General features: G+C 69.0%; 102 protein-coding genes and 1 tRNA gene (2 of these 103 only partly in view). 59 read left to right on the top strand and 44 right to left on the bottom strand.

The genetic code is table 11. The annotated features are described in order from the left end of the window. On the top strand, positions 1 to 1,087 hold the 3' portion of the coding sequence (locus HRJ34_RS04055; RefSeq protein WP_011951238.1) for a class II 3-deoxy-7-phosphoheptulonate synthase. The gene continues 290 nt to the left of window position 1, outside the view; 1,087 of the gene's 1,377 nt are visible here — the last part of the coding sequence; its start codon lies off the left edge, out of view; the stop codon is at positions 1,085 to 1,087. 72 nt (positions 1,088 to 1,159) lie between these two features. Here HRJ34_RS04055 and HRJ34_RS04050 read toward each other — a convergent pair whose 3' ends face one another. Next, entirely contained in the window at positions 1,160 to 1,366 is a 207-nt protein-coding gene (locus tag HRJ34_RS04050) for a hypothetical protein (protein WP_011951237.1), read from the bottom strand. A 147-nt stretch (positions 1,367 to 1,513) separates the two neighbouring features. On the opposite strand from HRJ34_RS04050, the gene HRJ34_RS04045 reads away from it, so the two are divergent. Both HRJ34_RS04045 and HRJ34_RS04040 read left to right on the top strand, forming a co-directional pair. Then, positions 1,514 to 1,589: transfer RNA gene (locus tag HRJ34_RS04045), tRNA-Glu, on the top strand. Positions 1,590 to 1,926: 337 nt separating this feature from the next. Beyond that, positions 1,927 to 3,033 carry an amidohydrolase family protein gene (locus HRJ34_RS04040; RefSeq protein ID WP_208633430.1) on the top strand — a complete coding sequence of 369 codons (1,107 nt, stop codon included), beginning with the start codon at positions 1,927 to 1,929 and terminating at the stop codon, positions 3,031 to 3,033. A gap of 18 nt (positions 3,034 to 3,051) precedes the next feature. Here HRJ34_RS04040 and HRJ34_RS04035 read toward each other — a convergent pair whose 3' ends face one another. Genes HRJ34_RS04035 through HRJ34_RS04010 form a run of 6 tightly spaced genes read right to left on the bottom strand, consistent with a single transcriptional unit; the run spans position 3,052 to position 11,349 of the window. Then, positions 3,052 to 3,783, bottom strand: coding sequence for an enoyl-CoA hydratase-related protein (locus HRJ34_RS04035; RefSeq protein ID WP_208633429.1), 732 nt, complete (start codon positions 3,781 to 3,783; stop codon positions 3,052 to 3,054). Positions 3,784 to 3,788: 5 nt separating this feature from the next. Next, positions 3,789 to 5,363, bottom strand: a complete 1,575-nt coding sequence (locus tag HRJ34_RS04030; protein ID WP_208633428.1) for an AMP-binding protein — start codon at positions 5,361 to 5,363, stop codon at positions 3,789 to 3,791. Continuing rightward, positions 5,354 to 6,727: an MFS transporter gene (locus HRJ34_RS04025; RefSeq protein ID WP_208633427.1), complete on the bottom strand. Its 1,374-nt coding sequence runs from the start codon at positions 6,725 to 6,727 to the stop codon at positions 5,354 to 5,356. Before HRJ34_RS04025 ends, HRJ34_RS04030 begins: the two co-directional genes overlap by 10 nt. Next, positions 6,724 to 8,199, bottom strand: a complete 1,476-nt coding sequence (locus HRJ34_RS04020; protein WP_208633426.1) for an aldehyde dehydrogenase — start codon at positions 8,197 to 8,199, stop codon at positions 6,724 to 6,726. The genes HRJ34_RS04025 and HRJ34_RS04020 overlap by 4 nt, the downstream gene beginning before the upstream one ends. Positions 8,200 to 8,202: 3 nt before the next feature. After that, positions 8,203 to 10,539 carry an arylsulfatase gene (locus HRJ34_RS04015; protein ID WP_208633425.1) on the bottom strand — a complete coding sequence of 779 codons (2,337 nt, stop codon included), beginning with the start codon at positions 10,537 to 10,539 and terminating at the stop codon, positions 8,203 to 8,205. 9 nt (positions 10,540 to 10,548) lie between these two features. Further along, positions 10,549 to 11,349, bottom strand: a complete 801-nt coding sequence (locus HRJ34_RS04010; RefSeq protein ID WP_011951230.1) for an SDR family NAD(P)-dependent oxidoreductase — start codon at positions 11,347 to 11,349, stop codon at positions 10,549 to 10,551. Between the two features lie 170 nt (positions 11,350 to 11,519). Between HRJ34_RS04010 and HRJ34_RS04005 the strand changes: the two genes are divergently transcribed. Beyond that, positions 11,520 to 13,205 carry a GMC family oxidoreductase gene (locus HRJ34_RS04005; protein WP_208633424.1) on the top strand — a complete coding sequence of 562 codons (1,686 nt, stop codon included), beginning with the start codon at positions 11,520 to 11,522 and terminating at the stop codon, positions 13,203 to 13,205. An 88-nt stretch (positions 13,206 to 13,293) separates the two neighbouring features. Here HRJ34_RS04005 and HRJ34_RS04000 read toward each other — a convergent pair whose 3' ends face one another. Continuing rightward, entirely contained in the window at positions 13,294 to 14,163 is an 870-nt protein-coding gene (locus tag HRJ34_RS04000) for an SDR family oxidoreductase (RefSeq protein ID WP_208633423.1), read from the bottom strand. After that, positions 14,160 to 14,921 (bottom strand): SDR family NAD(P)-dependent oxidoreductase, encoded by a 762-nt coding sequence (locus HRJ34_RS03995; RefSeq protein ID WP_208633422.1) that lies wholly within the window; start codon positions 14,919 to 14,921, stop codon positions 14,160 to 14,162. Before HRJ34_RS03995 ends, HRJ34_RS04000 begins: the two co-directional genes overlap by 4 nt. A gap of 135 nt (positions 14,922 to 15,056) precedes the next feature. Between HRJ34_RS03995 and HRJ34_RS03990 the strand changes: the two genes are divergently transcribed. The 5 genes from HRJ34_RS03990 (at position 15,057) to HRJ34_RS03970 (ending at position 20,812) form a co-directional block, all read left to right on the top strand. Continuing rightward, on the top strand, positions 15,057 to 16,256 hold the full coding sequence (locus tag HRJ34_RS03990; protein WP_208633421.1) for an acyl-CoA dehydrogenase family protein: 1,200 nt from the start codon (positions 15,057 to 15,059) through the stop codon (positions 16,254 to 16,256). Between the two features lie 9 nt (positions 16,257 to 16,265). Then, entirely contained in the window at positions 16,266 to 17,393 is a 1,128-nt protein-coding gene (locus HRJ34_RS03985; protein WP_208633420.1) for an acyl-CoA dehydrogenase family protein, read from the top strand. A gap of 70 nt (positions 17,394 to 17,463) precedes the next feature. Then, a complete protein-coding gene (locus HRJ34_RS03980) occupies positions 17,464 to 18,168 on the top strand; it encodes a MarR family transcriptional regulator (RefSeq protein WP_226949037.1) in 705 nt (234 codons plus the stop codon). Positions 18,169 to 18,350: 182 nt separating this feature from the next. Next, on the top strand, positions 18,351 to 19,562 hold the full coding sequence (locus tag HRJ34_RS03975; protein WP_208633418.1) for a sulfotransferase family protein: 1,212 nt from the start codon (positions 18,351 to 18,353) through the stop codon (positions 19,560 to 19,562). Beyond that, complete coding sequence (locus HRJ34_RS03970; protein ID WP_208633417.1) at positions 19,559 to 20,812, top strand: hypothetical protein; 1,254 nt, start codon at positions 19,559 to 19,561, stop codon at positions 20,810 to 20,812. The genes HRJ34_RS03975 and HRJ34_RS03970 overlap by 4 nt, the downstream gene beginning before the upstream one ends. Here HRJ34_RS03970 and HRJ34_RS03965 read toward each other — a convergent pair. From HRJ34_RS03965 to HRJ34_RS03950, 4 genes are all read right to left on the bottom strand, one after another. Next, entirely contained in the window at positions 20,809 to 21,798 is a 990-nt protein-coding gene (locus tag HRJ34_RS03965) for an alpha/beta fold hydrolase (RefSeq protein ID WP_208633416.1), read from the bottom strand. The genes HRJ34_RS03970 and HRJ34_RS03965 overlap by 4 nt on opposite strands. 118 nt (positions 21,799 to 21,916) lie before the next feature. Continuing rightward, positions 21,917 to 22,894 carry a TauD/TfdA dioxygenase family protein gene (locus HRJ34_RS03960; protein WP_208633415.1) on the bottom strand — a complete coding sequence of 326 codons (978 nt, stop codon included), beginning with the start codon at positions 22,892 to 22,894 and terminating at the stop codon, positions 21,917 to 21,919. After that, positions 22,888 to 24,876, bottom strand: coding sequence for an oxidoreductase (locus HRJ34_RS03955; RefSeq protein ID WP_208633414.1), 1,989 nt, complete (start codon positions 24,874 to 24,876; stop codon positions 22,888 to 22,890). Before HRJ34_RS03955 ends, HRJ34_RS03960 begins: the two co-directional genes overlap by 7 nt. 100 nt (positions 24,877 to 24,976) lie before the next feature. Continuing rightward, entirely contained in the window at positions 24,977 to 25,723 is a 747-nt protein-coding gene (locus tag HRJ34_RS03950; RefSeq protein WP_011951219.1) for an enoyl-CoA hydratase/isomerase family protein, read from the bottom strand. A 100-nt stretch (positions 25,724 to 25,823) separates the two neighbouring features. On the opposite strand from HRJ34_RS03950, the gene HRJ34_RS03945 reads away from it, so the two are divergent. The 14 genes from HRJ34_RS03945 to HRJ34_RS03885 all read left to right on the top strand — a co-directional run bounded on the left by HRJ34_RS03945 (position 25,824) and on the right by HRJ34_RS03885 (position 39,372). Continuing rightward, entirely contained in the window at positions 25,824 to 26,966 is a 1,143-nt protein-coding gene (locus HRJ34_RS03945) for a serine hydrolase domain-containing protein (protein WP_208633413.1), read from the top strand. Then, a complete protein-coding gene (locus HRJ34_RS03940) occupies positions 26,963 to 28,558 on the top strand; it encodes a GMC family oxidoreductase (RefSeq protein ID WP_208633412.1) in 1,596 nt (531 codons plus the stop codon). The genes HRJ34_RS03945 and HRJ34_RS03940 overlap by 4 nt, the downstream gene beginning before the upstream one ends. Positions 28,559 to 28,598: 40 nt before the next feature. Further along, a complete protein-coding gene (locus HRJ34_RS03935; RefSeq protein WP_011951216.1) occupies positions 28,599 to 29,240 on the top strand; it encodes a TetR/AcrR family transcriptional regulator in 642 nt (213 codons plus the stop codon). A 54-nt stretch (positions 29,241 to 29,294) separates the two neighbouring features. Then, a complete protein-coding gene (locus HRJ34_RS03930; protein ID WP_208633411.1) occupies positions 29,295 to 30,536 on the top strand; it encodes a cytochrome P450 in 1,242 nt (413 codons plus the stop codon). Between the two features lie 4 nt (positions 30,537 to 30,540). After that, positions 30,541 to 30,858 carry a 2Fe-2S iron-sulfur cluster-binding protein gene (locus tag HRJ34_RS03925; RefSeq protein WP_208633410.1) on the top strand — a complete coding sequence of 106 codons (318 nt, stop codon included), beginning with the start codon at positions 30,541 to 30,543 and terminating at the stop codon, positions 30,856 to 30,858. 3 nt (positions 30,859 to 30,861) lie between these two features. Further along, positions 30,862 to 31,854 (top strand): SDR family NAD(P)-dependent oxidoreductase, encoded by a 993-nt coding sequence (locus HRJ34_RS03920; protein ID WP_208633409.1) that lies wholly within the window; start codon positions 30,862 to 30,864, stop codon positions 31,852 to 31,854. Positions 31,855 to 31,876: 22 nt separating this feature from the next. Then, positions 31,877 to 33,097, top strand: coding sequence for a cytochrome P450 (locus tag HRJ34_RS03915; RefSeq protein ID WP_208633408.1), 1,221 nt, complete (start codon positions 31,877 to 31,879; stop codon positions 33,095 to 33,097). A 27-nt stretch (positions 33,098 to 33,124) separates the two neighbouring features. Continuing rightward, complete coding sequence (locus HRJ34_RS03910) at positions 33,125 to 33,658, top strand: MarR family winged helix-turn-helix transcriptional regulator (RefSeq protein ID WP_016744542.1); 534 nt, start codon at positions 33,125 to 33,127, stop codon at positions 33,656 to 33,658. A gap of 75 nt (positions 33,659 to 33,733) precedes the next feature. Beyond that, positions 33,734 to 35,029 carry a cytochrome P450 gene (locus HRJ34_RS03905; RefSeq protein ID WP_030090028.1) on the top strand — a complete coding sequence of 432 codons (1,296 nt, stop codon included), beginning with the start codon at positions 33,734 to 33,736 and terminating at the stop codon, positions 35,027 to 35,029. A gap of 20 nt (positions 35,030 to 35,049) precedes the next feature. After that, positions 35,050 to 35,898, top strand: a complete 849-nt coding sequence (locus HRJ34_RS03900) for a metal-dependent hydrolase (protein ID WP_208633407.1) — start codon at positions 35,050 to 35,052, stop codon at positions 35,896 to 35,898. Positions 35,899 to 35,903: 5 nt separating this feature from the next. Further along, complete coding sequence (locus HRJ34_RS29135; protein WP_226949036.1) at positions 35,904 to 36,350, top strand: epoxide hydrolase N-terminal domain-containing protein; 447 nt, start codon at positions 35,904 to 35,906, stop codon at positions 36,348 to 36,350. Continuing rightward, complete coding sequence (locus tag HRJ34_RS03895) at positions 36,263 to 37,000, top strand: alpha/beta fold hydrolase (RefSeq protein WP_226949189.1); 738 nt, start codon at positions 36,263 to 36,265, stop codon at positions 36,998 to 37,000. The genes HRJ34_RS29135 and HRJ34_RS03895 overlap by 88 nt, the downstream gene beginning before the upstream one ends. A gap of 70 nt (positions 37,001 to 37,070) precedes the next feature. After that, positions 37,071 to 38,804 carry an N-acyl-D-amino-acid deacylase family protein gene (locus tag HRJ34_RS03890; protein ID WP_208633406.1) on the top strand — a complete coding sequence of 578 codons (1,734 nt, stop codon included), beginning with the start codon at positions 37,071 to 37,073 and terminating at the stop codon, positions 38,802 to 38,804. 22 nt (positions 38,805 to 38,826) lie between these two features. After that, the gene (locus HRJ34_RS03885) at positions 38,827 to 39,372 is read left to right on the top strand and encodes a nuclear transport factor 2 family protein (protein WP_030090032.1); all 546 of its coding nucleotides are present in this window, start codon (positions 38,827 to 38,829) and stop codon (positions 39,370 to 39,372) included. A gap of 138 nt (positions 39,373 to 39,510) precedes the next feature. Here HRJ34_RS03885 and HRJ34_RS03880 read toward each other — a convergent pair whose 3' ends face one another. Next, a complete protein-coding gene (locus HRJ34_RS03880; protein ID WP_208633405.1) occupies positions 39,511 to 40,404 on the bottom strand; it encodes a LysR family transcriptional regulator in 894 nt (297 codons plus the stop codon). Positions 40,405 to 40,564: 160 nt separating this feature from the next. On the opposite strand from HRJ34_RS03880, the gene HRJ34_RS03875 reads away from it, so the two are divergent. From HRJ34_RS03875 to HRJ34_RS03865, 3 genes are read left to right on the top strand one after another with little or no spacing between them, the layout of a single operon-like run. Next, positions 40,565 to 41,737: a DUF1214 domain-containing protein gene (locus tag HRJ34_RS03875; RefSeq protein WP_208633404.1), complete on the top strand. Its 1,173-nt coding sequence runs from the start codon at positions 40,565 to 40,567 to the stop codon at positions 41,735 to 41,737. Between the two features lie 19 nt (positions 41,738 to 41,756). Further along, the gene (locus HRJ34_RS03870; RefSeq protein ID WP_226949035.1) at positions 41,757 to 42,656 is read left to right on the top strand and encodes an SDR family NAD(P)-dependent oxidoreductase; all 900 of its coding nucleotides are present in this window, start codon (positions 41,757 to 41,759) and stop codon (positions 42,654 to 42,656) included. Beyond that, positions 42,649 to 44,172, top strand: coding sequence for an AMP-binding protein (locus HRJ34_RS03865; RefSeq protein ID WP_208633402.1), 1,524 nt, complete (start codon positions 42,649 to 42,651; stop codon positions 44,170 to 44,172). Before HRJ34_RS03870 ends, HRJ34_RS03865 begins: the two co-directional genes overlap by 8 nt. Before the next feature lie 43 nt (positions 44,173 to 44,215). Here the strand turns inward: HRJ34_RS03865 and HRJ34_RS03860 are convergent, their stop codons facing one another. The 6 genes from HRJ34_RS03860 to HRJ34_RS03835 form a co-directional block, all read right to left on the bottom strand. Further along, complete coding sequence (locus HRJ34_RS03860; RefSeq protein WP_208633401.1) at positions 44,216 to 45,124, bottom strand: NADP-dependent oxidoreductase; 909 nt, start codon at positions 45,122 to 45,124, stop codon at positions 44,216 to 44,218. Then, positions 45,121 to 45,417, bottom strand: coding sequence for a DUF4286 family protein (locus HRJ34_RS03855; RefSeq protein WP_226949034.1), 297 nt, complete (start codon positions 45,415 to 45,417; stop codon positions 45,121 to 45,123). The genes HRJ34_RS03860 and HRJ34_RS03855 overlap by 4 nt, the downstream gene beginning before the upstream one ends. Positions 45,418 to 45,419: 2 nt before the next feature. Next, complete coding sequence (locus HRJ34_RS03850) at positions 45,420 to 45,650, bottom strand: biotin/lipoyl-containing protein (protein WP_011951199.1); 231 nt, start codon at positions 45,648 to 45,650, stop codon at positions 45,420 to 45,422. Positions 45,651 to 45,675: 25 nt separating this feature from the next. Continuing rightward, positions 45,676 to 46,680 (bottom strand): alpha-ketoacid dehydrogenase subunit beta, encoded by a 1,005-nt coding sequence (locus HRJ34_RS03845; protein ID WP_011951198.1) that lies wholly within the window; start codon positions 46,678 to 46,680, stop codon positions 45,676 to 45,678. Further along, a complete protein-coding gene (locus tag HRJ34_RS03840) occupies positions 46,680 to 47,660 on the bottom strand; it encodes a thiamine pyrophosphate-dependent dehydrogenase E1 component subunit alpha (protein ID WP_208633400.1) in 981 nt (326 codons plus the stop codon). The genes HRJ34_RS03845 and HRJ34_RS03840 overlap by 1 nt, the downstream gene beginning before the upstream one ends. A 132-nt stretch (positions 47,661 to 47,792) precedes the next feature. Next, positions 47,793 to 48,971: an acetyl-CoA C-acyltransferase gene (locus HRJ34_RS03835; RefSeq protein WP_208633399.1), complete on the bottom strand. Its 1,179-nt coding sequence runs from the start codon at positions 48,969 to 48,971 to the stop codon at positions 47,793 to 47,795. Positions 48,972 to 49,143: 172 nt separating this feature from the next. On the opposite strand from HRJ34_RS03835, the gene HRJ34_RS03830 reads away from it, so the two are divergent. The 3 genes from HRJ34_RS03830 to HRJ34_RS03820 are packed head-to-tail and all read left to right on the top strand — an operon-like array spanning position 49,144 to position 51,426. Continuing rightward, the gene (locus HRJ34_RS03830; RefSeq protein WP_011951195.1) at positions 49,144 to 49,914 is read left to right on the top strand and encodes an enoyl-CoA hydratase/isomerase family protein; all 771 of its coding nucleotides are present in this window, start codon (positions 49,144 to 49,146) and stop codon (positions 49,912 to 49,914) included. Positions 49,915 to 49,918: 4 nt separating this feature from the next. Then, a complete protein-coding gene (locus HRJ34_RS03825) occupies positions 49,919 to 50,278 on the top strand; it encodes a Zn-ribbon domain-containing OB-fold protein (RefSeq protein ID WP_011951194.1) in 360 nt (119 codons plus the stop codon). Beyond that, a complete protein-coding gene (locus HRJ34_RS03820) occupies positions 50,275 to 51,426 on the top strand; it encodes a thiolase (protein ID WP_404947164.1) in 1,152 nt (383 codons plus the stop codon). The genes HRJ34_RS03825 and HRJ34_RS03820 overlap by 4 nt, the downstream gene beginning before the upstream one ends. Before the next feature lie 194 nt (positions 51,427 to 51,620). On the opposite strand, the gene HRJ34_RS03815 is transcribed toward HRJ34_RS03820, so the two are convergent. After that, positions 51,621 to 52,529: a crotonase/enoyl-CoA hydratase family protein gene (locus tag HRJ34_RS03815; RefSeq protein ID WP_208633397.1), complete on the bottom strand. Its 909-nt coding sequence runs from the start codon at positions 52,527 to 52,529 to the stop codon at positions 51,621 to 51,623. A 174-nt stretch (positions 52,530 to 52,703) separates the two neighbouring features. On the opposite strand from HRJ34_RS03815, the gene HRJ34_RS03810 reads away from it, so the two are divergent. Next, entirely contained in the window at positions 52,704 to 53,501 is a 798-nt protein-coding gene (locus HRJ34_RS03810; protein WP_016744561.1) for an SDR family NAD(P)-dependent oxidoreductase, read from the top strand. After that, positions 53,501 to 53,944, top strand: a complete 444-nt coding sequence (locus HRJ34_RS03805) for a nuclear transport factor 2 family protein (RefSeq protein WP_208633396.1) — start codon at positions 53,501 to 53,503, stop codon at positions 53,942 to 53,944. Before HRJ34_RS03810 ends, HRJ34_RS03805 begins: the two co-directional genes overlap by 1 nt. A 7-nt stretch (positions 53,945 to 53,951) precedes the next feature. On the opposite strand, the gene HRJ34_RS03800 is transcribed toward HRJ34_RS03805, so the two are convergent. Together HRJ34_RS03800 and HRJ34_RS03795 are read right to left on the bottom strand one after the other, a co-directional pair. Then, on the bottom strand, positions 53,952 to 55,139 hold the full coding sequence (locus HRJ34_RS03800; RefSeq protein WP_208633395.1) for a DUF1214 domain-containing protein: 1,188 nt from the start codon (positions 55,137 to 55,139) through the stop codon (positions 53,952 to 53,954). A gap of 13 nt (positions 55,140 to 55,152) precedes the next feature. After that, positions 55,153 to 55,950, bottom strand: coding sequence for an SDR family oxidoreductase (locus HRJ34_RS03795; protein ID WP_208633394.1), 798 nt, complete (start codon positions 55,948 to 55,950; stop codon positions 55,153 to 55,155). 173 nt (positions 55,951 to 56,123) lie between these two features. Between HRJ34_RS03795 and HRJ34_RS03790 the strand changes: the two genes are divergently transcribed. Genes HRJ34_RS03790 through HRJ34_RS03775 form a run of 4 tightly spaced genes read left to right on the top strand, consistent with a single transcriptional unit; the run spans position 56,124 to position 60,074 of the window. Beyond that, positions 56,124 to 57,467 carry an aromatic ring-hydroxylating dioxygenase subunit alpha gene (locus tag HRJ34_RS03790; RefSeq protein ID WP_208633393.1) on the top strand — a complete coding sequence of 448 codons (1,344 nt, stop codon included), beginning with the start codon at positions 56,124 to 56,126 and terminating at the stop codon, positions 57,465 to 57,467. A gap of 17 nt (positions 57,468 to 57,484) precedes the next feature. Next, positions 57,485 to 58,243, top strand: coding sequence for an SDR family NAD(P)-dependent oxidoreductase (locus tag HRJ34_RS03785; protein WP_029991984.1), 759 nt, complete (start codon positions 57,485 to 57,487; stop codon positions 58,241 to 58,243). Further along, positions 58,243 to 59,127 carry an SDR family NAD(P)-dependent oxidoreductase gene (locus HRJ34_RS03780; RefSeq protein ID WP_011951185.1) on the top strand — a complete coding sequence of 295 codons (885 nt, stop codon included), beginning with the start codon at positions 58,243 to 58,245 and terminating at the stop codon, positions 59,125 to 59,127. The genes HRJ34_RS03785 and HRJ34_RS03780 overlap by 1 nt, the downstream gene beginning before the upstream one ends. Next, entirely contained in the window at positions 59,124 to 60,074 is a 951-nt protein-coding gene (locus HRJ34_RS03775) for an SDR family NAD(P)-dependent oxidoreductase (protein WP_011951184.1), read from the top strand. Before HRJ34_RS03780 ends, HRJ34_RS03775 begins: the two co-directional genes overlap by 4 nt. Positions 60,075 to 60,093: 19 nt before the next feature. On the opposite strand, the gene HRJ34_RS03770 is transcribed toward HRJ34_RS03775, so the two are convergent. After that, complete coding sequence (locus tag HRJ34_RS03770) at positions 60,094 to 60,312, bottom strand: hypothetical protein (RefSeq protein WP_226948544.1); 219 nt, start codon at positions 60,310 to 60,312, stop codon at positions 60,094 to 60,096. A 144-nt stretch (positions 60,313 to 60,456) separates the two neighbouring features. Here HRJ34_RS03770 and HRJ34_RS03765 point away from each other — a divergent pair, with 144 nt between their 5' ends. After that, complete coding sequence (locus HRJ34_RS03765) at positions 60,457 to 61,389, top strand: SDR family NAD(P)-dependent oxidoreductase (protein WP_208633392.1); 933 nt, start codon at positions 60,457 to 60,459, stop codon at positions 61,387 to 61,389. A 59-nt stretch (positions 61,390 to 61,448) separates the two neighbouring features. Here the strand turns inward: HRJ34_RS03765 and HRJ34_RS03760 are convergent, their stop codons facing one another. From HRJ34_RS03760 to HRJ34_RS03745, 4 genes are all read right to left on the bottom strand, one after another. Continuing rightward, positions 61,449 to 63,782, bottom strand: coding sequence for a TonB-dependent receptor (locus tag HRJ34_RS03760; RefSeq protein WP_208633391.1), 2,334 nt, complete (start codon positions 63,780 to 63,782; stop codon positions 61,449 to 61,451). A 169-nt stretch (positions 63,783 to 63,951) separates the two neighbouring features. Continuing rightward, on the bottom strand, positions 63,952 to 65,034 hold the full coding sequence (locus tag HRJ34_RS03755; protein ID WP_208633390.1) for a phosphotransferase: 1,083 nt from the start codon (positions 65,032 to 65,034) through the stop codon (positions 63,952 to 63,954). Continuing rightward, positions 65,031 to 65,849 (bottom strand): SDR family NAD(P)-dependent oxidoreductase, encoded by an 819-nt coding sequence (locus tag HRJ34_RS03750; RefSeq protein ID WP_208633389.1) that lies wholly within the window; start codon positions 65,847 to 65,849, stop codon positions 65,031 to 65,033. The genes HRJ34_RS03755 and HRJ34_RS03750 overlap by 4 nt, the downstream gene beginning before the upstream one ends. A gap of 17 nt (positions 65,850 to 65,866) precedes the next feature. Continuing rightward, the gene (locus HRJ34_RS03745) at positions 65,867 to 66,823 is read right to left on the bottom strand and encodes a phytanoyl-CoA dioxygenase family protein (RefSeq protein ID WP_208633388.1); all 957 of its coding nucleotides are present in this window, start codon (positions 66,821 to 66,823) and stop codon (positions 65,867 to 65,869) included. A 140-nt stretch (positions 66,824 to 66,963) separates the two neighbouring features. Between HRJ34_RS03745 and HRJ34_RS03740 the strand changes: the two genes are divergently transcribed. After that, on the top strand, positions 66,964 to 67,935 hold the full coding sequence (locus tag HRJ34_RS03740; protein ID WP_208633387.1) for a GlxA family transcriptional regulator: 972 nt from the start codon (positions 66,964 to 66,966) through the stop codon (positions 67,933 to 67,935). 165 nt (positions 67,936 to 68,100) lie between these two features. On the opposite strand, the gene HRJ34_RS03735 is transcribed toward HRJ34_RS03740, so the two are convergent. The 3 genes from HRJ34_RS03735 to HRJ34_RS03725 are packed head-to-tail and all read right to left on the bottom strand — an operon-like array spanning position 68,101 to position 72,262. Beyond that, positions 68,101 to 69,753, bottom strand: coding sequence for an FAD-binding protein (locus HRJ34_RS03735; RefSeq protein ID WP_208633386.1), 1,653 nt, complete (start codon positions 69,751 to 69,753; stop codon positions 68,101 to 68,103). Next, entirely contained in the window at positions 69,753 to 71,081 is a 1,329-nt protein-coding gene (locus HRJ34_RS03730; protein ID WP_208633385.1) for an aromatic ring-hydroxylating oxygenase subunit alpha, read from the bottom strand. Before HRJ34_RS03730 ends, HRJ34_RS03735 begins: the two co-directional genes overlap by 1 nt. Positions 71,082 to 71,107: 26 nt before the next feature. Further along, a complete protein-coding gene (locus tag HRJ34_RS03725) occupies positions 71,108 to 72,262 on the bottom strand; it encodes an acyl-CoA dehydrogenase family protein (RefSeq protein WP_208633384.1) in 1,155 nt (384 codons plus the stop codon). Between the two features lie 204 nt (positions 72,263 to 72,466). On the opposite strand from HRJ34_RS03725, the gene HRJ34_RS03720 reads away from it, so the two are divergent. The 4 genes from HRJ34_RS03720 (at position 72,467) to HRJ34_RS03705 (ending at position 77,534) form a co-directional block, all read left to right on the top strand. After that, positions 72,467 to 74,578 (top strand): 3-hydroxyacyl-CoA dehydrogenase NAD-binding domain-containing protein, encoded by a 2,112-nt coding sequence (locus tag HRJ34_RS03720; RefSeq protein ID WP_450088465.1) that lies wholly within the window; start codon positions 72,467 to 72,469, stop codon positions 74,576 to 74,578. A 46-nt stretch (positions 74,579 to 74,624) separates the two neighbouring features. Beyond that, on the top strand, positions 74,625 to 75,461 hold the full coding sequence (locus HRJ34_RS03715; protein WP_226948543.1) for an enoyl-CoA hydratase/isomerase family protein: 837 nt from the start codon (positions 74,625 to 74,627) through the stop codon (positions 75,459 to 75,461). 5 nt (positions 75,462 to 75,466) lie between these two features. Further along, positions 75,467 to 76,435, top strand: a complete 969-nt coding sequence (locus HRJ34_RS03710) for a 3-hydroxyacyl-CoA dehydrogenase NAD-binding domain-containing protein (protein WP_208633382.1) — start codon at positions 75,467 to 75,469, stop codon at positions 76,433 to 76,435. Positions 76,436 to 76,547: 112 nt separating this feature from the next. Further along, entirely contained in the window at positions 76,548 to 77,534 is a 987-nt protein-coding gene (locus HRJ34_RS03705; protein WP_208633381.1) for a phytanoyl-CoA dioxygenase family protein, read from the top strand. A gap of 28 nt (positions 77,535 to 77,562) precedes the next feature. On the opposite strand, the gene HRJ34_RS03700 is transcribed toward HRJ34_RS03705, so the two are convergent. The 4 genes from HRJ34_RS03700 to HRJ34_RS03685 all read right to left on the bottom strand — a co-directional run bounded on the left by HRJ34_RS03700 (position 77,563) and on the right by HRJ34_RS03685 (position 81,757). Next, positions 77,563 to 78,693 (bottom strand): acyl-CoA dehydrogenase family protein, encoded by a 1,131-nt coding sequence (locus tag HRJ34_RS03700; RefSeq protein WP_208633380.1) that lies wholly within the window; start codon positions 78,691 to 78,693, stop codon positions 77,563 to 77,565. 6 nt (positions 78,694 to 78,699) lie between these two features. Further along, on the bottom strand, positions 78,700 to 79,860 hold the full coding sequence (locus HRJ34_RS03695) for an acyl-CoA dehydrogenase family protein (protein ID WP_208633379.1): 1,161 nt from the start codon (positions 79,858 to 79,860) through the stop codon (positions 78,700 to 78,702). Between the two features lie 76 nt (positions 79,861 to 79,936). Beyond that, entirely contained in the window at positions 79,937 to 80,902 is a 966-nt protein-coding gene (locus HRJ34_RS03690; protein WP_208633378.1) for an MDR family NADPH-dependent oxidoreductase, read from the bottom strand. Positions 80,903 to 80,917: 15 nt separating this feature from the next. Then, complete coding sequence (locus HRJ34_RS03685) at positions 80,918 to 81,757, bottom strand: IclR family transcriptional regulator (protein WP_011951166.1); 840 nt, start codon at positions 81,755 to 81,757, stop codon at positions 80,918 to 80,920. Positions 81,758 to 81,893: 136 nt separating this feature from the next. Here HRJ34_RS03685 and HRJ34_RS03680 point away from each other — a divergent pair, with 136 nt between their 5' ends. Next, the gene (locus HRJ34_RS03680; protein WP_011951165.1) at positions 81,894 to 82,703 is read left to right on the top strand and encodes an IclR family transcriptional regulator; all 810 of its coding nucleotides are present in this window, start codon (positions 81,894 to 81,896) and stop codon (positions 82,701 to 82,703) included. A gap of 10 nt (positions 82,704 to 82,713) precedes the next feature. Here the strand turns inward: HRJ34_RS03680 and HRJ34_RS03675 are convergent, their stop codons facing one another. Beyond that, positions 82,714 to 83,946, bottom strand: coding sequence for an amidohydrolase family protein (locus HRJ34_RS03675; RefSeq protein WP_011951164.1), 1,233 nt, complete (start codon positions 83,944 to 83,946; stop codon positions 82,714 to 82,716). Positions 83,947 to 84,257: 311 nt separating this feature from the next. Here HRJ34_RS03675 and HRJ34_RS03670 point away from each other — a divergent pair, with 311 nt between their 5' ends. The 3 genes from HRJ34_RS03670 to HRJ34_RS03660 are packed head-to-tail and all read left to right on the top strand — an operon-like array spanning position 84,258 to position 88,060. Next, complete coding sequence (locus HRJ34_RS03670) at positions 84,258 to 85,994, top strand: N-acyl-D-amino-acid deacylase family protein (RefSeq protein ID WP_011951163.1); 1,737 nt, start codon at positions 84,258 to 84,260, stop codon at positions 85,992 to 85,994. A gap of 27 nt (positions 85,995 to 86,021) precedes the next feature. Beyond that, positions 86,022 to 86,453: a carboxymuconolactone decarboxylase family protein gene (locus tag HRJ34_RS03665; RefSeq protein ID WP_030090067.1), complete on the top strand. Its 432-nt coding sequence runs from the start codon at positions 86,022 to 86,024 to the stop codon at positions 86,451 to 86,453. A gap of 2 nt (positions 86,454 to 86,455) precedes the next feature. Continuing rightward, positions 86,456 to 88,060 carry an AMP-binding protein gene (locus HRJ34_RS03660; protein ID WP_208633376.1) on the top strand — a complete coding sequence of 535 codons (1,605 nt, stop codon included), beginning with the start codon at positions 86,456 to 86,458 and terminating at the stop codon, positions 88,058 to 88,060. Here the strand turns inward: HRJ34_RS03660 and HRJ34_RS03655 are convergent. Further along, positions 88,030 to 89,028 (bottom strand): helix-turn-helix domain-containing protein, encoded by a 999-nt coding sequence (locus HRJ34_RS03655; RefSeq protein WP_226949032.1) that lies wholly within the window; start codon positions 89,026 to 89,028, stop codon positions 88,030 to 88,032. The genes HRJ34_RS03660 and HRJ34_RS03655 overlap by 31 nt on opposite strands. Positions 89,029 to 89,110: 82 nt before the next feature. Between HRJ34_RS03655 and HRJ34_RS03650 the strand changes: the two genes are divergently transcribed. Genes HRJ34_RS03650 through HRJ34_RS03630 form a run of 5 tightly spaced genes read left to right on the top strand, consistent with a single transcriptional unit; the run spans position 89,111 to position 93,560 of the window. Next, the gene (locus tag HRJ34_RS03650; protein ID WP_208633375.1) at positions 89,111 to 90,343 is read left to right on the top strand and encodes a DUF1214 domain-containing protein; all 1,233 of its coding nucleotides are present in this window, start codon (positions 89,111 to 89,113) and stop codon (positions 90,341 to 90,343) included. Continuing rightward, on the top strand, positions 90,340 to 91,479 hold the full coding sequence (locus HRJ34_RS03645) for a sulfotransferase family protein (RefSeq protein WP_208633374.1): 1,140 nt from the start codon (positions 90,340 to 90,342) through the stop codon (positions 91,477 to 91,479). Before HRJ34_RS03650 ends, HRJ34_RS03645 begins: the two co-directional genes overlap by 4 nt. A gap of 14 nt (positions 91,480 to 91,493) precedes the next feature. Continuing rightward, positions 91,494 to 91,982 (top strand): VOC family protein, encoded by a 489-nt coding sequence (locus HRJ34_RS03640; RefSeq protein ID WP_208633373.1) that lies wholly within the window; start codon positions 91,494 to 91,496, stop codon positions 91,980 to 91,982. Continuing rightward, positions 91,979 to 92,725 carry an SDR family NAD(P)-dependent oxidoreductase gene (locus HRJ34_RS03635; protein WP_208633372.1) on the top strand — a complete coding sequence of 249 codons (747 nt, stop codon included), beginning with the start codon at positions 91,979 to 91,981 and terminating at the stop codon, positions 92,723 to 92,725. The genes HRJ34_RS03640 and HRJ34_RS03635 overlap by 4 nt, the downstream gene beginning before the upstream one ends. Before the next feature lie 10 nt (positions 92,726 to 92,735). Next, positions 92,736 to 93,560, top strand: a complete 825-nt coding sequence (locus HRJ34_RS03630) for an SDR family NAD(P)-dependent oxidoreductase (protein WP_208633371.1) — start codon at positions 92,736 to 92,738, stop codon at positions 93,558 to 93,560. Positions 93,561 to 93,686: 126 nt separating this feature from the next. Here the strand turns inward: HRJ34_RS03630 and HRJ34_RS03625 are convergent, their stop codons facing one another. Together HRJ34_RS03625 and HRJ34_RS03620 are read right to left on the bottom strand one after the other, a co-directional pair. Then, positions 93,687 to 94,769: a protein kinase family protein gene (locus HRJ34_RS03625; RefSeq protein ID WP_208633370.1), complete on the bottom strand. Its 1,083-nt coding sequence runs from the start codon at positions 94,767 to 94,769 to the stop codon at positions 93,687 to 93,689. Between the two features lie 106 nt (positions 94,770 to 94,875). Then, positions 94,876 to 97,263, bottom strand: a complete 2,388-nt coding sequence (locus HRJ34_RS03620) for a TonB-dependent receptor (RefSeq protein ID WP_011951153.1) — start codon at positions 97,261 to 97,263, stop codon at positions 94,876 to 94,878. A gap of 293 nt (positions 97,264 to 97,556) precedes the next feature. On the opposite strand from HRJ34_RS03620, the gene HRJ34_RS03615 reads away from it, so the two are divergent. The 7 genes from HRJ34_RS03615 (at position 97,557) to HRJ34_RS03585 (ending at position 105,278) form a co-directional block, all read left to right on the top strand. Then, positions 97,557 to 98,198 carry a TetR/AcrR family transcriptional regulator gene (locus HRJ34_RS03615; RefSeq protein WP_226949031.1) on the top strand — a complete coding sequence of 214 codons (642 nt, stop codon included), beginning with the start codon at positions 97,557 to 97,559 and terminating at the stop codon, positions 98,196 to 98,198. A 142-nt stretch (positions 98,199 to 98,340) separates the two neighbouring features. After that, entirely contained in the window at positions 98,341 to 100,707 is a 2,367-nt protein-coding gene (locus HRJ34_RS03610) for a TonB-dependent receptor (protein WP_208633369.1), read from the top strand. A 66-nt stretch (positions 100,708 to 100,773) separates the two neighbouring features. After that, a complete protein-coding gene (locus tag HRJ34_RS03605; protein ID WP_208633368.1) occupies positions 100,774 to 102,015 on the top strand; it encodes an MFS transporter in 1,242 nt (413 codons plus the stop codon). Then, complete coding sequence (locus HRJ34_RS03600) at positions 102,012 to 103,229, top strand: cytochrome P450 (protein WP_208633367.1); 1,218 nt, start codon at positions 102,012 to 102,014, stop codon at positions 103,227 to 103,229. The genes HRJ34_RS03605 and HRJ34_RS03600 overlap by 4 nt, the downstream gene beginning before the upstream one ends. Then, entirely contained in the window at positions 103,226 to 103,690 is a 465-nt protein-coding gene (locus HRJ34_RS03595; protein ID WP_208633366.1) for a VOC family protein, read from the top strand. Before HRJ34_RS03600 ends, HRJ34_RS03595 begins: the two co-directional genes overlap by 4 nt. Then, positions 103,674 to 104,453, top strand: coding sequence for an SDR family NAD(P)-dependent oxidoreductase (locus HRJ34_RS03590; RefSeq protein WP_208633365.1), 780 nt, complete (start codon positions 103,674 to 103,676; stop codon positions 104,451 to 104,453). The genes HRJ34_RS03595 and HRJ34_RS03590 overlap by 17 nt, the downstream gene beginning before the upstream one ends. An 18-nt stretch (positions 104,454 to 104,471) precedes the next feature. Next, positions 104,472 to 105,278 (top strand): SDR family NAD(P)-dependent oxidoreductase, encoded by an 807-nt coding sequence (locus HRJ34_RS03585; protein WP_030090052.1) that lies wholly within the window; start codon positions 104,472 to 104,474, stop codon positions 105,276 to 105,278. 8 nt (positions 105,279 to 105,286) lie between these two features. On the opposite strand, the gene HRJ34_RS03580 is transcribed toward HRJ34_RS03585, so the two are convergent. Further along, positions 105,287 to 106,075, bottom strand: coding sequence for an SDR family NAD(P)-dependent oxidoreductase (locus HRJ34_RS03580; RefSeq protein WP_208633364.1), 789 nt, complete (start codon positions 106,073 to 106,075; stop codon positions 105,287 to 105,289). 17 nt (positions 106,076 to 106,092) lie between these two features. Beyond that, positions 106,093 to 106,890 (bottom strand): enoyl-CoA hydratase/isomerase family protein, encoded by a 798-nt coding sequence (locus HRJ34_RS03575; RefSeq protein ID WP_208633363.1) that lies wholly within the window; start codon positions 106,888 to 106,890, stop codon positions 106,093 to 106,095. Between the two features lie 162 nt (positions 106,891 to 107,052). Here HRJ34_RS03575 and HRJ34_RS03570 point away from each other — a divergent pair, with 162 nt between their 5' ends. Further along, positions 107,053 to 108,312, top strand: a complete 1,260-nt coding sequence (locus HRJ34_RS03570) for an MFS transporter (protein ID WP_226949030.1) — start codon at positions 107,053 to 107,055, stop codon at positions 108,310 to 108,312. Between the two features lie 9 nt (positions 108,313 to 108,321). Here HRJ34_RS03570 and HRJ34_RS03565 read toward each other — a convergent pair whose 3' ends face one another. From HRJ34_RS03565 to HRJ34_RS03555, 3 genes are read right to left on the bottom strand one after another with little or no spacing between them, the layout of a single operon-like run. Further along, the gene (locus HRJ34_RS03565; RefSeq protein WP_208633361.1) at positions 108,322 to 109,170 is read right to left on the bottom strand and encodes a TauD/TfdA dioxygenase family protein; all 849 of its coding nucleotides are present in this window, start codon (positions 109,168 to 109,170) and stop codon (positions 108,322 to 108,324) included. 20 nt (positions 109,171 to 109,190) lie between these two features. Next, positions 109,191 to 110,096, bottom strand: coding sequence for an acyl-CoA thioesterase (locus tag HRJ34_RS03560; protein ID WP_029991947.1), 906 nt, complete (start codon positions 110,094 to 110,096; stop codon positions 109,191 to 109,193). Further along, positions 110,089 to 111,051, bottom strand: a complete 963-nt coding sequence (locus HRJ34_RS03555) for an SDR family NAD(P)-dependent oxidoreductase (protein WP_011951146.1) — start codon at positions 111,049 to 111,051, stop codon at positions 110,089 to 110,091. The genes HRJ34_RS03560 and HRJ34_RS03555 overlap by 8 nt, the downstream gene beginning before the upstream one ends. Before the next feature lie 163 nt (positions 111,052 to 111,214). Between HRJ34_RS03555 and HRJ34_RS03550 the strand changes: the two genes are divergently transcribed. Next, positions 111,215 to 111,827, top strand: the 5' portion of a protein-coding gene (locus HRJ34_RS03550) for a Gfo/Idh/MocA family protein (protein WP_208633360.1). It continues 542 nt past the right edge of the window; 613 of the gene's 1,155 nt are visible here — the first part of the coding sequence; its start codon is at positions 111,215 to 111,217; its stop codon lies off the right edge, out of view.

Here is a 111,827-nt window from a genome sequence, read left to right as displayed (position 1 = left end):
CGCGTCGAAGCTGCCGGTGGTGAAGGTCGGCCGCATGGCGGGCCAGTTCGCCAAGCCGCGCTCGGCCCCGACCGAGGAGATCGGCGGCGTCACCCTGCCTAGCTATCGCGGCGACATCATCAACGACATCGGCTTCAGCGAGGAATCGCGCATCCCCGATCCGCGCCGGATGGTCCGCGCCTACAGCCAGTCGGCGGCGACGCTGAACCTGCTGCGCGCCTTCGCGCAGGGCGGCTATGCCAACCTCCACCAGGTCCATGCCTGGACGCTCGACTTCATGGGCCGCAGCCCCTGGGCCGCGCAATATGGCGAGGTCGCCGCCCGAATCGGCGACGCGCTCGACTTCATGGCGGCCTGCGGGATCAACCCGGAGACCGTGCCCCAGCTCAAGGGGACGCAGTTCTACACCAGCCATGAGGCGCTGCTGCTGCCCTATGAGCAGGCGATGACGCGCGAGGACAGCCTCAACACCGGGCAATATTTCGACACCTCGGCCCATTTCCTGTGGATCGGCGACCGCACCCGCTTCGAAGGATCGGCGCATGTCGAATATCTGCGCGGCGTCGGCAACCCGATCGGCCTGAAATGCGGGCCGAGCCTGGAGCCCGACGCGCTGCTGCGCCTGCTCGACACGCTCGACCCACAGCGCCAGCCCGGCCGCATCACGCTGATCACCCGCTATGGCCATGACAAGATCGAGAAGCATCTGCCGGCGCTGGTCCGCGCGGTGAAGCGCGAGGGGCGTCCAGTCGTCTGGTCGTGCGACCCGATGCACGGCAACGTCGTCAAGGCGGCCAACGGCTACAAGACCCGGCCGTTCGACCGCATCCTCGCCGAGGTCCGCGGCTTCTTCGCCGTCCACCGCGCCGAGGGCACCCATGGCGGCGGCATCCATGCCGAGATGACCGGCCAGAACGTCACCGAATGCACCGGCGGCGCGATGGCGGTGACCGACGAGAATCTCGCCGATCGCTACCACACCCATTGCGATCCGCGCCTCAACGCGGGCCAGAGCCTCGAACTGGCCTTCCTGCTCGCCGAGATGCTCAACCAGGAGATGAAGGAGCGCGACCGGGCCGCCGCCTGATCGCCGCCGATCCAGATTCGCACGGCAAAGGCGCCATCGGTCCTCGGGCCGGTGGCGCTTTTCCTTTATCGCTCAGCCGGGGATCGCCCGCATCGCCCGCCAGGGTTCCTCGAAGCGCTGCTCGACGATCTGGAGCAGGCGATCGAGGCTGTCGACGGCCTGATCGTCGCAGTGCCGGACCGCGTCGGCGATCCGGTCGACGAGCACCGCGATCGCATCGGCGCCGTGAAGCGCGATGAGGTCGTCGGCCTTGTCCGGTGACGTCAGTTCTGCCTGCATGAACCGAATCTAGCGACCCGCGCCACCGTGGCTACTGCGTAGTTTCCCGGTGCGACGGGCGATCGGCGCAAATGGCGAACGGCTTGGCGCGCAACAGCCCTTGACTTGCCTTCCACCGCCCCATAAGGACGCCGCTCCGCACAGGACGGCCCCTTCGTCTAGCGGTCTAGGACGTCGCCCTCTCACGGCGAAAACACGGGTTCGAGTCCCGTAGGGGTCACCAGCGCCTTCCGGCGCATCACGCTTCACCAAGCTCAAATGAAAACGCCGTTCTCGGCCCGCCTTCACGCGCGGCCGCCCGAGCCATGCCGCGCCGTGCCTGGCGACCGCCCTCCTTCCGGCCCGACGCGATCGACGCGGAAAAGCCAGCGCCCCGAACAAAGCATCAGAGTTCTGAATTGTAGGCGCCGAAGCCCCGGAAACGGCCGTTGCGCATTGCCGCGCCGCCGCGCCGATCCCTAATGTCGGCTCGACAGTGACGGGTTCGAGGGTCGGGCCCGGCCCGGCGAACCGGCTCCCAGGTCGGCGCCGGCCAACAGGTTTGAACGACAAGGGCAAAGATGAACGACATCACTCCCACTCCCTGGCCGAAGGACCGGATCATCCCCGCTACCAGCTGGCAGCGGCCCGAGGGGGTCCGGCTGATCTCGAGCGACGATCATGTCATCGAGGAGCCGCATCTGTGGGAGGAGCGGCTGAAGGGCGCCGACAAGGACCGGGCGCCCAAATATTGGAAGGACGAGACCGGCTTCCACATGACGGTCGACGGCGAATCCTACGACGTCCCCGGCCTGCCCTCCGATTTCCCCGAGGGCCGGGAGGGCTTCTGGGACGTGTCGAAGCGGCTGGCCGACATGGACGCCGAGGGGGTCGACGCGTCGATCGTCTACCATGGCCGCGCGGCGGGGCTGATCCGCATGGCCGACCGGGGGCTGTTCATCCGTTGCATGGACGTGTTCAACGAATGGCTGGCCGAATGGAAGCAGGCCGCGCCGGACCGGCTCTATCCGGTCGCCTATCTGCCGACCTTCTTCGAGCCGGAATCGACCGCCGACTATCTGCAGAAGCTCAAGCAGCTCGGCTTCAAGGCGATCGAGATCCCGCTCAACCCGCGGGGAATCCGCTACAACAGCCTGAAGATGGACCCGATGTGGCGCGCGATCGAGGATAGCGGGTTGCCGCTGTCGATCCATATCGGCGCCTATATCCAATATTCGGGGCGCGGATCGCTGGGCGCCAACCTCAACGCCAACCTGATGCCGTTCACCGGCATGTTCGGCCAGTTCGTCTTCTCGGGCATCTTCGATCGCTTCCCCGGCCTGAAGCTGGTCTTCACCGAAGGCGGCGCGGGCTGGGTGCCGGCGACCCTGGAGAATGCCGACAAGATCGCGCGCGACTATGCGACCGAACTCCGCCCCCGGATCGCCCATGCGCCGAGCTGGTACTGGCACAATAACTGCTACGCGACCTTCATGCAGGACGACGTCGCGATCGAGAATATCGACCGGATCGGCGCCGACCGCATCATGTGGTCGGTCGACTATCCGCATCCGGAAAGCATCGTCGGCAACAGCGAGACGGTGGTGAAAGGCATCTTCGACAAGGTCGGCGACGCGAAGGCGCGCAAGATCGTCGGCGACAACGCGGCGGCGGTCTGGGGAATCTGACGGTGGAGCGAGCCGGCCTCAGGCCGGCTTCGCCTCCCAGCGCATCGCGCCTTCCGCCTTGCGCTTCGCCAGCGCCTCGGACTCGATCGCGATCGCCTCGGCCAGCGTCGCCGCGCTGCCCCGGTCGACCACGTCCCTGGCGATCCGGATCAGCGCGGGATCATGGCCGGCGATCGCCCCCGCCAGCGCGATCGCGCGCGGCAGCAGCCGATCGGCGGGAAGCAGCTCGTTGGCCAGCCCGACGCGCAACGCAGTGGCGGCGTCGATCGGCTCGCAGGCGAGCATCATCTGCTTGGCGAAGCGCGGGCCCACCGCATGCGGCAGCCGCGATCCCATCCCGCTGCCCGACAACGCGCCGATCCTCGCATGGGTGTCGGCGAAGCGCGCCTCCCCGGCGGCGAGGATGAAGTCGCAGGCCAGCGCCAGTTCCAGCCCGCCGGTATAGGCGGCGCCGTTGACCGCCGCGATCACCGGCTTGCCGAGGCCGGGCACCATATGGATCAGCTCGGTCACCCGGTGGCGCGGCGCGTCGGGTGCCGCGAAGCTCTTCAGGTCGAGCCCGGCGCAGAAGGCCGGCGCCGCGCCGGTGACGATCGCCACGCGCCAGCGCGGATCGTCGCGGAAGTCCGCCAGCGCGGCCGACAGCCGGTCGCACAGCTCCAGGTCGATCGCGTTGCTCTGGGCGGGGCGGTTCAGCGTCAGCAGCAGGACGCCCTCCCCCACCTCCGCGCGCAGCAGCACGTCGGCCATCGCCGCTACTTCACCATCTCGCGCAACGCGAACTTGATCACCTTGCCGGTGGCGTTCATCGGCAATGCATCGACGAAGGTGACGCCGCGCGGCACCTTGTAGTTGGCGAGGTTCGCCTTGCTCCAGCCTATCACCTCCTCGGCGGTGATGGTCGATCCGGCCGAGCGGACGATGAAGGCATGCCCCACCTCGCCCAGGCGCTGGTCGGGCACGCCGATGATCGCCGACTGGTGGATGCCGGGCAGGCCGGTCATCTGCTTCTCGATCTCGGCCGGATAGACGTTGAAGCCGCCGACGATGTACATGTCCTTCAGCCGGTCGGTGAGCTTCAGATAGCCTTCCGCGTCGAGCGTGCCGACGTCGCCCGAATGGAGCCAGCCCCCGGCGTCGATCGTCGCGCGGGTCGCCTCGGCATTGTCGAGATATTCGATCAGCAGCTTGTCGTCGCGGATCAGCACCTCGCCCGGCTCGCCGGTCGCGACGGCGCGGCCGTCGGGGCCGACCAGCCTGATCTCGGTCCCCTCGATCGCCGCGCCGACGGTATAGGCGACGCGCTCGACCGGATCGCCCGGCCGGGTGTGGGTGGCCGATCCCGCGCATTCGGTCATGCCGTAGCCGGTGGTGATCTCCGCGATCGTCGTCTCGGCCTGGAGCCGCTTCATCAGCTCGATCGGGACGACGGTCGCCCCGGTCGACAGGAAGCGGTAGCTGGAGATGTCCCAGTCGCGCCAGTTGGGATGGGCGAGCATCTCCTGGAACACGGTCGGCGGCGCCGGCATCACCGAGATGCGGTTGCCGGCGATCAGGTCGAGGATCGACACCGCGTCATAGGCCTCGGGCCAATAGACGGTGCTGCCGGTCATCAGCCCGGCCACCCAGCCCGCCTTGTAGGAGGCGTTGTGCGAGAAGGGACCGAAGACGCAATAGCGATCGTCGGCGGTCTGGCGCGAGATGTTCGCCCAGGCGCGGCCGCCGCCCAGCGAGCGGCGATGGTCGAAGATCGCCCCCTTGGGCGCGCCGGTGGTGCCCGATGTGAACATGATGTCGGCGATGCTGTCGGGGGTGACGCCCGCCTCGCGCTCGGCCAGGGCCGCGTCGCTGGTCGATCGGCCGCGCGCGATGAAATCGTCCCAGCCTTCCTCGTCGGCCGCGAGCTTATCCGGGGTGCCGCGCAGCACGATGGTGCGGCGCAGGCCCGGCATCGCCTCGCCGCGCAGCATCTCCGGATAATGGCGGCCGAGGAAATCGCCGATCACGAACAGCCGGGCGACGCCGCCGCGCCGGACGATGTCGGCGACCTCGCCGCCCTTGAGCCGGGTGTTGAGCGGGACCATCGCCCCGCCGGCGCGCTGGACGCCGACCGTCGCCGCCACCCACTCCCACATGTTCGGCGCCCAGATCGCCGCGCGGTCGCCGGGCCGGGCGCCGTCGGCGATCATCGCCCTGGCGACCTCGTCGGCGCGCCGGTCGAGCTCGCGATAACCGATGGGGCCATCGGTGGAGGAATGCAGCGCCGCGCGATCCCTGTATCGGGCGGCGGCGTCGCGCAGCAGCGCGGGTATCGTCAGGCTCACGAACATACCTCGTTCGAAAGGGAATGGGTCGGGGCCGGGGCCGCGGCGAGCCGGCGGACGAAATCGCCGCGTGCGCTCCAGATCAGCCAGGCGGCGAAGGGGCAGACCACGACCAGGACGATCGCGATGCTGACGCCGACCTTGTTGGAATCGCCGAAGCCGTAATCGGTGATCGCCCCCACCAGCATCGGCCCGAAGGCGAAGCCGAACAGGTTGGATGCCAGCACCACCAGCGCGCCGAAGCGGCCGCGCATCGCCGGCGGCGCGATCATCTGCACCGCCGCCAGGGTCGGGCCGAAGATCGCACCCATCGTCAGCATCATCAGGGTGATGCCGCCGAACAGGATGGTGGCGTCGTCGGCCAGGAAGCAGAGCGCGATCAGCGGCGGCACCGCCAGCGCCGCGATCGCCAGCAGCCGCAGCGCGATGTCGTGCACGCCGCGCCGGAACCAGTGGTCGATGATCAGGCCCAGCGCGATCCCGCCGACCACCCCGCCCAGCCCCACCGCCAGCGACATGATCGTGCCGACCTCGCCCGCGCTGACGCCCAGCACGCGCCGGGCATAGGTCGGGGTCCAGGTCATCGCCGCCTGGGTCATCATCGCGACCAGCGCGCTCCCCAGGATGACGCCGAGCATCAGCCGCGCATGGGCGCCGATATAGGAGAAGAAGCTCCCCCAGCTCGCCTCGTGCCGCTGCGGCTTCGGCATCCCGGCGCGCTTCGGCTCGCGCAGCGTGAAGGCGAGCAGCGCGACCGCGACGCCCGGCGCGCCGGTCACGACCAGCACCTGCCGCCACGGCGCCATCCCCTCCAGCAGACCGCCGAGCGGCGCGGTGGTGAAGCGGTCGAGCAGATGGCCGCCGAGCGCATAGGAAAGCGAGATGCCGATGACGCCGGCGGCGGTGAAGCAGGACATCGGCGTCGCCAGCTTGCCGCGCGGGAAGATGCCCGACAGCAAGGATTGCGCCGCCGGGGAGATCGCCCCTTCGCCGAAGCCGACGAACAGGCGGGCGACGAAGAGCTGCATATAGTTGCGCGCGAAGCCGGTGCCCGCCGCCGCGATCGACCAGAGCACGATGCCGGCGAACATGATCTTCCGCCGCGAATGGCGATCGACCAGCGCGCCGATGATCAGCCCCATCGCCCCGTAGAACAGCGCGAAGGCCATGCCCTGCACCATGCTGATCTGGAAGTCGTTGAGGCCGAGGTCGGCGCGCATCTCCGGGATCAGCACCGACACGACCTGGCGGTCGATCATCGACACGATCTGGAAGATCATCGTCACCGCCACCGCCCACCAGGCGGCGGGAGCGCGATAATTGTCGGGCCAGTCGTCATGCGCCTGCGCCGGCGCGGGCGCGCTGCTCATGACCGCAGATGCGTCGGGAGTTTGGGCATGAAGACCGCCTTGGTCTCGGTGAAGGCGTACAGCCCCTCGATCCCGCCCTCGCGGCCGATCCCCGACTGCTTGAAGCCGCCATAGGGCATGGTGAAGTCGATCACCCGGCCATTATGCCCGAAATTGCCGGTGCGGATACGCCGCGCGACGGCATAGGCGCGGTCGGGGCTTTCGGTGAACACGCCGCCGGACAGGCCATAATTGCTGTCGTTGGCAATGGCGATGGCCTGTTCCTCGTCGTCATAGGCGATGATCGTGCCGACCGGCCCGAAAATCTCCTCGCGCGCGATCGCCATGTCGTTGCTCGCGTCGGCGAACAGGGTCGGCTCGACGAACCAGCCCTTGGGCAGGTGCGCCGGCCGCCCGCCGCCGGTGACGAGGCGGGCGCCCTCGGCCTTGCCCTTCTCGATATAGCCGAACACCCGGCCATGCTGGTTGCGGGTGACGAGCGGGCCCATCTGGGTCGCCTGGTCGAACGGATCGCCGACCGTCACCGCCTGCATCGCGGCGGCCATCGCCTCGGTCACCTCGGCCTTGCGCGCGGCGGGGACGAGGATGCGGCTAAAGGCGGCGCATTGCTGGCCGCACAGGCCGACCAGGTTGGGCATGATCCCGGCGACCACCGTCTCGATCGTCGCGTCGTCGAGGACGATCGCGGCGGACTTGCCGCCCAGCTCGGTGGTGATCCGCGCCATGCGGCCGCCGCAGACCGAGGCGATGTGCAGGCCGGCGGCGGTCGATCCGGTGAAGCTGACCTTGTCGACCCCGGGGTTGCGGATCAGATGGTCGGAGACCTCGCGGTCGGCGGTGAGCACCGAGAAGACGCCCTCGGGCACTCCGGCCGCCGCGATGCATTCGGCGAGGATCAGCGCCTCCAGCGGGGTCTCGGGCGAAGGCTTGGCGATAACGGCGCAGCCCGCCGCCAGCGCCGGGGCCACCTTGAGCAGCAGCGTCGCCAGCGGCGCGTTCCACGGCACCACCGCCGCGACGACGCCGACCGGCTCGTGGACGACGATGCAGTGGCCGCCCATCATCGGCTGGCGAACCTCCTCGAACCCCTTCTCGGCAAGGTCGGCGAAATAGGTGAGATAGGCCGCCATATAGGGCGCGGTCATCGACGACTGCGCATAGGGCATGCCGACCTGGAGCGACCAGGCGCGCGCGAAATCGTCGGCGCGCTTGCCCATCTCCCCGGCGATCCGGCGCAGCACCGCCGCGCGCTCGGCGCCGGTCATGCGCGGCCAGGGGCCGTGATCGAAGGCATGCCGCGCCACCGCGACGACGCGATCCATGTCCGCCCTGCCCGCCTTGCCGACGCGGCCGACCACCTCCTCGGTCGAGGGCGAGACGATCTCGATCCCGTCGGCGTCCGACGACGCGGCCCAGTCGCCGCCGATGAACAGCTTTTCGGGGTTGGAGAGGTTCAGCAGCGTGTCGGTCATCGGCTAGTCCTTCCTGGCTGGCGCGGCATAGGCGCGGCTCGCGGCGGCGATCTCGCCGGCGTCATAGGGCTTGTTGTCGGTGCGGACCTCGACGCGCTCGATCCGCCCGTCGAAGGCGAAGGGCGCGGCATAGCGCGGGCTGGCGCGCACCGCGTCGTTGCGCCCGATCTGAAGCCCCTGCATCGGCGTGCCGAGCAGCAACCGGTCGCTGTCGAGCGCCGCCGCCTCGCGCCCGTCGATGACGATCGACAGCCGCCCGACGCGCGGACGCGCCGACAGGTGCTGGACGAAGCGCACGCTGCGCGCCTTCGCGGGCCAGGGCGCATCGAGCGCGATCAGATGGGGATCGCAGCGGAACTCGAACCACACCCGCCCGTCGCGGACGAAGGCGACGGCGCCGAGGAACTGGTTGCCATGGGCGAACAGCACGCCCTGCCGCCCGGCATCGGCCAGCGTCAGCTCGACCTCGAAATCGCGGCCGAGCAGCTTGGGCGAGGATTCCTCGGGGATCAGGTCGATCGGCGGGATGATCGACCAGCGATCCTTGCCGCCGCCCCGGAACAGCTCGGCGAAGGAGCGTTCGAGCAGCGAGCGATCGTCGATCGGGAAGACCTGATGCGCCTGCGCCTCCTTCATCCAGGCGCGGTCGAGCCGCTCGACGATGTCGGGCCGCTCGGCGGCGAGGTCGCGGGTCTCGTTGGGATCGGTCGCGGTGTCGTACAGCTCCCACGCGTCGCCGGGCAGGCCGAACCGCCCCTTGGACACGATCCGCCACTGGCCGAGCCGCATCGCGCGGAGCCCGCCCATCTCGAAATATTGGCGGTCGCGCGGATCGGGCGCGGCGCGGTCGGTGAAGCTCGGCCGGGCCGAGCGGCCCTCGATCGGCTTCGCGCCCGCGCGGCCGGACGTGGCGGAAAGGCCCGCTGCGTCGAGCAGGGTCGGCAGCAGGTCGATCGCATGCAGGAACTGGCCGCGCAGTTCGCCCCGCGCCGGGATCGCCTTGGGCCAGCTCAGGATCAGCGGGTCGGCGATCCCGCCGAGATGGGTGTCGTGCTTGTAGAGCCGGAACGGCGTGTTCGACACCGACGCCCAGCCCAGCGAATACATCGGATAGCTGTCCGGCCCGCCGATCTCGTCGAGCCGCTCGGCCACTTGGGCCGGAGTGACGCCGCCATTGACCATCGCCAGCAGGTTGGGCGTGCCGCCCCGCCCGTCGGGCGCGCCGCCATTGTCGGAGATCAGCGCGACGATCGTATTGTCATGGTCGCCCGAGGCGTCGAGCGCGTCGAGGATGCGCCCCACCCCATCGTCGATCCGCGCGATCATCGCGGCATAGACCTCCATGTAGCGCGCCTGCACCCGGCGCGCGGCCGGATCGAGCGTATCCCAGCGCGGCACGCCGGGGTTGGCAGGCGGCAGGACGGCGTCGGCCGGGATCAGCCCCATCGCCTTCTGCCGTTCGAGCCGCGCGGCGCGCAGCACGTCCCAGCCCGCGTCATAGGCGCCCTTGAAGCGCGCGATATCCTCGCGCCGCGCCTGGAGCGGCGAATGGGCGCCGGGATGCGCCAGCGTCATCAGGAAGGGCCGGTCGCCGCGCTGCGCGCGATGATCGCGCAGGAAGGCCAGCGCCTTGTCGGTGAAGTCGTCGGTCGCATAATAGCCGTCGACCGGCGGGGTGATCCGCTCGTTGCCGGCATAGAGCTGGGCGGGCGCGAAATAGTCGGTCGAATGGCCCTGGAACCAGTAGCTGCGCGCATAGCCGCGCTGGCTGGGCCAGTTGCGGGTCGGGCCGGCGGCGTTGGTGGTATCGGCCAGGTTCACATGCCATTTGCCGACATGATAGGCACAATAGCCTGCCTCGCTGAACCGCTCGGCCATGGTCTCGGCATCCTCGGCCAGGTCGCCGCGATAGCCGGGATAGCCCGAATCGGAGAAGGTCAGCCAACCGATCCCGGCACTGTGCGGGTTGAGCCCGGTCATCACGCTGGCGCGGGTCGCCGAACAGACGCCGGTGGTCCGGAAATTGGTGTAGCGAATCCCCGATGCAGCCAGGCGATCGATGTTCGGCGTCGGGATCTCGCCGCCATAGCAGCCCAGATCGGCGAAGCCGACATCGTCGAGGATGATCAGCAGGACATTGGGGCTGTCCGCCGCCGGCACGACCTCTTGTCGGATATCCGGGGTCGAGGCGCTCATCACCGGCGCGATGCGGCCCTTGAACCCGGCGGCGTCCCTCGCCTCGGCCGGCGCCGCCGTCAGGCCGGCGCCGACCGCCGCCGAGCCGGTGATGCCCGCGGCGATCGCCTCGCGCCGCGACAGCTTGTTGGGATCGCGCTCCATCGCCGCCGCTCAGTCCAGCGATCCGCCTTCGACGACGACCGGCAGCGACAATATGTTCGCGATGCCGCCGTCGACCGGCAGCATATGGCCGGTCACGTAGCGCGAGGCTTCCGAGGCGAGGAACTGGACCGGACCGACGATCTCGGCCGGATCGCCGAACCGCCCGATCGCGATCGCGTCGCGGAATATCTTGGCGCGCTGTGGATGGCCGGCGGTCGGCGCGGCCATGTCGGTCAGGAAGATGCCGGGCGCGATGGCGTTGCAGGTGACGCCATGCGGCGCGAGATCGGCGGCGACGGCGCGGGTCAGCCCCAGCACCGCATGCTTGCTGGCGACATAGGCCGACAGATTGGGCCGGCCGGTTTCGGCGACATAGGAGGCGAAGTTGATGATCCGTCCCCATCCGCGTTCGGCCATCGGCTTGGAAAGCTCGCGGCACAACAGGTAGATGGCCGAGACGTTGACGTCGAAGGTCCGTTCCCAATGGTCGAGGCTCGACCCGTGCAGCGGCCCCCATTCGGCGATCCCGCCATTGTTGACGAGGATGTCGATCGGCGCGCCCTCGTCGACCAGCCCACGGGCCGCCGCCTCGACCGAGGCCATGTCGGCGAGGTCGAAGGTGACGATCCGGGCGTCGCGGCCCTTGGCGCGGACCTCGTCGGCCACCTCGCCCAGCTTCGCCGCGTCGCGCGCCGCCAGGATCAGCGAGGCGCCCGCATCGGCGAGGCCCAGCGCGATGGCGCGCCCCAGTCCGCGCGACGCGCCCGTCACCATCGCGGTCCGCCCTTCCAGCGAAAAAAGCGCCGTCATCCCGTCCTCTTCCCTTGCTTGTGCCGACCGACATAGCGCCCGATCGGCCAAGATACAGATGGCCGCCCGGCATCCATCATATTGATGATCTCCACAGCCTTGCGCGCAATCTGCTTGAGCCCGCACCCGATCGCACGGCACATCGCTCGACCGACACGGGAGAAGAAAAGATGGCAGGCGGAGCGGACGGGCGCATCGAGGACGGCGCCGAGGCCGACTATGTGATCATCGGCGCGGGATCGGCGGGCTGCGTGCTCGCCAACCGGCTCAGCGCCGACGGCCGTCACAAGGTCGTCGTCCTCGAAGCCGGCGCCGACGACCGGCCGACGCGCAACCTCTCCGATCCGGCCCAGGCCTTCGCGAACATCAACATCCACATGCCCGCGGGCTTCACCCGGATGCTGAAGGACCCGAAGGTCAACTGGAACTACATGACCGATCCGGACCCGGGCACCGAAGGACGGCAGCACAGCTTCCCGCGCGGCAAGGTGCTGGGCGGCTCCTCGTCGATCAACGGCATGCTCTGGGTGCGCGGCCTGCCCGAGGATTATCAGGGCTGGCGACAGCTCGGCTGCGACGGCTGGTCGTGGGACGATGTCGAGCCCTATTTCCGGCGGATCGAGCACCAGCACGGCGAAGGCCAGGTCAGCGAGGCACAGCCGGGGCCGCTCCATGTCAGCGACGTGCCGATGAAGCACGCCATGCTCGACGTCATGACCCGCGCGTTCGAGGAAGCCGGCGCACCGGTCAGCACCGACCTCAACGGCACTACCCGCGAGGGCGTCGCCCGCGTCCGGCTCAACGCCCGCAACGGCGTGCGCGTGTCGGCGGCGGTCGCCTATCTCCATCCGGCGATGAAGCGCCCGAACCTGACGGTGCTGCTCCGCGCCCACGCCACCCGCATCCTGTTCGAAGGCAAGAAGGCGGTCGGCGTCGACTATGTGCAGGGCGGCGTCCGCAGGCAGGTCCGCGCCCGGCGCGAGGTGATCCTGTCGGGCGGCGCGATCAACTCGCCCCAGATGCTCGAGCTGTCGGGCATCGGCGACGGCGAGCGGCTCCGCGCGCTGGGCATCGACATACTCGTCGACCGCCCCCGCGTCGGCGAGAATCTGCAGGACCATTATGCCGCGATGGTCCGCGCGCGGATGAAGCCCGGATCGGCCGGCTTCAACGAGCTGTCGCGCGGCGTGCGGCTGGTGGGCCAGCTTCTCCGCTACGCCTTCACCCGCAGCGGCCTGCTGGCGCTGGGCGGATCGAACCTGACCGCCTTCCTCAAGTCCGATCCCGCGCTCGACCTGCCCGACATCCAGTTCTTCGCCAGCCCGGCGACGGTGGATTTCGAAGGGCTCGCCAAGCATGGCACGATGTCGATGGAGCGCGCGCCGGGAATGACCGTCGGCGGCTATGTGATGCGCCCGCGCTCGCACGGCTCGATCCACATCACCTCGCCCGACTATCGCGATCACCCGTCGATCAAGCCCAACTACCTCGCCGACGAGGCCGACCGGCGCGCCCAGGTCGCGTCGCTGCGCTGGGCGCGGCGGATCATGCACAGCCCGGCGCTCGCTCCTTATTTCGATCATGAGCTGACCCCCGGCGCGGCGGTCGACAGCGACGAGGCGCTGCTCGCCTTCGCGCGGGCGAGCGGATCGACCGGCTATCACCAGAGCTGTACCTGCGCGATGGGGCCGGGCGCGGACGCGGTGGTCTCCCCCACCCTCCGGGTCAACGGCGTCGAGGGGCTGCGCGTCGTCGACGCCTCGGTGATGCCCAACATCGTTTCCGGCAACACCCACGCCGCCACGGTGATGATCGCCGAGAAGGCCGCCGACCTGATCCTGGCCGACGCGCGATAGGGCGGGCGTCTTCCCCGTCGTCATTCCCGCTTTCGCGGGAATGACGTTAGCGGGCGGGACGAACGGTTCGATCTTACGGAACCAGACCTCAGGCCAGGTCGCGCCAGTCGGGCGCGAGCGGCAGGGCGGGATCGGCCGGCTCGCCGAAATCGGCCATCAGCGCCGCGTGGCGCGCCTCGACCTGCTCGGCGAAATGCGGGTGCGGGATGATGTAGGCGCGATTCTCCTCGATCGCCCGCACCACGAACGGCCCGAGCCGGTCGGGATCGAGCCCGGCGGTCGGCGCGCGCTGCCGCAGCCCGGCGAAAGCCGGATTGTCGGCCAGCGCCATCCCGGCCGGGCCCGGCCGCAGCTTCGCCGCATTGGCGCCGATCGCGGTCGAGACCAGTCCCGGACAGAGCAGCGACACGCCGATGCCGTGCGGCGCCAGCTCGACGCGCAGCCGTTCCGACAGCCCGACCAGGCCGAACTTGCTCGCGGCATAGGCCCCCACCGTCAGGGCATTGGAGCCGTAGAGCCCGGCGATCGAGGCGGTGTTGAGGATATGGCCGCCCTCGCCCCGGTCGATCATCGCCCGGCCGAAGCAGTGCACGCCGTTGAACGCGCCGGTCAGGTTGACGCCGACGATCCAGTCGAAATGGGCGGGCGGCGTATCGACGATCGGGTCATAGCCGGTCACCCCGGCATTGTTGACGAGCAGGCCGACCGGGCCGAGCGCGGCCTCCACCGCCACCCGCGCCGCCTGCCAGCCATCGCGGTCGCGCACGTCGAGGACGACGCCCTCGACCCGGCCGGCGACGGACAGCGCCTCGACCGCCCGCCCGACCGCCGCGCCGTCCACGTCGGCGACGGCGACGCGCGCGCCGCGCCCGATCAGCGCGCGGGCGATCCCGAACCCGATCCCGCTCGCCCCGCCGGTGACGAAGGCGGTGCGGCCCTCGACCGAGAAGCCGCTCATGCCGCGCCCCCGGCGCGATCGACCTGCACCTGCTCGCCGAACGACAGCAGCGACCGGTCGGTCGGCAGCGCCGCCCAGATCTGCCGCGCGGCGGTGTCGATATCCATCACCCCTTCGCGGCGCTCGATCTGTCCGCGCAGCATCGAGGCGACCGGATAATCGCGATCGGCCATCGCCGCGACATGGCGGGTGAGGCCGGTGTCGACGAAGCCGGGGCGCACCGCCGTCACCCAGACATGCTCGCGCCCCCGCTGGCGCAGTTCGCGCCGCATCACCCGGACCCACATCTCCAGCGCCGCCTTGCCCGCGCAATAGACCGACTGCCCCTCATAGGGCGACCGCGCCGAGGCCGACGACATCATCACCAGCCCGGCCTCGCCGCCATAGCCGCTGTCGATCAGCGCGCGCAGATAGGCCTCGCCCAACCGGATCGGCGCGACCATGTTGGCGGTCAGGTCGCGCGCATAATCCGCGGCCGGCACCTCCCCGGCGAAGCCCGTCATCCCCTTGAGGTGCGCGTTCTGGACGAAGATCGCGCGCTTGCCCCGGAAGCCGGCGAGCGTCTCGCGGAAATGCGCGGCCACCGCGTCCCAGCTCGACGGGTCGGCGAGGTCGAGATGCACGCTCTCGATCGCCGGATGCGCCCGCCGCGACAGGTTGATCACCCGCGCGCCCGGATAGGGGACGTTGCGCGACAGGCCGAGGCCGATCCCCTCGGTCGCGCCGGAAATCCAGATCAGGCTGTCCGCATGTTGCATGCAGACATAGCATCGCCGGTGCCCCGGCTTGTCAAACCGCCGCCCCGCTCCATCGCATTGATGATGGGAACCGGGGCCCGCTTGCACCCCGCCGGGGCTGGCGCCATGGGATGGCGATATTGTTCGAGGTATCCGATGGAACTGCTGCACGATCCGGAACTGGAAGGTTTTCGCAAGGATATCCGGGCCTTCATCGACGAGGTGCTTCCACCCGAGATGAAGGCGCGGCAGCGCACCAAGGTCCAGAACAACGCGACCATCCAGGACCAGCAGGACTGGATGCGCATCCTCAATCGCCACGGCCGCGCGGTGGCGCACTGGCCGAAGGAGCATGGCGGGTGCGACTGGACCCCGCAGCAGCTCTTCATCTTCAACGAGGAGCTCTACGCCGCCGACGCGCCCGAGTTCGACTGGGGCGGCACCCATATGCTGGGGCCGGTGCTCTACACCTTCGGGTCGCAGGCGCTGCGCGAACGCTTCCTGCCGATGATCCGCAACGGCGACACCTATTGGGCGCAGGGCTTCTCCGAGCCGGGCTCGGGCTCCGACCTCGCCTCGCTGCGCACCTCGGCCGAGCTGGTCGGCGACACATATGTCGTCAACGGCCAGAAGATCTGGACGAGCGGCGCCGCCCATGCGCGCTGGGGCTTCTTCCTGGTGCGCACCGACAAGACGGTGAAGCCGCAAAAGGGCATCTCCTTCCTGATCATCGACATGGCGAGCCCCGGCGTCACCGTCCGGCAGATTCCGCAGATCAACGGCGAGGCGCATCTGTGCGAGGTGTTCCTCGACAATGTCGAGGTGCCGGCCGAGCAGCTCGTCGGCGAGCCGGGCATGGGCTGGACCTACGCCAAATTCCTGCTTGAGCATGAGCGCACCACCTCGAGCTTCATCTATTGGAGCAAGCGCGAGCTGGAGCGCGCCAAGGAGATCGCCCGCCACGAGACGGCCGGCGGCCGGCGCGTGTGCGACGATCCCGCCTATCGCGCGCGCTTCGCCCGGGTGCAGGCCGACCTGATCGCGCTCGAATGGTCGGTGCTGCGCGTGCTGGCGCATGAGGAGACCGGCTTTCCCGAGGCGGCCGCCGCCTCGGTGCTGAAGATCCGCGGTTCCGAGCTGCAGCAGGAGATCACCATGCTCCAGCTCGACGCGCTCGGCGCCAAGTCGCTGCGCTATTACGAGCCCGGCCCGGACGCGCCCGCGCCGAGCGCCGACTGGGCCGAGCATGTGCCCGGCCGCACCACCATCGCCCTGATCACCCGCGCCGCCACCATCTATGGCGGCACCAAGCAGGTGCAGAAGAACATCCTCGCCAAGCTGGCCTACGGACTCTGAGGATCACCCATGGATTTCGCCAAGTCCGACATTCAGACGATGCTGCTCGACAGCGCCGAGCGGCTGCTGGCCGACAGCTCGGGCGTCGAATATTGGCGCGAGCGGCGCCATGATCCGCTCGGCTTCGACGAGGGCCGCTGGGCCCGGTTCGCCGAGCTGGGCTGGCTGGCGCTGCCGCTGCCCGAGGCGGCCGGCGGGCTCGACGGCACGATCGAGGACGTCGCGCTGCTCAACATCGCGCTGGGCAAGTCGCTCGCCACCGAGCCCTATGTCAGCACCGTGGTGCTGGCGGGCCAGATCCTCCGCCAGGCCGCCGACCCAAGCCGCGCCGACGAACTGATGGGCGAGATCGCCACCGGCGCGCTGCGCGTCGCCCTCGCCCATCAGGAACCGGGCGCCGATCCGCTGTCGACCGACGCCGTCGCCACCGTCGCGCGGCGCACCGCCGATGGCTTCGCCCTGACCGGCGCCAAGCTGATGACCGCCGACGCGCCGAGCGCCGCCCGGCTGATCGTCTCGGCGCGGATCGAGGGCGAGGACGGGGTCGCGCTGTTCCTGGTGCCGTCCGATGCCGACGGCCTCGCCGTCGACGCCTATCCGCTGATCGACGGCACCCGCGCCGCCGACATCCGGCTGACCGACGTCGCGCTCCCCGCCGAGGCGCTGCTGGTCGGCGGCCATGGCGGCGCAGCCGTGCTCGACGAGGCGATCCATCGCGCCGGCGTGGCGCTGATGGCGCAGGCGGTCGGCGCGATGGAGGCCTGCATCGGCATCTGCGGCGACTATGCCAGGGAGCGCAAGCAGTTCGGCGCCGCGATCGGCTCCTTCCAGGCGATCCAGCACATCCTGGCCGACATGTTCGTCGCGACCCACCAGGCACGCTCGATGCTCTATCATGCGATCGCCAACAGCAGCCGCCCCGCCGCCGAGCGCGCCGCCGCCCTGTCGGCCGCGCGGATCGTGATCGGCGAGGCCGGCCAGCTCGTCTCGCGCAACGGCATCCAGGTCCATGGCGGCTACGGCCTGACCGACGAATATGCGGTCAGCCATTATTTCCGCCGGCTGATGAGCCTCGAAAAGCAATATGGCGACCTGGTCCGCCACACCGAGCGCTTCGGCGACAGCCTGTTCGCCTGATCGACGGCTTCCCTCGCCGGCTCCGGGACGCCATGATGGCGGCATGGCCCGAAGCCGGACGACCGCTGCCATGATCGACGCGTGCCGCGCGGCGCTGGAGGCGCATCATGCCCGGCACGGCACGATCCCGTCGATGGCGGGGCTGGCCAAACTCTGGGGCTATGCGAGCAAGTCCTCCGCCGCGCGGCGGGTCGGCGAACTGGTCGAGGCCGGGGTGCTGGCCTGGTCGGCGGATCGCAGGCTGCGGCCGGGACCTTCCTTCCGCACGGCCGACCCCGGGCTCGACGAGGCCGGGGAGCGCTGGTCCGCCAGCTATGACGGCGAGCTGACCCGCGCCTATATGATGACGGTGCGGCTGCTGCGGCTCGCGCGCAGCATCGAGATTGGGCTCGCCCGGACGGCGGCCAGCGAGGGGCTGACGGCGGGCGAGGTGCTGGTGCTCGACACGCTGTTTCGCGCCGGCCCGCCGCATCGGCTCGCGCCCACCGCCCTCAAGAAGCATTTCGTCATCTCGCTCGCCGGCGTCGCCAAGCGGCTCGAACGGCTGCTCGCGCTCGGCCTGATCGAGCGGGTGCCCAATCCCGACGACCGGCGCGGCATGCTCGTCCAGCTCACCGGAGACGGAATCGCGCTGCTCCAGCGCCTCGTCGAGCTCGACCGCCATTCGTCCCACATCATGTGGCCGACGACATTGTCCGGGCACGACTATCGGGTGATGCTCGATGCCCTACAGGCCGCCCAGGCGTTGATCGAGGCGGAATCGGACGATTTATAAAGAACGATCGTTCTTTTCATGTCCTCAACCGCCTTCACGACGCCGCCGTTCCATCGAATATCATGACATGCCCTTCACATATACGATGGCGCCGCCGCGATAATTGAGAAACCTGGTGAAGCATCCTACACAATCACCGGCAGCCGGCGACAGCCCGGCTGAGGATGAGAGGACGCCCGCCGATGCGCAGCAGATCACCCGACATCAGGACCGGCAGCGCCGGCGACGGCACCCCGATCGACGTCGAGCGGCTGTTCCACAGCGCCGGGATCGTCAGCGGCGCCTTCGACAGGCTCGACGACGGCCTGCGCGGGCGGGTCGAGAAGCTGGTGTCATGGGTCAACGGGCAGGTCGTCATGGCCGGCGAGCGCAAGGAAGAGGTCGAGCTTCAGCTCCGCAAGCTGCTCGCCACGCGGCTGCGGCTGGCGGCCGACCGCAAGCGCATCCCGGCGATCGCCGAGGAGCGGATCGAGCGCCCGATCTTCGTGATCGGCTTCGCCCGCACCGGCACCACCCTGATCCACTCGCTGTTGGCGGAGGACCCCAAGGCCCGCGCCCCGCTGTGGTGGCATACGCATGATCCCTCCCCGCCCCCCGGCGAAGTGCCGGTGGTGCCCGAGCGGGTCGAATATACCGGCAAGGAGCTCGACCGGCTGGTCGCCCAGACGCCGGGACTGCTGACCATGCACCCCTATTGGGACAAGCGCGGCCATTGCCTGATCGAGGACGAGGAGATCTTCACCCTCGATTTCCAGAACGCCTATCCCACCCTGCTCTACCGCATGCCGGCGCTGGCGATGATCCTCGACGCCGGCAATGCGCGCGAGGCCTATGGCTTCCACCGCCAGTTCCTCCAGCACCTCCAGTGGAACCAGGAGCCGAAGCACTGGGTGGTGAAGGGCATCTACCACCAGTTCGTGCTGGAGGAACTGTTCGAGGCCTATCCCGACGCGCTCTGCATCTGGCCGCACCGCGACCCGGTCGAGGTGCATCCGTCGACCATGGCGATCACCGCCGTTCTCTACGGCGCGATCACCAACTGGCAGATGGATTTCAGGGAACTCGGCCCGGCCTTCGTCCAGGGCATCGCCCAGTCGGTCGCACAGGCGATCGAAAGCCCCTTCGTCGACGATCCGCGCATCCTGCACGTCGACTTCCGCGAACTGGTCCGCGATCCGATCGCAATCGTCCGCAAGGCCTATGGCCGATGGGGGCTCGACTATGGTCCGGAATTCGAGGCGCGGATGCAGGCGTGGCTCGCCGATCCGGCCAACGCGCCCGATCGCTACGGCCGCTACCGCTACACGATGGAGCCCTATGGCCTGACGCGTGGGATGATCGAGACGGCGTTCGAGGGCTATTGCCGGCGCTTCGGGCTCGGGAAATTCGCATGACCAACCCGATCGCGCCCAATCCGATCGCCAATGCCGACCAGTTCGCCGCCGAGGAAGAGGTGCGGCACATGTGGGCGCTGCCGCAGACCCGCGCGGCGCGCGACCATGCCGCGCAGCTCTGGCGCGTCGGCCACGGCACCGACATTCCCGACGGCCTGCTCGACAGCTTCGACGGCGCCATGGACGGCTGGGTCACCAACTATCTGTTCAAGGCGACGGCGATCGATCCGGCCGCGCCGCGCATCGTCCGCAACTTCATGCCCGGCTATCGCTGGCAGGGCGGCGACGTTCCCGACGCGCGCATGGGCGGCGACAATCCCGACAATTGCTACCGCCTCGCCGGCATCGCGCCGAGGGGCCGCTATCGGGTCAGCGGCCGCATCCTCGACGCCCGGCCCGCCCATGTCTCCTTCACCCTGGTCGAGAATTGGGGAACGTCGGTCACCGCCCAGACGCTCGAACTGCCGGGCATCGCGGTCGACGAGGACGGGAGCTTCGCGATCAGCATCGACGGCGATCCCGCCCTTGGCCGGCCCAATCACCTGACCAGCACGCCGCGCACCAAATTCCTGTTCATCCGCGACAGCATGATGGACTGGGGATGCGAGACCCCGCTCGACCTGAGCATCGAACGGCTCGACGCCGCCGCGCCGCTGGACCTCGAACAGCGGCTCGACGAGGCGCTGCGGCGGATGCGCGAGGACGTGCCGCTCTATTACTGGTTCTTCCGCCTCTCGGCGGGCAAGCCGATCAACACGATGGTCCAGCCCGTCGCGGTCGCCGGCTATGGCGGCCTCGTCACCCAGGCGAGCAGCCTCGGCCGCTTCCATCTGGAGGACGACCAGGCCGCGATCGTCCGCTTCGATCCGGCGGGGGCCTGCTACAACAGCTTCCAGATGGCGATGTGGTGGTATCGCTCGATCGACGCGCACCGCATCCAGTCGGGCCTCACCGCCGCCCAGGCCGAGCATGATGCCGACGGCACGATCAGCCTGGTGGTCTCGGCGCGCGATCCGGGGATCGCCAACTGGGTCGACACGGGCGGGCTCAAGGACCTGCTGCCGATGATCCGCTGGCAGGGCATCCCCGCGACCCAGGTCCGCGAGGGCCCGCGCCACTGGCTCGACATCGTTCCCTTCGCCGAGATCGACCGGCATGTCCCCGCCGACGCGACGCGCGTCGACGCCGCCGAACGCGCCGCCCGCATCGCCCGGCGGCAGCGCGAATGGGACCGGCGGACGACGGCCTAAGCGGTTGCCGCCAGCATCCGGCTCCAGCCATGGAGCCGCTGCCACAGCAGCTCGCGGGTCGAGGCGAAATTGTGCATGTGGGCCATGCGCGGCACGATGAACACGCCGATGTCGGGCGATGCGCGATAGGCCGAAGGCTCGGCGCGCGGATCGGGACAGGTGTCGCGCTCGCCAACCGCGACCAGCACCGGCACCGCGATCCGCGCCGCATCCTCGGCGAAGCAGCCCGGCGTCATCATCTGCACCGCGCAATGCGGGATGGTCAGGCTGCCGAACGCCGGCGCCGTCCGGCGGATCGGATAGCCGCCCACCATGTCGGCCTCCAATATGTCGGCGGGCACGTCCTCCCAGTGGAAGGGATAGACATAGTCCACCCCGTCATGGCTGGTGGTCAGGTGGCTCTGGCTGGCGTCGCCGACGCTGACCTCGGCGAAGCGGCGCTTGCCGAGCTCAAACTCCTCGGCGCTGCGCTGCGGCAGAGCGGTGTGGATCGCGCTGACGCCGCAGGGCGCGATCGCGTCGAAGCTGGCGAAGCGCCCCTGCGCGAGGATGGTGACGCCGCCGCCCATCGACTGCCCCATGCCGACGCGGAACAGGCCCGGACAGGCCGGGAAGCCGGACGCCAGATCGCCCCGCTCGATCATCGCCGCGACCTGGCGGACGCAACTGTCATGGGTCGCGGCGAGGGTCTGGAAGCTGATCCGCGACAGGTCGGGAATGCTGCTCTCGCCCACCCCGACATGGTCGATCGCGACATGGATGGTCCCGCGCGCGGCGTGCCAGGCGGCCTCGTCATAGCCTTCATGGCCCGCGAAGCTCAGATGATAATAGGCCCGCGAATAGCCGCCGCCGGGCACCGCGAAGATCGCCACAGGGCGTTCCGGTATATCCACCGGATCGGGCAGGACGATGCTCACCGCCATCTCGACCGGCTCGCCCAGCCCCGCCGCCTCGCTCACGTCGATCCGCCGCTCGATCCGCTGCATAGTCGCGCTCCCCGCCTCTCTTTGGGATAGGCGCGGACCGTGCCCGATCCGGCGGCCGACCAGAAGGCCGGCGCCCACCTCATCACCCATTCGATGAGATGGGCGGGCCGCTTGCAGCTCAGTCGACCAGCCGCTTCACCTTGCGGTCGCGGTCGAGCGTCGGATCAAGGTAGCGGCCGACTTCATAATCGCCCATGATCGTGGTGCGGCGGGCTCGGCGCGCGCAATGGAGCGGCACGCCGTTGGCGCCGTGGATCACTCGCCAATTGTCCCACACCACCATGTCGTTCTTCCGCCAGTCGTGGAAATAGGCGTGGGCCGGGTCGACGAGATGGGCCGCCACCTCCTTGAGCAGCGCGTCGCTCCCGGCCGCGTCCATGCCGAGGATATAGCGCGCATGCATCGGCGAGAGCTTGAGCACCTTCCGGCCGGTCTCGACCTGGGTGATCACCATCGGGTGGACCACCGGCGGGAAATCATAGGACGGCTCCTTCGACGGCCGCTCGCGCGGCAGCGCGCGGATATCCTCGGGAAAGCCATATTGGCCCGAGACGAAATCGGGGTTGAACAGATAGACGACCTCGAGCCCCTCGATCCGCGCCTTCAGCTCGTCGGGAAGACGCTCCCACGCGCCGACCGCGTCGATGAAGCCGGTCTCGCCCATCTCAGGCGAGGGCATCTCCATCCGCAGCACCGCGCCGCGCACGATGGTCGGCATGAAGGATTGGTCCCAATGCCAGCCGAGCCAGCCGGCGCGGTCGATCCCGCCGACATTGTAATGCTGCTGGAAGCGCGGCGCCTTGTCGTCAGGATCATAGGCCAGGGTCATCATGAACCTGTTGTCGGGATCGTTCATGTCGGCGGTGGCGGCGGGCTCCATCTCGCCGAAGACGGCGCTGAGCCGCATCTGCGCCGCATCGTCCTGCTCGGCGCCGCGGAACAGCAATATGCCATGCTCGATCCAGGCGGCGCGGATCGCCGCTTCGGTCGCCGCGTCGATCGGCCGGCTCAGGTCGACGCCGACGATCTCGGCGCCGAAGCCCGGCGCCAGCGGGCGGATGGTCAGGCCCTCGGCCCTGGTGTCTTCGATCAGCATGCTATGGCCTCCGGTTGATATAGGGTCCTTCGTAGATCCTGGACGCAGCGATAGGCGTCGCGCACCGCCTCGCCGATGCGGCCGACCCGCACCGCGTCGCCGATCGGCACCACCGGCACGGGCAGGTCGCGCAGCGCCTCGGCAAGCGCCGTGTCGGGCACCAGCCCATGCGCCAGCAGCACCGCCGCCGCCGGCTGGCGCCGCGTCTTGCCACCGCTTTCGAGCAGGACGTGATCGCCCTCGATCGCGGTCAGCAGGCTATGGTCGGCGACGGTGATCGCGGCGTTGGCGCGCAGGCGCTGGAGCAGGTGGATGCGGTAGAGCGGCTCGGCGTTGCGGGCGAGCATCGCCGCGTCGGAACGGGTCGCCAGCAGGACATGGTGGCCCTGCCCGGCGAGATGCTCGGCGGTCTCGGTTCCGGTCTCGCCGCCGCCGTAGATCAGGATCGGCCGCTCGGGCGAGGACGGCGGAAGCTCGACGTCGCCGAGCAGCAGCGCGAAGGCGGGATGGACCGGCAGCCCACCCGATCCGCCCAGTTCGAGCGGCGCGAGCCGCGATCCGCCCGCGACCACCACGACGTCGGGCCGTTCCGCGTCGACCGTCTCCATCGTCGCCTCGGTGCCGAGCCGCAGGTCGACCCCGCTCGCCGCCAGTCGCCGCTGGAGGAAGTCGTGATACCAGAACAGCTTCTCCTTGTTCGGCGGCGTCGCCGAGGTGATCAGGTTGCCGCCGGCGGTGCGGCGCTTCTCGAACAGCGTCACCGCGAAGCCGGCCTGGTCGAGCAATAGCGCGGCGGCGATCCCGCCCGGCCCCGCACCGACCACCACCGCGCGCCGGCCGCACCCGAAGGTGTCGATCGGCGGATCGGTCTCATGGCCGCAGCGCGGATTCTCGGCGCAACTCACTCCCCGATTGCTGCCGGTCTCCTTGATGCACCAGTTGCACGAGGTGCAGGGGCGGATGTCGTCGGCGCGCCCCATCCGCGCCTTGTTCGGCCACAGCGGATCGGCGAGCAGCGCGCGGCCGAGCGAGATCATGTCGGCATCGCCCGCCGCGACCGCCGCCTCGGCCATCTCCGGCCGGCGGATCACCCCCGCGCAGATCACCGGCTTGCCGGTCGCCGCGCGGATGCGCCGCGCCATCGGCAGGCGCCAGCCCTCCTCGATCGACATCGGCTCGACGATCACGTCGACCCGGTCGAGCGAGCCGCAGGAGATGTCGATCGCATCGACCCCGGCCTCGCACAGGCGCGGCGCGATCCGCTCGCCGTCCTCGATCGTCAGCCCGCCCTCGATGAAGTCGGACACCGACAGGCGGTAGAGCAGCGGCATGTTGCCGATCGCGGCGCGGACCGCCTTCACCACCTCCAGCGGAAAGCGCAGCCGCCGCTCGAAATCGCCGCCCCATTCGTCGTCGCGGCGGTTGACCAGTGGCGAGAGGAATTGCTGGAGCAGATAGCCATGCGCCCCGTGGAGCATCACTGCGTCATAGCCGCACTGCGCGGCCAGCGCGGCGGCATCGGCATAGCGCCGGACGATCCGCGCGATCTCATCCGCCTCCAGCGCGCGCGGCACCGCGTTCAGGTAGAGCGACGTGAGCGGCACCGCCGACGGCGCGACCGGCTGCCGCCCCAGCACCGACTCGCGCGACTGGCGGCCGGCATGGCTGAGCTGGACGCAGGCCCGCGCCCCGCCCGACTGGATCGCCGCCGCCAGCTTGCCGTGGCCCGAGCGGTAGAAGGGGGAATCGAGGCGAAGTTGCGGCGCCATCGAGCTGAAGCCCTCCTGCCCGTCGACGCAGGTATATTCGACCACGACCATGCCGACGCCGCCAAGAGCGCGCTCGCGATAATAGGCGATCGCCTCCTTCGAGACCGAACCGTCGGCATTGCCGAGATGGCTCTCCATCGGCGCCATGACGATGCGGTTCTTCAGGCGCAGGTCGCGGATCGCGAACGGCGCGAACAGATGCGGGAAGCCCAAGCTCCTCTCCCTCCTTCTATCTTGGAATGGAGAATAAGCCCGCCATCTTGACGATATAATCCCTTCGTTTTTGAAGATACTTTTTAGTATTCCGGGATAATCAGCCACCCTGCCCCGCCAGCACCGCCATGCCTTCGAGCATCAGGCCGGGCCCCAGTTCGCGAGCCACCTGCTCGCGCAGCCGGGTGGTGAGGGCGATCCGGGCGTAGCGCATCGCCAGCGGCGGGCGCGCGGCGATGGCGCGAGCATGGTCCCAGGCGCGGTCGAGCAACGCGGCGCGCGGCAGCACCTCGCCGACGATGCCCAGCGCCAGCGCCTCCTCGGCGCCGATCTCCTGCCCGGTCAGCAGGAAATAGCGGCCGCGATTGGGGCCGAGCAGCATCGGCCAGACGGTGTGGACGCCGTCGCCGGGCACCACCCCGGCCACGCCATGCGCCTTGTCCGCGAATATGGCGGTGTCGGATGCCAACACGATGTCGGCGAGCACCGCCAGTTCGGCATGGATGAAGGCGGGGCCGTTGACCGCGGCGATGACCGGCACCTCGATCGCGAGCAGGTTGTTGAGCAGGCTCCGCCCCTCGCGGAAGATCACGTCCCAGACCGCCGGGGACATGGGCGGCGGCATCTCGCCCTCCATGTCGAATTCGGCGCAAAAGCTGTCGCCGGTGCCGGTGAGGATCAGCGCGCGCAGATCGGGATCGGCGGCGATCTCGGCGAAGGCCTGGCCCAGTTCGCGGTGCAGCCCGCCCCACAAGCCCCAGCGCGCGGCTTCACCCTTGTGATGGATTCGCAGTTCGAGGATGCCGCCCTCGCGTCGCAGCGCGATTGTCTCGTATTTTCCGCCCATGGCCTCTCCTTCCGGCTGTTCCGCCGCGCACTATACTATGTAGTGCGTACTTGATAGATGGAGCGAACGGAAGAGACGGGACCAGAGGGAGAGGCGCGATATGGCGGTGGCGAACAAGGTCAACGAGGCGGTGCAGCGCACCCTCGATTCGCTCGTCGCCGACGGGCGCGAGATCGGCGTGCAGGTCGCGGCCTGGGTCGGCGAGGAGCAGGTCGTCGACTGCTGGGCCGGCATCGCCGATCCCGACACCGGCCGCCCGGTCGACGGCGACACGCTGTTCAACGTCTATTCGGTGTCGAAGGCGGTCACCGCCACCGCGCTGCACATCCAGGTCGAGCGCGGCCTGGTCGATTATGACGCACCTGTCGCTGCTTACTGGCCAGAGTTCGCACAGGCCGGCAAGGGTGACGTCACCGTTCGCCACGTCCTCGGCCATGTCTCGGGCGTGCTGCGCATGCCGTCCGACGTCACGCCCGAGCTGATGACCAACTGGGACTGGATGTGCGGCCGCATCGCCGAGATGCCGGGCGCCTATCCGGCCGGCAGCCGCTCCTCCTACCAGTCGATGACCTTCGGCTGGCTAGTCGGCGAGGTGGTCCGCCGCACCGATCCTAGGCGCCGCCCGTTCGGCCAGTTCGTCCGCGAGGAGATCGCCGAGCCGCTGGGCGCGACCGACCTGTGGTTCGGCATTCCCGCCGAGGTCGAGCCGCGCATCGCCAGGCTCGACGCCGTCGCCGTCTATGTGATGCCCGACGGCAATGCGATGCGCGAGGCGCAGCCGCTGGTCGTCGACCTGATGCCCGACCCGTTCGAGCGCCCCTATGTCCGCCGCGCCTGCATCCCGGCGGTGGGCGGCATCTTCAACGCGCGCAGCGAGGCGCGCTTCTGGGCGATGCTCGCCAATGGCGGGCAGCTGGGCGGCGTCCGCCTGCTGTCCGAGGAACGGGTGGCGAGCTTCGCCGGCCCGCGCCCGCATTTCGACGACGCCGATCCGGTGTTCTTCGGCATGAAGGTGCCGATCGGCTGGGCGGGCTTCTGGCTGGGCGGCGCGGAGGCTCCGCCCGTTTCCAGCCCGCGCAGCATGCGCGCGCTGTGCCATCCGGGCATGGGCGGGTCGATCGGCTGGGCCGATCCCGACCGCAAGCTCGCGGTCGCCTTCTGCCACAACCGCATGTTCGACACGATCGAGATCGACCAGGACAGCCGCACCCTGATCGGCGACGTGATCCGGGCCGCGCTGTGAGCTGGGACTACATCATCGTCGGCGCCGGATCGGCCGGTTGCGTCCTGGCCGACCGGCTGTCCGCCAATCCCGCGCACCGGGTGCTGCTGCTGGAGGCAGGCCCGGAGGACCGCAGCCCCTTCATCCACATGCCGCGCGGCGTCGCCAAGCTCTACACCGATCCGCGCCACGTCTGGTATTTCCAGACCGAGGCGCATGACGACGTGCCCTCCGAGACCTGGATTCGCGGCAAGATGCTCGGCGGCTCCTCCTCGGTGAACGGGATGATGTATTTCCGGGGCCAGCCGCAGGATTATGACGGCTGGGAGAGGCTCGGCGCCAAGGGCTGGGGCTGGAATGCGATGGGCCCGGCCTTCCGCGCGATCGAGCGGCACGAGCTGGGCGAGGACGAGGTGCGCGGCGGCAGCGGCCCGCTCGGCATCAGCATCGAGCGCGAGCGGACCCCGCTGACCGAGGCGTTCATCGCCGCCGGCGAGCAGATGGGCCTGCCCCGCGTCGAGGACCTCAACCGGCCCCGGCAGGAAGGCGTCGGCTACGCCACCCGCACGATCTGGAAGGGCCGCCGCCAGAGCACCTCCCGGACCTTCCTCAAGCAGGCGCGCGGACGGCCCAACCTGCGCGTCGTCACCGGCGCCACGGTCGACCGCATCCTGTTCGACGGCCGCCGCGCGATCGGCGTCGCCGCGACGGTCGGCGGCGCAGCGCAGCGCTTCGATGCCGAGGGCGAGGTCATCCTGTCGGCGGGATCGCTGATGTCGCCGCAGATATTGCAGCGCTCGGGCGTCGGCAACGCCGCGCATCTCCAGGCGATCGGCATCGCCCCGGTGATCGACAGCCCCGGCGTCGGCGAGCATCTGCTCGAGCATCGGCTGATGATGATGCAGTTCGACATCGCCGTGCCCTACAGCCACAATCCGCAACTGCGCGGCCTGCGCCTCGCCGCCAACGTCCTGCGCTATTATCTCAGCCGGTCGGGGATGATGGCGGTGGCCTATGGCACGGTCGGCGCCTTCGCCAGGGTGCTGCCCGAGTCCGAGACCTCGGATATCGAGATATTGTTCTCGCCGGCGGTGGCCATGCCCGACGCCAAGGGCAATATGGTCGTCGATCGCGGCCACAGCGTCCAGCTGTTCGGCTATCCGCTGCGGTCGCGCAGCGAAGGCTGGGTGCGGATCGCCTCGGCCGATCCGAACCAGCCCGCGCAGATCCATGCCGGCTATCTGACCGATCCCTATGACTGCGCGGTCACCGTCGCCATGCACCGCTATATCCGCGAATGGATGCGCCAGCCGGCGATCGCGCCGATGGTGATCGGCGAGCGCGAGCCGAGCCGGTCGATGCAGACCGACGAGCAGATCCTCTCCGCCTTCCGCAGCCAGGGCCAGGCCGGCTACCATGCCTGCGGCACCTGCCGGATGGGCGATTTCGACGACGCCGTGCTCGACGAGAAGCTGCGCGTGCGCGGCGTCGACGGACTGCGCGTGGTCGACGGATCGATCATGCCGGCGATGGTCTCGGCCAACACCAACGGCCCGATCATGGCGGCGGCCTGGCACGCCGCCTCGCTGATCCTCGAAGGGCGCAACCGCTAGTGCGCTGGACTCGGCCCTTGCGAGACGGTCTAAAGCGGTCATGAGCAACGCCGCCGCGATCGACGCCGCCCCCGAGCCCCGCACCCGCCGCCGCCGCCGCACCCGCGAGGACGTGGTCGAGCGCATCCGCGCGGCGGCGCGCGAGCTGTTCGCCGAGCGCGGCTACGCCTTCGCGACGACCAAGGAGATCGCCCGCCTCGCCGACGTCAGCGAGACCCTGCTGTTCCGCTATTATGGCGACAAGGCGACCCTGTTCGACGAGGTGGTGACCGCGCCGTTCAACCGGCTGATGGAGGACTTCGTCGCCCTCCACCCCGATCCGCGCGATCCCAACCGCGACGCCGACGCGCGGCGCTTCGTCCGCGCCGTCTACACCCTGTTCGAGCAGAACCAGGAGATGTTCCGCGCGCTGCTGTTCCAGATGCCGGCCGACGGCCGGGGGCAGCCCGCCCTGCCCTTCGGCGGGCTCGACAATTTCTTCGAGAAATCGACCACCTATGCCGCCCAGGACGGCGCGACCCGCGCCGATACCGCCATCGCGGTGCGTCTGGGCTTTGGCATGATCGCCTCGGCGGTGCTGTTCCAGCCGATGCTGTTCCCGCCGCACACCGACCGCGAGGCGCTGATCGCGGCGCTCGAGCAAATGATCGCGGATATGATGTGGCGGGGCCGCTCCGATTGACAGCGGCGACGGCGCGCTCTTATGTAGTGCTCACTTCATATAAGGTGGTGAGCGATGGAGAGCGCCGTCCGGATCCAGGAGTTCGACGATCCGAACTATGATCCGTTCAATTCCGACGAGATCAATTTCGGCGATCATGCCGATCCCTATCCGCTGATCGCGCGGTGGCGCGCCGAGGCGCCGGTGATCGAGGGCGGCTACCGCCCGCTGATGGGCCTGCCCGCGGCGCTCTACCCCGACCGCAAGATGTTCACCGTCGTCGGATCGCGCGAGGTGAACGAGGTGCTCACCGACACCGATCGCTTCTCCAACGCGGGCTACAAGTTCAACCTGGGCGTCACCTTCGGCCAGGGCAGCATCAGCACCATGGACAATCCGGAGCATGGCCGCTGGCGCCGGATCTTCCAGAAGATATTCCTGCCCCAGTATGTGAAGAAATGGGGCGAGACGATCGTCGATCCGGTGGTCCACGGCCTGATGGGCAAATTCCTGCCGCTCGGCCGCGCCGACCTGATCGAGCAGTTCACGCTGCGCTATCCGTTCGAGGTCATCTACCACCAGCTCGACCTGCCCGAGGAGGACGTCCGCACCTTCCAGCGGCTGGCGCTCGGCCAGACCGACTATGTCAACCATGAGAAGGCGATCGAGGCCGGGCGCAAGCTCGGCGACTATTTCACCGCGCTGGTCGAGGAGCGCCGGCGCGATCCGGGCGACGATCTCGTCAGCCTGCTGGCGTCGACCGAGGCCGACGGCGAATATCTGCCGCACGAGGTGCTGATCTCCTTCCTGCGCCAGCTGATGAACGCGGCCGGCGACACCACCTATCGCGGCACCAGCATCCTGCTGACCGCGCTGCTCGAACATCCCGACCAGATGGAGGCGATCCGCGCCGATCGCGGGCTGATCCCGCAGGCGATCGAGGAGGCGTTGCGCTGGGACGGGCCGGTGGCGGTGCAGATGCGGATGGCGGCGGTAGACACCGAGCTGGCCGGCGTCGCCATTCCGGCCGGGTCGCTGCTCGACGTGGTGGCGGGCGCGGCCAATCGTGATCCGGAGATCTATGCCGATCCCGATCGCTTCGACATCTTCCGCGATCGCAAGCCCCATTTCGCCTTCTCGCGCGGGCCGCACATCTGCGTCGGCCAGCATCTCGCGCGGGTGGAGATGACCCGCGCGCTGCACGCCGTGCTCGATCACCTGCCCGGGCTGCGCTTCGATCCTGACGAGCCGCGCCCGCGGATCCAGGGCTCGATGATGCGCGTGCCCAGGCATCTCCACGTCCGTTTCGGAGACTGACCGCATGCCGACCATCATCGTCACCACCCGCGACGGCCAGGAGCTGAGCCTGGAGGCCGACACCGGCCTGTCGCTGATGGAGGTGATCCGCGACGGCGGCGCCGACGAGCTGCTGGCGCTGTGCGGCGGCTGCTGTTCCTGCGCGACCTGCCATGTGAAGGTCGACCCCGCCTTCCTCGCCGCGCTGCCGCCGATGAGCGAGGACGAGAGCGACCTGCTCGACAGTTCGGACCATCGCGACGCGACCTCGCGCCTGTCGTGCCAGATCACCGTCGACGATGGCCTTGCCGGCCTCCGCGTCGCCATCGCGCCGGAGGATTGAGCCATGGCCGAGGACATCCGCTTCGACGGCCGCGTCGCCGTCATCACCGGAGCCGGCAACGGGCTCGGCCGCGACTATGCGCTGGAGATCGCGCGGCGCGGCGGCGCGGTGCTGGTCAACGACCTGGGCGGCAGCGGCGCGGGCGTCGGCGCCTCGCGCAACGCCGCCGACGCGGTGGTGGACGAGATCCGCGCCGCGGGCGGCAAGGCGGCCGCCAACCATGACAGCGTCGCCACCCGCGCCGGTGGCGAGGCGATCGTCGCCGCCGCGGTCGAGGCGTTCGGCAAGGTCGACATCGTCATCAGCAATGCCGGCTTCCTGCGCAACGCCCGCTTCGAGGATATCGACGACGACAAGCTCGACGCGCTGATCGACGTCCATCTGAAGGGCGCCTTCTACGTCGCGCAGCCCGCCTACCGGATCATGCGGCGGAACGGCTATGGCCGCTTCGTCTTCACCGGATCGGCCAGCGCGATGTTCGGCCATGCCTGGCAGGCCAACTACGCCGCCGCCAAGGGCGGTCTGATGGGGCTGAGCCATATCGTCGCGATCGAGGGATCGGCCTATGGCATCACCTCCAACCTGCTGATGCCAACCGCCCAGTCCCGGCTGATGGCGGAGATGGACGACGGCTTCATGGAGATACCGGACTTCGCCCGGTCGGTGCAGGAGGCCGATTATTCGGCGGTGCAGGACCGGCTGCTGCCGGCGTTCAACACCCCCCTCGCCCTCTATCTCGCCAGCGAGCGATGCCGGACGACCCACGGCATCTTCAGCGCCAATGGCGGCCGCTATGCGCAGGTGCTGATCCAGGCGACGCAGGGCTGGATTTCCCCGGCGGGGCCCGAGGCGCCGAGCGTCGAGGACGTCGCCGGGCATTTCGACCGGATATGCGACGCCACGACGCTGCACCGGCCGATGACCGTCTATGACGAGTTCAACGCCGTCGCCGCCGCCGCGCGCGAGCGCGACGCAGCCGCCGTCCCCGCCGCCTGACGCCGAGACCGGAGGAGCATCGATGCACGACGTGACGGAAAGAGCGCTCGCCCCCCGGCCGGACCATGTCCCCGCCGATCTGGTCCGCGATTTCGACCTCTACGACATCCCCGGCGCCGCCGAGGACATCCAGGCCGCCTATCGCGCCATCCAGCAGGCGTCGCCCGACATCTTCTGGACCCCGCACAATGGCGGCCACTGGGTCGCCACGCGCGGCGAGGACATTATCGAGATGCAGCGCGACTACAGCCGCTTCTCGCACCAGCATATCGTGCTGCCGCCGATGCCGGACGCGCCGCGCCAGATTCCGCTGGAGATGGACCCGCCCGAGCACGCCCGCTACCGCCGCCCGCTGATGCAGGCACTGATGCCGTCGATCGTCGCGGAACTGGAAGCGAAGGTGCGGCAGGTCGCCATCGATGCGGTCGAGCGGCTGCTGCCGCGCGGCGAATGCGAGTTCGTCGAGGATTTCGCCAAGGTCCTGCCGATCCACGTCTTCCTCGCGCTGGTCGAGCTGCCGCTCGACGACAAGGCCTATCTGCTGACCCTGGCCGAGGACTCCGTGCGCGGCCGCGATGCCGAGACGCGCGGCCGTTCGCAGCAGCTCATGGGCGCCTATCTGCTCCCCTGGATCCGCGCGCGCCGCGAGACACCGGGCAACGACCTGCTCAGCAAGCTCGTCAACGTCGACATCGGCGGCGAGCGCATCTCCGAGGCCGAGGCGACCTCCTACGCCACCCTCGTCCTGTTCGGCGGGCTCGACACGGTGGCCGGCATGATCGCCTTCATCGCCCGCTTCCTGGCCCAGAATCCCGGGCAGCGCCGCCAGCTGGTCGAGCGGCTCGACGACGACGCCTTCGTCAGGAATGCGATCGAGGAGATGGTCCGCCGCCACGGTCTCGCCAACACCGCGCGCGTCATCGCCAGCGACTTCGACTATAAGGGGGTCAGCTTCCGCGCCGGCGACCGCATCCTGCCCGCCAACCTGTTCGTCGGCGTCGACGACCGGCTCAATCCCGACCCGCTGGTGGTCGACTTCTCCCGCGAGAAGCCGGTCCACGCAGCCTTCGGCAACGGCGCCCACGCCTGCCCCGGCGCGGTGCTCGCCCGGCGCGAGATCCGCATCTTCCTCCAGGAATGGCTGAGCCGCATCCCCGACTTCCGGATCAGGCCGGGCACCAGCCCGGTGCTGGCGACCGGCATGGTCAACGGCGTGCTGCGGCTGGAACTGGTCTGGCCCTGATCGCCGGCCGGTGGCACAAGCGCCGCCATGCCCAAGAAACCGATCGAGGAGCTGGAAGCCGGACGCGACTATTATGCGCGGCTGCTGCCCGAGCTCGACGTCGAATATTTCGCGACGATGTGGCACCTGTCGACGGTCGGCCATCTCGTCGCGACCGACCTCGACCGGATCGCGCGAAAGCTCGGCTACAGCTTCGCCGACGTCCATCTGCTCGGCAGCCTCGGCCGCGACCGCCGCCGCGCGTTGCGGGCGACCGATCTCACCTCGATCCTCTATGTCTCGAACGCGGTGCTGTCGACGCGGGTCGCCCGGCTGGAGAAGGACGGCCTGCTGGTCCGCGAACGGTGCGGCGACGACAAGCGCGCCTTCGAGCTGCACCTGACCGACAAGGGCCGCGCCCTCATCAAGGATGCGATATCGCTGATCGCCAGCGAAGCGAAGATCGTCCAGCTCTTCCGCCGCCTGGCGGCTATGGATCGCGAGGCGTTGAGCCGGATTCTCGGCGAGATGCACGAGCAGCTCGACCGCGACTTCGTGGGCGTGCCCCACGGTGATGATTAGGACCCTAAACAATTCGCCGTTCAATTCGCAGCCGGGCCCGGCGTAAATTTCCCGCACCAGACAATGGAGGACGGGATGACGGGTGCGGCGCAGGCCAGGCCACGCGACGAAGCGGTTGAACGGGAGCTCAAGACCGGGGCGGATCACGCCTTCGATCCGCTCGATCCGGAGACGGTGCGCAATCCCGGCCCGGCCTATTCCGAGCTCGCCGCCAAATGCCCCTTCTACCATTATCAGGGCGACGAATATCAGTTCTACATCACCAGCGATTACAAGGAGATCCGGGACAAGGTCCTCTCCGACAATCCGGTGTGGTCGTTCAAATGGGGCGACGGGCCGATCGACTGGGCCGAGTTCAGCGACTTCGGCATCCTGACCGATCCGCCCTTCCACCTCGAATATATCGCGGCGCTGCGCAAGGGCATGACCCCGTCGCGGATGAAGTTCTACCAGCCCGAGGTCGAGGCGATCGCCGAGGAGCTCGTCGCCGGCCTCGAAGCCCGCGCCGACAAGAGCGGCAATTTCCACGACCTGTTCGCCCTGCCGCTGCCGGCGCGCACCATGTGCTTCATGCTCGGCGCCGACCAGGCGATGTACGCCGACTACAAGCGCTGGGCCGACGAGCTGCAGTCGCTGCTGTTCAACGACAAGAACCCCGCCGCCGAGCAGTCGCTGATCGCCGAGATCATGCCGCATTTCATGGGGCTGATCGAGGAGCGCAAGGCGCTGCTGCGCGACGCCGGCATCGACGACCCGACCCATGAGCATTGGGGCACGGTGCTGCCGTTCGACTATATCTCGCTGGGCCTGGTCAGCCGGGTCGAGGGGCGGCGCTTCAACGACCAGGAGCTGTTCCAGATCTGCACCGCCTTCCTGACCGGCGGCCAGGAGACCACCACCAGCCTGCTGACCAACGTGGTGTGGCGGCTGCTGGAGAAACCCGAGCTGTGGGAGCAGCTCAAGGCCCACCCCGAACTGGTCGAGAATGCGATCGAGGAGAGCCTGCGCTTCGATCCGCCGATCAACTCGCATTTCCGCACCAGCCTGTGCCCGGTGACGATGCACGGCGCCGAACTGCCCGAGCGCAGCAAGCTGATGTTCTCGATGATGGGCGCCAACCGCGACCCCGCCATCTTCGAAGAGCCCGACATGTTCCGGATCGATCGCCCGCTCAACCAGGTGAAGCGTCACCTCTCCTTCGGCTATGGCGTCCATTTCTGCCTGGGCGCGCCGATCGCCCGGCTGGAGGCGCAGATCGGCCTGCGCAAGCTGGTCGAGCGGCTGCCGAACCTGCGCCTGACCGGCGAGACCGAGCGGATCGACAGCTGGATGTACTGGGGCCGCCGCCGGCTCCCGGTCGCCTGGGGCTGAGGGCGGCGAGGAGAGGACCCATGAAAGCCCGTATCCCCAAGATCGATTACTCGCAGGTCCGCCCGCATTGGGCGCCGAACCGCGAGTTCGCGCACAACGTCAACGCCTCCTCGACCATCCCGGTGTTCGTCGAGCCCTGGCTGATCAAGGTGATGAACAAGGCCAAGGCGGCGCTGCCCGCCGGCGAGACCCGGCTCCATGCGGTGATCGACATCTTCATCGCGCAGGAGGCGCAGCATTATCGCCAGCATGCCGGCTTCAACCGCCGCATCCGGGAGGCCTATCCCGAGATCGTCGAGCATGAACGGCGCATCGAGCGCGAATATCAGGAGATGCTCGACCGCCGATCGCTGAAATATTGCCTCGCCTATTCGGAAGGGTTCGAGGCGCTGGGCTCGCTCGGCGCGGTGATGTGGTTCGACAAATACCGGCCCTATCTGGAGGGCGCGGACTATGAGGCGGTCGCGCTGTGGAAATGGCACATGGCCGAGGAATATGAGCATCGCGAGGTCTGCTTCCAGCTGTTCCGCGCGCTCTACGCCCGCAGCCTGTGGGGCCGTTTCTGGAACGGCTGGCTCTATCGCTGCTACGGCTTCGTCCGCACCGTCCGCCACCTCGGCGCCTACACCAACCGCGTCGCCCAGACGCTGATCGATGCCGATCGCCGGTCTATGACGCCCGAGGAGGTCGAGCGATCCAGGGCGAGCGTCAAGCAATTCCAGGCGCATATGCGCAGCACCGCGGGCGCCGAGATCCTCAAGGTCTTCTCCCCCTTCTACAACCCCGCCCGCCGGCCAGAGCCGCGCGGCATGGCCGCCTATCTGGAGCGGTTCGAGAAGGGCGGCGACATGGGCCGCGCGGCGGCCTGACGGCGATGGTCGAACCCTTCCGCATCGACATTCCCCAGGCGAAGCTCGATCGGATCGCCGCCAAACTTGCCCTGTGCGAGGTCGGCTATGCTCCCGAGGATGACGCCGACTGGCGCTACGGCACCGACGCGCGCTGGCTGGCGGGGCTGCTCGACCATTGGCGCACCCGCTACGACTGGCGCCGCTGTGAGGCCGCGCTCAACCGGCTGCCCCATTTCCGCACGGATCGACAGGATCGACATCCTTCATCCATGTGCGCGGCGCGGACCTGCCCGCTGCTGCTGACCCATGGCTGGCCGGGATCGGTGCTCAAATTCCTCGGCATTGATCGAGCCGCTGGCGGCAGTAGGGGTTCGACCTCGTCATCCCGTCGCTGCCCGGCTACGGCTTCTCGTCCCGCCCGCCCCGGCCGATCGGACCCGCCGGGGTCGCCCGGCTGTGGCGCAGGCTGATGACCGAGGCGCTCGGCTATCCCCGCTTCGGCGCGCAGGGCGGCGACTGGGGATCGGCGGTGACCGCCGCGCTCGGCGCCGGCCATGGCGACGTGGTGAGCGCGATCCACCTGAACCTGTTCATGGCGCCGCCCGCGACCGACGGCGACGATGCCGAGACGGCGGCCTATCGGCAGAAGCTGTCGGCGATCCAGCTGCGCGAATCCGCCTATATGATGGAACATGCCACCAAGCCGCAGACGATCGGCCTGGCGCTGGCCGACACGCCGATCGGCTTCGCCGCCTGGGTCTGCGAGAAATTCCACGGCTGGGGCGACACCGGCGGCGACATCGAGAGCCGCTTCCCGAAGGACTGGCTGCTCGACAACATCATGACCTATCTGGTCAACGACGCGGTCCAGTCGGCGATCTGGATGTACCATACGATCTTCACCGAGGCGCGGCCGGGCGAGCGGATCGAGGTGCCGACCGGCCTCGCCCTCTACCCCGCCGAGTTCATGCCCTATCCGCCGCGCAGCGCGGCCGAACGCGCCTTCAATGTCGCAGACTGGCAGGAGATGAAAGCGGGCGGCCATTTCGCCGCGCTGGAGGAGCCGGCGGCCTTCGCCGACAATGTCGGGCGCTTCTTCGCGCAGATATCACAGGGCTGAAGGCTGGCGCCGCGCGTTTGTCGGGCGGCGGACGTGGGAATAGGCTTGGCGGGACATGAGGAGTGGACAGATGGCTGAGTTCGATATCGTCGTCCGCGGCGGATCGCTGTACGACGGCACCGGCGGCGAACCCTTCACCGCCGACGTCGCGGTCAAGGACGGGCGGATCGTCGCGGTCGGCACCGTCGAAGGCAAGGGCGCCGAGGAGATCGACGCGCGCGGGCGGATCGTCACCCCCGGCTTCGTCGACGTCCACACCCATTATGACGGGCAGATCACCTGGGAGAACCGGCTCGCGCCGTCGTCAGACCATGGCGTGACCACGGTGGTGATGGGCAATTGCGGCGTCGGCTTCGCTCCGGTGAAGCCGGGCGACCATCATCTGATGATCAAGCTGATGGAAGGCGTCGAGGACATCCCCGAGGTGGTGATGGCCGAGGGCGTGCCGTTCGACTGGGAGAGCTTTCCCGACTATCTCGACGCGCTCGACAAGCGCGAGAGCGACATCGACTTCGCCGCGCAGCTCCCCCACTCGCCGCTCCGCGTCTACGTCATGGGCGAGCGCGGCGCGCATCTGGAACCGCCGACCGAGCAGGATCTGGCGGAGATGCGGCGGCTGACCGCCGAGGCGATCGAGGCCGGCGCGCTGGGGGTCACCACCTCGCGCAGCTACGCCCATCGTTTCCGCACCGGCGAGCTGGCGCCGTCGGTGCCGACCGAGGACCAGGAGGTGCTGGCGCTCGCCGCCGGCCTGCGCGACGCCGGCAAGGGCGTGTTCCAGATGGTGCCGAGCTACGACGTCACCGCGCGCCAGCGCTTCGACCTGCTGCGCGACATCGCCAAGACTTCGGGGCGGCCGGTCTCCTTCACCTTCATGCAGACCCCGCAGACGCCGGGCGACTGGCGCGAGACGCTGGCCGACCTGGAGCAGGCCAACGCCGAAGGGCTGGAAATTCGCGGGCAGGTGATCCCGCGCCCGACCGGCGGCCTGCTCGGACTGGAGCTATCGCTCCATCCCTTCGCGCTCAACCCGAGCTTCCGCGAGATCGAGCATCTGCCGCTCGACCAGAAGGTCGCCCGGATGCGCGCCCCCGACTTCCGCAAGCGGCTGATCTCGGAATCGCCCGAGGACCCGCAGCCCTTCTTCAAGTTCATCGTGTCCGATCTCGACGCCCTGTTCGTGCTGGGCGATCCGCCCAACTACAACCCGAGCGCCGAGGACAGCATCGCCGCCAAGGCGCGCGCGCAAGGGATCGACCCCAGGGAGCTGATCTACGACGCGCTGCTCGAACGCGACGGCCATGAAGTGCTCTACCGGCCGATGGGCAATGCCGAGGGCGAGAAGTTCGAAAGCTCGGGCCGCCACCTCGTCAAGCATCCCTATACGGTGCCCGCGCTCGGCGACGGCGGCGCGCATTACAGCATGATCTGCGATGCGGCCTACACCACCTATTTCCTGACCTACTGGGTCCGCGACGCCGACCCCGATCGCCGGATCGAGCTGCCCTATGCGATCCGCAAGCTCGCCTATGAGCCGGCGCGGACGGTGGGCCTCGACGATCGCGGACTGGTCAAGCCCGGCTACAAGGCCGACCTCAACGTGATCGACATGGAGCGGCTGCACCTCCATGCGCCGCATGCAAGCTACGACCTGCCGACCGGCGGGCGGCGGCTGTCGCAGCGCGCCGACGGCTATGAGGCGACGATCGTCAGCGGCGTGGTCACCTATCGCAACGGCGAGCCGACCGGCGCGCTGCCCGGCCGGCTCGTTCGCGGCGGCCGCTCCGCCCCCGTCGCCGCCTGACCGATCGAACGAAGGAACCGCCATGTCCGATGCCGCGCTGACGCCCGAGCTTATCGCCTTCGTGCGCGAGCAGAAGGATCGCTTCGACATCCAGCAATGCCTGCTCCGCTACACCCGCGGCGTCGACCGGCACGATCGCGCGCTGATGCTGTCGGCCTATTGGCCCGACGCCTTCGACGAGCATGGCGTCGCCGAGGGCGAGGCCGCCGCCTTCGTCGACTGGGCGATCGGCTGGCACGGCGAATATCAAACCAGGCACCAGCACATCATCGCCAACCACAGCCTGGAGCTGGACGGCGACACCGCCCATGGCGAGACCTATTATGTCTTCTGGGGCGAGAACCGGATGGGCCCGCCCACCCTCGCCTTCGGCCGCTATGTCGACCGCTTCGAGAAGCGCGACGGCGAATGGCGGATCGCCCACCGCGTCTGCGTCAACGAGAAGGCCGGGCTGTTCATGGAGAACCGCCTGCCCGAGGAGGCCGAGGCGATGCTCTACAAGTCCGGCCCCAACCGCCGCGACAAGGGCGACATCTCCTACCTCCGCCCGCTGACCCGCAGCCGCTAGAATTCGTCATTCCCGCGAAAGCGGGAATCCACGGTCACGGAACATTCCGTCTCTTGCGGCCCGCCGTCCATGGATTCCCGCTTTCGCGGGAATGACGACGGGGATGGAGGACATGGCTCTAACTAACTCGGAACTAAGCTAAAGCCGCCAGTCGATCCGCTCCGCCAGGAAATCCATCGCCGCGCGCACATAGGGCAGCGCGTAGCGGTCCTTGGCGCTCATCAGCACCACCGGCAGGGTCGGCGTCGTCCAGTCCTCCAGCACCCGCAGCAGCGTCCCCGATTGCAGCGCGTCATGCGCCAGCATCTCCAGATTCTGGGCGATGCCGAGGCCCGCGGCGGTCATCGCCATGATCGCGGCGCCGTCGTTGAAGGTGAAGGCGGCGGGCGGGCGGATGCGCACCCGCCGGCCGTTGCGGACGAAGCTCCACGGATTGCCGCCCGGCCCCTCGACGCTCGCATAGAGAATGCAGCGATGCTCGTTGAGGTCCTCGGGCGTCTCGGGAATGCCGTGGCGATCGAGATAGTCGGGCGCGGCGAGGCAGCAGAGCCGGGTGGCGCCGAGCGGCACGGTGATCCAGCCCGCGAGCGGCGCCTCCCCCACCCGCAGCAATATGTCGAAGCCGTCGGCGCGGAACACGGTGCCGCGATCGCCGAGGCTCAGATCGACGACGATGCCGGGGTGGAGCCGGTGGAAATGCTCGAGCGCGGGGACGACGAAGCCATGGCCGATCGAGGCGGGCGCGTCGATCCTCACCCGGCCGGACAAACCGCTGCCGGGCTTCAGCGCATTCTCCGCCTGGACATAGGCATGGAGCGCGGAGCGGGCATGGTCGAGCAGCTCGCGGCCGTCCTCGGTCAGGTCGACGCGGCGAGTGGTGCGGTTGAACAGGCGCACGCCGAGATGCTCCTCCAGCCGCGCGACGTGGAGCGTCATCATCGCCGCCGACATCCGCATCCGCGCCGCCGCGCGCGAGAAGGAGCCCAGCTCCGCCACCGCCACGAAGGCCTCCATCGCCGTCAGCCGGTCCATCGCCATTCCCGAATAGTAGGCCTCGCTGAATACCCATTATCATTGACTATCGAATGATGGGAGAGCCGCGCCCATCACGGATGCGGTGGATCGGCCGGCGGGCTGTCCATGCCTCCGCGCGGCTGCTTTCCTTGCCGGAGAACCGGCGAGGAGAGACGGGATGCGGAACTGGGCCGACTATGCGGACCTGCTCAAACCGGCGGCGGAACTGCTCGCCCGCACCCATTCCCCCGACAGCGACGCGATGAAGGCGCAGTTGTGGCGCCAGTTCGCGATGAACCTGTCGCAGGGCTATTTCCTGCTGTTCCAGTCGACCCCCGACCATCCCGAATTCGCGCCCTTCGAGAATTCGGTGTTCCTCGCCCAGCCCAACCCCGACGCTGTCTATTATTACGCTCCGGTCGACGGCAGTGGCACCTATCGGGTGACCGGCGAGCGCGGCAATGCGCCGGTCGCCGGCTTCGCGCTGGGCAACAGGATCATCGGCATGGACCCGCTGCCCGGCAAGGGCCTGGGCAATCATGACTTCGACGATCTGGAGATCGACGCCGACGGGCGCTTCGAGGTGATCTTCAGTTGCGAACGTCCCGTAGGTTATCATGGCAACTGGCTGAAATTACCCGAGGAAGCTGACTTCATCCTGGTCAGGCAATTCTCCTACGACTGGGGTAACGAACGCGACGTCCGCCTCGCCATCGAGCGTCTCGACGCGCCGCCGATCCGTCCGGCCCTCACCCCCGCGCAGGTCGACGCGAAGCTCGCCCATCTGTTCGGCGGCTATGCGCGCAACCTGTCGCAGATCTCGATCGGCGCCGTCGCCCGCTGCGCCGAGCAGGGCTTCGTCAACCGCTTCAACCTCACCAGCTTCCAGGAACTGGGCAACGGCAAGGACTGGCCGCAGGCCTATTGGGAGACGGTGTTCGACATCGCCGAGGACGAGGCGCTGATCATCGAATCCGAGCTGCCGGAGCAGCGGCCCTATTGGAACATCCAGGTGATCGACGGGCTGTGGAACCAGGTCGACTATGTCTATCGCCAGTCGAGCCTCAACGGCCTCCAGGCGACGGTCGACGCCGACGGCAAGTTCCGCGCGGTGCTGGCGCATCGCGATCCCGGCGTCGCCAACTGGCTCGACACCGGCGACAATCTCCACGGCATGCTGATCGGGCGCTGGTATCGCTGCTCGGGGCACCCGACGCCGAGCGTCACCCGCGTGAAATTCGCCGATCTCGACCGGCACCTGCCCGAGGGCGTGGCCCGGATCGGCGGCGACGAGCGCGCCGAAGCGCTGCGCCGCCGCCGGATCGGATCGCAGCTCCGCCGCAAATGGTAGGCCAGACGGGAGAAGGATGATGGCGGGTTTCCTCGACGAACGCGCGGGGCTCGGCGGCAAGGTCGCGGCGGTGGTCGGCGGCGGCTTCGGGATCGGCGCGGCGATATCGACGGCGCTGGCCGAGGCCGGGGTCGACCTGGCGATCTGCGACATCGACGCGGCGGCGATGGAGGAGACCGCGCGGGCGGCCCGCGCGCTCGGCCGCACCGTCACGACCTGCCACGCCGACGCGACCGACGAGGCCGCGCTCGACGCCTATTATGACCGACTCGCCAGGGATTTTGGCCGCCTCGACATCCTCGTCAACGTCGCGGGCGGCACCCGGCGGCGCGCCTTCATGGAGGCGAGCCGCGCCGCCATCGCCGACGATATACAGCGCAACTACGGCTATGTCGTCCAGTCGGTGCAGCGCGCGGTGCCGCTGATCCGCCGTTCGGGCAAGGGCGGCAGCATCGTCAGCTTCACCACGATCGAGGCGCATCGCGGCGCGGCGGGCTTCTCGGTCTATGCCGGGGCCAAGGCGGCGACCACCAATTTCACCCGCGCCATGGCGGTCGAGCTGGGCAAGGAGAAGATCCGGCTCAACTGCATCGCGCCCGACACCACCCCGAGCCGGGGCAATATCAACGGCCTGCCGCCCGAATATGGCGAGGCGTTTATGCGCCTGCCCGATGCGGTGAAGCCGCAGGGCATGGCGATGTACATCCCGCGCGGCGAACAGCCGCCGCCCGAGGCGCTCGCCGACGCGGTGCTGTTCCTGGCGTCCGACCTCGCCCGCTTCGTCTCGGGCACGACGCTGCATGTCGACGGCGGCACGATGGCGGCGGCCGGCTTCCTCGACTGGCCGTTCGGCGACGGCTTCGTGCCGGTGCCGCTCGCGGGGACGCTCGAGCGCATGTACCGCGACGGCGATGGCTGACCCGGTCGACCCCGCCGACTGGATCGACCCCGCCAGCGGCCAGCCCGTCGCCGGCGCGCCGCTCGGCATGCTGCTCAGCGCCCAGGCCGCCGCGACGCCCGACCGGCCGGCCTTCACCCTGGGCGAGAGCAGCCTGAGCTTCGCGGCGTTCGAGCGGCGCGCCAACCGGCGCGCGCGGCACCTGATCGACCGGGGCATCGCGGCGGGCGACCGCGTGGTCCTGGCGATGGCCAACCGCCCCGATTATCTGGAGTGCGCCTTCGCGCTGTGGAAGATCGGCGCGACGCCCTGCCCCGTTTCCGAACGGCTGGCCCCGGCCGAGTTCGCCGAGATCGTCGCGCTCGCCGATCCCCGCGCGGTGATCGGATCGCCGGGCCTGCCGGTCGACGCGGACCGGCTCTACGCCATCGACGATCCGCTGCCCGACGGCATCGACGACGGCCCCTTGCCGCCCGCCGTCGCCACGCCCGGCAAGATCGCCAACAGCGGCGGCAGCACCGGCCGGCCCAAGCTGATCGTCGATCCGCTGCCCTCGGCCTGGGGCCCCGACAAGGAGGGATGCCGGCGCGGGCCGCGGCTGACGCTGCTCAACCCCGGCCCGCTCTACCATTCGGCGCCGTTCAACACGACGACGATGGCGCTGGCGCAGGGCAGCCACATCGTCTGTCTCGACCGTTTCGATCCGCATGGCTGGCTCGACGCCGTCGAACGGCACGGGGTCGACTATGCCTATATGGTGCCGACGATGATGGCCCGGATCGCGCGCCTGCCCGCCGCCGAGACCGAGGGCCGCGACCTGTCGACGATCCGCACCCTGCTCCACATGGCCGCGCCCTGCCCGCCCGAGATCAAGCGCTGGTGGATTGACCGGATCGGCGCGGAGCAGGTCTGGGAGGTCTATGGCGGCACCGAGCGGATCGGCGTCACCATGATCGGCGGCAGTGAATGGCTGGAGCATCCCGGCACGGTCGGCAAGGCGAGCCCCGGCCAGCAGATCCTGATCACCGACGAGGACGGCGCGCCACTGCCGACCGGGACGATCGGCGAGATCCACTTCCGCAAGGCCGGCGGCGCCGCCTCCGGCTACGCCTATATCGGCGCGGCGGGCCGGGCGAAGGGCGACATCGACAGCTTCGGCGACATGGGCTGGCTCGACGAGGCCGGCTATCTCCACATCGCCGACCGCCGCACCGACATGGTGCTGGTCGGCGGCATCAACATCTATCCGGCCGAGATCGAGGCGGCGATCGAGGCGCTGCCCGGCGTGCGCGGCTGCGCGGTGATCGGCCTGCCCGACGCCGACATGGGCAACCGGCTGCACGCCATCGTCGAGGTCGCGGCACCGGGCGACGTCCCCGAGGACGCCGACGCCTTCCTCGCCGCGCTCGCCGACCGGCTGCCGGGGCTGAAGCGGCCGCGCTCGGCCGAGTTCACCTGCCGCCCGATCCGCGACGAGGCCGGCAAGGTGCGACGCTCGGCTCTGCGCGAGGAACGGTTAAGCCCGCGCGGCGCCTGAGCGTTCCAAGGTGCGGATGCGTCAGCATCCCTGCACCTTGCTATCAAGGCGTGAGGATGATCTTGCCGCCGGTCCCGCCGGCATCGGTGAGGCGCTGCGCCTCGGCGGCCTCCTCCAGCGGCATCACCCGCGCGATCGGCACCGCGATCTCGCCCTTCGCGACCGCGTCCAGCAGCCGGCCGAGCCGTTCGGCATCGGCGACCACGGCGTAGAATTCAGGGACGGCGGCGAGGCCCTGCGGATCGATCGGCGTGGTCGCGGCGGTGGCGATCCGGCCGCCGGGGCGAAGATGCCGACACAGCGTCGCAACCGCATCGCCGCCGACCGTGTCGACGACATGATCGAAGGACGGCCCCCGCCAATCCTCCTCGCCGAGCGCGATCGCCTGCGCCGCGCCGAGCGCCAGCGCCTCGTCCTTCCGCGTCCCGCGCACCGCCGCGACAACCTCGACCCCGCGCCGCCGCGCCGCATCGAGCGCGAACCGCCCGACCGCCCCGACCGCGCCGGTCAGCAGGACGAACTGGCCCGGCCGCGCGTCGACCGCGCGCTCGATCAGTTGCGCGCCGGTCAGCCCCGCCGTGGGCACCGCCGCCGCGACCTCGAAGGACAAGCCGTCCGGGATCGCGACGAGCCGGTCGGCCGCCACCGCGACATATTCGGCATAGCCGCCCTTGGTGAAAGGATCGAGCATGGCCGCGACGCGGGTGCCGGGCGTGAGGCCCGCGCCGCCCACTACCACCCCGGCGACGTCATAGCCGAGGATATGGGGGAAGGAGACCGGCGCGAAGCCGGCGAACATGCCGGCGCGCCACTTGCCGTCGGCCGGATTGACCGCCGCGGCGCGGATCGCGACCAGCGTCTCGCCGGGCTTCGGCTCGGGGCGCGGATAGTCGCCGGGCTCCAGCACCTCCGGCCCGCCGTAACGGCGGATCGCGACCGCGCGCATCGTCATTGCAGGAAGGTGAAGGCCGCGCTGGCAGGGTCGATCGCGTCGGTCAGCCGCATCGTCGGCACCGCCGCGAACACGCTTTGCAGCAGCGCGGCCGGATCGTCGGTCTCGACCTCGTAGAGGGCGATGAAGACGCCGGTCGGCCGGCCGTCCATGCCGAGCTGGCGATAGCGGTCGCAGGCGAGGAAGCCCGGCAGTGCCAGCATGTCGGCGACATGGGTCTCGGCATACCAGCGCTCATAATCCTCCTCGCGGCCCGGCAGGGCGCGCGAGGAAACATGCAGCTTGTAGCGCATCGTCATTCGATCACGGCCAGCACCGTGCCGACCTCATAGGTCTCGCCGACCTGGGCGACGATCTTGAGCGTGCCCGACGCCGGGCTCTCGACCTCCTGGGTCGATTTCTCGGATTCGAGCGCATAGAGCGGCGCGCCCTCGACCGCCTGGCCGCCGTCGGCGACCAGCCATTCGGCGAGCACGCCCTCGTTCATCGAAAAGCCGAGCTTCGGCAGCAGAACCTCAACAGCCATCTTCGGTAACTCCGTTGGAAAATATTCAGGCCATCAGCGCCTTGGCGGCGGCAACGATATCGGCGGTCTGCGGCGCGAAGGCGGTCTCCAGCGGCTTGGAGAAGGGCACCGCGCAGAAGGCGCCGCCCAGTCGCTTCACCGGCGCCTTGAGCTTGCCGAACAGCTCCTCGTTCAGCACCGAGCCGATCTCGGCGCCGACCCCGAACGGCGTCACCGCCTCGTGCACGATCATCGCGCGGCCAGTCCTGGCGACCGACGCCAGCACGGTGTCGCGATCCCAGGGCGCGATGGTGCGCAGGTCGATCAGCTCGGCCGAGATGCCCGCCTCGGCGAGCTGGGCGACCGCCGGCAGCGCCTCCTGGATCATCCGGGCATAGGCGATGATGGTGATGTCGCTGCCCTCGCTCAGCAGCTTCGCCTTGCCGATCGGCACGCGATGGTCCTTCTCGGGCGCTTCGGCCGGGGTCCAGTAGGTCGGCAGATTCTCGATGAACAGCACCGGATCGGGATCGTCGATCGCGCTGCGCATCAGGCCATAGGCGTCGCGCGGGCTGGACGGCGCCACCACCTTGATCCCGGCGGTGTGGGCGAACCACGCCTCCAGATAGTCGCAATGCTGCCCGCCCGAGGCGAAGCCGGTGCCGGTCATGGTGCGGATCACGATCGGCACATGGGTCTGCCCGCCCGACATGAAGCGCAGCTTGGCGGCGTGGTTGACGATCATGTCCATCGCCACCGTCGTGAAGTTCATCAGCATGATCTCCGCGACCGGCTTGAAGCCGACCAGCGAAGCGCCGATCGCGGCGCCGACGATCGCCTGCTCGGAGATCGGGGTCGAGCGGACCCGCGCGTCGCCGAAGCGCGACGACAGCCCCTTGGTCACGCCGCAGACGCCTCCCTCCTCGGGATCGGCGACGTCCTCGCCGAGCACGACGACGTTGTCGTCGGCCTCCATCGCGTCGGCGATGGCGGCGTTGATCGCCTGGAGGATATTGGCTTTGGCGGGCTTGGCAGCGGTCTGGGTAGCCATCAGTTGAGCTCCTCCGCGAACACGTCGCGCTTCAGTTCCTCGACGCCGGGGAAGTCGCTGGCCAGCGCGAACTCGACCGCCTCGTCGATCTGCGCCTCGATCTCGGCCTCCATCGCGGCGAGCTGCTCCTCGCCGGCGACGCCGTCGGCGATCAGCCGCGCGCGGAAGCGAGGCACCGGATCGTCGGCCATCGCCCGCGCCTTGCGGTCCTTGTCCATATACGCGTCCTGGTCGCCGAAGACGTGGCCGTGGAAGCGGTAGGTCATCGCCTCGATCAGGGTCGGCCCCTCGCCGGCACGGGCGCGCTCGATCGCCTCGCGGGCGGCGGCGTACATCGCGAAGGGATCGTTGCCGTCGACCCGTTCGCCGGGGATGCCATAGGCGGCGGCGCGATCGGCGACCCTGACGTTGCTGGTCTTGTCATAGGCGGTGTGCTCGCCCCATTCGTTGTTCTGGCACACGAAGATCACCGGCAGCTTCCACACCGACGCCAGGTTGAGCGATTCGTGGAAGGCGCCGATATTGGCGGCGCCGTCGCCGAAATTGGCCACCGTCACCCGCCCGTCGCCGCGCAGCTGCGAGCCCCAGGCGAGGCCGTTGGCGATCGGCATGGTCGATCCGACGATGCCGGTCGTCACCATGATCCCCTTGGTCGGATAGGTGACGTGCATCGGGCCGCCCTTGCCCTTGCAGGTGCCGGTGGTGCGCCCGGCGACCTCGGCCCACAGGTCCTTGAGCGGCAGGCCCTTGGCGAGCTGGTCGTGGCTGCCGCGATAGATGGTGCAGACATAGTCCTCGTCGGTCAGGCTGACCGAGATCGCGCTGGGGATCACCTCCTGCCCGCGCGGGCTGTAATAGGGCATGACCAGGCGGCCGGTCATGATCACCTTGCGCGAGCGCTCGTCATTGGCCTTGATCAGCGCCATGCGGCGGTAGATCTCGATCTGGGTCCCGGCGTCGGGCACGGCCCTGTTGGTCATCGATCAGCCTTTCTGTTTCCGGCGCACCGGTCGTTCGAACCCTGCTCTGCCATGTTCGGCGGCGCTTGGCAGTCCCCGCGCGGCCGCCGCGCGAGGATATCGCGGTTGTGAAGGCTTGGCCCCGCGCCGCTGCTAGACCAGCTCGAACAGCGCGGCCGCGCCCATCCCGCCGCCGATGCACATCGTCACCACCGCGTTGCGGGCGCCGAGCCGGCGGCCGGCGAGCAGCGCATGGCCGGTCATCCGCGAGCCGGTCATGCCGAAGGGATGGCCGAGCGCGATCGCGCCGCCGTCGACGTTGAGCCGTTCCTGCGGGATGCCGAGCCGGTCGCGGCAGTACAGCGCCTGGCTGGCATAGGCCTCGTTGAGCTCCCACAGGTCGATATCGTCGACCGACAGCCCGGCGCGCGCCAGCAGCCTGGGCACCGCGAAGACCGGGCCGATCCCCATCTCGTCGGGCTCGCAGCCCGCGACCTGCATCCCCTTGTAGAGGCCGAGGATGGGGATGCCCCGCCGCGCCGCCTCGTCGGCGTCCATCACCACGCAGACGCTCGATCCGTCCGAAAGCTGGCTGCAATTGCCGGCGGTGACGGTGCCGCCCTCGAACAGCGGCTTGAGCTTCGCCAGCCCCTCGATATCGGTGCCCGGCCGGTTGCACTCGTCGCGCTCGAACCGGACATCCTCCTGCCCGGTCACCGCCAGCGCCTTGTCGACAAGGTTGCGGGTGACGTCGATCGGCACGATCTCCGCGTCGAAATGGCCCTGTTGCTGGGCGGCGGCGGCGCGCGCCTGGCTGGTCACGGCGAATGCGTCCTGCGCCTCGCGGCCGACGCCGTAGCGGCGGGCGACGATGTCGCCGGTCAGGTTCATCGCCATGTAGATTTCGGGCTTGTGCTCGACCAGCCAGTCGTCGCGGGTACGGAATGTATTGCGGTGCGGATCGACCAGCGACACCGTCTCGACCCCGCCGGCGACGTAGATGCCGCCCTCCCCGGCCCGGATGCGCTGCGCCGCGAAGGCGATGGTCTGGAGACCCGACGAGCATTTGCGGTCGAGCGTGACGCCGCAGACCCCGACCGGCAGGCCGGCCCGCAGCGCCGCCTGCCGCGCGACGTTCGATCCGACCGCGCCTTCGCAGCGCGCCGAGCCGAGCAGCACGTCCTCGACCTCGCCCGGATCGATCCCGGCGCGCGCCACGGCGGCGGCGATGACATGGCCGGCCATGGTGGCGCCATGGACATTGTTGAGCGAACCGCGATGGGCCTTGCCGATCGGGGTCCGCGCGGTGGCGACGATCGCCGCTTCATTCATGTCTGCCCTGTCCTCCCGCAGCCTGCGCGCAACCTGACCGCGAGATAATGGCCGGGCCCGCCGCTTGCCATCGCCGGCCGCGCTCATCACGTCTGCGATGTTTCCCGGCTCGCTTGACCATCGCACCCCGCGCCAACACACCGGGCGTCGAAATTCGGCTTGGAGCGCCCAGATGACGATCAGTGTCGAGAAGCGGGGAGCGGTCGCGATCGTGACGCTCGACCGCCCCGAAACCAGGAACGCGATCACCCAGGAGATGCGCGGCCAGCTCTACGGCGCCTTCGAGCAGATCGCGCTCGACCATGATATCCGCGCCGCGATCCTGACCGGCGCGAACGGCGCCTTCTGCTCGGGAATGGACGTCGGCGGCATGGGCCGGGGCGGCGTGACCGGATCGATGGACCGGATGTACACGCTCAACCGGATCGCGCGGGCGATCCACACGCTCAAGAAGCCGACCATCGCGGCGGTGCCGGGCATCTGCGTCGGGGTCGGCTGGTCCTACGCCCTCGCCTGCGACATCGTGCTGGCCGCCGAGAAGGCCAGGTTCGCCGCGATCTTCCGCAACATCGCGCTGGCGCCCGACGGCGGCCTCGTCTGGCAGCTCCGCCAGCAGATCAGCGTCCAGAAGGCCAAGGAGTTGGTCTATTCGGGCCGGATCATCGGCGCCGACGAGGCGCTGGCGATGGGCCTGGTGTTCGAGAAGACATCCGACGAAGGGCTGATGGAGCGCGCAATGGAGTTGGCCGAGAGCTTCGCCGCCGGCCCCAGCATCGCGATGGGCCTCGCCAAGCGCCAGTTCGACCTCTCGTGGAATGCCGGCTTCGAGCAATATCTCGACATGGAGTTCACGATGCAGCCGATCGCGAGCCGCAGCGAGGACCATGAGGAGGGCCTCCGCGCCTTCCGGGAGAAGCGCAAGCCGGTCTTCAAGGGGGAATGATCGGATGATTCAGCCCGAAGCGGAGTGGCGCGCGCATCTGGCCGAGGGGCGCTTCATGATCCAGCGCAGCCGGTCGACCGGCGGCCATGTCTTCTATCCGCGCATCGTCGAACCCGGCACCGGCGCCGACGACCTGCAATGGGTGGAGGCGTCGGGCAAGGGCGTGGTCCACGCGGTCACGGTGGTCCGCAAGAAGGACCCGGCGGACAGCTACAATGTCGTGCTGGTCGACCTGGCCGAGGGGCCCCGGCTGATGAGCCGGGTCGACGGGATCGATGTCGACGCGGTCCGGATCGGCATGGATGTGCGGGCCCGCATCGTCGAGGGGGAAGGCAAGCCGCTGCTCGTCTTCGTGCCGGCATGAACATGCGCCACGGTTTCCCGAGCGGACGCACCGCGATCGTCGGCGCCGCCACCTTCGGCATCGGCAGGTGCCCCGGCGTCTCGGCGGTCGACATGGCGGCGCGCGCGGCGATGCTGGCGCTGGCCGATGCCGGCCTTTCGCTGGCGGACGTCGACGCGCTCTACACCTCCGCGCCCTATGAGGCGCTCGGCGGGATGGAGCTTTCCGAATATCTCGGCCTCACGCCGAAGGTCGTCGACTGCAACCGCACCGGCGGATCGGCGTTCGAGGTCTATGTCCAGCAGGCGGCGCTCGCGCTCGAAGCGGGGCTGATCGATTGCGCGCTGATCGCCTATGGCTCGAACCCGGCGAGCAACCCGCCGCCCGGCGTCGGCATGACCCGCCAGAGCCGGTGGGAATCGCCCTACCGACCGGTCGCCCCGATCTCCTCCTATGCGCTGGCGGCAAGCCGGCACATGCACCTCTACGGCACCACCCGCGCCCAGCTCGCCGAAGTGGCGGTGGCGGCGCGGCGCTGGGCGCAGCTCAACCCCGAGGCGGCAGTGCGCGACCCGCTGACGATCGACGAGGTGCTGTCGGCGCGCATGATCTCCGACCCGCTGACCGCCCGCGACTGCTGCCTGTTCAACGACGGCGCGGCGGCGGTGGTGATGGTCCGCGCCGACCGGGCCAAGGACTGCGCCAGGCGGCCGATCCCGGTGCTGGGCGCCGCCCATGCCGTCACCCATCGCGAGATCAGCTCGATGCCCGACCTGACGGTGACGGGCGCCGCGATCTCCGGCCCGCAGGCCTTCGCCCAGGCGGGGGTGACTCCGGCCGACATCGACCTGGCGATGGTCTACGACGCCTTCACCATCACCCCGATCCTGTTCCTCGAGGATCTCGGCTTCTGCCCCAAGGGCGAAGGCGGCCGCTTCGTCGAGAACGGCGCGATCGCGCCGGGCGGGCGGCTGGCGGTCAACACCAATGGCGGCGGCCTCTCCTGCGTCCATCCCGGCATGTACGGGCTGTTCCTGCTGGTCGAGGCGGTCCGCCAGCTGCGCGGCGAGGCCGGCGATCGCCAGCTGGAGCGCGCCGAACTGGCGGTGGCGCACGGCAATGGCGGGGTGTTGTCGAGCGAGGCGACGGTCGTCCTCGCGCGGGGGTGAGACAGGCCACCCCCGTCATGCTGAACGTGATTCAGCATCCAGAACCGCAACGCAGCGCTTCTTGCTCCTACGCTGCGTTTCTGGATCCCGGATCAAGTCCGGGATGACGATCCGAAAGTGAAGACCGCTCCCGATTCATGAGCGACATGCTCGACGCCGACGCGCAGGCCTTCTGGGGTCGCGCGCTGGGCTGATCAGGCCGACGGCTTGCGCGCGCGGAGCGCGACCCGGCTGTCGCCGAACGGCGCGTCACGGTTGGTCAGCGCTTCCTTGAGGCCCTTCTCCGCCATGTCCTTGCGGAACTGGCTGCGGCGCGGGCCCTGGCTGAGATGGGCGCGCGCGTCGAGCTCGGCGGCGTAGCGCTGCGACAGCCTGGCGCCGGCCAGCTCCATCTGCATGTTCATCACCCGCTTGTGGGTCGCCAATATCTCGGCGTCGACGCAGGCGATGCGGCGGACCATCTCGTCGGCCTCGGCGTCGATTGCCTCGGCGGGATAGGCCTCCAGCACCAGGCCGATCCGGGCGGCGTCGATCCCGCTGATCGTGTCGCCGGTGAACAGCATCCGCTTCGCCCATTGCGGACCGCAATGATAGAACCACAAGTTGGTCGGAGGGGTGCCGTTGGCGCGCGCGGCCGGGAAGCCGATCCTGGCATCGTCGGCGGCCAGCACGATGTCGCAGGAAAAGGCGAGGTCGGTGCCGCCCGCCAGGCAATTGCCCTGGATCTTGGCGACGATCGGCTTGTGCAGGTCGAGCATGATCAGCGTCAGCTCCTGCTGCCGCTCGAGATTCCAGATGTCGTCGTCGAGCGTGCCGGCGCGGGTGCGATACTGGTCGGCGTCATAATCGGACGAGACATCGGCCGCGCCGCCATAGCTGTCGGTCAGGTCGTAGCCCGCGCAGAAATCCCGGCCGGCGCCCGACAGCAGGATCGCGTTGACGTCGCGGCGGTCGTCGGCCTCCAGCAGCGCCTGGTTGAGCTCCTGGATCGTCCGGGCGGACAGGGCATTGCGCTTGTCGGGCCGGTTCAGCGTGATCCGGGCGACGTTGTCGCGCACGTCGAACGCCACGCAATCGGTCGACTTCAGCCATTTCATGCCCATGACACGCCCTCTCCGCGATCCTTGCCCGGTGACACATGACATAGCGCGGCGCGGCGAAGCGAGCCCGAACGGCGGGCGGGCCGCGTCGATCATGGCTGTGATGTTCGACGCTGGCGGCTGGAACCGCGCTTTCCATCCGGCGCATGGTCGCGGCCCTCACAGGAAGAGGGCGATATGGGCAGGCTGAACGGCAAGGTCGCGCTGATCATGGGCGCGACGCGCGCGGGCAATATGGGCCAGGCGATCGCCCGGCGCTTCATCGACGAGGGGGCGACCGTGGTCGTCTCCGGCCGCGGTCGCGAGGGTCTCGACGCCTTCGCCGCCGAGACCGGCGCCACCGCCCTGCCCTGCGACGTCCGCCGCCGCGCCGGGATCGAGGCGCTGGCCGATGCGGTGGTCGCCCGCCATGGCGGCCTCGACATCGCGGTCAACGCCGCCGCGACCGGCGCGCTCGCCCCCTTCGAGGAGGAGACCGAGGAGCAGGTCGACGAGATGCTGTCGATCATCTTCAAGGGCGGCCTGTTCTTCATGCAGGCGGTGGTGGGGCGGATGAAGCGCCCCGTCGGCCGGGGCGGATCGATCATCACCGTCTCCTCGGCGGTGGCCGACATCATGTCGGAGAACCATTGCAGCTATATGGGCGCCAAGGCCGGGCTCAATCACATGACCCGCTTCGTCGCCCATGAATATGGCCGGCACGGCATCCGCGCCAACATATTGTCACCGGGCCTCACCGTCACGCCGATGCTGGGCGGCTATGACGTGCCCGGCATGGCCGAGGCCTATGCGCGCGAATATCCGCTGGGCCGGATCGGCACGGTCGACGACATCGCCAACGCCGCGCTGTTCATGGCCGGCGACGAATGCTTCATGACCGGCGAGACCTTCCACGTCACCGGCGGGCTGACCCTGCGCCGCAACCCGACGACCGCCGAGATCATGGCGTCGATCGCGGCGGCGGGAGCGGCCTGATGGACGCGATCGAGACGCTGCTGGCGATCGAGGAGGTCCGCGCGGTCAAGGCGCGCTATTTCCGCTGCGTCGACACCAAGGACTGGGCCGGCTTCGCCGCGCTGTTCGCCGAGGACGCGCTGTTCGACATCAGCGACGACGTGCCGGGCGGCGTCATCCGCGGCCGCGCCGCGATCGTCGCGGCGGCGAGCACCCCGCTCGCCCGCTGCCGCACCGTCCATCACGGCCATTGCCCCGAGGTCGAGATCCTCTCGCCCACCGAGGCGCGGGCGATCTGGGCGATGGAGGACATCCTCCGCTGGGACGACGACGATCCCGACGCGCCGCTGCGCCGCCTGCACGGCTTCGGCCATTATCACGAGAGCTATGCGAAACGCGACGGCCGCTGGCTGATCACGGCGATGAAGCTGACCCGCCTGATCGTCGACCACGAGCTGCGCTGAGCGGCCCTCAGAAACCGAACCGCCGCGCCACCTGGGCCTGGCGGGTCGCCAGCATCTCCGCGCGTTCGGCGGGCAAGACGATCGGTGTATCGGCGGGCAAATGATCGCGCACCTCGGCCAGCCTGACCTTGCGGGTCGCCGGCACCGGATGGCTGGGCGAGAGATACCAGCGCCACATCCCCAGCCCCTTGAGCAGGCCCGCCGTGTCGACCCAGTTGGGCACGCCGGGATCGCGCGGGCTCAACACGATCCGCACCCGGCCGTCGGCGTCGCGGCGCGCCTGCTTGTCGTTGATCGAGCTGGCGTGGAAGCGATAGTCGGTGGTCTGGAACCAGGGGTCGGCGAGCTGCAGCGACCAATATTTGCAGTCGGGAATCTCGCTGTCGATGATCAGCGCCTCGTCCTCGGCCAGGTCGTAGATCATCTGGATGTAGACCGCGCGCGGATTGCCGCCGACGTTCGAGACCGACAGGGTCGGCAGCCACAGCCGGTTGGGCCCGCCCGCCTCGCGCAGCACCGTGTCCGACATGTCCTGGTACCAGTCGACCGAGAAGCTGGTCATGTGCGCGATCTTGCCGAGCCGCTCGGCGATCTGCGCCTCGCTCAGCAGCACGCTGTCGGACGGCGCGCGGTCGATGCATTCGATGTGGATGGTGGCGCCGTCGGCATTGGCCCAGTCGTCCCACACGTCGCGCACCAGCAGGCAGATATTGTGGCTGTCGCGGTCGAGCTTCATCCAGTTGCCGGGCTGCGGATCGGCCGAGGCGATCGCCTCGAAGCTGCCGTCCGGGCCCAGATCGAACTCGTCGATGTCCCAATTGGCCAGGTTGTGCTGGTCGGCGTCGCCCCACCAGCCATGCTGCGCCTGGATGTCGAACCAGCGCGTGTTGCCGCGCCTGCCCCAGATCCGGTAGGTGCGGCGGCCGTCGATCGCGGTCCAATGGTAGCGGAAATCGGGGCTCGGCGCGCCCCACTGATATTCCACGGGCGTGAAGATCGTGTGCGAGAAGAAGGTCGGATAGGCCTGCCGCGGCGCCATGTAGAGGTTGAAGCCGAACGCCTGCAGCATCGAGATATAATAGGCCGCCTGCGCGCGGAGCTGCGGCGTGCTCGCCCAGCTCGACGTCATCGCGCGGGTGCGCGCCTCGTCGATCACGCGCTGATAGTCGGCCCAGGCGGCGTCGGTGCCCGTCATCGTCCTTCTCCCGTCAATCGGCCAGCATGTCGGCGAGCGCCTGGAACTTGGCCCGCGCGCCCGGCCGGGTATCGTCGCCCAGCACCAGGCGCGGCGGCGGATCGCCGCCGTCCAGCGCCGCCAGGATCGCGGCGACCACCGCCTCCGGCGCCATCGCCTTGTCCTGGTAATAGGCGTCGAGCAGGTCCTTGCCGCCGTCGAGAGTGCCGTAATGGCCACCCCGCGCGCCGACCTCGGCAGTGCCGTGGCTGATGAAGCGGGTCCGCACCGCGCCGGGCTCGACCAGCATCATCCGGCCGCCGAAGCCGGCCATCTCGATCGCCACCGTCTCGCAAAGGCCTTCGAGCGCGAACTTGCTGGCGCAATAGGCGCCGAGCCCCGGCACCCCCATCAGCCCGCAGCCCGAGGAGATGGTGACGAAGGTCCCCCGCCCCTGGCGGCGGACATGCGGCAGGAAGGCCTGCATCACCGCCATCGGCCCGAAGAGGTTGGTCGCGAACAGCGCCTTGGCGTCGTCGAGCGGGGTCTCCTCGACCGGCGCGAACAGGCTGCGGCCGGCATTGTTGACGACGACGTCGATCCCGCCGCCCGCCAGCGCCATCGCCTGCTCGACCGCCGCCGTGATGCGGCCATGGTCGTCGAGATCGAGCGCGATGCCGTGCGCGGCGCCCGGCCGGCTGCGGGCGAAGGCCTCCGCCTCGGCGACGCGCCGCGCGGTGCCGACGACGATGTCGCCGCGATCGAGCAGCGCCGTCGCCAGCGCCTGCCCCAATCCGCCGGCCACGCCGGTGACGAACCATCGCTGCGCCATGCCGCTCCCTCCGCTGGTGAGGGGTCGACCATCGGGGGCTTTGCAGGGCGGCACAATCGGCCCCGGCAACCGATCAGATTGGTGATGAAGGTGCAGGCAGTCGCCTTAACGCATTGACGCGCAAGGGCCGCCGCTGTCCTGTCTTCCCGTCCGCCGGGAGAGGATCGAGCGACGTGGATCAGCCAGTGCAACAGATGCAGCCCGAGATCACCCGGCGCGCCAAGGCCGGGCCCGACGACTTCATCCCCAAGGAAGATTATGTCTCGCGTGACTTCGCCCGGCGCGAGGCCGAGCGGTTGTGGCCGCGCACCTGGCAGATGGCCTGCCGCGAGGAGGAGATTCCCCGGGTCGGCGACTATGTGACCTATGACGTGCTCGACGAGTCGATCATCGTCGTCCGCACCGCGCCCGACCGCATCGCCGCCTATCACAATGCCTGCCAGCATCGCGGCCGCCGGTTGACCGAGGGATGCGGCCATGCCGCGCGGCTCCATTGCCGCTTCCATGGCTGGTCGTGGAAGCTCGACGGTACGATCGCCCATGTCGTCGACCGCGACAATTGGGACGGCAGCCTGAAAGACGAGGACATCGCCCTGCCCAAGGTGCGGGTCGACAGCTGGGGCGGCTGGGTGTTCGTCTGCATGAGCGAGGAGACCGAGCCGCTGCTCGAATTCCTGGCGCCGCTGCCGGAGGTGTTCCGCAACTATCCGTTCGAGAGGATGCGCTACCGCTGGTACAAGTCGACCGGCATCGCCTGCAACTGGAAGACCGCGCTCGAAGCCTTCAACGAGGGCTATCACGTCCAGACCACCCACACCCAGCTCTTGCCCGTGCATGACGACGAGGCGCTCGCCCATGCCGAGGGCCGGCACGGCAGCTACCAGCTCGCCCCTGGCCGCATCTCGCTGGGCGAGCGATCGCCGCGGCTGGCCGCCCGGACGGTCGACTATCGGCACAATGTCCGCGACTTCGTGCTGATGCTCGAACAGGACCTGAAGGCCTCGATCCCGCCGCACATGGCCGGGCTGATGGACCGGCTGGTCGAGGAGCTTCCGGCCGAGGCCAGCCTGCTCGACGTGCTGATGAAATACGGCCAGATCGCCTATGAGGCGGCCGGCGAGCGCGGCATCCCCTTCCCGGCGCTCACCCCCGAGGAGATCGCGCGGGCCGGCGCCGACTGGCACCTCTTCCCCAACATGGTGTTCCTGCCCGCGCCCGACGCGATGCTCGCCTATCGCGCGCGGCCCGACCGCGACGATCCCGAGCGCTGCATCTTCGAGGTCTATTCGCTGCTGCTCTACCCGGAAGGCGAGGAGCCTCCGCTCGAACGGCAATGTTTCGCGGACTGGAAGGATCACGACGGCTGGGGCCTGATCCTCGAACAGGATTTCCAGAACATGACCGAGGTCCAGCGCGGCATGCGGTCGCGGGGCTTCACCGGATCGCGCACCAACCCCGTGCAGGAGAAGAGCGTGTCCAATTTCCACCGCGCCCTGCGCGAATTCATCAGCGAATAGATCGGGAGACAAGGAAGATGGGCAGGCTCAGCGGCAAGGTCGCGATCATCACCGGCGGCGGTCAGGGCGTGGGCCAGGGCATCACCCAGGTCTTCGCGCGCGAAGGCGCCAGGGTGCTGATCACCGGCCGCACCCCCGACAAGCTGGAGGCGGCGGTCGCCGAACTCAAGGCGGCCGGCGGCGACGCCGCCTGGATCGCCGGCACCGCCGGGGTCCGCGCCGATGCCGAGGCGGCGGTCGCCAGGGCGGTGGAGCTGTTCGGCGGGCTCGACATCCTGGTCAACAACGCCCAGACCTCGCGTCCCGGCGCGATGTTCGAGGACACCGACGACGATCTGTTCGCGCTGACGATCAACTCGGGGCTCTACGGCACCTTCCAGCACATGCAGGCGGCGCTGCCCGCGATGAAGAAGCGCGGCGGCGGATCGATCATCAACTTCGGCTCCTATGAGGGCATCCACGGCGGCATCGGCTTCGCCGCCTATGCCGCGACCAAGGAGGCCATTCGCGGCCTGTCGCGCACCGCCGCGCGCGAGCTGGGCAAGCACAAGGTCCGCGTCAACGTGATCTGCCCCGCCGCGCTGAGCCCGATCGCCCAGCAATGGGTCAAGGATTTCCCCGAGGAGGCCGAGAAGGTGATGAAGCTCGTCGCGCTCGGCTATCTGGGCGACTGCGCCGAGGACATCGGCCCGGCCGCGCTGTTCCTGGCCAGCGACGACAGCCGCTACGTCACCGGCCAGACGATCAACGTCGACGGCGGCCAGATGATGCTCTGATGGCGGAACTCGACTTCACCGGCCGCACGGCGATCGTCACCGGCGCCGCCAAGGGCCTCGGCCGCGCCTATGCCCGCTGGCTCGCCGCGCGCGGCTGCGCGGTGGTCGCCAGCAACCGGCCGGCGGCGGACGGCGGCTCGGCGGCGCAGGCGACCGTGGACGAGATCGTCGCGGCCGGCGGCCGCGCGGTGGCGCATGACGGGCCGGTCGAATCCGAGGCGGCGGCGGCCGAGCTGGCCGATCTCGCGCTCAGCCGCTTCGGCGGGATCGACATCCTCGTCAGCAATGCGGGGGTGGTGCGCTGGGGCGAATTCGGCGCCGTCACCGCCGACGATATGCGCGAGGTGATCGACATCAACCTGTGGGGCTGCATCCATGGGCTGAAGGCGGCGTGGCCGGCGATGACGGCGCGCGGCTATGGCCGGATCGTCCTCACCGCGTCGAGCGCGGGGCTGTGGGGCCAGATGCGCTCGCCCGCCTATGGCGCCTCGAAGGCGGCGATGATCGGCCTCGCCCGCTCGATCGCGCTCGACGTGCCCGAGGGCGCCGACATCCGGATCAACGTGATCGCGCCCGCCGCCTATACGCCGATGTCGGCGGCGCATTTCGACGAGAAATGGGCCGATTACGCCTCGGCCGACCGGGTCGCCCCGGTGGTCGGCTGGCTGGCGAGCGATCGCTGCGGCAGCTCGGGCGGCATCTATCATGCCGGCGCCGGCCATGTCCGCCGCGTCCAGATCCTCGAAGGGCCGATCGAGGAACTGTCGAGCGGCCCGATCGACGAGGTGATGGCGCGATTGGAGCCCAAGCCCGAATGGACCAGCTCCTTCGCCTCGGGCGCCGAGCTGATGCCCGAGCTGGCCAACGCGGCGAACGGCTCATGATCCGCTTCGACGGACAGGTGGCGATCGTCACCGGCGCGGGCGGCGGCATGGGCCGCGCCTATGCGCTCGAACTGGCGCGGCGCGGGGCGCGGGTGCTGGTCAACGACTATGGCGGCGGCGTGCTGGGGCAGCAGGACGGCACGCCCGGCCCGGCGGAAGCCGTCGCCGCCGAAATTCGCGCGGCGGGCGGTCAGGCCGAGGCGAACGGCCAGGCCGTCGGGACCGCCGACGCGGCCCGCGCCATCGTCCGCGCCGCGCTCGACGCCTTCGGGCGGGTCGACATCCTCGTCAACAATGCCGGCACCGCGCTGGCCGGTTCCTTCACCAGCCATCGGGACGAGGATATCGAGCGCCATTATGCGACCAACCTGATCGGCGGCCATCATCTGATGCGCGCGGTATGGGCGCTGATGGCGGTGCAGGGCTACGGCCGCATCCTCAACATCAGCTCGAACGGCGCGCTCGGCGTCGGCGGCAACGCGCCCTATGCGGCGGCCAAGGCGGGCATGATCGGCCTCACCCTTGACGCCGCGATCGAGGGCCGGCCGCTCGGCATCCTCGTCAACGCGGTGATGCCGACATCCTATTCGCGGATGATCGAGCAGATTCCCGACCCGGCGACGGTCGCCTGGTTCCGCGACCATCTCCCGCCCGAACAGGTCGCCGCGGCGATGGCCTGGTTCCTGAGCCGCGACTGCACCCTGTCCGGCCGCATCTGGCTGACCGGCGGCGGGCGGCTGTCGAGCCTGGTGATGGCCGAGACCGGCGAAGTCTGCGATCCGACCCTCGGCGCCGAGCAGGTCGCGGGGGTGCTCAACCGGATCATCGACGAGAGCCGACTGACCGTGGTCCACGACCAGGCCGAAGCCGGCGCCCGCTATTTCGAGCATTTCCCCTGGACCGCCACGGCCAGCGCCGACTTCGGCCCCGAGGTGGAACGGGGATAGACCCGCCCCCTGATGGAACCTAAGCTTCCTCGTCGCGCTCCGGATGGATATTCTCCAGAGGCCGCATGTCGGTCGCCAGCGCCATGATCACCCGGCTCTCCTGGCTGGTCACCGGCCGCGCCTTGGCCACCGGCGGCGGCGCCAGCGCGGGATCGCGGTGGACGTTCTCGTCGGGCCGCACGTCCGTCGCCGTCGCCATGATGCGACGGCTTTCCTCGTCGCTGATGTCCTTGCTCAAGGCCTCTCCCTCCATCGCTTTCCCGCAGGCTATCATGCGCGCGCCGCGCACGGCAAACTCATCATCAGCATGATGGCGGCGCCACCCGGCTTGGTCCCCTCTCCCGCCGCCGATTAGGCTCCGCCCGAAACGGAGGAGATGCGGATGGCGGGAAGACTCGAGGGCAAGGTGGCGGTGGTGACCGGCGCCGGACGCAATATCGGCCGGGCCGAGGCGATGCTGCTGGCCGAACAGGGCGCGCGGGTGGTGGTCAACGATCTCGGCGGCGGACCCTATGGCACCGAGGCGGCCGACGCCTCGCTGGCTGAAACTGTCGCCAAGGAGATACGCGACGTGGGCGGCGAGGCGATCGGCCAATGTTCGAGCGTCGCGACCCGCGACGGCGCCGAGGCGGCGGTCCAGGCCGCGATCGACCGGTGGGGCCGGATCGACATCCTCGTCAACAATGCCGGCATCGTCCGCCCCGCGCGCATCGACCGGATGACCGACGAGGACTGGCGGCTCTGCGTCGACGTCAGCCTGACCGCGACCTTCCACAGCTGCCGCGCCGCCGCCCGGCACATGATCGACCAGCGATCGGGCGCGATCGTCAACACCGGCTCGCCATCCGGCTTCGGCCATTGGGGGATGGGCAATTATTCGGCCGCCAAGGAAGGCGTGCTCGGCCTCACCCGCTCGATCGCGCGCGACCTGGGCGAGTTCGGCGTCCGCTGCAACATGATCCGGCCGGTGTCGCACCTGACCGGCACCCACACGCCGGAGATCGACGCGACGATCGCGGAATCGGCGCGGCTCGGCATCCCGCTGCTGTGGAACAAGCCGATGGCGGCGCCGCGCATGACCGCCCTGCCCGAGCATGTCGCCGCGCTGGTGGCGTGGCTCTGCACCGACGCCGCCGGCCATGTCAGCGGCCGCGACTTCTACATCCAGGGCGACGAGGTGGCGCTGATCCCCGAGCCCGAGGCGATCCGCACCAGCTTCCACCCCGGCGGCTGGACGCTCGACGCCTTCGACGAGGAGGCCAACCGCGCCTATCTGTTCGGTGACATTCCCAATCGCTTCGTCAGGCGCGACTGAGGCTCACAAAAAATGGCGGCCGGCGTGAAGACCGGCCGCCAGTCTCCCGCTTCGAAGCCTCAGAAGCGGTACGAAACCTCCAGGCCGTAGGTCCTCGGCTCGCCATAGACGCTCGAGATGTAACCGGCCTCGTTGTAGATGCCGATCACGCCGATCCGATAATATTTGTCGGTGGCGTTGTTGACGAACAGCGCCGCGCCGAAGCCGGTGCCGGCGATATTGTCGAGGTTCGCGCGCAGGTTGACGAGCGCATAGCCCGGCTCGGTGGCGAGCACGTCGTTCTTGTCGAGATGCTGCTTGCTCCGATAGGCGACATTGGCGTTGAGCGAGGCCGCGCCGACGCTCTCCGACAGCGGCAGGCGGTAGCTCAGATTGGCGCCGAGCTGGTGATGCGGCGCGCCGACCAGTTCGAACTCGCCGGGCTGCCGGCCCTTGCTGATGTCGACCTTCACATAGGAATAGAAGGCGGTCAGGTCGATCGCCCCGGCGGACAGGGTCGCCTCCAGTTCGCCGCCATAATGCTTCTGCCGCGCGGTGTTGGTGATGATCGTGTTGACGTTGCCGGCCGCGTCGATCGACGAGGCCTGCTTCTGGACGTTCTTGTAATCCTGGTAGAACAGCGCGAGGCTGGTCCTGAGCGCCGCGCCGCCGCCGAGGTCGGCCCGGTTCTTCAGGCCGATCTCATATTCCTGCACCGTCTCCGGGTTGAACGGCGCCAGTTCGGCGGTCGAGGCCGCCCGTAGCGAGAAGCCGCCCGCGCGGAAGCCGCGCCGGGTGGAGACATAGGCGGTGAGGTCGTCGTTCGGCTCATATTGCAGGGTCACGTCCCAGGTGACGTCGTCCCACTTCTTGGCATTGGTCTGCGGGCAGTTCGCGAGGCTCGGCGTGGTGCCGTCGGCGAGCCGGAACAGGCAGGCGCCGAGATTGGGATAATAGGCGGTCACCGTCGCGCGGCGCTTGTCCTCGGTGTAGCGGATGCCGGCCGAGAGCTTGAACTGGTTGGTGAAATTATAGGTGCCCGCCGCGTAGAGGGCCCCCGTCTTCGCCCTGCCCTGCCCGACATAGGCGTTGAGGAAGGTCGAGGCCGGCGTGGTCAGCGGCAGGCCCTGGCCGGCGATCGCCAGTTCGGGGAACTGGCTCGACGTCGATCCGTCGGTGCCCTTCTCCAGGAAATAATAGGCGCCGACCACATAGGTCAGCCGGTCGTCGAACGCCTTGCCCTGCGCCTGAAGCTCCTCGCTATACTGCTTGATGTCGCGGAAGCGGTTGCTGTTGATCAGGAAGGCGGGGACGCCGTCCAGATCCATGATCTGGTTGAACTTGAGCCGGCGGTAGCCGAAGATGTTCTTGATCGTGACGCCGCCCAGATCGATCGAGCTGCGGTTGGTGATCCCGTAATTCTTCAGATGCTCGAACGGCTTGACGCCATAGGCGTCGAGCGTGCCGTCCTCGCCGGCGGCGGTGTCGAAGCGATAGTGCGGGCGCGCGGCTTGCGCGGCGAACTGCGCCAGCACGTCCGACACCGGAATGCCGAAGCCGCGCAGCGCGCCATAGCCGGCGATCGCCGGCGCGGCGGGGTTGGCGGCGGTGCCGACCAGCGCGGTGCCGTGCTCGCGGGTGCGGACCCAGTCGAAGATCGTGGTCGACTCGATGTTCTCCGCCGGGTTGATCGCCAGCGAGACGCGGAACGTGTCGTAATTCTGGTCGTCATAATCGCGGCCGCTGCTGACGTCCTTGGTGAAGCCGTCGCGCTCATGGGTCTTGCCGGCGAAGCGGATCGCGATCCCGTCGGATATCGGCAGGTTGAGCATCGCATAGGCGTCGCGCAGGTCGAAATTGCCGATCTGCCCGCGCACCTCGGCGGCGAGCTGGTCGGTCGGCTTGGCCGGCTCGACCAGCACCGCGCCGCCGGTCATGTTGCGCCCGAACAGCGTGCCCTGCACGCCCTTCAGCACCTGCACCGACTCCAGGTCGTAGAGCGTGTTGGCGAAGCCGGTGCTGCGCGCCTGCACCACCTCGGCGAAATAGGTGCCGACCGGCGGATCGGTGAGAAGCTGCGATTCCTGGGTGCGCTGGCCGCGGATCGAGAAGCCGAGCTCGGACCGGGTGGTGCCCTGGTTGGTGAGGCTGAGCGACGGCACCCGCGACTGGAAGCTGAGCGCGTCGGTGACCCCGCTCTGGGTCAGCGCCTTGCCCGAGATCGCGCTGACCGAGATCGGCACGTCCTGCAGCGATTCCGCGCGGCGGCGGGCGGTGACGATGATCTCGCCGCTGTCGGCGGCGCCGGTGACGGCAGCCTCGGCCTCGGCGGGCGGCGAAGCGGTCTGCGCCGCCGCGAGCTGCGGCAGCAGCGAGGCCGCGCACACCAGGAGACAGGTTCTGCGGAAAGCCATGACGATCCTCCTCTCGATACCCTCGGACCGTGCCCGGGGCTTATTGTTTCGGAGGAAGAGAACAGCCAAAGGGCCCGGCGACACAATGGCGCCACGGACATATCGGCTCCGTGATCAGGCGCGCCGCGAGCCGGACGGACCCATTTTTCGATGGACTGTGGTGTAGATGCTACACAGCTTCGGCCGGCGGCGCGCCGAGGTCGACCGCCGCCCAGCCGAAGCGCGGCGCCACGGCCGCATTATTCTCCTCGGCCTGCCATTCGACGGGGTTCACCATCCAGTAGAACAGGCCGTAGACCATATGCGCGCGGATCGCCGCCCAGGCTTCCGCCTCGCCCGGCGCGTCGGCCACGCCATGCCGTCCCAGCGCGGCGAGATAGCCCGCGATCAGGTCGCCTTCCCAGGCGCGGCGATCGAGCGGGTCGAGCGCCGACACGTAGAAATAGGTGACGTCCTGCGCCCAATGGCCGCGCCGAGCGGTCTGCCAGTCGAGGAAGCCGGGCCGCCCCGCGGCGTCGAGATACATGTTGCCGAGATGCGCGTCGCCATGGATCACGCAGGTCGGTCCGCCGGGCGCGAAGCGGCGCAGCGCCTGGAGCGCGGCGTGCATCGCCTCCCGGTCGCGGCAGACGCGCGGGATGCCGAGCGAGCGTGGCAGGCCCATATAATGCGCCCAGGTCTCGGGCTGGAGCTGGCCGCGCCCGAAATCGCCCCACGCCGCGTCGGGCAGCGGATCGTGCAGCATCAGCCAGCCCAGTTCGCCCTCGTCGGCCAGCGCCAGATCGTTCCACCACCGCGCGTGGAGCGCCGCCAGATCGTCGAGGAAGGCGGCGGCCTGGTCGCGGGAGAGCGGCTGCTGCACCCGGCAGATCTGCGCGCCGGCCGGGCGCAGGTCCTCCATGATCACGACGCCCTGATCGGCATTGGCCGCCGCGAAGAAGCAGCGCGGCAGGCCGATCGACAGGCGGGGCGCGATCTCGGCGAAGAAGCGGGCTTCGGTCTGGTAGCAGAATTTGACCAGCTCACGATGCTCGGCGAGCCCGGCCTTGACGCACAATCGCTCGGGCAGCCCGGCGTCGCGGCCGGCCCGGTTATAGACGGCGGTCACCATCATCTTGGTGCCGGTGCCCCAGAGGATATCGGTGACCTCGATCCGTTCGACCGCGACGCCGGGCGCATATCCGGACAGCGCCTCGCCCAGCCAGCCGGCCGTCACCTCCTCCGGCAGCAGCGGCAGCCGCAGCTCGCTCATGCCTCGGAGATCAGCGCGTGGCCGACCATCGGGCCGATCCCCTCGACCCCGCCGTCGACCGCCAGGTGGACGCCGTTGATGAAGCGGGCCTCGTCGCTGGCGATGAACAGCACCGCCTGGGCGACGTCCCACGCATCGCCCTCGACGCCGAGCGGACCGACCTTGCGGCGCGCCTCGCGCATGCTGGCGGGCAGCTTGCTCATCGCATGCGGGGTCATGACATGGCCGGGGGCGACCGTGTTGACGCGGATGCCCTGCCGCCCGTGCAGCACGCCGATCTCGCGCGAGAGCTGCGCCATCGCCGCCTTGGACGGCCCATAGGCGACCGCGCCCATCGCCCGCATGCCCGCCAGCGACGAGATGTTGACGATCGATCCGCCGCCCCGCGCCGCCATCACCGGCACGGCATATTTGCTCATCAGCATGACGCTGGTCAGGTTGACGGCGATCGTCCGGTTCCACAGGTCGAGCGTCACCGACTCCAGGTTGGTCGGCACCGAGATGCCGACATTGTTCACCAGAATATCGAGCTGTCCGAAGATCTTGACGGTGGTTTCTACCAACGCCTCGCAATCCTCGGGCAGGCTGACGTCGGCGGCGACGGCGATCGCCTCGCCGCCCTCGGCGCGGATCTGCGCGGCGGTCGCCTCGGCGCGCGCGCCGTCGAGATCGGCGCAGGCGACCTTCGCCCCCTCGCGCGCCATGATATAGGCGATGGCGCGGCCGATGCCGATCTCGTCCTCCGCCGCCCCCGCGCCGGTGACGATCGCGACCTTGCCGGCCAGTCGGCCGAGATAGCGGGTGGGTTCGGGCATGGACTGTCCTTCGATGCTTATTGGATGGGCCGCATGTTGCGGACGAGGTCGCCGGTGACGGCGGCGATCACCTCCTGCCCGACGCGATAGCGGCCGGGTATGTCGGCGAGCGGCATCTGGTCTCCGCGCAGCCCGCGCACGAAGCTGGTCGCGTCGAAGCGCAACGCGCGATCGCCGATGGTGACGCCGTCGGCGCTGACCGCCGCGATCGTGCCGACCACCGGGACGTTGCCGTTCGACGGCATGATCCGCGTGTCGACCGACAGGCGGAAGCGGTCCGAATGGTTGGTGATGCCCGAATGCGGCGTATTGAGGTCCATCAGCAGCACGTCGCCGGGACGGTAATGGGTGCTGCGCCAGCGCCCGATCTCCATGTCCGCCTCGGCGATCGGCAGGATCTTCATGCCGTCCTTGCGGTGGAGGCTGCCGCGCCGGTGCACCCCTTCGACCAGCGCCAGCCCGCCGACGTCGGGCGCGATCTCGGCCAGCGGAATCCAGCAGATCAGGAAGTCGAGCCCGTCATTATAGGTGCCGTCCTGGTGGATGAACTCCAGCCGCCGCGTATCGCGATCCCGCGCCGGCGGCACCTGGCGATGGACGGTGAACGGCACCCAGAAGGGATCGCAGCCGAACAGCCGCCGGAAGAAGGCCGCGATGCGCGGATCGCGGTGCAGCACCCGGTCGACCCGGCGCTCGTTCATCGCGGTCTCGTTGACCATCGCCGGCATCGCCGACAGGTCGGCGCCGTTGTAGAGCGCGTCGGGGTCCTGCGGGTCGGCGACGCCCAGTTCGCCGAGATAGTCCATGTAGATCTGGCGCAGCTCGGCGATCGCCTGCTTGTCGAGCACGTCGCGGAAGAACCAGTAGCCGTCGCGCTCCCAGGCGGCCTTGAGCCCCTCCCGGTCACCGAGCAGATGGTTGGAGACGTTGAATTCGCTCATCTCGGGGATGAGGCACGGGGCGGCCATGGTCATCGCAACTCTCCTGTCCGCACGGCGCGACCGATCGGCCGGCGCCGCGCGCTGTTCTCGTCGATCCGACTATCCGGGCCGCCCTCGTGGCCGGACAGGATGATATCTTGCAATAAGCGGATATTTTCCGTCATGGTCGCACGATGCCCGATTTCGCCCTCGTCGCGCTCGACGGCGCCTATCACGCCAGCGTCGGCGCGCTGACCGACAGCTTCATCCTCGCCCGCGACCGGATCGAGCAGGTGTTCGCCGACAGCGGACCGATGCGGATGGAGACCCGGCTCCGGATATTGTCGCTCGACGGCGGACCGATCCGGATGAGCGACGGCCGCCGGCTCGATGTCGACGGCGCGATCAGCAGCGTCGACGAGCATGGCTTCGTCTGGCTGCCCGCCTTCCGCGTCATGGGGATTCCGGCGCTCGAGGAGCGGCTGACGCGCAGCCATGAGCTGCTGCCCTGGCTCCGGCAGCAGGCGGACGGCGGCGCGGTGATCGGGGCGAGCGGCGCCTCCGCGCTGATCCTGATGGCGGCGGGGCTGACCCACGACGTCGCCGTGCCGATCGCCCGCGCGCTGCAACCGGTCGCCCGGGCGATGTTCCCGCGCCACCGCGCCGAGGAGCGGCTGGCGCTCGCCGATCATGGCGATCTGCTGATCGCCAACGGCATGGCCCATGACCTCGCGCTGATCGTCCGGGTGATGGAACGCACCCTGTCCCCCGATGTCGGCCGCTGGCTGACCTCGATCATGGGGCTCGATCGCGAGGAGGAGCATCTGCTCGCGAGCGATCCGCTCGTCGCCCGCGCGCAGATCTGGCTGGAGCAGCGCTTCACCGGCGCGATCGGCATCCAGGAGCTGGCGGAGGCGCTGTCGACCAGCCAGCCGACGCTGGTGCGCCGCTTCCGCAAGGCGCTCGGGATGAGCCCGAAAAGCTATATCCAGCACCTGCGCCTCCAGGCGGCGACGCGGATGCTGGAGAAGTCGAACCGCTCGATCGACCGGATCGCCGAACTGGTCGGCTTCTCCGACAGCCGGCTGTTCCGCGCCATGTTCCGCCAGCGGACGGGGATGACCGCGACGCAGTGGCGCGAGGCGTCGCAGGCCCGGCGCGGCTGAGGCCATCCTCCTAGTCCCGCCCCCTTGTCGTCATTCCCGCGAAAGCGGGAATCCATGGACGGCGGCCCGCAAGAGACGGAATGCGCCGTGACCGTGGATTTCCGCTTTCGCGGGAATGACGGAAAGATAGGGCGATCGGCGGGATTCGATCACGACCGGACCACCCTAATCGTTGGCGCCGACGGCATGGTGCGCCGCGATCCAGGCGAAGACGAACGAGGCGCCGATGCTTGCGCCCGCCGCCGGATAGCAGCGGCCCATCACCGAAGCGGTCGAATTGCCGGTGGCGTAGAGCCCCTCGATCACCGACCCGTCGGCGCGCAGCACCCGCGCATGTTCGTCGGTCAGCATGCCGCCGCTGGTGCCGACGTCGCCGGGCACCATCTCCATCACATGGAAGGGCGGCTTGTCGATCTTGCCCAGATTGGGGTTGGGCTTGACGGTCGGATCGCCGAACCAGTTGTCGTAGCCGCGCCCGCCGCGATTGAAGTCGAGGTCCTTGCCGGTCTCGCAATAGCGGTTGAACTTGGCGATCTCGTCCTTGAGCCCAACCGGATCGATGCCCGCCTTCGCGGCCAGCTCCTCGATCGTGTCGGCGGTCTTCATCATGCCGCTGTCGAGCCAGGACTGCGGCGTCTTGCCCGGCGGATAATAGCCCCAGGCATAGCGCTTGCGGTGGCGGCTATCGAGGATGACATAGGCCGGCACGTCGTTCCGGTAGAGCCGCTGGCCGTTCTCCATATAGGAGCCGCTCTCGTTCAGGATGCGCCGCCCCTGGCGGTTGACGATGATGCAGTGCGGCTTGGAGATGTCGGTGTTGTGCATGTTGGCGGGGCCGCCCTCGGGCACCATCGTGCCGGGCACCCACCAGGCCTGGTCCATCAGGTCGAGCGCCGCGCCGTGCCTCTCGGCGATCTCGATCATCTCGCCGGTGTCGCCGGGATTGGCGTTGGTCCATTCGACCGAGCTCGGCTGCGGGCCGTATTTCTTGCGCATCTCGGCATTTTTCGAGAAGCCGCCCGCGTTGATCAGCACGCCGTCGCGGGCGCCGATCCGCAGCGTCCTGCCCTCATGCTCGACGACGACGCCGGTGATCCGGCCCTTCTCCTCGACCAGCTCGACGACGCCATGGCCTGTCCGCATGTCGACGCCGGCCTTGTCGGCCAGCATCAGCATCCGCCCCTGGAGCGCGCCGCCGAAACTGAGCAGCGGCGCGCCGCGCTTCTTCACCAGCCACATGCGGAACAGCAGCTTCATGCCCTCCCACATGCCCCTCGGCGTGCGGGTGGCGAGGCCGATGATCCCCGCCTTGTCGGTCGGCAGCGGCATCACCATCGGGCCGAGGCGCAGCTTGTCGAACAGCGGGCCCATCTCGCGGGCGTCGAGCATCGGCGCGCCGACCGACCGGCTGCGGGTGCAGCCGCCGGGCCGATCGTCGTAATAATCGGCCCAGCCTTCGGTGCGGAGCCATTGCATGCCCTGCTCCTCCAGCCACTTCATCATCACCGGGCCGTTGCGCAGATAGGCTTCCTTGCGCTCGGGCGAGGCGGCCGGGCCGGCATCGTTGCCGACCGTCGCGTCCATATACATGCGGCCCAGCTCATGGCTGTCCGCGATCCCGTCGCGGGCGAGGAGATGGTTGTCGGGAATCCACAGCACGCCACCCGACATGGCGGTCGATCCGCCCAGCTTGTCAGTCTTCTCCAGGATCAGCGGCTGCTTGCCGATCGATTTGAGATACAGCGCGGCCGCCATCGATCCGCCGCCCGAGCCGCAGATCACGAAGTCCGCCGTCTCGTCCCAGTTCGTCGCCGCCATCACTGGCCCCCGTCCAGATAGGCGAGCAGGGTCGCGTGGAAATTGCTGATCTCGACCTCCTGGACCGGGCTCGGCCGCGCCGCCTTGAAGACGCGGGACTTCATCCCCTTCTGGACGGCCTCCATATTCTGGAAGTCCTGCTCCAGGATCAGCCCCCAGTCGACCGTGCGCCAGTCGTCGGCGACCTCGACCTCGACATTCCTGGGTTCGGCGCCCTCCGCGAAGCGCTCCATCACATTGACCTCGAAGATGCAGCTGTCGGGATCGTCGCCGTTCGGGCGGGCGCGGTAGAACAGCACATTGGTCGGCTGCTGGAGGAAGACGAGGTTGGGGAAGATGTTCCAGTCGGTCCCCGCCGCCATCTGCTGCTCGGGGGTGATGGCGGGCCAGGGCCGGCCCGACTTCGCCGATTCCTCGCGGTGGAAGGTCGCGAAGGCGACGTAGATCTCGAACGGCGTCGCGGTTTCGGGCAGCTCCATCAGCCGCCGGCCCGCCGCCAGCATCTCGTCGGTGGTGGTCGCCTTCAGCGTGTCCCAGATCTCCTTGTTGAACTCATAGAGACCCTTGCGCATGTCGCCGCTCTGGTCGCTGATCCGCGGGCTCGGCAGGCCGAACAGCGCGGTCGGGGCATAGCCGAACATGGCGTGCCGCCCATAGGCGCGGGAGAAGGTGTAGTCGTCCTGATAGGGCAGAAGCTGCCGATGCGTGGTCTGCACATGATAGCCTTCCATGAAGGCCTCCTGCGCGGTCTTCCAGTTGCACGGCATGGTGATCCGCTTGCGCCAGACATAGCGCATCCGATCCATCTCGAACGGATCGAGCAGGGTCTTGGCCTCGCCCAGATGCTCCTCCAGGCTCTCGCTGTCGGGGTCCATGTTGATGAACACCCAGCCGCCCCAGCTCGCGCTCTTGACCGGGTGCAGGGTGATCTCGCTGTCCTGGAGCAGCTCGCCCCAGTCCTTGCGGTCGACCACCTCGGTCGGCTTGCCGTCGAGATTCCACTGCCAGCCATGATATTTGCAGTGGAACTTGCCCATCCGGCCGCAGCCGGCGGTCAGCCGCCGGCCGCGATGCGGGCAGACATTGTGATAGGCCGCGATCGCGCCGTCGGTCTTGCGCACCACCGCGATCGACTCGTCGGCGATGTCGTAGGTATAGAAATCGCCGGGGTTCGGGATCTCCTCCTCGCGGCAGGCGATCTGCCAGACGCGCGGCCACAGCCGCTCCTTCTCCAGCCGCACATAGTCGGGGGAGACATAGGCGTCGGCCGGCACATAGTCCGGCCGCACCGTCCCGCCCGCCGTCTTCACCTTGCTGATCTCGTTCATGGCTCCATCCTCTCCCCGATTCCGCGTCAGGCCCTGGCAGGCCCCTGGGGAAACCGCATGTCGAAAACGCCCTCGGCGATCCGGTTGAGCAATATCTCTATCGCGCCGCCCGCGATCATCCAGCCCCGGGTGCGGCGCAGGCAATATTCCACCAGCCCGTCCTGGCTGTAGCCGGCGCCGCCCATGACCTGCATCGCCTCATTGGCGCAGTCGAACCCGGCCCGGTTGCACGCGACCTTGGCGATCGCGGTCTCGTCCGGCGACGGCAGGCCCTTGTCGGCGTTGATCGCGGCCCGGTAGAGCAGGAGCTGCGCCGCATCGAGCTTGAGCTTCATCTCGGCGAACTTCCATTGCAGGCCCTGGAACTCGCACAGCGCGCGGCCGAACTGCTTGCGCGTCTTGGCATGCTCGACCGCCGCGTTGAAGGCGTAGCGGCCCAGCGCCAGGCTGCGCGCGGTGTTGCCGATCCGCTCGACGTTGAAGCCCGACATCTGCTGCTTGAACCCGCCCGGCCCCAGCAGCACCTTGTCCTTCGGCACATGGACATTGTCGAAGAACAGCGGGTTCCACTCCTCGCCCGACAGGAAGCGCACCGGCTTGCCGAAGCTGAACCCCTCCTGCCCGCGCTCGATCAGCACCGAACCGATATTGCCGGTGCCGGGCCCGTAGCGGACATAGACGAGGAAGACCGTGGCATGGGTGCCGTGGGTGGTGAAGATCTTCTGCCCGCTGATGCGGAAGCCGTCGCCGTCGGGCACCGCCGTCGTCGTCAGCTCGGTGACCGCCGATCCGGCGTTGGGCTCGGTCATCGCCACCGAGATCAGGCCGTCGCCCTTCAGCAGCGGCGCCAGATATTGTTCCTTCTGCGCGTCGCTGGCGAACTGGGCGAAGGTGCGGATCGCGCCGAAATTGCCGGCCTGCACCACGTCCGCCGAGCGCGGGCAGACCGACGCGATCGTCTCGATCGCGATCACCGCGTCCATCAGCGACCCGCCGAGACCGCCCTTCTCCTCCGGGATGGTGATGCCGATCAGGCCCTGCTCGGCCATCATCCGGGCGACCTCCCACGGATAATCGTCGCTGTGCGCGCGCTCCAGGGCACCGGCCGCCAGATGCCGCTGCGCGAACGCCGCGACGGCATCCCGGAACATGGACTGTTCTTCGGTCAGATCAAACTGCATCAAAAGGCTTCCCTTGGTATCGCGCGGCCGCGCATCATCGCATCGTCCGGGTAAATCGCGATCGGCGCGATGCGAAGGCGGCCGGACAAAGCTTCACATTCTCGATACCTCCGCCCGGCTCCAGCGCTTTGCTTGACAGTGCGGGCGCCGGATAGCTTCTGCGGGGGCAGGACTATAGCCAGCACGGGGCCCGACCAAGCCATCATGACTCAGGTAAACGAGAAGATCTCCACGCGCGTCGAAGGCGACATCGGTTTCATCCGCAGCGACAACCCGCCGGTCAACGCGCTCGGACAGGCGGTGCGCAGCGGCGTCGTCGAGGCGCTCGATCGGCTGAACGCCGACCCCGTGGTCAAGGCGATCGTGCTCCATTGCGAAGGCCGCACCTTCTTCGCCGGCGCCGACATCACCGAGTTCAACAAGCCGCGCGTGCCCCCGACCCTCCAGGAGATGATCCTCGCGATCGAGAACTCGCCCAAGCCGGTGGTCGCCGCGGTCCACGGCACCGCGCTGGGCGGCGGCTTCGAGACCGCGCTCGGCTGCCCGTTCCGCGTCGCCGTCCCCTCGGCCAGGATGGGCCTGCCCGAGATCAACCTGGGCCTGTTCGCCGGCGGCGGCGGGACGCAGCGGCTACCGCGCATCATCGGTCCGGAGAAGGCGCTCGAATTCGTGCTGTCGGGCAAGCCGGTGGGCGCCGCCCAGGCGCTGGCGCTCGGCATCCTCGACGCGGTCGAGGACGGCGCCCCCGATGCGATCGGCGCGGCCTTCGCCCGCCGGGTGATCGACGAGAAACTGCCGGCGGTGGCGGTCAGCCGCCGCGACGGCAGGATCGCCGCGACCCGCGCCGATCCGAGCGCCTTCGACGCGCTCGCCGCGAAGCTCACCGCGCGTAGCAAAGGACAGGAAGCGCCGGCCGCCAACGTCGCTTCGGTCCGCCGCTCCTTCACCCTGCCCTTCGACGAGGCGATGGCGATCGACGCCGAGGCCAATCGCGCGCTGATGGCGGGCAGCCAGTCGCGCGCGCTCCGCCACCTGTTCTTCGCCGAGCGCGAGGCCGCCCGGATTCCCGGCCTGCCCAAGGATGCCAGGGCGCGCGACGTCGCCAGCGCGGCGATCATCGGCGCAGGCACGATGGGCGGCGGCATCGCGATGTGCTTCGCCGGCGCCGGCATCCCCGTCGTCATCGTCGACACGACGCAGGAGGCGCTCGATCGCGGGATGGAGCGGGTGCGCGCCAATTACGCCACCTCGGTCAAGCGCGGCTCGATCAGCCAGGAGCAGGTCGACCGGCGCCTCGCGCTGATCACCCCGGCGACCGACCGCGCCGCCGTCGCCGACGCCGACCTGGTGATCGAGGCGGTGTTCGAGGACATGGCGGTCAAGAAGGAGATATTCTCCGACCTGGAGAAGCGGGTGAAGCCGGGCACGGTGCTCGCCTCGAACACCTCGGCGCTCGACGTCGACGAGATCGCCACGGCACTCGACCGGCCCGAGGATTTCGTCGGCATGCACTTCTTCTCGCCGGCCAATGTGATGAAGCTGCTGGAGGTGGTGCAGGCGGCGAAGAGCAGCCCGGAGGCGATCCTCACCGCGATGGCGGTCGGCCGCAAGATCGGCAAGGTGCCGGTCTGGTCGGGCAATTGCGACGGCTTCATCGGCAACCGGATGGTCGCCAAGCGCTCGGCCCAGGCCGAACGGCTGCTCCAGCGCGGCGCCTTCCCGCCGCAGGTCGACGCGGCGCTCACCAAGCTCGGCTTCCCGATGGGGCCGCTGACCACCAACGACATGTCGGGTCTCGACATCGGCTATGCGATCCGCAAGCGGCGCGGCACCCCCTTCCCGATCGCCGACGCGATCGTCGAGAGCGGGCAGCTCGGCCAGAAGACCGGATCGGGCTATTATCGCTACGAGCCGGGCGACCGCACCCCCCGCCCCAACCCCGATACCGACGCGCTGATCGTCGCCACCTCGGCGAAGCTGGGCATCGAGCGGCGCGAGATGTCGGAGGGCGAGATGGTCGAACGGCTGCTGTTCCCGCTGATCAACGAGGGCGCGCGGATCGTCGAGGCGGGCATCGCGCTGCGGCCGTCCGACGTCGATCTGGTCTGGATCAACGGCTATGGCTGGCCGCGCCACCTGGGCGGGCCGATGTTCCACGCCGACGAGATCGGGCTGGCGCACATCGTCGCCCGCCTGCGGGAGTTCGCCGCCGACACGCCCGACGATCCATCGCTCGAACCCGCGCCGCTGCTGGTCGAGCTGGCCGCGAAAGGACAGGGTTTTTCCGAATGGCAGAAGAGCCGCGCCGCGGCCTGAGCATCGCGCCGGCGCGCCGGCTCCACAGGATTTCCAGGAGACTATGATGAGCGACGACAACGAGTTCCAGCGCGAGATCGACTATAGCGAGTTCGACTTCCTGACGGTCGACATCGGCGAGGACGGCGTCGCCGTCGTCACGATGAACGATCCCGACACGCTCAACGCGGTCGGCCCGCACAACCACTGGCAGCTCGAGGATATCTGGCTGAAGCTCGCCCGCGACGAGCGGATCAAGGTGATCGTGCTGACCGGCGCCGGCAAGGCCTTCTCGGCCGGCGGCAACATCAAGCTGATGGCCGAGCGCGCCCAGACCGAATATGGCCTGAAATACGCGCTGCGGGTGCCGATCAACACGCTGCGCATCTGGGACCAGATCCTGATGACTCCGCAGCCGATCATCGCCGCCGTCAACGGCGACGCGATCGGCCTGGGCACCTCGCTGTTCGCCTTCTGCGACATGAGCATCGTCGCCGAGGACGCCCGGCTGGGCGACACCCATGTCCGCGTCGGCCTCGTCACCGGGGACGGCGGGTCGGTGATGTGGCCGCTGCTGGTGGGGCCGCAGAAGGCCAAGGAATATCTGATGCGCGGCAAGCTCCTGAACGGCAGGAAGGCCGAGGAGATCGGCCTGGTCAACTATGCCTTCCCCAAGGAACAGGTGCTCGACGAGGCGATGAAGATCGCCCGCGAGATCGCCGGCCAGCCGATCTGGGCGGTGCGCTGGTCCAAGGCCGCGGTCAACAAGTGCATCCGCGACCAGGTCAACCTGACCGGCGAGCTGTCGATCGCCTATGAGGCGATGACGATGATGACGCACGACTACAAGGCGGCGACCACCGCCTTCGCCAACAAGGAAAAACCGGTCTTCAAGGGCTATTGACCGGCATGGGCGGGTTTCGCGGCCATCAGGCGATCGGCACCGTCGCCGCGATCGGCGGCGGCGTGATCGGCGGCGGCTGGGTCGCCGCCTTCCTCGGCAGCGGGCGGGCGGTGCGGCTGCACGATCCCGCCCCCGGCGCCGAGGCCCGGACCCGCGCCCATGTGACCCAGGCCTGGCCGCAGATGGCGGCGCTGGGGCTGGCCAGCGCCGACGACGACTGGACGGGCCGACTGAGCTTCCACGAGACTATCGAGGACGCCGTCGAAGGCGCTGATTTCGTTCAGGAAAGCACCCCCGAGCGGAGCGACGTCAAGCGCGCCCTGTTCGCCGAGCTCGACCGGCTGGTCCCGGCCGACGTCCTCGTCGGCAGCAGCACCTCCAGCCTGCCGATCAGCGATCTCCAGGCCGGCCTTTCCACCGCCGCGCGCTTCGTGCTCGGCCATCCGTTCAACCCGGTCCACCTGATCCCGCTGGTCGAGGTCGGCGGCGGCGATGCGACCGATCCGGCGGCGGTCGACACCGCCCTCGCCTTCTACGCGGCGCTCGGCAAGGAGCCGGTCCGCCTCAATCGCGAGGTGTTCGGCCATATCGGCAACCGGCTGACCAGCGCGATGTTCCGCGAGGCGGTGCGGCTGGTGGCGGAGGGCTATGCCAGCGTCGAGGACGTCGACAAGGCGATCCGCTTCGGACCCGCGCTCAAATGGGCGATCCAGGGCCAGTTCACCACCTTCCACACCTCGGGCGGCGTCGGCGGCCTCGCCGAGTTCCTGCCGAAATTCGCGCCCGGTATCCTCAAACGCTGGGAGACGATGGCCGATCCGCCGCTCGGCGACCCCGCCCTGCAGGCCGAACTGGTACGGCAGATGGAGGCCGCCGCACACGGCCGCAGCGTCGAGGAGATCGCCCGGCGGCAGGACGCGCTGCTGATGGCGATGCTGGCGCTGATGGGACGCGACCAGGCTGGCCAGCCATGATCGATTTCATCCGGCTATTGCCGGAAAACATCCCTCACTTTCGATGCCCGAAAGTATCTTCTGTACACTGACGCCAAAGGGCGCCGAGTCTCGTACCAAAACGGAGAGGATCATGACCGTCGCAGCGCTCAACCGGCCCGAGGCCGAGGACATCAAGGTCGCCGACGTGCGGCCCGATCGCGAGCTGGAAAGCTGCAACCACCTGCTCGACGACCATGATGCGCTGGAGCGCTTCTACGACGCGAACGGCTATATCCTGCTGCGCTGCGTGTTCGACCGGGATTCGGTCGCGGAGGCGCGCGACGCGATGCTCAGGGTGGCGGAGAAACTCGGCCTCGCCCGCGCCGACGACCCGGAAGGGAAATATACCGGCGGCGCCTTCGACGGCGGCATGGAGGAGAGCGACATCTATTCGGGCATCGCCGCCCGGCTGATCGAGCATCCCGCCAATCTGGCGGTGATGGAGAAGGTGCTGGGCGAGCCCGCCTGCGCGGTGCCGATCGTCCAGTATCGCACCTATCCGCCGAACGGGCCGACCACCGTCGTCCACCAGGACGGTTTCTACAGCCCCGGCATCCAGGATTATAAGCCGGTCTGGATCACGCTGACGCCCTGCACTCGCGAGATGGGCGGGCTGGCGCTGGCGGTCGGCCAGAACAAGCGCGGCTATTTCCACAACACCGCCAAGCCGGCACCCTATCCGATCCCGCGCGACGCGATCCCCGACGATGCCTGGGCGACCACCGACTACATGCCGGGCGACGTGCTGATCGTGAACCCCTTCACGCCCCATTGCGGCATGCCCAACCGTTCGGACCGGCTGCGCATCTCGTTCGATTCCCGCGTCCAATCGGCCGCCAACCCCAGCGCGATCGCGGCGACGGTCAAGGCCGTGACGTCGGACTCGATCACCGTCGACGCCGGCACGCGCGGCGAGCTGACCGTGAAGGTCGACGCCGACACCTTCATCCGCGTCTTGCATCCCGGCAAGCGCGAGCCGTTCGAAGGGTTCGCCGACTATACCGTGCCTGGCATGCGTCTGGTGGTGGTCCGCGACGGCGACCGCGCGGTGATGCTGCGCAAGGCCTCGGAAGGCTGACGATCCTCTTCCGCTTCCGGCGGAGCGCTCACTCCGCCGGATAGACCCCGCCCAGTTCGACGAGCCGCGTCAGATGATGGTCGCGGTCGCCCAGCAGCGCGTCGATCGCGGTCAGCCGCTTGAAGGCGTGACCGACCTTGTATTCGGCAGTGATACCGATCGCGCCGTGCATCTGCACCGCATCCTGCCCGACCATCCGGCCCGACTTGCCGATCTGCGCCTTGGCGGCGGCGATGTTGCGGCGGCGCTGGTCCTCGTCGCCGTCGAGCGACAGCGCGGCGAGCACCGCCATGCTGCGCGACAGCTCCACCTGCATCAGCATGTCGACCGCGCGGTGCTGGAGCGCCTGGAAACTGCCGATCGCGACGCCGAACTGCTGACGGGTCTTGAGATAGTCGACGGTGACGTCGAGCGTCTCGGCCATCGCGCCGACCGCTTCGGCGGCCAGCGCGGCGCGCGCCTCGTCGAACGATCGCTCGAGGATCGCCGCGCCGCCGCCGGCCCCGCCGACCAGCGCGTCGGCGCCGACCGCGACGCCGTTCAGCCGGACCGACGCCACCGGCACCCCGTCATAGCCGCGGGCCGGCTCGATCGCGACGCCGTCGGCCTTCGCATCGACCAGGAACAGGCCCAGCCCTTCCCCCGTCGTCGCGCTGACGATCAGCGTGTCGGCGCTCCGGCCGTGGATCACCGCGATCTTGGCGCCGTCGATGATCCAGCCGTCGCCGGACGGACGGGCGGAGGTCCGCGCCGCCAGCGTGTGGCGCGCCTGCCCCGCCTCGTCATGGGCGAGCGCCAGGATGCGCTCCCCGGCGATCAGCCCCGGCACTATCGCCGCGCGCTGCGCCGCCGAGGCGCCGTGCCGCAGCACGCCGCCGGCGAGCACCACCGTCGCGAAATAGGGCTCGACCATCAGGCCGCGGCCGAGCGCCTCCATGATCAGCATCATCTCGACGCCACTGCCGCCGAAGCCACCATCCTCCTCGGCGAAGGGCAGCCCGAGCAGGCCCATCTCGGCGAGCGCGGCCCAGGCCTCCCGGCTCCAGCCGTCGGCGCTGCGCAGCGCATGCTCGCGCTTCGAGAAATCATAGGTCTCCGCTACGAAGCGGGTGACGGTCTCGCTGAGCATCTTCTGCTCGTCGGTGAGTTCAAAATCCATCGCGTGTCACAGCCCCAGCATCGTCTTGGCGATGATGTTCTTCTGGATCTCGTTCGATCCGCCGAAGATCGAGACCTTGCGCATCGTGAAGTAGAAGGGCGCCGCCGCGGCGAGCCAGTCATACCCCGCCGTGGCCAGCCCGGCGGGACCGGCCAGTTCGAGCACCAGTTCGGTCATGCGCTGCTGCATCTCGGTGCCCTTGACCTTCAGGATCGAGGCCGCGGCATGGGCGCCGCCGCCATGGGCGTCGGCCGAGACGACGCGGAGCTGGGTCAGCTCCAGCGCGCGCAGCTCGACCTCGACCTCGGCGAGCTTGAAGGCGAGCCGCTCGCGCTCGGCCGGGGTCAGCACGCCTTCGGCGGCGAGGCGCCGCTCCAGGCTGCGAAGCTGCGACAGCCGCTCCTTGGACAGGCCGATGCGGGCGATGCCGCTGCGCTCGCTACCCAGCAGGTGCTTGGCGACGTCCCAGCCCTTGCCTTCCTCGCCGACGACATTGGCGACCGGCACGCGGACGTCGTCGAAGAACACCTCATTGGCGTCATGGCCGCCGTCGATCGTCTCGATCGGGCGCACGGTGATGCCCGGCGTCCTCATGTCGAGCAGCAGGAAGGTGATCCCCTGCTGCTTCCTGCCGCTATTGTCGGTGCGGAACAGCCCGAACATCCAGTCGGCATGCTGCGCCTGGGTGGTCCAGATCTTCTGGCCGTTGAGGACATAATGATCGCCGTCGCGCACCGCGCTGGTCTTCAGGCTGGCGAGGTCCGATCCGGCGCCGGGCTCCGAAAAGCCCTGGCACCACCAGATGTCGATATTGGCGGTGGCGGCGAGGAAGCGCCGCTTCTGCTCGTCGGTGCCGAAGCGGCACAGCACCGGGCCGATCATGTTGACGTTGAAGGGCGATCCCTCGGGCGCATGGGCCAGCGCCATCTCCTCCTGGAAGATATAGCGCTGGGCGGGCGTCCACGGCTGGCCTCCATAGGCGACCGGCCAATGCGTCACCGCCCAGCCGCGCGCGTTGAGGATGCGCTGCCAGCGGACCGTGTCGTCCTTCTCCAGATGCTCGCGGTTGATCATCTTGCGGCGCAGGTCATCGGGCAGCGCCTCCCGGAAGAAGGCGCGAACCTCGTCGCGGAAGGCGATCTCCTCGGGCGTGAACTCAAGATTCATCGGCAAAAAATCCCGTTGGTCGAGCCTGTCCCCACCAGATTGACGGCGCTGCTGTCAACGCGACGGCCGGAAGCCTTCACATGCCCGATATCGCGTCGAGATCGAGCAGCACCCGGCCCCGCCCCGGCGTCCGCGCCAGCGCGATCGCCCGCTCCGCTTCGGCGAGAGGCAGGACGGCGCGGATCGGCAGCTCGACGGCGCCCTGCCCGGCCGCAGCCCAGAGCCCGGCGACCATCGCGTCGCGCGCCAGCGGGGTCATTCTCGCCTCGGCGGGGCGCAGGCTGAAGCCCCGCACCGTCAGGCCGCGCCCGGTGAGCAGTTGCGAACGAATGGTGGAGGGCTCGCCGGAGAGATGGCCGAAGACGAGGACCGTCCCCTCGGCGTCGAGGCAGGCCGCCATCCGGCCGGTCGCATCGCCGGCGACGCAGTCGAGCGCGGCGCGGACCCGCCGGCCGCCGCTCGCGGCCTTCACCGCCGCTTCGAGATGCTCGTCGTCGGCAAGACCCGGCGCCGACGCGCCGGGGCGGACCACGTCGATCACCGCGACGTCGCGCAGCGCCGCCAGCCGGCGCACCCAATGCGCGACGGCCGACCCGGCGGCGTTCTGGACGAGGCAATCGCCCGGCACCGCGCCGCTCGCGGCGAGCAGCAGCCAGGCGGTGGCGGGATTGATCCGCATCATCGCCGCCTGCCGGGGGTCGACACCGGGCGGAACCGCAAGCACCCGGTCCCGCGCCACCGCGCGATAGCGGGTCCAGTTTCCACGATCGAGCGGCAGGACGAGGTCGCCGGGGCCGAGGTCGCTCACCCGCGATCCGGCCTGCTCGACGACGCCGACGCCCTCTGCCCCCAGCGGATCGTCGGCGGCGAGCGCGAAGGCATAGCCGCCGTCGATCGCCAGCAGGTCGGCAGGGTTGACCGGCGCGAACAGCATCCGGACGGTCAGGCCGTCCGGCCCCGGCGCGGCGGGCATCGCCTGGGGTTCGAAACGGACGCCGCCCGCCGTCCCGGCCAGCAGGCCGATATTGGCGGACGGGCTCATCGGCGTGCCGTCACCTCAAGCGAAGTGGCGGCGATAGCTCACGATCTTCACATTGTCGTTCATGCGGGCGAGATTGCTCTCGGTCATCTCCCGCACCTCGGCGCCCTCGACCGCGTCGATCTCGTCGCGATGGTCGAGCAGGGCGGCGATGATCTCGCCCGAGCGCTGCTCGATCACCTCGCGCGAGGCGAGCACGCTGATCACCAGCCGGTCCATGCCGCGCCGCGCCGGCAGCAGCACCGCGATGCAGCCCGATCCATCCTCCTCGTCGGTGACCAGCCAGCCCTTCTCGCGCAGCGCCGCCATCTCCTCCATCACGTCGGCGAGGCGGACATGGCGCGAGGCGTCGCCCTCCTCGGCGTTGAGGCGGTGGACCGCCGAGCGGATATGGTCGTTCTGGTAGCTCGACAGCAGCAGCTTGCCCTGCGGGCTGTGCAGCAGCGGCAGCGTGTCGCCGACATGCGCGTCGATCGCGTCCTCCTCCTGCCCGTGGATGACGTGGAGATGCTGGACGACATAGTTGGACGCCGTCGACAGGATCACCGTCTCGCCGACCAGGTCGGACACCCGGTCGATCGCCGACAGCACGGGGCCGCCCCGGAACAGCGCCGGCTTCACCCAGGCGCCGAGCAGGGCGACGCGGGCGGTGGGGCTGTAGGTGCGGCGGAAGCGGTTGTAGTGCAGATAGCCGAGCCGGGTCAGGCAGCGCAGCAGCTCCGACGTGCTCGACTGCGGGTAGGACAAGGTCCGCGACATATCCATCACCGTGGCGTGGCGACGGTCCTGGTCGAAATATTCGAGGATTTCGAGGACGCGGTGCGCCGACTTGATCGTCCGTGAATCGCTGGTGGCCATCGATGCTCTCCCTCTCCTGAGACTCGCTGATCCTGAAGCGGGTGTAGCATCACGGACGTGATGCGCAAAGCTTTTTCGAATTGTGTTCGATTTTTCGAACGGCTATGCATCGCCCAGGGACATGGGGAATTCCACGATGACGACATCACCGAAGGCGGAGGCGCGGACGGTCAAGGGACCCAGGGCGATCGGGCGCGTGCTCGACCTGCTGATGCTGCTGTCGAAGCACCGCGACGGGCTCGGCCTCGCCGAGATCAGCGCCGCGATGGCGGTGCCCAAGAGCACCTTCCTCGATACGCTGCGCGGCCTGTGCGACATGCGCTACCTGGTGCAGGAGGAAGGCCGCTACCGGCTGGGGCCGGTCGCCTACCGCCTGGCCGGCCGCATCATGTCGACCTGGTCGGCGCCCGAGGTCGTCCGCCAGCCGCTCAAGGCGCTCGCCCGGACCACCCATGAATCGGTCGGCTTCGCGATCGCCGACTGGGAGATCGGCCAGGCCATCTATACCGAGGCGGTCAACAGCACCCAGCCGGTCCGCTATGCGATGCATGTCGGCATCCGCGCGCCGCTCTATGCCAGCGCGGCGGGGCGGGTGCTGCTCGCCCATGCGCCGCCGGCCCGCGTCAGCGCCTATCTCAAGCGGGCCAAGCTGCGCCCGCTCACCGAGAGCACCCGGATCACCGAGGCCGACATCATGGCCGACCTCGAGGAGATACGGCGGACCGGCTATTGCGCCAGCTTCGGCGAGATGCTGAGCGACACCGCCGCCATGTCGGTGCCGGTGTTCGGCCCCGACGACGAGCCGATCGGCGCGATGATGCTCGCCGCCCCGCTCGATCGCATGCGGAACAGCTATGACGCCTTCCTGCAATTGCTGATCGACGCCGGGCATGAAGCGTCCGGCCGGCCGGTGACGGCCGTGCCGGAGCTCCTTTCCGGGGACTGATGGCCTGTCGTCAGTAAGGCAGGCCCATGAAGCGCATGCCGTTCTCGTACATGATCTTGCGGGTATCCCCGGCCGAGAGTCCGCGGCAGGCTTCGTCGGCGAAGATGCGCGGTTCCTCGACGCCTTCGGCGTGGGGATAGTCCGATCCCATCAGCAGCCAGTCGGCGGTGCCGACCTGATCGACGATCGAGCGGAGGTCGTCCTCGGGATAGGCGACGACCGAGACATGCTCGGCGAAGATGCGGCTCGGGCGGTCCTTGAGCTGGCCGCCGGGCCAGAAGCCGTTCTTGGCGATGCCCCGGCACTTGTCCATCTTGGTCAGCATCGCCGGCACCCACTCCGCCCCGTTCTCGGCGGAGAGCAGCTTCACCTTCGGGAAGCGCGCGAAGAAGTTCCAGAAGATGAAGCTCGACAGCGTCTCGACCACCGGGCGCTCGGAATAGCCGTGCATCCAGACGAAGGCGGTCTGCTTGATACGCGACTGCTGCACCGGCTCGCCCCACACCGCCATGTGGTGCTTCATGTAGATCGCTTCGGAGACGTGGAAGACGACGCGGAGGCCGGCCTCGTTGGCGATCGCCCAGAAGGGGTCGTGGTCGGGATGCGCGGGCGCCTTGCCGTTATAGGGGCCCATCGGCATCAGGATCAGCTTGGCGCCCTTCCCGATCACGTCGCGCAGCTGCCTGCATGCCTCGTCGACGTCATCGAGCGTGACGATCGGCGCGGTGTAGATGCGGTCGTCGTAATTGTACTTCCACTGGTCGTACATCCAGCCATTATAGGCGTTGAGCACCGGATAGGCGTAGCGCGGATCGTCGAGGAAGCTGATCGCGGTGATCATGTTGCCGATGAACAGGATCGACGATCGCACGTCCCAGCCGTCGAGCTTCTCCACCCGCGCGGCGGGCTCCATCATGTCGGCGGTCTTGGGCACGTGCAGGTCGATCTCGGCCTTGCCCTCCTTCATCGCGCGCAGCCATTCGTGGAGCTTGCCCGGCGCCGGCACGCGTCCGTCCTCGAACAGGTGATCGGCGCTGATCTCCACCTTGCGCGGGCCGACATACATGGCGAAGTCGCCATCCTCGCCGGTCTTGAAGCTGATGCCGTATTTCTCGGCGGCGTCGCGCGGCAGATAGCGGGTCCACGCCTCGTCGGTCTCCCAGAAATGGGTATCGGCGTCGAAGATCGGCCCCGCATAGAGCGGGGTGCGGTCGGCCGACTTGGGTTGCGCTTGGGAAGACATCACGACTCCAATATGGCTGGTGAAGCGCGTGCGGGTCCGACCTGCTGTCGCCGCGCCGCCTGTTCGACCGGGCTATACGCTACCGCTTTTGGGCCGAATAGAAGCCGGCCGCGTCCATCGGCCATCTGATGGCACCCGCGCCATCCCATCAGATGGCCGATGAGTCGGCGCGCGCCGGGGCCCGGGGCGACGCCGCGGTTGACGCCCCTCCCCCGCATCCTATCTTCGCTCGGGAAGCCCAGCAGGATCGGCCATGGCCGGATCGCGGACGCCCCCATGCGGCGTCTTCCCGGGCAAAAGCGAGGATTAGGATGAGCGCGGAATTTGACATCGTGATCCGTGGCGGCACCGTCGTCGACGGCACCGGCGCGCCCGGTTTCCAGGCCGACGTGGCGATCAGCGACGGCGCCATCGCCGCGGTCGGCACGGTGGCGGGCAAGGGCCGCGAGGAGATCGACGCGACCGGCCTGACGGTGACGCCGGGCTTCGTCGACGTCCACACCCATTATGACGGCCAGGTCACCTGGGAGAACACCCTCGCGCCGTCCTCCAACCATGGCGTGACGACGGTGGTGATGGGCAATTGCGGCGTCGGCTTCGCGCCGTCGCGGCCCGAGCATCGCCAGCTGATGGTCAAGCTGATGGAAGGCGTCGAGGACATCCCCGAGGTGGTGATGACCGACGGCGTTCCGTGGAAGTGGGAGACCTTCCCCGAATATCTCGACTTCCTCGACACCCGGCGCACCGACGTCGACTTCGCCGCCCAACTCCCGCACAGCCCGCTGCGCGTCTATGTGATGGGCGAGCGCGGCACCAATTTGGAGCCGCCGACCGAGGCCGACCTGGCCGAGATGCGCCGCATCACCCGCGAGGCGATCGAGGCCGGCGCGCTCGGCGTCACCACCTCGCGCCAGCTCGCGCACAGCTTCCGCGACGGCCGCCCCGCCCCCTCGACCAAGACCGAGGTCGACGAGCTGAAGGCGCTGGCCGGGGGCCTGAAGGACGCCGGCGCCGGCGTGTTCCAGATCATCCCCAACACCAACCTGCCGACCCCGCACGAATGGGAGGTCATCGAGACGCTCAACGAGACGTCGGGCGGCAAGTCGGTCAATTTCAGCCTGTTCACCGGATCGCAGGTGGTCGGCGGGCCCGAGCCGCTGCTCGAGGGGCTCGCCCGGGCCAAGCAGGACGGACGCCGCATCCAGGGCCAGTTCTTCCCGCGCCCGATCGGCATGCTGTTCGGGATCGAGCTGAGCTACCACCCCTTCTCGCTCAACCCCAGCTACAAGCAGATCGAGCATCTGCCGCTGGAGGAGAAGGTCGCGCGGATGCGCGATCCCGCCTTCCGCCAGCAGCTATTGTCCGAGCAGCCCGAGGACCCGAACCCCTTCTTCCTCTGGGTCGTCCAGCAGACCCACATCCTGTTCCCGCTCGGCGACCCGCCCAACTACAACCCGCACCCGAGCGACAGCATCAAGGCGCGCGCCGAGACGCTGGGCATCGACGAGCGCGAGCTGATGTATGACGAGCTGCTGCGCCAGAACGGCAAGGCGATCATCTACTGCCCGATGGGCAATACCGAGAACAACCGCTTCGACGCGGCGGTCGACCTGTTCGGCAAGCCGGGCACGGTGCTGGGCCTGGGCGACGGCGGCGCGCATTACGGGATGATCTGCGACGCGGCCTATCCGACCTACATGCTGTCCGAATATGTCCGCGACAGCCACAAGATGCCGATCGAGCAGGCCGTCAGCATGCTCAGCCGCGAGACCGCCGAGACCGTCAACCTGTTCGATCGCGGCGTGATCAAGCCCGGCTACAAGGCCGATCTCAACCTGATCGACCTCGACCGGCTGCACCTCTACGCGCCGCGCGTGAGGCACGACCTTCCCGCCGGCGGCAAGCGGCTCAGCCAGCAGTCGGACGGCTATGAGGCGACGATCGTCTCGGGCGAGATCACCTATCGGCGCGGCCGCCCGACCGGCAGGCTGCCGGGCCGGCTGGTCCGCCACGGCCGCCCCGCGCCCGCGCTGGCCGCCGCCGAATAGACAAGACATCAGGACGAAAGGAACGGCGTGGCCAAGCTCGACGACAAGCAGGAAGCCGGCATCGGCTTCATCACCGGGATCATGGGCGAGGCGTTCGGATCGGCGTTCCGCGATTCCGCCGCCTCCGACCGGTTCGGCGCGCCGATCACCCGCATGGCGGCCACCGCCTGCTTCCACGACGCCTGGCAGCATGATGGCATCAGCCGCAAGGAGAAGAGCATCGCGATCATCGCGATGCTGGTGGCGCAGCGCCAGCCGCTCGAACTGAAGAACCACGTCAAGATCGGCATCGCCAACGGCCTCACCGTCGCCGAGCTGGAGGGCATCCTCGTCCAGCTCGCCCCCTATGTCGGCTTCCCCTGCATAGCCACCGCCACCACCGCGGTGATCGAGGCGATGCGCGAGGCGGGCGTGTCGCCGGACGGGCTGCAGACGTCGGAAGAGCGCGGCCTGCTCTGACCATGGACGACGCGGCGAGCCCGCATTTCTCCGGGCTGACCATCTCGCTCGATCACACGCTGCCCGCGCTGATCGCCCATGTCGCCGCGGCCTATGGCGACACGCCGTTCGTCGTCGGCGAGGACGGCCGGGCGACGAGCTTCGCGGCGTTCCGGGACCGGGCGGACCGGCTCGCGGCGGCGCTGGTGGCGCATGGCGTCGCATATGGCGACCGGGTGGCGATCTGGGCGCCCAACAGCCCCGAATGGATGGTCGCCGCCTCGGCGATCGAGAGCATCGGCGCGATCATGGTGCCGATCAACACCCGCTTCAAGGGCGCCGAGGCGCTCTACGCGCTCGGCAAGACGCGGGCGCGCGTCCTGTTCACCGTCGCAGGCTTCCTGGGCAATGACTATGCCGCGATGCTGCGCCAGGCCGGCGGCGGCGCGGGCGTCGTCCATCCGGTCGCCGCGCTGCCGAATCTGCGCGAGATCATATTGCTCGACGACGCCTCGCTCGCGGCGTTCGAGGCCGACCGGTGCGACGACGCCGCGCTCGCCGCCCGCATCGCCGCGGTCCGCCCCGACAGCATCGCCGACATATTGTTCACCAGCGGCACCACCGGCTTCCCCAAGGGGGCGATGCATGATCACGGCCAGGCGCTGTGGATGGTCGCCAACTGGAACCGCTCGAACGACCTGCGCGCGGGCGATAGGGCGCTGATCGTCAACCCCTTCTTCCACAGCTTCGGCTACCGGTCGGGCTGGGTGTCGGGGCTGGTCGCGGGGATGACCGTCTTCCCGGTCGCCAGCTTCGATCCCGAAGCCGTGCTCAAGCTGATCGAGCGCGGGCGGATCAGCGTGCTGATGGGGCCGCCGACCATCTTCACCACGCTGATGGAGCATCCGCGCTTCGGCGCCTACGACATCTCCTCGCTCCGCGTCGGCCATACCGGCGCGGCCAATGTCCCGGTCGACCTGATCCGGGCAGGGCGCGAGATGTTCGGCTTCGACCTGTTCCTGACCAGCTTCGGGCAGACCGAGACGACCGCGCTGGTGACGGTCAACTATCCCGACAGCGATTTCGAGACGATCGCCCGGACGGTCGGCGTGCCGCTGCCCGGCGTCGAGGTGCGGATCGCCGAGGAGAGCGGCGAGCTGCTGGTGCGCGGCCCCAACGTCATGCGGGGCTATTTCGAGGACCCCGAGCAGACCGCCGCGACGATCGACGCCGAGGGCTGGCTCCACACCGGCGACGTCGCCTGCCTGAACGCGGACGGCACGGTCCGCATCCTCGACCGGCTCAAGGACGTCGTCATCGTCGGCGGGTTCAACGCCTATCCGGCCGAGATCGAGCATGTCCTGCGCGCGCATCCGGCGGTCGCCGACGTCTGCGTGATCGGCTGGCCCGACGATCGGATGGGCGAGGTCTGCGCCGCCTGCGTGATCCCGCGCCCCGGCGCCGCGCTGTCGCTCGCCGAGCTGACCGCGTGGAGCCGCGAGCGCATGGCCAATTACAAGGTGCCGCGCCACCTGTTCCTGGTCGAGGACTTCCCGCGCACGCCGCTGGGCAAGATCCAGAAATTCGTGCTGCGCGATCAGCTTGTTGGGGATGTCGTTCCGGCCTGAGCGGCCATGCGGTAGGCGCGTGGCGAGCAGCCGCTGCTCTTGCGGAACAGGTCGCGGAAGAAGCCGACGTCGCGATAGCCGACCAGATGCGCGATCTGCTCGATCGAGAAGCGCGTCCGGTGCAGCATCGAGCGGGCGGCGTCGAGCCGCGCCTCGCGCAGGTAGCGCGCCGGGCTGATCCCCATCGACCGCTCGAACCGGCGCGCCAGGGTGCGCGCGCTGACGTGGAACTGCGCCGCCACCGCATTGGTGTCGATCGCGTCGTGCATATGGGCGATGATCCAGGCGCGCGCCTCGGCGATCAGCAGATCCTGGTTGCTGCGCATCGGCAGCAGCGCATTGTCGGGCACCGCCGTCTCGGGCAGGCCGCAGGCGCGGCGATAGCGCTCGGCCAAGCCGTGCGAATGGAAGCGCCGCGTCATCGCCACCACCAGCGCGAACACCGAGGAAGGCTCGGCGGCGGTCAGCACCCGGCCATGTTCCGCGATCGCCCCGACATGGGCGAGCCGGATGTCCGGATGGCGCTGCCGCGCGAGCCGGGCGTGGCGCGGCGGGATCGAGGCCGGGCCGCCGTCGAGCAGCCCCGCCGCCGCCAGCGCCAGCACGCCCGAGCCGAGCCCCACCACCCAGGCGCCGCGGTCATGGTGCCAGCGCAGCCATTCGCTCAGCCGCGCATCCCCCCAGTCGTCGCCGGTCGCGGGGTCCTCCCCGGCCGCCACATAGACCAGGTCGTAGCGCTCGCCGCCCGGCCGGAAGGCGATCGGCCGGCTCTCCGACAGCGGCGCCTCGCCGAGCCGCGCGTCGTGGAGCAGGTCGAGATGCAAGGGCTGCATCCCCGCCTGCCCGTCAAGCTCGCTCGCGAGCCGCTCCGACAGCCGGGCGAGGTCGCGCAGCGGCGCCAGGCTGGCGCGCTGGGTGTCGGGATCGCACAGCATGGCGATGCAAAGGAGATCGGCGGGGCTTGTCACTTCTGCCTATGATAATGTCCTGAAAGCTACTGGTCGAGAGGCCCCGGCCGCGCGATCCTCACCCCCATAGCGGGAGAGGACCATGGCAATCAGCGCCGAGGAACGGGAAAAGCTGCGCGCGGCGTGGAACGGCCATTGCGACGCGCTCAAGCAGGTCGCGTCGGAAGCGATCGACGGCGCGCTCGGCGATCCGGCCGACGGCGGCGAGCTGGCCGAATTGCTGCGCTCGATCGCGCGGCTCGCCGCGATGAGCCTGCAGCACCGGCTCGATTTCAACGACCCCGATTTCCCGCTGTTCCTGCGGCAGATGGACGATCGCTTCCGCTATGGCGGGCCCGACAACAACATCGCCTATTTCATGGCCGCGCTGCGCGGCGACGCGACCTATCGGCTGCGCGGCAACAATGGCGGCGACGGGCGCAGCGTCAATATCGGCCGGCTGTGGCACGACAATATCGCGACCGCCGCCAATGGCGATTTCGAGGTGGTCGTCTCGGCCGACGAGCAACCCGGCAACTGGACCCCGATCGCCCCGGGCCTGACCGGCGACACCGGCATACCCGATCAATATCCCACCGCCGGCAACGGCATCACCGTGCGCCGCTACGACTGGGACTGGGATCGCGACCTGCCGCCGGGCTGGCTGACCATCGAGCGGATCGACCCCGGCGCGCCGGCCTATCCCCCCGCCCTGTCCGCGGACCGGCTGGCCGACCAGGTCGCCAACGCCACCCGGCTGTTCCTGGCCGCCGCCCGCTGGTGGAACCAGCGCGCCGCCAATGTCCGCGCCGACAATCCGCCCAACGCCATCACCCCGCCGAGCACCGAGCCGCCCGGCGTCCGCGACTTCAAGCCGCCGATGACCGGCGGCAAGGCCTGGCTCTATTACGGCATCATCTGCCTCGACCTCGCCGAGGACGAGGCGATCCTGATCGAGACCGACCTGCCCGACGGGCCCTATTGGAGCTTCACCCTCTACAATATGTGGTGGGAAGCGCCCGACATCATGAACCGGCAGACCTCGCTCAACGCCCGCCAGGCGCATGTCGACGGCGACGGCAAGGCGCGCTTCGTGACCTCGGCGCGCGATCCGGGGGTGCCCAACTGGCTCGACACCGGCGGCGCCCGACGCGGCTTCCTCCATTATCGCTGGTTCCGCCCCGACCGGGCGATCCCGACGCCGGTCTCGCGCCTGCTCAAGGTCGACGCCGTTCGCGCCGCCCTGCCCGCCGATCATCCGGCGGTCGATGCCGACGCCCGCCGCGCGACGCTGTCGAAGCGCCGCGAGCAGCTCGCCCGGCGGTTCCAACGATGAGCGGCTTCGATCCGACCGACGCCGACGCGCTGCACGAGGAAGCGATCGCGCGCACCGGCCGCTCCGATTTCGGCGACGACGGCTATCGCGAGGGGCTCGGCGTCCTGATCGACGCGATCAGGGCCAGCCCGCGCCACGATCGGATCGCCCCGCGCTTCGGCGCGATGGCGGTCAACCTGCTGGTCGGCCGGCTCGCCTCGCAGGCCGGGTGGAACGCGCATCCCGAGCTGCTCGACGATCCGGTGCCCGCGCCGCTGATCATCACCGGCCTGCCGCGCAGCGGCACGACGATCCTCCACTTCCTGATGTCGGTCGATCCGCAGTTCCAGTGGACGCCGCGCTGGGTGGGCGAGGCGCCGCTGATCCGCCCGCCCCGCGAGGAATGGGAGAGCCATCCCCAATATCGCCAGGTCCACGACCGGCTGGAGGCGACCTTCGCCGCCAATCCGGGCCTGCGCGCCGCGCACGACATGGGCGCGGCGCTGGCCGACGAGTGCATCACCGTCATGAGCCAGAGCTTCATGACCAACACATTCAACTCGACGCTGCCGCTGCCCGACTATCGCCACTGGTGGTACGAGGCCGACGAGGAGCCCTCCTACCGGCGCTACAAGGACAATCTGCGGCTGATGGGCGCGCGGGCGCGCGACCGCACCTGGCTGCTCAAGAATCCGTCGCACAGCTACGGCATGGACGCGATGCTGCGCGTCTTCCCCGACGCGCGGGTGGTGGTGCTCCATCGCAACCCGGTCGAGACGATCGCGTCGGGCGCGAGCCTGATCTGGCGCAACGGCCAGTTGTTCGAGAAGGCGGAGACCGGCCCGATCCGGCTCGACATCTTCGCCCGGGCGGTCGAGCGGATGCGCGAGGCGCGCGAGCGGCATCCCGGCGCGGCGGTGCTCGACGTCCATTATCGCGACCTGATCGCCGACAAGCTGGGCACGGTGCGCCGCATCTACCGCCATTTCGGCCTGACGCTGAGCGCCGAGGCCGAGACGGCGATGCAGGCGTTCATCGGCGACAACCCGCAGGGCAAGCACGGCCGGCACGATTATTCGTCGGGCGAGTTCGGCATCACCGACGATCAGGTCCGCGATCGCTTCGCCGATTACATCGCGCGCCACGACCTCGCATGACGGAGAACGAGACCATGAGATTCGAGGGCGATTTCTACCAGATCGGCGTCGTCGTCCGCGACATCGACGCGGGCATGGAGCAGTATCGCCGCCTGCTCGGCCTCGGCCCCTTCTGGCGGCTCGATACCGATTATGAGGGGCGCTACCGCGACTGGCGCGGCCGCTTCGCCAACCGCAACGCCTTCACCCGATGGGGCGACGTCTATCTCGAGATGATCGAGCCGGTGATCGGCGAAGGCAATGCGAAGGAATGGCTGGAGACGCGCGGCGAAGGCATCTTCCACCTCGGCTATGCGGTCGACGATCTCGGCCAGCGGCCCGGCGGCGTCGAATGCGTGTTCGAGAGCTGGGGCGCGACGATGCCCAATGGCGACGCCGCGGTGGTCCACCTCGATACGGTCGCGCAGCTCGGCTATTTCGTCGAGCTGTCCGACCGCGCGCTCGTCGCCAGGCTCAACGCGCGCATCGACCAGCATATGATCGAGCAGGGAGCGTCGGCATGAACCGCCGCTTCGAGGGCAAGGTCGCGATCGTCACCGGCGCCGGGGCCGGGATCGGCCGGGCGTGCATGGCGCGGCTCGCCAGCGAAGGCGCGATCGTGGTCGGCACCGACGTCAATCGGGCCAAGCTCGACGATGCCGTCGCGGCGGCGGGCGCAAAGGCCCATGGCATGATCTGCGACGTCGCCGACCAGGCGGCGATCGACGCCATGGTGGCCGATGTCGTCGCGCGCTTCGGCGGCGTCCATGTGCTGGTCAACAATGCCGGGATCGGCAATCCCCGGCGGCTTCGGCTCCACGAGCAGCCGCCCGAGGATTGGGACAAGGTGATGGGGGTCAATGTGCGCGGCGTCTATCTGATGCAGCGCGCGGTGATCCCGCACATGCTGCGCCAGGGCGGCGGATCGATCGTCAACATGGCCTCGACCGGCAGCTTCCGCGCGACCGCGCTGTCGAGCCCCTACATCACCTCGAAGGGCGCGGTGCTGATGATGACCCGCGCCGCCGCCGCCGACTATGCGCGCGACAATATCCGCATCAACGCGGTGTGCCCCGGCACCACCAACACCGACATCCTCGCCAACAGCAGCGCCGAGATGATCGAGATGCTCGTCGCCCGCTCGCCGCAGGCGCGGCTGGGCGAGCCTGAGGAGGTGGCGGCGCTGGTCGCCTTCCTCGCCTCGGACGAGGCGCCGCACATCCATGGCGGCGCCTATCTGATCGACGGCGGCCGCAGCGCGATCTGAGGAGGCGAGCATGCCCGAACCCAGCCGCTATCACGACCGCCTCGCCGGCCAGGCCGCCATCGTCACCGGCGCCGGCGCGCCCGGCGAGGAGATGGGCAACGGCCGCGCCATCGCGCTGCTGTTCGCGCGCGAAGGCGCCCGGGTCTGTGTCGTCACGCGCGACCGCGCCAATGCCGAGCGCACCGTGGCGATGATCGAGGCGTCGGGCGGCGAAGCCGTCGCCTGCGCGGGCGACGTCACCCGCGCGGAGGATTGCGAGCGGATCGTCGCCGAGGCACTCGCCGCCTTCGGCACGCTCGACATATTGGTCAACAATGTCGGCCGGGGCTTCGGCGGCCCGAAGCTCGCCGACATCGACGACGCGACCTGGCGGGAGATCGTCGACGTCAACCTGACCGGCGCCTTCCACATGTGCCGGGCGGCGATCCCGGCGCTGGTTGAGGGGCGCGGCAAGGCGATCGTCAACATCTCCTCGACCGCCGGCCAGCGCGCGCACGGGTCGCTCGGCTACGGCCCGGCCAAGGCCGCGCTCGACGCCTTCACCCGCGAGATCGCGACCGTCTACGGCCGCCAGGGCATCCGCGCCAACATCGTCTCCCCCGGCCATCTCCACACGCCGCACGTCGCCAACAACCCGCAGCTCGCCCCGCTGCGCGAGAAGCGCCGCAAGGTCGGCCCGCTCGGCATCGAAGGCGACGCCTGGGACGTCGCGGCGGCGACATTGTTCCTCGCCTCGCCCGAAGCGCGGCTGATCACGGGCGTCCTGCTGCCGGTCGACGCCGGCGTCAGCCAGATCGCGGGGATGACCGGCCACAGCCTGATCGAGGGGCCCTGACGCATTCCGGATCGGATTCCTTCAGTCATTCCCGCGAAAGCGGGAATCCACGGTCACGGAACCTCCGATCTCTTGCAGGCCGCCGTCCATGGATTCCCGCTTTCGCGGGAATGACGATGGGAGGGTCTAAGGCAGCAATTCCCTCAGGTCATGGTCCAGCGCCGCCTGCGAGAAGCGGGCGGCATAGGCGGTGTTCACGGACTCGGTCTGGAACCGCACCTCGTTGGTCAGGAAGATGAACAGCCCCCAGGCGATCGAGCGGCGATAGTCGAGCCACGCCGCCTCGGCGTCGAGCGCGACGCCATGGCGGGCCATCGCCCGGAGATAGCGATCGAGCAGCGGCCGCTCCCATTCCGCCCGGTCGGCGAGGTCGGCGGCGCAGACGATGTGGTAGGACACCTCATGATGCCAGGCGGTGCGCGCCACCTGCGCGTCGAAGAAGCCCGGCGTGCCGTCCTCGGCGACGTAGAGATTGCCGAGATGGGTGTCGCCGTGGATCAGGCATCGCGGCTGGGCATGCTGGATCTCGCCGATCCGCAGCAGCGCGCGCTCCATCCAGGCGCGGTCGTGGAAGCGCCGGGAGACCGCCGCGCCGCGCGGCGAGGCCATGTAGTGCGCCCAGACGTCGGCGACGAGATAGCGGCGCATATAGTCGAGGCCCCAGCTTTCGAACCGGCTGTGGATGTCCGACCACGACCCGCCCGGCTCGAAGCGCGGCGATTGCCAGGTCGCGGCGTGATAGCCGGCCATCACCTCCAGCCGGCAGGCGATCGGCTCGAAATCCTGGGGCTGGAGCGGATCGCAGAAGGCCAGTCCATCGCGGCGCAGGTCCTCCATGATCACGATCGACTGGTGCGACGCCGGGTCCGATCCGGCGAACCAGCAGCGCGGCGACGGCATCGGCACGTGCGGCTGGATGTCGGCGTAGAAGCGCGCCTCATTGGCGTACATCGCCGCCATCCGGGGGCTGTGCTCCTCGAAGCCGCCCTTGACGATCAGCGTGGCGGGCAACGCCGCCCCCTGCCCGTCATGCCCGTCGACGCGGACCCTGATCTTGGTCGATGTCCCCCAGACGATGTCGACGATGTCGGCCGCAGCCACCACCGCGCCGGGCGTGGTCTGGCCCAGCGCGCGGGTCAGCCAGCCGGCGTCGACCTGCTCTGGCGTCAAGGGCAGCGGCAGGGCCGGTCGATGGACGATCTCAACCATGCTGTCCTCCCCACAAAAGAAAACAGGCCAAAAGAAAGCAGGCCAAAAGAAAACAGGGACGCACATGGTGCGCCCCTGCTGAGGTTCGGCCTTGCGGACCGAGGGGTTAGAATTTGTAGCCCAGCTCGACGCCATACATCCGCGGCTCGCCATAGACGCTCGACGAGAAGCCGAGGCCTTCGGCGACGAGGCCGAGGACGCCGATGCGGTAGACCTCGTTGGTCGCGTTGTTCACGAAGAACGCGATCGAGGCCTTCGACCCGCCGATGTCGTTGAGCTCGGCGCGCAGGTTGACCAGCGCGAAGGCCGGCTGGACGCCGCTCACCTCGAAATCGTCGAGATAATTCTTGCTGCGCCAGGTGAAGTTGCCGATCAGGTTGAGCTGGCCGACATCCTCCGAGATCGGCGGCGAGACGGTCGCCGTGAAGCCCGCCTGGTTCTTCGGCGTGCCGCGCTGCGCGATCTCCGGCCCGATCGCCGATACAGCCGCGCCGCGCAGGATCTTCACCTTGGTGTAGGAGTAGAAGCCGGTCAGCGAGAAGTTCGGCACGCTCAGCGTCGCCTCGAACTCGCCGCCGCTGTTGCGCTGCTTGGCGGTGTTGTCGATGACCGTGAAGACGTTGCCGTTGACGAAGGTCGCGCGCTGCTTCTGCACGTCCGAGCCGTCCTGCCGGAAGATCGCCGTGCTGGTCGTCAGGCGGCCCGACGAGCCGATCCGGGTGCTGGTCTTCAGGCCGATCTCATATTCGTCGACGAACTCGGGCAGGAACGGCGCGAGGGTGACGTAGCTGGTCGCGCGGGTCGAGAAGCCGCCAGCGCGGAAACCGTGTCGGTAGGAGGCATAGGCGGTGACGTTCGCCGACGGCTCATATTGGACGGTCGCGTCGTAGGTCCATTCCTTGAACGACTTCTGGTTGGTGAACGAGCACTGGTCGAACGGCACCGTCTGGGTGCCGGCGGTCGCCGCGTCGATATCGAACGAGCAGACGCCCGTGCCACCGGCCGGATTGGTCCGGAACGGCAGCGACGGCGAAACGGTGATCTTGCGCTTGTCGTAATTGTAGCGGAGGCCGCCCGACAGGCTGAGCTGGTCGGTCGCGTGGAACGTGCCGGCCAGGAAGGCCGCGGCCGTCCGCGAATAGCCGACGCCGGGGTTGGCGGTAACGAACTGGGTCGCGGACGCGGTGCGCGGGTTCTGGCCGGCGCCGACGATGTTGAGCTCGGGCAGCGTGTTGGCCAGCGAGCCGTCCTTGCCCTTCTCCTCGAAATAATAGAGGCCGGCGATATAATCGAGCTTCCGGTCGAAGGCCTTGCCCTGGATCTGGAACTCCTCGCTGATGTTGCGGCTGCGGGCATATTGATAAGGCGTGATCAGGAAGGCGGGAATGCCGTCATAATCCTGCACCTGGTCGCGCTGGAGGCGGCGATAGCCGAAGATGTTCTTCAGCGTGATCGTGTCGCTCAGCTCCCAGGTCGTCTTGTTGGTGATGCCCCAGTTCTTGATGTTCTCATAGGGCTTGCCGAAGACGTCGAGATTGCCGCCCTCGCCCGCACCCATGTCGAGGGTGAAGTGCTTCTTGTAGAACATGTCGCGGGCGGCGGCATATTGCGCCGGGATGTTGGCGGTGATCAGGCCCGCCGCGCGCAGCCCTTCATAGTTGGAGATGACCGAGGGCAGGCGCAGGTCGGTGATGAACGCGGCAGTGCCGTGCTCCTTCGACTTGTACCAGTCGCCGACGGTCAGCGTCTCCAGCCCCTCGATCGGCTTCCACAGCGTGGAGACGCGGAAGGTGTTGAAATCCTGGTTGTCGTAATCGCGGCCGGTGGTCACCTCATGGGCCCAGCCGTCGCGCTTGCGGGTCTTGCCGGCGACGCGGATCGCGAAATTGTCGCCGACCGGGATGTTCACCATCCCGTAGAGGTCCTTCATGTCGTAATTGCCGTACTGGCCGCGGACCTCGCCACTGAACGAGCCGAGCTCGGGATGGGCCGGCTCGACGAGCACGGCGCCGCCGGTCATGTTGCGGCCGAACAGCGTGCCCTGGACGCCCTTGAGCACCTGGACCGACTGGAGGTCGAAGAAGGTCTTGCCGAAGCCATAGGGGCGCGGCTGGACGACTTCGGCGAAATAGGTGCCGACCGGCGGATCGGTGAAGAGCTGGGTCTCCTGGGTGCGCTGGCCGCGCAGCGCGAAGGCCACGGTGTTGCGCTGGCTCTGCGCGCTGGTGATCGACAGCGACGGCGTCGCATATTGCAGCGACTGGGCGTCGGTGACGCCCTGGCGGCGGAGCTGCTCGCCCGACAGGGCCGAGACCGAGATCGGCACGTCCTGGATCGATTCCTCACGGCGACGGGCGGTGACGACGATGTCGCCGGCGGCGACGTCAGCGGCCTCGGCCGCCTGCGGCGGAACGGCGGTCTGGGCCATGCCCATGCTCGGCAGCGCGTTCAGCGCGAAAGCGCATCCCGACAGAAAAATGGTGCGACAGCGCATGCTTCCTCCCCAATATCTCAATGGCTAGGTTGGTTACGGTGATCCCCGGGGCCGTTGTCCGGCCTCACCCGATCCTGATATCCGGTTCGTGCCCCGCCCCATAGAGCCCGGCCGGTAAGGAAGGCGCCTCATCGTCTATCTGATATATGCCGAAGGCTGGCCGACGGGCGCCTCGCCGGTTGTCGCGGGGATGCGGCAACGATCCCGCGCCGCCCTCCGACGCGCGCCGGCCATGCCGCCTCCGGAGCGCGAATGGCTTGACCGCGCAAGGCGTTCGGCGCACCCCCGACGGCATGGCCGGCCACGCTTCCCGCTCCTATAAATCCACGCCGATGGCGATCATCGAAGCCGCCGAGCGGCTGTTCGGCAGCTACGGCATCGAGGCGGTGTCGCTGCGCCAGATCGGGCTGGAGGCGAACGTCGCCAACAAATCGGCGGTGAATTATCATTTCGGCGACCGGGCCGAGCTGATCCGGGCAATCTGGCAGCATCGCCTGCCGACGCTCGAAGCGCGCCGGAAAATGCTGCTGCGTCAAATGCATGAACGCGGCGAGACCCGCGATCCCCATGCCGTGGCGCGGCTGCTGGTGCAGCCCAATTACGAGCTGCTCGATGCCCAGGGCGTCCACCGCTACACCGCCTTCTTCCGCCATGCGCTGCGCTGGCGCCAGGGGCAGGAGCTGCGCGCGCGCGAGATGGGGACGACCCCCGCCAGCCTGGAGGCGATCAGCCTGCTCAAGGAGCTCGCCGGGGATATCCCCGAGGACCTGCTGATGCATCGCCTCCGCTATGCCTGCTGCTCGCTGTTCGACATGATCTTCGATCGCGACTGCGACGTCGCCGAAGGCCGGCCGGTGATGCCCGAGGACGCCTTCCTGGCGGAGGGCATCGACATGATCGTGGCGCTCTGCCTGCGACCCGCGCGACACCCCTGACGTCCTCCTGACGCCCCTCTGATCAGGCCTCTGATCAGGAATGTGATGGCTTGCGCCGCCCTCTGACGGCACCGCCCTGTTCGATCTAAGGTACATGCCTCATTTACAAGAATGTCGCCTTAGACGGCGCAGGGGAGGTGTTATGCGAGCATATAGGAAGGCGTTGTTCCTCACGATCTGCAGCCTGCCGGCCATGGCCGCGGCCCAGACGGCGGCGACCCCGCCCGATGAGGGAAGCTTCACCGGCGTCGAGGAGATCGTCGTCACCGCGCAGAAGCGCGCAGAGAATCTCCAGGACGTGCCGATCGCGGTCAGCGCCTATTCGAGCGCGGCGCTCGAGCAGAAGGGCGCGACCAACCTCGCCTCGCTGTTCCAGACGCCGCCGCCCGGCGTGGTGATGCAGCCCTTCGCGGGTAGCCAGTCGCTGCTGATCGTCGACACGCGCGGCGTCACCAACGCCGATCCTGGCCAGGCCACCACCGAACTGGGCACCGCCGTCTATATCGACGACGTCTATCTGGGCCGCGGCCAGGGGCTCGGCACCGAGCTGGCCGATCCCGAGCGGGTCGAGGTGCTGCGCGGACCGCAGGGCACGCTGTTCGGCCGCAACGCGGAAGGCGGCGCGATCCGCATCGTCACCAAGAAGCCGACCGGCGAGTTCGGCGGCACCGCCAAGGCGACCGTCGGCAATTACGACCAGCGCCGCTACGAAGCGCATCTCAACCTGCCGGCGATCGCCGGCTTCGCGATCAAGCTCGACTATCTGAACAGTCGGCACGACGGCTATACGAAGAACGGCCCGCGCGATCCCAAGCTGGCGCGCCAGGCGGACTTCGCCGCCTATGACGCCGAGGGCTACCGCGCCAGCGTCCGCTGGCAGCCGGTCGACACGGTCACGATCGACTATGCCTATGACCACAGCAAGACCAGGGACACCCGCGACTACAACGTCCTCGTCCAGCCGCCTTTCGGGTTCCAGCCCAACGGCCCGCTGACCCCGCTGGCGACCTTCCGGGGCGCCCGGCCGCTGACCGACAGCATCCACAGCCGGACGGACGACAGCTGGATCCCGATGTACAACGCGCCGTTCGACGTGAAGACGCTCGGCCACAGCCTGCAGGCCGAATGGGAGATCAGCGGCAGCCTCAAGCTCCGTTCGATCAGCGCCTATCGCAAGACGCGGGAGATCGGCGCCGGCCAGCTCGGCGGCGCCTTCACCCTCTCCTCGCTCGGCCCGGCGGGCCAGCCGATCCAGGCGCTGGTCCCCGGGCTCGGCACCGGCACGCTCGGCCTGCCCGCCTCGGTCACCCGCGTCTACGGCATCTCGGGCGTGGTGGCCTACAACGATGTCGCCCAGAAGCAGAAGAGTCAGGAATTCCAGCTCATCGGATCGACCGACCAGCTCGAATATGTCGTCGGCGCCTATTATTTCAACGAGAAGGTCCGCGACATCCGCCAGAGCTTCCTGAGCATCATCTACACCGACCCGACGTTCCGCAACGCGATCGCGACCAACCCCTTCACGGTCGGCAGCGCGACGTCGGGGCTGACCTCCCAGCGCGCGGAATCGACCTCCTACGCCGCCTTCGCCCAGGCGACCTGGACGCCCGCCTTCGCCGGGGACCGGCTGCACCTGACCGCCGGGCTGCGCTACACCAGCGACAAGAAGACCTTCCTGCGCACCATCAATGGCGGGGCTCCGGTCAATATCGTCGGCACGCCCTTCCGCGAGAAGCGCGTCGATCCCGCCTTCACCATCGCCTATGACCTGGCGGACAATATCCATGGCTATGCGCGCTACGCCCAGGCCTATCGCGCCGGCGGCGTGTCGGTCCGCTCGCCGGGCTTCAAGCCGTTCGGCGCCGAGGTCAACAAGTCCTACGAGATCGGCGTGAAGAGCGACCTGCTCGACCGGCGTCTGCGGGTCAACGCGGCGCTGTTCGAGAACCGCATCCACAACCGCCAGATCACCGCGCAGCTCGATCCGACCGGTAACCCGGCGATCACCGACACGCTCAACGCGCCCGGCGTCACCCGCATCCGCGGCGGCGAGCTGGAGATCGTCGCGGTGCCGACCGGCGGCCTCCAGACCTCGCTGAGCTACGGCTATCTCCAGGGCCACCGGCCGCCGAGCTACCAGACCATCGATCCCAATGCCGAGCTGCGCATCCAGAGCCTGCCGAAGCATTCGGTGACGACGGCGCTCGACTGGGCCCTGCCCGAGATGGCGTTCGGCCAGATCGTCTTCCATGTCGACTATGCGATGGCCAGCAAGACGCCGGGCACCGGCCGCGTCGCCTATGGCGCCTATGCCTTCGACATCGATCGCGACGTCGCCAATGCCCGGATGACCCTGCAGAACATCTCGGTCGGGCCGGCCAGGCTGCGGATCGCAGCGTTCGTCAAGAATCTGTTCGACACCGCCTATCCGGTGTTCACCGCGCCGGGCGCCAACGCGATCCTCTCGCCGCCGCGCACCTATGGCCTCGAACTCGGCGCGAGCTTCTGACGGTGAACTGACGGCGCCGGAGCGCATGCCGGCGCCGTCGCTTTTCCTCCTGCGACGGACCATCGGATGATCGATCAGCAGACCGACGGCGCGAGGCGCGAATGGCGCGCCCATTGGCGCAGCGTCGTCGCCGCCTCGGTGGGCGTGGCGACGGGCTTCTCGATGCTCCAGTTCAGCGCGAGCCTGTTCATCCAGCCCTGGGAAGCGGCGTTCGGCTGGACCCGCGGCGAGATCGCGCTCGCCCATAACGGCATGCTCGCGACGGCGATACTGTCGCCCTTCGCCGGCGCCCTGCTCGATCGCTTCGGGGTGCGGCGGCCGCTGCTGGCGGCGATGCTGCTGACCGGCATCGCCTATCTGGCGATGACCACGCTGGGCGGCTCGCTGGTCCAGTTCTACGCCACCTATTTCTTCCTCCAGCTCGTCGGCATCCTGACCACCGGGCTGGCCTTCACCCGCGTGGTCGCGGCGCGGTTCAGCGCCTCGCGCGGCCTCGCCCTCGCCTGCACCCGGATCGGCATATCGTTGCTCGGGCTGGTGCTGCCGGCGATCCTCCAGCGGCTGATCGCGAGCGAGGGCTGGCAGGCCGGCTTCCTGCTGCTTGCCGGGATCGTGCTGCTGGTCGGCCTGCCGGTCTGCTGGTTCGGAATCCACGACCTCGGCGCCTCCGGCCAGAGACCCGCCGCCGCCTCCGACAAGACCTCCTTCCTCCATCTCGCCCGGCGCGACTATCGGGTCGCGCTGCTCTGCCTGTGCGCGGGGCTCGGCTACGCGCCGCTGTCGGCGATCCTCAGCCAATTCCAGCCGCTGCTGACCGAGAAGGGCATCGCCGCCGGCATGGCCGCGACGCTGACCGGGGTGCTCGCCGGATCGGTGCTGATCGGCACGCTCGTCTCCGGCACGCTGGTCGACCGGATCTGGGCGCCGCTGGTCGCCTGCCTGTTCAGCCTCGGGCCGATGCTCGGCTGCCTGCTGCTGATCGGGCCGTCGCCCTCGCTCGCCACCGCCCTGCTCGCGGCGATGCTGATCGGCATGGCCCAGGGCGCGGAGATCGACATCGTCGCCTATCTCTGCGCGCGCTATTTCGGCCTGCGCCATTATTCGACGATCTACGGCAGCACGGTGATGGTGATGGTGCTGATGTCGGTGGTCGGACAGGTCGGCATCGGCATGCTGCACGATCGCTTCGGCGACTATCGCGCCGGGCTGCTGGCCGCCGCCGCCGCGCTCGGTCTGTCGCTGATCACCTATCTGCTGCTCGGCCCCTACCCTCCTTCCGACGACAAGCTTCGCGAGGAACCCGCATGAACGCTCACGTCCCCAATTACAGCCGGGTCGCCAAGCCCGCCCATGTCCCCGACGATCTGGTCGTCGACTTCGACTATTTCCACCCGCCCGGCATCGACGAGGACACCGTCTACACCGCCTGGCACCGGCTGCATGACGGCCCCGACATCGTCTGGACGCCGCACAATGGCGGCCACTGGATCCTGACCCGCGCCGAGGACATCCGCTGGGTCCAGGAGACCCATCAGAGCTTCAGCCACGAGGTGTTCACCATCCCGCGCGGCGCGAGCCCGGTGCGGATGCCGCCGCTGACGGTCGATCCGCCGCTCCACGCGCGCTACCGCGCGGTGCTCAATCCCTCCTTCACCCCCAGGCGGGTGCAGGCGCTGGGCGAGCAGGTCCGCGCGCTCACCGTCGATCTGATCGAGAAGCTGCGCCCGCTCGGGGCTTGCGAGTTCGTCGGGCAGTTCGCCCGGATCATGCCGGTCACGATCTTCCTCGGCATCGTCGACCTGCCGCTCGACCGGCGCGACGAGTTCGTCGAATGGGCGGTCGGCTATATCGACGCCAGCGACCAGCCGACCAAGGACCGCTATCTCGGCAAGGTCGTCGCCTTTCTGCGCGAGGTGCTCGACGCGCGCGCCGCGGCGCCCGGCGACGACCTGCTGAGCCGCATCGCCGGCTGGCGCGACAACCCCCGCTTCGGCGGCGAGCACGAGGTGATCGGCATGGCGATGCTGGTCTTCTTCGGCGGGCTCGACACGGTGGCGAACATGCTGTCCTTCACTGCCTGGCATCTGGCGAAGCATCCCGAACTGCACCGCCGCCTGCGCGACGATCCTTCGATCGCCGGGCGCGCCGCCGAGGAATATATCCGCCGCCACGGCCTTTCGAACACCGGCCGGCTGGTCAAGCACGACGTCGCCTACAAGGGCGTGACCTTCAAGGCCGACGAGATGGTGATGGTGCCGATCTCGATGTCTAGCATGGACGATCGCCTCCACGCCGATCCGCTGACGGTCGATTTCGACCGCGAGACGCCGGCGCACGACACCTTCGGCAACGGCCCGCACAAATGCGTCGGCGCGCCGCTCGCCCGTTCCGAGCTGCGCATCTTCCTGGAGGAGTGGACGAAGCGCATGCCCGAGGTCCGCCTCGATCCCGCGCACCGGCCGCACAGTCATTCGGGATCGGTCAACGGCGTGTCGAGCCTCCATCTGGAATGGGACATATGAGCGCGGCGCTGCCCCTGACCGGCTTCTACCAATTCGGCTTCGTCACCCGCGATCTCGACGCCGCGACCGCGCGGCTCGGCGAGCGCTACGGGATCGCGCGCTTCCGCCGCAAGCAGGCCAATCCCTGGATGCAGACGGCCCATGCCTGGGCCGGCGACACGATGATCGAGATCATCGCGGTCAATGCGGAAGCACCGCCGCTCTACCGCGACCATCTCCCCGACGACGGGATTGCGCGCCTCCACCATCTCGGCTACCGCATCGCCGATCAGGCGGGCTGGGCCGCGCTGGAGGAAGCGATCTCCGCGAGCGGCCTCGCCGTGCCGATGAAGGGCGCGGTGATGGATGGCCATCTGCGCTACGCCTATGTCGACACCCGCGCGGACCTCGGCATCTACACCGAATATGTCTGCCTGACCGGGCCGGCCGAAAGGATCTACGACGATGTCCCGCGTCCCTGATCCCGCCACGCTCGCGGCGATGTTCGGCCTCGCCGGCCGGGTGGCGCTCGTCACCGGCGGCGCGGTCGGCATGGGCCGCGCCAGCGCCGTGGCGCTCGCCGCCGCCGGGGCGACGGTGATCCTCGCCGACGAAGAGGCCCGCCTTCCCCGCGCGCGGGAGATCGCCGCCGGGATCGAGGGCGCCGAGGCGGTGGCGGTCGACATGACCTCCGAGGCTTCGGTCGCGGCGCTGTTCGCCGACATCGGCGATCGCCACGGCCGGCTCGACATCCTCGTCAACGCCGTGGTGCTCAACCACAACAGGCCGACGCTCGAGATCGACGCCGCCGAATGGGACCATGTCCAGGCGGTCAACCTGCGCAGCGCCTTCCTCGCCACCAAGGGCGCGGTGCCGCTGATGCGCCGGGCCGGCGGCGGGCGGATCGTCAACATGACCACGATCGGCAGCCGCCATCCGGTGCTGCACGGCAACGGCGCCTATTCGGCGTCGCGGGCGGGGCTCAACCAGTTCACGCTCAACTGCGCGCTCGACTTCGCCGCCGACGGGATCACCGCCAACGCGATCCTGCCCGGCGCGATCATCACCGAGACGGTGGCGGCCGACGTGCCTCGCAGCGGCCCCGGCACCGATCGGGCGCGGATGCTGCACGGCTATGGCGCACCCGAGGACGTGGCCGGCGCGGTGCTGCTGCTGGCCGGCCCCGCCGGCCGCTACGTCAACGGCCAGATGATTGCCGTCGACGGCGGCTTCCTGCTTTCCTGAAATCCGGAGACTTCCCAGATGCCCATTTCCGACAGCACCCTCCGCAGCCTGTTCGCGGTGCCCGGCAAGGTCGCGATCGTCACCGGCGCGGCCTCCGGCATCGGCAAGGCGACCGCGAAGCTGATGGCCGACGCGGGCGCGAAGGTCGCTGTGGTCGACCTCGACCTGGCCGGCGCCGAGGCGGTCGCCGCCGACATCGTCGCGGCAGGCGGCGAGGCGATCGGGCTGGAGGCCGACATCTCGGACGAGGCCCAGGTCAAGGCGATGACCGCGCGCGCGGTCGAGGCGCTGGGCGGCGTCGACATCCTCGTCAACAACGCCGCCTATCGTCCCAAGGCCGACTTCATGGAGATGAGCGTCGAGACCTGGGACAGGATGCACGCGGTCAACGCGCGCGGCACCTTCCTGTGCATGCGCGAGGCGATCCGGGTGATGCGGCGGCAGGGCAAGGAACGCGGCGGCGCGATCGTCAACATCTCGACGATCGGCGCCGCGCACCCGACCATCTTCAACAACACCCATTATGATTCGTCGAAGTCGGCGGTGAACGGCATCACCCGCACGTCGGCGGCCGAGTTCGCCGAAGACGGCATCCGCATCAACGCGATCATGCCGGGCGGCGTCGATACCGAGGGGTCCCGCCGCATGCGCGAGGGCGGCATGGGATTCGATCCCAAGGGCCCGATCATGATGCCCGGCCGCCTGCTGCTCGGCTCCGCCCAGCCGATCCAGCTCGCCAGCGCGATCCTGTTCCTCGCCAGCCCCGCGTCGAGCTACATGACCGGCCATGTCATGGCGGTCGACGGCGGCTATCTGGTCGGCTGACCGGCCGGCTAGTTGACGCCCTTCACCTGGCCGCCGTCGACCCGGATATTGGCGCCGGTGACGAAGCCCGAGCGCGGGCTCGCGATCGTGCAGATCGCGAAGGCGATGTCCTCCGGCGTTCCGATCGCCACGGCTCCGGCACTGCCGCCGTCGCCCTGGTCGGCGCTCCACGCGGCATTAGCGCCGCGTCCGGCGAAGGCGCGCTCGACCGCCGGGGTGAGGGTGCGGCCCGGCGACACCGTGTTGGCGGTGACGCCGCTGCCGGCCAGCGTCCGCGCCAGCGCCACGCTCATATTGTTGATCGCCGCCTTGGCCGCCGCATAGTCGGGCAGCACCGGCACCGGCTGCGCCCCGCTGGCGCTGCCGACCTGGATCAGCCGCCCCCAGCCGCGCGTCTTCATCATTGGCAGGAAGGCGCGGATCAGCCGCACCGCCGCGACGACGTTCTTCTGGTAGCTGGCGAGCCAGGTCGCGTCGCCGATCTCCTCCCAGGGCTGCGGGCTCGCCGCCGAGCCGCCGGCATTGTTGACGAGGATGTCGAGCCCCTCGGGCCAGATCGCCCGCACTGCGGCGATGACGCCATCGGCGCCGTCCGGCGTGGCGAGATCGCCGAGCGCGACATGGGCGGTGCCGCCCCCATCCCTGATCCCGGCCACGACCGCTTCGGCGCGCGCCGCGTCGCGGCCATGGACGACCACCGCGCAGCCCTCCTCGGCGAGCATGCGCGCCGTCGCCGCGCCGATGCCCGAGCTGCTGCCCGTCACCAGCGCGCGCTTGCCCGTCAGACCCAGGTCCATCGATCCTCCCCTTCCGTTCAGCGCCCCTCGAAGCGCGGCGGGCGCTTCTCGACGAAGGCGGCGGTCGCCTCCGCATAGTCCTGCGTCATCGTCGCGAGGATCTGGGTGCGGTTCTCCGCCCCGATCGCCGCATCGAACGAGGCGTCCAGATTCTCCCACATCAGCTTCTTGCTGTGCGCGACCGAATAGGGGCTGTTGGCGAGCACCGTCCGCGCATAGCCGATCGCCTCGTCGACCAGCGCCGCCGGCTCGGCCAGCCGCAGCACCAGCCCGATCCGCTCGGCCTCCTCGGCTTCGATCGGCCGGCCGGTGAGCAATATGTCGAAGGCGCGCGGGATGCCGATCATGCGCGGCAGCAAATAGCTGATCCCGCTCTCCCCCGCCGACAGGCCGATCCGCACCGCCGCGACCAGGAAGCGCGCCGAGGGCGTGGCGATGCGGACGTCGGCGCTCAGCGCGATCGCCATGCCCGCCCCCACCGCCGGCCCGTTGACCGCCGCGACCACGAGTTGCGGCATCGATCGCAGCCGCTTGCCCATGCCGGCGAACTGCTCCTGCCAGAACAGCTTCTCGATGACGCCGCTGGCCCGGTCGCCCTTGCGCGCATTGGCGGCGGCGAGGTCCTGCCCCGAGCAGAAGCCGCGCCCCGCGCCGGTCAGGATCACCGCGCGGCAGCCGGAGTCGGCGGCGATGCCGTCGAGCGTGGCGTTGAGGGCGGCGACCGCCTCGCGGGTCAGCGCGTTGAGCCGTTCCGGGCGGTTGATCGTCACCACCGCGATGCCTTCGTCGCGGCGCTCGACCAGGATGTCCGACATGCCTCTCTCCTCCGCCAGCGATCGTGGTGAGGGCCCGGACGGGTGGCAATGGGCCGGGCGGGATGTACACATATGCGTAGGGGCTGGCGCCGCGCCGTCATTCGGTTTGCGCGCGTCGCATCGCGGGCGCAGGACTGCTCGCTACGAAGCAGGAGAGCGGATGTGCGTGCTGACCGGACGGCAATGGGCGAAGCGCATGACGGCCGATCGCATGGCGCGATGGTCGTCCACGAATGGCGCCAGGCCTGGCGGCCCGGCCTCGCCGCGCTGATCGGCGGGTCGATCAGCTATTCGCTCTATGCCGCCGTCTCCAGCCTGTTCGTCGAGCCACTCCAGGCCCAGTTCGGCTGGTCGCGCGGGCAGATCGCGCTGGTCCACAGCTTCGGCTTGGTCACCGCCTTCGCCGCGCCCGTGGTCGGCGCGCTCACCGATCGCTACGGCGTGCGCCCGGTGCTGTCGACCGGACTGGTCCTCACCGCGATCGGCTATGCGCTGCTCGCCCTGATGCGCGGATCGCTCGATTATTATTACGCGGCCTATTTCTTCTTCTCGCTGGTCGGCATGTCGACCACCGGCATCACCTTCACCCGCATCCTGAGCGGCGCCTTCCACCATACGCGCGGCACCGCGCTGGCGATCGGCCGATCGGGGCTCGCCGTCGCCGGCGCGCTGGTGCCGATGGCGCTGTTCCCGGTGATCGGCCATTACGGCACGGCGGGCGGCTATCTGCTGCTCGGCGGGCTGGTGCTGATGCTGGCGCTGCCGCTGGTCTGGTTCTGGGTGCCGGCCAAGGCGCAGGAACGGATCGGCGCGGCCGCCGCCCATGGCCTGGCGGACAGTTGGCGGGTGCTGCTCGCCCAGCCCAAGGTCCGCATCCTCACCGCCGCGGCGGTGCTCAACTATGTGCCGGTCGTCTCGCTGATGTCGCAGATGAAGCCGCTCGCCGTCTCCAAGGGGCTGGAAGCGTCGATGGCGGTGGCGGCGGTCTCCACCCTCGGCCTCGCCGCGGCGGCAGGGGCGCTGCTCAGCGGGCTGCTGGTCGATCGCTTCTGGGCGCCCGCCGTCGCCTTCGTGCTCAACGCCTTGCCGGCGGTCGGCTGCCTGTTCCTGCTGCAGGACCATGTGCCGCCGGTGATGTTCTACGGCGCGATCCTGCTGATCGGCCTCGGCCAGGGGGCGGAGATCGACATCGTCGCCTTCATGATCGCCCGCTATTTCGGGCTGCGCAGCTATGCCTCGATCTACGGCGTCTCGACCCTCGGCATCGCGCTCGGCGTGGCGTTCGGGGCCAGCATGATCGGCAAGGGCTACGACATGTTCGGCAATTACAACTTCGCGCTGATGGCCGCCTCGGCCTCCTTCGCGCTCGCCGCCTGCTGCTACCTCGCCATGGGCCGCTATCCGGAACGCCAGCCGGACTGACCGGCCTCTCTATGAGCAGAGCGCCGGCATCCCCTTGGTGCTGATCCGGTGGAGCAGCCGGCGCTTGCCGGCCTCGTTCGAATATTCGATCGGGCTGGCGCAGTGGACGGTGCCGAAATTGTCCCACAGCACGATGTCGCCGGGCCTGGCCTTGTAGCTGATGCGATAGGCGGGCTTGGCGACATGCTCGCGCAGCTCGCGGATCAGCGCGGTCGCCTCGGCATCGTCCATCCCGTCGATCGCATAGGCGGTGCCCGAGGTGAAGATGCCCTTCCGGCCCGTCACCGGGTGGACCATCACCAGCGGATGGCTCGGCGCATCGGTCTTGCGCGGGGGCCGGTTGGGATCGGGCCGCGTCTCCCCCTCGATCCAGGGCGCGCGGCCCAGCTCGTGGCGCGCGACCAGCCCGTCGATCCGCGCCCTGGTCGCCTCGGGCAGGTCGGCATAGGCGGCGCTGGTGCTGGCGAAATGGGTCTCGCCGCCCTGGTCGGGGGCCTCCTTGCCGAACAACATGGTGACGCAACCCGGCACGCTCTCATAGCTGCTGTCCGAATGCCAGTGGACCGCCCCGTCGCGCATCGCGGCCGGGGTCGCCGGATCGTTGTTGATGCGGATGATCGTCGGGAAATCGGCGTTGCGATGCTCGGGGATGAAGAAGTCGAGCGGCGTGCCGAAGAAGGACGCGAAGCGGACATAGGCCGCGTCGTCGATCGTCTGGCCGGGGATCACCACCACGCCGCGATCGAACAGCAGCGCCAGCAGCCGGCGCATCGTCGGCTCGCTCATGTCCCGCGACAGGTCGAGTCCCTCGACGACCGACCCGATCGCCGGGGCCAGCGGAGTGTCCGTGAACGCCATGCCCTGCTCTCCCTCCATCGTTATGCTTCCGGCGGTAATTGGCGCAGCAGGCACTCCTGCGTGGTCGACGCCACCAATCGTCCCTCCCGATCGAAGATCCGCCCCTGCGCGAAGCCCAGGCCGTCGGCGGCAGCGGGGCTGTGCGTGTGATGGAGCAACCACTCGTCGCAGCGCACCGGACGGTGGAACCACAGGCCGTGGTCGAGGCTGGAGATCAGCAACGAGCTGCTATTGGTGGGAAAGCCGTGCGGCGTCGCCGACACCCCCGCCAGCCAATAGTCGCTGGCATAGGCGAGCAGGCAGGCCTGTTCGCGCGGATCGTCGATCGCCGCCGCGCCGGGCAGGCGGAACCAGAAGTCGCGCATCGGCTCCCGTGGCCGCTCGTAGAAATAGGCTTCGGGCGCGATCGCGCGCATCTCGATCGGCAGCGCGCCGGAGAAGTTGCGGATCGCCGCGAAATCGAGCCGGTCGCCATTGTCGCGCACGAACTGCTGGAGGGTCGCGACCTCCTCCGGCGGCGGCACGTCGGGCATCTCCGCCGCCTGGTGGACGAAGCCCTCCTCGGGCGCGTGGAACTGGCAGAGCAGCGTGAACACCGCCCGCCCCTCCTGCACCGCCGTCACCTGGCGATGGGCGAAGCGCCGGCTGTCGCGCAGCCGCGCCACCCGATATTCGATCGGCAGCGAGACCTGCGCCGGTGCCAGGAAATAGCCATGCAGCGAGGTCGGCGGCATCGCCGCGACGGTACGCACCGCGCTCAGCAGCGCCTGCGCGACCAGACGGCCGCCGAACACGGTGCCGATATGGTTGACGCCGCCCGCGCCGCCGATGAAGCGATCCTCGCCGGCCGGCTCGATCGCCAGTATCTCGCCGGCCGAGACGCGCATCGCCGCGTCGCCGGCCTGCCCGGTCCCGCCGTCAGCCATGGGCCGCGCGCTGCGCCGCGAGCACCGTGTCCATCTCGTCGAGCCCGCTCAGCGGCACCGCATAGCGGCTGCGATCGTCGATCTCGCCAATATGGGCGAGGATGTCGTCGCAGCTCGGCGCGTCGGGGCCCGGCGCGTACCAGCCCTCGGTCAGCCCCATGAACAGCCGCGAATATTTGCCGCCCAGCACCGAATACATGTTCTGCGATCCGTCGCACTGGCGGCTCGCCATGTAGCAGGCCAGCGCCGCGACGAACTCGGGCTTCATCGCGTCGGCGAAGTGGCGGGTCCGCTCCCCCGCCGCCTTGAGGAAATCGATATCGGGCCGCTCGGCCAGCGGCGTTCCGCCGAGCCGCCCGCCCTGCGCGTTGGGGAACAGCGTGTTGACCGCGATGCCGGCGGGCGCCTCCTGCGCGATCACGTTCATCAGCCCGATCATCGCGGTCTTGGCCGATCCGTAATTGGCGCGCATCGGGTTGCCGAACACCCCCGATTGCGAGCCGACCAGCACCAGCCGGCCATAGCCCTGCCTCACCATCTCGCGATAAGCGGGCTGGCAGACGTTGAACGCGCCCTTCACATGGACCGCGTAAACCGCTTCGACATCCTCCTCGGTCAGCGTGCCGAACGGCGCGTTGCGCTGGTTGCCGGCGTTGCTGATGACGATGTCGACCCGGCCGAAATGCCGGAGCGCCGTGTCGACGATCGCCTGGCCGCCGGCCGCCGAGGCGACGCTGTCGTAATTCGCGACCGCCCTTGCGCCCGCCGCGCGCAGCTCGCGGACGATCGCGTCGGCATAGTCGGCCGACCCGCCCTCGCCGGTGGTGCTGCCGCCCAGGTCGTTGGCGACGACCGCCGCCCCGCGTCGCGCCAGCTCGCGGCAGAAGGCGCCGCCGAGCGCCCCGCCCGCGCCGGTCACCACCGCCACCTGCCCGCTGAAGTCGATCCGGTCCATGCGCTGTCCTCTCAGGGGTCGGCATAGTCGGCGCCGCGCGCCGCCGCCAATCCGCCCGCCCGCCCCCGGCCGCATGATCACATAGGCGATAGGCCATGGCCGGCGGGTTTTCCGTCGCGGCGGACTGGGCCAGTCTCGATCGGAAAGCGAGGGAGACGGTCATATGGCGAAGCCGCTCAAGGTGGGCATCATCAGCGCGAACTGGAGCCTCAAGGTCCATGGCGCGGCATGGCGCAGGATCGAAGGGGTCGAGGTCGCGGCGATCTGCACCTCGCGCCGCGAGACCGCCGAGAAGGCCGCCGCCGACTTCGATATCCCCAAGGCCTATTGGAACCATGAGGAGATGTCGGCCGATCCCGATCTCGACATCATCGACGTCGGCACCCGCCCCTCCTTCCGCTTCCCGATGGTGATGGCCGCGCTCCGCAACGGCAAGCATGTCTATGACGCGCTGCCCTTCGCCACCTCGGTCGCCGATGCCGATGCGATGCGCGACGCGCAGAAGGCGGCGGGCGTGGTCGGCGTGGTCGACGCGCAGTTCCGCTGGTCGCCGCCCGCGCAGCAGATGAAGGCGATGATCGACGCGGGCTATATCGGCAAGCCGCTGGGCTTCCACGTCCAGCTGTTCCTGCCGCTGATCGTCGAGAACGACAAACCCTATTGCTACAGCGCCTGGTCGGGCAACACCGACCCCTATTACTGGCTGGCGGAGAAGAGCAGCGGCGGCAGCGGCTGGCGCAATTTCGCGACCCATTCGCTGCTGTTCCTCACCCATC

The organism is Rhizorhabdus wittichii, assembly GCF_017607425.1.
Lineage (GTDB): Bacteria > Pseudomonadota > Alphaproteobacteria > Sphingomonadales > Sphingomonadaceae > Rhizorhabdus > Rhizorhabdus wittichii.
Note: the sequence above shows the minus strand (reverse complement) of the source record. Positions and strands in the feature narration are given on the sequence as shown.

Excerpts from the sequence above, each read along its gene's own strand:
- HRJ34_RS03820 (WP_404947164.1), top strand. The coding sequence starts at position 50,275 with ATGAACATGCGCCACGGTTTCCCGAGCGGACGCACCGCGATCGTCGGC.
- HRJ34_RS03620 (WP_011951153.1), bottom strand. The coding sequence starts at position 97,263 with ATGCGCTGTCGCACCATTTTTCTGTCGGGATGCGCTTTCGCGCTGAAC.
- HRJ34_RS03845 (WP_011951198.1), bottom strand. The coding sequence starts at position 46,680 with ATGGCTACCCAGACCGCTGCCAAGCCCGCCAAAGCCAATATCCTCCAG.
- HRJ34_RS03580 (WP_208633364.1), bottom strand. The coding sequence starts at position 106,075 with ATGGACCTGGGTCTGACGGGCAAGCGCGCGCTGGTGACGGGCAGCAGC.
- HRJ34_RS03650 (WP_208633375.1), top strand. The coding sequence starts at position 89,111 with ATGGCAATCAGCGCCGAGGAACGGGAAAAGCTGCGCGCGGCGTGGAAC.
- HRJ34_RS03825 (WP_011951194.1), top strand. The coding sequence starts at position 49,919 with ATGATTCAGCCCGAAGCGGAGTGGCGCGCGCATCTGGCCGAGGGGCGC.
- HRJ34_RS03730 (WP_208633385.1), bottom strand. The coding sequence starts at position 71,081 with ATGAACGAGATCAGCAAGGTGAAGACGGCGGGCGGGACGGTGCGGCCG.
- HRJ34_RS03900 (WP_208633407.1), top strand. The coding sequence starts at position 35,050 with ATGAAAGCCCGTATCCCCAAGATCGATTACTCGCAGGTCCGCCCGCAT.
- HRJ34_RS03705 (WP_208633381.1), top strand. The coding sequence starts at position 76,548 with ATGACCGTCGCAGCGCTCAACCGGCCCGAGGCCGAGGACATCAAGGTC.
- HRJ34_RS03935 (WP_011951216.1), top strand. The coding sequence starts at position 28,599 with ATGAGCAACGCCGCCGCGATCGACGCCGCCCCCGAGCCCCGCACCCGC.
- HRJ34_RS03735 (WP_208633386.1), bottom strand. The coding sequence starts at position 69,753 with ATGGCGGCGACGAACTGGGACGAGACGGCGGACTTCGTGATCTGCGGC.
- HRJ34_RS03890 (WP_208633406.1), top strand. The coding sequence starts at position 37,071 with ATGGCTGAGTTCGATATCGTCGTCCGCGGCGGATCGCTGTACGACGGC.
- HRJ34_RS03765 (WP_208633392.1), top strand. The coding sequence starts at position 60,457 with ATGGCGGGAAGACTCGAGGGCAAGGTGGCGGTGGTGACCGGCGCCGGA.
- HRJ34_RS03995 (WP_208633422.1), bottom strand. The coding sequence starts at position 14,921 with ATGCAACATGCGGACAGCCTGATCTGGATTTCCGGCGCGACCGAGGGG.
- HRJ34_RS03840 (WP_208633400.1), bottom strand. The coding sequence starts at position 47,660 with ATGACCAACAGGGCCGTGCCCGACGCCGGGACCCAGATCGAGATCTAC.
- HRJ34_RS03760 (WP_208633391.1), bottom strand. The coding sequence starts at position 63,782 with ATGGCTTTCCGCAGAACCTGTCTCCTGGTGTGCGCGGCCTCGCTGCTG.
- HRJ34_RS03715 (WP_226948543.1), top strand. The coding sequence starts at position 74,625 with ATGAGCGACGACAACGAGTTCCAGCGCGAGATCGACTATAGCGAGTTC.
- HRJ34_RS03690 (WP_208633378.1), bottom strand. The coding sequence starts at position 80,902 with ATGAGCCCGTCCGCCAATATCGGCCTGCTGGCCGGGACGGCGGGCGGC.
- HRJ34_RS03865 (WP_208633402.1), top strand. The coding sequence starts at position 42,649 with ATGGCTGACCCGGTCGACCCCGCCGACTGGATCGACCCCGCCAGCGGC.
- HRJ34_RS04040 (WP_208633430.1), top strand. The coding sequence starts at position 1,927 with ATGAACGACATCACTCCCACTCCCTGGCCGAAGGACCGGATCATCCCC.
- HRJ34_RS03875 (WP_208633404.1), top strand. The coding sequence starts at position 40,565 with ATGCGGAACTGGGCCGACTATGCGGACCTGCTCAAACCGGCGGCGGAA.
- HRJ34_RS29135 (WP_226949036.1), top strand. The coding sequence starts at position 35,904 with ATGGTCGAACCCTTCCGCATCGACATTCCCCAGGCGAAGCTCGATCGG.
- HRJ34_RS04025 (WP_208633427.1), bottom strand. The coding sequence starts at position 6,727 with ATGAGCAGCGCGCCCGCGCCGGCGCAGGCGCATGACGACTGGCCCGAC.
- HRJ34_RS03685 (WP_011951166.1), bottom strand. The coding sequence starts at position 81,757 with ATGGCCACCAGCGATTCACGGACGATCAAGTCGGCGCACCGCGTCCTC.
- HRJ34_RS03920 (WP_208633409.1), top strand. The coding sequence starts at position 30,862 with ATGGCCGAGGACATCCGCTTCGACGGCCGCGTCGCCGTCATCACCGGA.
- HRJ34_RS03720 (WP_450088465.1), top strand. The coding sequence starts at position 72,467 with ATGACTCAGGTAAACGAGAAGATCTCCACGCGCGTCGAAGGCGACATC.
- HRJ34_RS03780 (WP_011951185.1), top strand. The coding sequence starts at position 58,243 with ATGGCGGAACTCGACTTCACCGGCCGCACGGCGATCGTCACCGGCGCC.
- HRJ34_RS03930 (WP_208633411.1), top strand. The coding sequence starts at position 29,295 with ATGGAGAGCGCCGTCCGGATCCAGGAGTTCGACGATCCGAACTATGAT.
- HRJ34_RS03755 (WP_208633390.1), bottom strand. The coding sequence starts at position 65,034 with ATGAGCGAGCTGCGGCTGCCGCTGCTGCCGGAGGAGGTGACGGCCGGC.
- HRJ34_RS03710 (WP_208633382.1), top strand. The coding sequence starts at position 75,467 with ATGGGCGGGTTTCGCGGCCATCAGGCGATCGGCACCGTCGCCGCGATC.
- HRJ34_RS03670 (WP_011951163.1), top strand. The coding sequence starts at position 84,258 with ATGAGCGCGGAATTTGACATCGTGATCCGTGGCGGCACCGTCGTCGAC.
- HRJ34_RS03680 (WP_011951165.1), top strand. The coding sequence starts at position 81,894 with ATGACGACATCACCGAAGGCGGAGGCGCGGACGGTCAAGGGACCCAGG.
- HRJ34_RS04000 (WP_208633423.1), bottom strand. The coding sequence starts at position 14,163 with ATGAGCGGCTTCTCGGTCGAGGGCCGCACCGCCTTCGTCACCGGCGGG.
- HRJ34_RS03565 (WP_208633361.1), bottom strand. The coding sequence starts at position 109,170 with ATGGCGTTCACGGACACTCCGCTGGCCCCGGCGATCGGGTCGGTCGTC.
- HRJ34_RS03880 (WP_208633405.1), bottom strand. The coding sequence starts at position 40,404 with ATGGACCGGCTGACGGCGATGGAGGCCTTCGTGGCGGTGGCGGAGCTG.
- HRJ34_RS03860 (WP_208633401.1), bottom strand. The coding sequence starts at position 45,124 with ATGACGATGCGCGCGGTCGCGATCCGCCGTTACGGCGGGCCGGAGGTG.
- HRJ34_RS03970 (WP_208633417.1), top strand. The coding sequence starts at position 19,559 with ATGACCAACCCGATCGCGCCCAATCCGATCGCCAATGCCGACCAGTTC.
- HRJ34_RS03555 (WP_011951146.1), bottom strand. The coding sequence starts at position 111,051 with ATGGACCGGATCGACTTCAGCGGGCAGGTGGCGGTGGTGACCGGCGCG.
- HRJ34_RS03990 (WP_208633421.1), top strand. The coding sequence starts at position 15,057 with ATGGAACTGCTGCACGATCCGGAACTGGAAGGTTTTCGCAAGGATATC.
- HRJ34_RS04010 (WP_011951230.1), bottom strand. The coding sequence starts at position 11,349 with ATGACGGCGCTTTTTTCGCTGGAAGGGCGGACCGCGATGGTGACGGGC.
- HRJ34_RS03975 (WP_208633418.1), top strand. The coding sequence starts at position 18,351 with ATGCGCAGCAGATCACCCGACATCAGGACCGGCAGCGCCGGCGACGGC.
- HRJ34_RS03850 (WP_011951199.1), bottom strand. The coding sequence starts at position 45,650 with ATGGCTGTTGAGGTTCTGCTGCCGAAGCTCGGCTTTTCGATGAACGAG.
- HRJ34_RS03615 (WP_226949031.1), top strand. The coding sequence starts at position 97,557 with ATGGCCGGCCACGCTTCCCGCTCCTATAAATCCACGCCGATGGCGATC.
- HRJ34_RS03600 (WP_208633367.1), top strand. The coding sequence starts at position 102,012 with ATGAACGCTCACGTCCCCAATTACAGCCGGGTCGCCAAGCCCGCCCAT.
- HRJ34_RS03885 (WP_030090032.1), top strand. The coding sequence starts at position 38,827 with ATGTCCGATGCCGCGCTGACGCCCGAGCTTATCGCCTTCGTGCGCGAG.
- HRJ34_RS03985 (WP_208633420.1), top strand. The coding sequence starts at position 16,266 with ATGGATTTCGCCAAGTCCGACATTCAGACGATGCTGCTCGACAGCGCC.
- HRJ34_RS03640 (WP_208633373.1), top strand. The coding sequence starts at position 91,494 with ATGAGATTCGAGGGCGATTTCTACCAGATCGGCGTCGTCGTCCGCGAC.
- HRJ34_RS03575 (WP_208633363.1), bottom strand. The coding sequence starts at position 106,890 with ATGTCGGACATCCTGGTCGAGCGCCGCGACGAAGGCATCGCGGTGGTG.
- HRJ34_RS03750 (WP_208633389.1), bottom strand. The coding sequence starts at position 65,849 with ATGCCCGAACCCACCCGCTATCTCGGCCGACTGGCCGGCAAGGTCGCG.
- HRJ34_RS03915 (WP_208633408.1), top strand. The coding sequence starts at position 31,877 with ATGCACGACGTGACGGAAAGAGCGCTCGCCCCCCGGCCGGACCATGTC.
- HRJ34_RS03590 (WP_208633365.1), top strand. The coding sequence starts at position 103,674 with ATGTCCCGCGTCCCTGATCCCGCCACGCTCGCGGCGATGTTCGGCCTC.
- HRJ34_RS03625 (WP_208633370.1), bottom strand. The coding sequence starts at position 94,769 with ATGGTTGAGATCGTCCATCGACCGGCCCTGCCGCTGCCCTTGACGCCA.
- HRJ34_RS03835 (WP_208633399.1), bottom strand. The coding sequence starts at position 48,971 with ATGAATGAAGCGGCGATCGTCGCCACCGCGCGGACCCCGATCGGCAAG.
- HRJ34_RS03610 (WP_208633369.1), top strand. The coding sequence starts at position 98,341 with ATGCGAGCATATAGGAAGGCGTTGTTCCTCACGATCTGCAGCCTGCCG.
- HRJ34_RS03695 (WP_208633379.1), bottom strand. The coding sequence starts at position 79,860 with ATGAATCTTGAGTTCACGCCCGAGGAGATCGCCTTCCGCGACGAGGTT.
- HRJ34_RS03925 (WP_208633410.1), top strand. The coding sequence starts at position 30,541 with ATGCCGACCATCATCGTCACCACCCGCGACGGCCAGGAGCTGAGCCTG.
- HRJ34_RS03775 (WP_011951184.1), top strand. The coding sequence starts at position 59,124 with ATGATCCGCTTCGACGGACAGGTGGCGATCGTCACCGGCGCGGGCGGC.
- HRJ34_RS03800 (WP_208633395.1), bottom strand. The coding sequence starts at position 55,139 with ATGACGGGCACCGACGCCGCCTGGGCCGACTATCAGCGCGTGATCGAC.
- HRJ34_RS03830 (WP_011951195.1), top strand. The coding sequence starts at position 49,144 with ATGACGATCAGTGTCGAGAAGCGGGGAGCGGTCGCGATCGTGACGCTC.
- HRJ34_RS03785 (WP_029991984.1), top strand. The coding sequence starts at position 57,485 with ATGGGCAGGCTCAGCGGCAAGGTCGCGATCATCACCGGCGGCGGTCAG.
- HRJ34_RS04005 (WP_208633424.1), top strand. The coding sequence starts at position 11,520 with ATGGCAGGCGGAGCGGACGGGCGCATCGAGGACGGCGCCGAGGCCGAC.
- HRJ34_RS03905 (WP_030090028.1), top strand. The coding sequence starts at position 33,734 with ATGACGGGTGCGGCGCAGGCCAGGCCACGCGACGAAGCGGTTGAACGG.
- HRJ34_RS04020 (WP_208633426.1), bottom strand. The coding sequence starts at position 8,199 with ATGACCGACACGCTGCTGAACCTCTCCAACCCCGAAAAGCTGTTCATC.
- HRJ34_RS03700 (WP_208633380.1), bottom strand. The coding sequence starts at position 78,693 with ATGGATTTTGAACTCACCGACGAGCAGAAGATGCTCAGCGAGACCGTC.
- HRJ34_RS03950 (WP_011951219.1), bottom strand. The coding sequence starts at position 25,723 with ATGGGCGGAAAATACGAGACAATCGCGCTGCGACGCGAGGGCGGCATC.
- HRJ34_RS04035 (WP_208633429.1), bottom strand. The coding sequence starts at position 3,783 with ATGGCCGACGTGCTGCTGCGCGCGGAGGTGGGGGAGGGCGTCCTGCTG.
- HRJ34_RS03815 (WP_208633397.1), bottom strand. The coding sequence starts at position 52,529 with ATGGGCATGAAATGGCTGAAGTCGACCGATTGCGTGGCGTTCGACGTG.
- HRJ34_RS03585 (WP_030090052.1), top strand. The coding sequence starts at position 104,472 with ATGCCCATTTCCGACAGCACCCTCCGCAGCCTGTTCGCGGTGCCCGGC.
- HRJ34_RS03630 (WP_208633371.1), top strand. The coding sequence starts at position 92,736 with ATGCCCGAACCCAGCCGCTATCACGACCGCCTCGCCGGCCAGGCCGCC.
- HRJ34_RS03635 (WP_208633372.1), top strand. The coding sequence starts at position 91,979 with ATGAACCGCCGCTTCGAGGGCAAGGTCGCGATCGTCACCGGCGCCGGG.
- HRJ34_RS04015 (WP_208633425.1), bottom strand. The coding sequence starts at position 10,539 with ATGGAGCGCGATCCCAACAAGCTGTCGCGGCGCGAGGCGATCGCCGCG.
- HRJ34_RS03725 (WP_208633384.1), bottom strand. The coding sequence starts at position 72,262 with ATGCAGTTTGATCTGACCGAAGAACAGTCCATGTTCCGGGATGCCGTC.
- HRJ34_RS03675 (WP_011951164.1), bottom strand. The coding sequence starts at position 83,946 with ATGTCTTCCCAAGCGCAACCCAAGTCGGCCGACCGCACCCCGCTCTAT.
- HRJ34_RS03810 (WP_016744561.1), top strand. The coding sequence starts at position 52,704 with ATGGGCAGGCTGAACGGCAAGGTCGCGCTGATCATGGGCGCGACGCGC.
- HRJ34_RS03605 (WP_208633368.1), top strand. The coding sequence starts at position 100,774 with ATGATCGATCAGCAGACCGACGGCGCGAGGCGCGAATGGCGCGCCCAT.
- HRJ34_RS03980 (WP_226949037.1), top strand. The coding sequence starts at position 17,464 with ATGATCGACGCGTGCCGCGCGGCGCTGGAGGCGCATCATGCCCGGCAC.
- HRJ34_RS03945 (WP_208633413.1), top strand. The coding sequence starts at position 25,824 with ATGGCGGTGGCGAACAAGGTCAACGAGGCGGTGCAGCGCACCCTCGAT.
- HRJ34_RS03960 (WP_208633415.1), bottom strand. The coding sequence starts at position 22,894 with ATGCTGATCGAAGACACCAGGGCCGAGGGCCTGACCATCCGCCCGCTG.
- HRJ34_RS03660 (WP_208633376.1), top strand. The coding sequence starts at position 86,456 with ATGGACGACGCGGCGAGCCCGCATTTCTCCGGGCTGACCATCTCGCTC.
- HRJ34_RS03910 (WP_016744542.1), top strand. The coding sequence starts at position 33,125 with ATGCCCAAGAAACCGATCGAGGAGCTGGAAGCCGGACGCGACTATTAT.
- HRJ34_RS03745 (WP_208633388.1), bottom strand. The coding sequence starts at position 66,823 with ATGACCATGGCCGCCCCGTGCCTCATCCCCGAGATGAGCGAATTCAAC.
- HRJ34_RS03855 (WP_226949034.1), bottom strand. The coding sequence starts at position 45,417 with ATGCGCTACAAGCTGCATGTTTCCTCGCGCGCCCTGCCGGGCCGCGAG.
- HRJ34_RS03870 (WP_226949035.1), top strand. The coding sequence starts at position 41,757 with ATGGCGGGTTTCCTCGACGAACGCGCGGGGCTCGGCGGCAAGGTCGCG.
- HRJ34_RS03595 (WP_208633366.1), top strand. The coding sequence starts at position 103,226 with ATGAGCGCGGCGCTGCCCCTGACCGGCTTCTACCAATTCGGCTTCGTC.
- HRJ34_RS03740 (WP_208633387.1), top strand. The coding sequence starts at position 66,964 with ATGCCCGATTTCGCCCTCGTCGCGCTCGACGGCGCCTATCACGCCAGC.
- HRJ34_RS03645 (WP_208633374.1), top strand. The coding sequence starts at position 90,340 with ATGAGCGGCTTCGATCCGACCGACGCCGACGCGCTGCACGAGGAAGCG.
- HRJ34_RS03560 (WP_029991947.1), bottom strand. The coding sequence starts at position 110,096 with ATGGCTGACGGCGGGACCGGGCAGGCCGGCGACGCGGCGATGCGCGTC.
- HRJ34_RS03795 (WP_208633394.1), bottom strand. The coding sequence starts at position 55,950 with ATGGCGCAGCGATGGTTCGTCACCGGCGTGGCCGGCGGATTGGGGCAG.
- HRJ34_RS03805 (WP_208633396.1), top strand. The coding sequence starts at position 53,501 with ATGGACGCGATCGAGACGCTGCTGGCGATCGAGGAGGTCCGCGCGGTC.
- HRJ34_RS04050 (WP_011951237.1), bottom strand. The coding sequence starts at position 1,366 with ATGCAGGCAGAACTGACGTCACCGGACAAGGCCGACGACCTCATCGCG.
- HRJ34_RS04030 (WP_208633428.1), bottom strand. The coding sequence starts at position 5,363 with ATGTTCGTGAGCCTGACGATACCCGCGCTGCTGCGCGACGCCGCCGCC.
- HRJ34_RS03965 (WP_208633416.1), bottom strand. The coding sequence starts at position 21,798 with ATGCAGCGGATCGAGCGGCGGATCGACGTGAGCGAGGCGGCGGGGCTG.